The sequence below is a fragment of the Streptomyces barringtoniae genome (assembly GCF_020819595.1).
Classification (GTDB): Bacteria; Actinomycetota; Actinomycetes; order Streptomycetales; family Streptomycetaceae; genus Streptomyces; species Streptomyces barringtoniae.
This window is the reverse complement of sequence record NZ_JAJHNP010000001.1, coordinates 1-115,343: the sequence shown is the minus strand read 5'-3', so window position 1 is coordinate 115,343 and position 115,343 is coordinate 1. Positions and strand designations below refer to the sequence as shown.

The window sequence follows — 115,343 nt, the reverse complement described above, 5'->3', positions numbered from 1 at the left end:
CTCGCCGACCAGCGTGGCGACCGTGGCCAGGCTCAGTCCGGTGGCGGCGGCCAGCTCCTGCCGGGAGGTGGGAGACTCGGCGATGATCTGGCGCAGCACCTCGTAGCGGTTCGCGGTGCGGATGTCACGTGATGTGCGCTTCAACGCGGCTGCCCCTCCCATCCCGTCCGGCCAGTTCGGGCCGGGCGAGATCGGCACCGGCGCGGGCGCCAGGCTATGGGCTGGGAGGGAGTTTCGACAAGGGGTTAGGAAAGGGGCTGGAGGAAGTGGGGGAGCCCCTCACCGCCGACACCGCACAGCGGCGGATGCAGCCGTCAGTCGGCCAGGAGATCCGCCACGAGGGTGTTGGTGAACTTGCCGGCCGGATCCAGGGAGCGGGCCAGGTCGCGGAAGTCGTGGAGGCGTGTGTACCGTCGCCGGACCACCGGCGGCCGGATCGCGTACACCTTCCCCCAGTGCGGACGCGGATCGTAGCGGACCAGCGCCTCCTCCAGCCGGCGTACCACCGGCAGTACGGCCGCCTCGTCCCGCACCCAGGTGAAGTGCAGTGCCACCGAGTTACGCGCGTGAGCGGGGCTGAGCCACTGCGTGTCGGCGGCGACCGTCCGTACCTCGCAGGTCTGCAGGACACCGGCGACCGCAGACCGGATGGCGTCGATCCGCTCCAGCGCCTCCACCGCGGCCGGCCGCGGCAGCAGGTACTCCGACTGGATCTCCTCCCCGCTGCTCGGCGTGAACTCCGCCCGGAAGTGCGGCAGCCGCTCGTGCCACGGACCCGGCACGCCCAGCTGTGCGGTGCAGTTGCCCGCGGGCATGCCCGGCACCGGGTGCAGCGGCACCTTCGCGGGTGCGGCCCACGGGAAGTCCACCGCCGGCTGGTCGGTACGCCGCTTGACCCACACCTGCCGGAACCCCGGCTCCCGCCAGTCGGTGAACAGGCTCACGCTGTATCCGGCGGCCGCCACGGCGGCGAAGTCCAGCCCCTCCAGCGGGAGTTCCGTGAACACGTGCTGCTCGACCTCGTACGCCGGCTCCAGGTCGAGGGTGAGCGCGGTGACGACGCCGAGCGCGCCGAGTGAGGTCACTGCGCCGTCGAACCGCGGGTCGCTCCGGTCGATCGTCACCGTCGAGCCGTCCGCGACGACCAGCTCCACCTCCCGTACGGCAGAGGCGAGCGGCCCGTTGCCGACGCCCGACCCATGGGTGCCGGTCGCCACCGAACCGGCCACCGAGATGTGCGGCAGGGACGCCATGTTGGCCAGGGCGAGGCCGTGCGCGTGGACGGCCCGGGCCAGTTCGGCGTAACGGACCCCGCCCGCGACCCGGACCGTGCGCGCGGCCGTGTCGACCTCGATCACCGGCGGCAGACCGGCCGTGGACAGCAGGACACCGTCCGGCCCCGGGTCGGCGATCCGGTTGAAGGAGTGCCCGCTGCCCAGCACCCGCACCCGGGCACTGCGCGCCACCAGCGCCGTCAGCGCGTCGAGCGTGCGCGGACGGTGGAACTCCCGCGCGGTGTAGGTGATGGTGCGCGACCAGTTGGTGACCGCCCCGGCGGTCTCGGCCGTCCCTGTCACAGTTGCGTCCCTCCCGGAGAGTGCGTCTGCGCCGACCCTCTCATCCACTGCGGGCCAGAGAAGAGCTCTTCTGCGGATTTCGTTGTCGTAACCGTATCCATCGACGTATTCGAAATTTCACTGGCTTGCTGTATGCGATATCGGTACCTTTCGATCCATGACCCAGGAGCCGCTTCCCGCCCGCCTGCCCGTGACCGACCGCACCCGCCACCGGCGGCTGCGCGAGCAGGGCAGTCTGGAGCGGGCGGAGCTGGCGGCGATCCTCGACGCCGCGTTCGTCTGTCACCTCGGGGTGCTGGTGGAGGGACGGCCGGTCGTCGTGCCCACCGTGTACGGGCGGGGCGAGCGGTGGCTGTATCTGCACGGGTCCGTGGCCAGCCGCAGCCTCGCCGGCGACACGCCGGTGTGCGTGACCGTCACCCACGTGGACGGGCTCGTGCTCGCCCGGTCCGTCTTCGAGCACGGCGTCAACTACCGCAGCGCCATGATCCACGGCACGGCGCGCAAGGTCACCGACCCCGAGGAGAAGCTGGAGGGGCTGCGCCGGCTCACCGAGCACTCCGCACCCGGCCAGTGGTCGTACGCCCGCCGCCCCAGCCGGAAGGAACTGGCGGCCACCACCCTCCTCGCCCTGTCCCTGGAGGAGGCCTCCGTCAAGATCCGCACCGGCGCCCCGGACGACGGGGACAGCCCCGACGCGGCCCTCGGCCTGTGGGCCGGGGTGCTGCCGCTGAGCACGGTCTGGGGCACCCCGGAGCCCGACCCGGCGCTGCCGGCCGGAACCGCCGTACCGGACCACGTCGCGCGCCGTGCGGGGACCCGGCACGGCTGAGCCGCAGGCGGGGGCATACGGTGTGAGACGTACGCCTGAACCGGGAGGAGACAGACGGATGGGCAGTCGTACCGCGCTGGTCGAGGATCTGATGGAGCGGTTCCCGCACGTGCCACGGGAAGCCGTCTTCAAGGAGGACCTGCTCCGCGGCGGCGTCGCCTTCGACCCCTCCGCCCTCAGCGACAACGAGAGCGGCGAGGTCAAGCCGAAGTCGTACTTCATCTTCTCCTTCGACCACGGCACCCTGCCCGAGCTCGGCGAGGCGGCGCTGCGGCGCCCGCCGGAGGAGATCATCCTCACCGGCGGCCCGTACGACCTGCGGCGCACGGTCGTCTCCGTACGGGTGAACCCGGCCTCGCCGTACCGGGTGGCAGCCGACGACGAGGGGCTGCTCGGGCTCTACCTCGACGGGAAGCGGATCGCCGACGTCGGCGTGCCGCCGATGCCGGAGTACTACCGGCACACCCTCTCCAACGGGAAGTCCGTGATGGAGGTGGCCCCGACCATTCAGTGGGGTTACCTGATCTATCTCACCGTTTTCCGCGTCTGCCAGTACTTCGGCGCCAAGGAGGAGTGCCAGTACTGCGACATCAACCACAACTGGCGCCAGCACAAGGCGGCCGGGCGGCCGTACACCGGTGTGAAGGACGTCGAGGAGGTGCTGGAGGCCCTCGAGATCATCGACCGGTACGACACCCAGAAGTCCTCCACCGCCTACACCCTGACCGGCGGCGCCATTACGAAAACGGTTGCCGGGCGGGACGAGGCCGACTTCTACGGCCACTACGCCAAGGCCATCGAGGAGCGCTTCCCGGGCCGCTGGATCGGCAAGGTCGTCGCCCAGGCGCTGCCCAAGGCGGACGTGCAGCGGTTCAAGGACTACGGCGTGCAGATCTACCACCCCAACTTCGAGGTGTGGGACCGCCGGCTGTTCGAGCTGTACTGCCCCGGCAAGGAGCGTTACGTCGGCCGCGACGAGTGGCACAAGCGGATTCTCGACTCCGCGGACGTCTTCGGTGCGCGCAACGTGATCCCGAACTTCGTGGCGGGCGTGGAGATGGCCGAGCCGTTCGGTTTCACGACGGTGGACGAGGCGATCGCGTCGACCACCGAGGGGCTGCGCTTCTTCATGTCGCACGGCATCACGCCGCGCTTCACCACCTGGTGCCCGGAGCCCACCACCCCGCTCGGCAAGGCCAACCCTCAGGGCGCGCCGCTGGAGTACCACATCCGCCTCCTCCAGGCCTACCGTCAGACGATGGAGGACTTCGGGCTGTCCTCCCCGCCCGGATACGGTCCGCCCGGACCCGGCCGCGCCGTCTTCTCCGTCAGCTCCTTCATGGACAGCCTGCCGGCGGACGACCGGGCGGCGGACGCCACGGAGGCGCCGGCCGAGGTGTGATGGCGCGCACCGGACCGGCGGGAGGCGGTGAGCGGAACGGCGGGACGGCGGGACGGCGGAACGATGAGCGGAAGGGTGGAACGGGTGAGCGGAACGGCGCCCGCATCCGTACTTCTGGCCGGAGTTGCGGGCTCGTAGCGTCGCGCATCCGCCCCGCCACCATCGGTAACCGGATGTGAACAGGCCGCTTGTCAGTTGTGTCGAGGACGTGAAAGGCTCTGTGCCCTGCCGCGAGGTTCCCTACAACTTCCTTCGCCCTATGGTGAGTTGACCTCGCTCGTGGATGCAGGAGTCCCATGCCCGACCTGCCGACCCCCCAGGACGCCACCGAGGCCGCGCTGTTCTCGGAGGGCTGGGACGCGGTGCTCAGTTACGCGGACCTGTGCACCTCCGGATCCATGACCGCCCACCAACTGGCGACCGAGGCCTTCACGCTCGGCATGCGCGAGGTCCGCGCGGCGGCGAGCACCCATGTGCGCGGCGCGGGCCGCCGTACCGCCCGGCTGCCCACCATCCCGGCGCTGCTCACCGCCGTACGCGACACTGCCGCCGCCTGGGAGGCAGAGGGCCAGGGCCACAAGCTCGACCCCGACCTGCGGCTGTGGCTCAACTCCGCCAAGGCCGCCCGCTACACGGGCCCGCCGCTCCAGCGCCCGGTCGCGCTGCGCGGCCTGAGGGACATGCAGGAGGCCGACGCCTCGCTGCTGTGGCTGGCCGAGGTGGAGGCGCTGCCCCTGCCCACCGTCGCCCGCCGGCTCGGCCTGGACCCGGCCACCGTCGCCGACGAACTCGACCAGGTCCGCACCCTCTTCAGGGACCGCTGCCACCGCGCCCACCTGGACACCCCGATGGACGCGCAGTGCCGCTCCTACGCCCGTCTGCTGGACGCGGTCACCCGCTCACCGGCCGCCGACACCCCCGACGACCTCTCCCGGCACCTCGCGACCTGCGTGCGCTGTGCCGAGGCCGCCGCGTGCCTGCGCCTGCACGGCGGCGCGCTGCCCGCCGCGCTCGCCGGCGGGGTCATCGGCTGGGGCGGCCTCGCCTACCTGGAACGCCGCCGCCGCGCCGCCGAGGTCCGCCTCGGCGCCGGCCGCCCCGCCGGCGCCGACCCCGCGTCCGGCGATCCGGCGGAGGGCACCGGCCGCACCCGCGCCCTGCGTGGCACCCTGCTTGCCGCCGCCGTGCTGCTGTCGGCACTGGCACTCGGTGTGTCGATGATGCCGTACGGCGGCTCCGGCGACGACAGCGCCGCCGCCCGGGACGACCGGCAGCCGGTCGCCGCCGACCCCAGCTTCTCCCGGACCGACACCCCGCCCGGCTCCCCGACGGCACCGGCGGCCACGCTCTCCGCGACGCCCACACGGACACCGACACCCACGCCGGCCGGCTCCGGTCGTGAGCAGCCCGACCCCGAACCCCAGGGCAGCACCTCCTCGACCGCGCACCCTTCCGGCCCCGGCGGCTCCAGCGGCCCCGCGGCCGACTGCCGGGTCGCCTACGACCTCGTCAACGAATGGCCCGACGGCTTCCAGGCCACCGTCACCGTCACCACCGACCGGCCCCTGGACGGCTGGAACGTGTCCTGGGCCTTCCGCGACGGCCAGCAGGTCGGCCAGATGTGGGACGCCACCGCCCACCAGAGCGGCTCCCGGGTCACCGCCACCGCAGCCGACTACAACAAGGCCGTCGCCGCGCACGGCACGCTGTCCTTCGGGTTCATCGGCACCTGGCACGACCGGAACCGGGCGCCGTACGGTTTCACGCTCAACGGGGCGTCCTGCACGGCCGGCTGAGCACGCCGTACGGAAAACGCATCGACGAGGAGGTGTCGACCGATGGCTGTCATTGCGCTGGGTGCTGCCCGCATCCAGGGATCCATCAAGTCCACCTCCGTGGCCACCGGCTGAACCCACCGCGCGCCGAACGCGCCTGCCCGGGGCCACCCTTGGCAAGGGTCTCCCTTGACTTCCACCTCTGCTGGTCCGCCGCCCTGGCTCCCTATGGCTGGGACGAGTCGCTTGGTCCGGCTGCTCGTTCCGCCCGCTGCCGCGGTGAACGCCGGCGGCCCGAAATCCGTAGGCCACTGTGGCGGTACGGGTGCGCAATCCGATCGCCAGTTCCTCGAACGCTGCACAACAAAGGGGTCCCATGAAACACCGTCGACCGCGCCACCGTCGCAGAGTGATCGCCAGAGCGGTCGGTACGGCCGGTACGCTGGCCATCGCCCTGGGTGCGGGGATGACGCCGGCGATGGCCGCAGGGAAGACGGCCGGCAAGCCCACCGCCACCGGGTTCTCGCCCGACCGGCCCGACCAGGACGACGCGCCCTGGGCGCCCCAGCACGACGAGGTGCCGAAGCAGCACAAGGCCGTCCGTCCGGAGGCCGTCACGCCCCGCGCGGGCACGTCCGCCCTGCAGCTCGGTCTGCCCGCGCCGACCGGGCGCCACGGCGTGGGCACGATCAGCCTGCACCTCGTCGACAAGTCCCGCACGGACCCGTACGTGCCCGGCAGCAAGCCGCGCGAGTTGATGGTGTCGTTCTGGTACCCGGCCGCCTCCACCCGCGGTCACTACGCGGCACCGTGGATGCCGTCAGCCTCCGGCGCCCACTTCCTCGCCTCCCAGGGCCTGACGCCACAACAGGTGACGTTGCCGAAGACCGCGGGCCATGTCCTCGCCCCGGTCGACACCAAGCTCGGCAAGCTGCCCGTCCTGCTGTACTCCAGCGGGCTGCACTCGGACCGCGCGAGGGGCACCGTGCTCGCCGAGGACCTCGCCAGCCGCGGCTACCTCGTCGTCACCGTCGACCACACCCACGACGCCAACGAGGTGCAGTTCCCCGACGGACGGGTCGAGGTCAACACCATGCCGGCCGGCGCGCACTCCTCCGACACGCTCAACGTGCGCGCTGCCGACATCCACTTCGTCATCAACCAGCTCGCCACGATCGCCAAGGGCGGCAACCCGGACGTCGACCACGCCAGGCTCCCCACCGGGCTGACGAAGTCCGTGGACATGTCCCGCATCGGGATGTTCGGCGCTTCGCTGGGCGGCGCGGCGGTCGACACCGCCATGCAGCTCGACCACCGCATCGCCGCAGGCGCCAATCTGGACGGTCAGTTCTTCGGCTCGGCGCCGAGCAAGGACCTGGACCGGCCCTTCATGCTCTTCAGCTCCGGCACCCACAACCGCAACAACGACGGTTCGTGGCGCACGCTGTGGTCGCATCTGAAGGGATACCGGGTCGACATCCAGCTCCACGGCGCGGCGCACGTGTCGTTCGTCGACGACGAGGCGATGGCGCCACAGGAGGCGAGCCTGCTCGGACTCACGCCGGCCCAGCTCCAGCAGGTGTACGGCACCATCGACCCCAACCGCGCGATCGAGATCCAGCGCGTCTACCTCGCCGCCTTCTTCGACAAGGAACTGCGCCACCAGCACAGCACCCTGCTCGACGGCCCCGACAAGAAGTACCCGGAGATCTCCTTCGTCCGCTGAACGGGGCATCCGGAGGGCCGGCCCTGCATGCGGGCCGCCCTTCGGATGTGCTGAACAGCGACCGCTTCCTCCAACCCCTGTCCACCCAGTGCTGTTGAGCATGCGCGACTGCCCTCGACGCCTGGGCACCGAGGACGCGTTCACCGTGTACCTCGCCGCTCTGCGTGCCAGGCAGAAGCGCAAGCGGAACCTGATGCGGCTCCTCGACCAGCGCGGTCCGTGACCCCGCCGGAAAATCGGTGGCGCCGGAACGCGGCCGCCTCTACGGTGAGATCCGCTTCACGCAGTGGCTGTCCGCCGCTGCTGTCGGCTTGGTGAGAAACGGGAGGTGTGACCGATGGCTGTCTCTGTGATGGGCGCTGCCCGCAACCAGAAGTTCGTCCACTCCACCTCCGTGGTCTCCGGCTGACCTCACTCTTCTCCCGCGCCCGTGAGCGCGGCGCCGAGGCCACCCTTGTGAAGGGTCCTCCCTTGTCTTTCTCTTCTCTCGCGGGTTCGTCCTCACCTTCCTCGCACCCCCTCGCCCCGTACGGCTGGGACGAGGGCTGGGAAGCCGAGTTCGCTCCCTACGCCGAGCAGGGTCTCCTGCCCGGCCGTGTCGTACGGGTCGACCGGGGCCAGTGCGACGTCGTCACCGCCGACGGAACCGTCCGGGCCGACACCGAGTTCGTCGTTCCCCGTGACCCGATGAAGGTCGTGTGCACGGGGGACTGGGTCGCGCTCGACCCCGGCGGTGATCCGCGGTACGTCCGCGCGTATCTGCCACGCCGCACCGCCTTCGTGCGCTCCACCTCCTCCAAGCGGTCCGACGGGCAGATCCTCGCCGCCAACGTCGACCACGCCGTCGTCGCCGTGTCGCTCGCCGTCGACCTCGACCTCGGCCGCATCGAACGCTTCCTCGCCCTGGCCTGGGAGTCCGGCGCACAGCCCGTCGTCGTCCTCACCAAGGCCGACCTGGTGCCGGACCCGGTCACCCGCGCCCACCTCGTGCAGGACGTGGAGACGAGCGCGCCCGGTGTGCCGGTGCTCACTGTCAGCGCCCTGCACGGCGACGGGCTCGACGTCCTCGTCGCGCTCGTCGGCTCCGGTACGTCCGTGCTGCTCGGCCAGTCCGGCGCGGGCAAGTCCACGCTGGCCAACGCGCTCGTCGGCGCGGACGTCATGGACGTACGGGCCGCCCGGGACGTCGACGGCAAGGGGCGGCACACCACGACCACCCGCAACCTGCTCACCCTGCCCTCGGGCGGGGTCCTCATCGACACACCCGGGCTGCGGGGCGTCGGCCTGTACGACGCCGAGAGCGGGGTCGGCCAGGTGTTCGCCGAGATCGAGGAACTGGCCGAGCGGTGCCGCTTCCACGACTGCGCCCACCAGACCGAACCGGACTGCGCGGTGCGCTCCGCCGTGGAGAACGGGGAGCTCCCCCAGCGCAGGCTGGAGAGCTACCGCAAGCTGGTGCGGGAGAACCAGTGGATCGTGGCCAAGACCGATGCGCGGGTGCGTGCGGAGCTTCGGCGGGACTGGAGGAGGAAGGGCGCCGAGGGGAGGGCGGCGATGGAGATCAAGCGGGGGCACTGGAAGTAGTCCCCCCAGTTCAGCGCCATGTCCGATTTCCGCTAGCCCCGGCCTCCTCCGCCGCCGCACACTGGAACACGTGATGGACGAGGACACCAGGTACGAAGCCGTACGCAGCCGGGACGGCAGGTTCGACGGAGTCTTCTTCTTCGCCGTCGAGACCACCGGGATCTACTGCCGGCCCAGCTGTCCGGCGGTGACGCCGAAGCGGCACAACGTGCGGTTCTTCGCGACGGCCGCCGCCGCGCAGGGCTCCGGGTTCCGGGCCTGCCGGCGGTGCCGGCCGGACGCCGTGCCGGGGTCGGCGGAGTGGAACGTGCGGGCGGACGTCGTCGGGCGGGCCATGCGGCTGATCGCGGACGGTGTCGTGGACCGCGAGGGCGTCGCCGGGCTCGCCGCGCGGCTCGGCTACAGCGCGCGGCAGGTCCAGCGGCAGCTCACCGCGGAACTCGGCGCCGGGCCCGTGGCGCTCGCCCGGGCCCAGCGGGCGCACACCGCGCGGGTGCTGCTGCAGACCACCGAACTCCCGGTCACCGAGATCGCGTTCGCGTCCGGCTTCGCCAGCGTGCGGCAGTTCAACGACACCGTCCGGGAGGTGTACGCCTCGACGCCCACCGAGCTGCGGGCCGCCCCCCGGGGCCGGAGTGCCTCCCGGGGCCGCGGCGTCCGCCGGGCCGCCCCCGGCGCCGGGATCCCGCTGCGGCTCGCCTACCGCGGGCCCTACCAGGCCGCCGCCGTCCTCGACCAGCTCGCGACGGAGGCGGTAACCGGTGTCGAGGAGGTTTCCGGTGCGCCGGGCGGCCGTACCTACCGGCGTACGCTGCGGCTGCCGTACGGGACCGGAATCGTCGCCGTCGAGGAGCGCACCCGGGAGCCGAGGACCGGCACCGGCACCCGTCCGGGCGGCTGGCTCGACGCGCGGCTGCACCTCACCGACCCACGGGACCTGACCACCGCGGTGCAGCGGCTACGGCGCCTGTTCGACCTCGACGCCGACCCGTACGCCGTCGACGAGCGGCTCGGCACCGACCCGCGGCTCGGCCCGCTGGTCGCCGCCCGGCCCGGGCTGCGCTCGCCCGGCGCCGTCGACCCCCCGGAGGCCGCCGTCCGCGCCCTGGTCGGGAAGGACGGCGCGCAGGAGCTGGTGCGGCGCTACGGCAAGGTGCTCGACGCGCCCTGCGGCAGCCTCACCCATCTCTTCCCCGAGCCGGCCGTCCTCGCCGAGGCCGAGCCGGACGGGCCGCTGGGGGCGCTGGCCGCCGCCCTCGCCGACGGCACCGTACGGCTGGACCCTGGCGCCGACCGGGACGACGCGCGGGACGCCCTGCTCGCCCTGCCGGGGATGGATCCGGCCACCGTCGCCGCCGTACGCGTGCGGGCCCTCGGCGATCCCGACGTCGCCCCGCCCGGCGCGGAGGTGCCCGACGACTGGCGGCCCTGGCGCTCGTACGCCGTCCAGCATCTGCGGGTTGCAGGGGAGTGGAACGACCGATGACAACCGTTTACTGGACGCGACTCGACGCTCCCGTGGGCCGGTTGCTGCTCACCGCCGACGCCGACGGGGCGCTCACCTCGCTGTCCGTGCCGGGGCAGAAGGGCGGGCGGAGCGTGCAGGACGGCTGGCGGCGAGACGACGGCCCGTTCCGGGCCGTCGCCGACCAGCTCGCCGCCTACTTTGCCGGTGAACTCAACGAATTCCGGCTGCCGTTGAGCCCGCACGGCACCGAGTTCCGGCAGCGGGTGTGGGCCGCGCTGGACGAGGTGCCGTACGGCGCCACCGTCACCTACGGGGAGATCGCCGCGCGGATCGGGGCCTCCCGCGCGGCGGTTCGCGCCGTCGGCGGGGCGATCGGCGCCAACCCCCTGCTGATCGTGTGCCCGTGCCACCGGGTCATCGGCGCGGACGGATCGATGACCGGGTACGCGGGCGGAGTCGAACGGAAGGTGTGGCTGCTCACCCTGGAGGGCGCGCTCACCGCTTAGGCCCGGCCCGGCGGACGCCAACTCCTCCTCGGCGTCCGGAATCTGCTTGCCAACTCCTCTTGCTACTCCTCCTCCTGCTCCTCCCCCAGACCCCAGCTGTGCACCCGGCGGGGATGGATGCGGATCACCTCCTCGCTCAAGTGCGGGCCCAAGTCGTGTGGCCCGACGAGGAGTTCGGCCTCGCCGCGGATGTCCACACCGCGCACCCGCCAGGGCCGCAGGCTCGCGATGTCGTCCACGACCAGGGCGACCTTCGGGTTCTGCCGGAGATTGCGCCACTTCTTCGTCGTCCCCATCGCGTAGCCGCCGATCAGGATCGTGCCGTCGTCCTGGACGACGAAGCCCACCGGGTTCGCCTGCGGCTGGCCGTGCGGGTCGACCGTGGCCATCCGGCCCAGCCGCTGCGACGCCAGATACGCGCGCTCCGCCTCGCTGAATTCGGTCATGACGGCAGCCAAGCACGCCGGCCCGCTCCGCACATCGGCTCCAGGCCCTAGGGCCGCCGCCCTACGCCCGGTTGCGCCGAGTGGGTGGACCGCCGTCGAGGGTGCGGTGGCCGGGTCCGGCCGTGTGGCACGGTCTGCTCCGACGGGCAACGGGGAAGGGCGGGTGCGGAGATGGCCGGTGCCGGAAAGATCCTTACGGTGCTGCTGCTGGCGATGCTGCCGGGCACGAGGGCACCGGCCGTGGCGGAGCCGGCGCCACCGCCCTGGACGGGCAGCTGGGAGACCGCGCCGTCGGGAACCGCTTCCGCACTGCCCGGCGCCGCGATCCGCAATGTCGTCCACCTCAGCGTCGGCGGTACGGCCGTGCGCATCCGGCTCGGAAACCGTTTCGGCACCGCGCCGTTGCGGCTCGGCGCGGTCACCGTGGCGCTGCGCCGGGGGACCGGCCCCGGCGCGGTGCCCGGCACCCTGCACACCGCCACCTTCCACGGCGCCCCGACGGCAACCGTCCCGCCCGGCCAGGACACGGTCACCGACCCGGTGCCGCTGCCCGTCCCGGCCGCCGCCGACCTCCTCGTCACCGTGTACACCCCCGGGGACGACGGACCCGCCACCTACCACCAGACCGCCCTGCAGACCAGCTACGTCGCCCCGGACGGCGCGGGGCGGGCCGCCGACGAGGGCGGCGCCGCCTACACCACCACCGTCAGCCGCTGGTACTACGTCACCGGCGTCGACGTCCTCGGCACCACCTCGGGCAGCATCGTCGCGTTCGGCGACTCCCTCACCGACGGAAACGGTTCCACCCCCGACACCAACCACCGCTGGCCCGACCGGCTCGCCGAACGGGTGCGTGCGGACCGGCTCGGAGTCCTCAACGCCGGAATCTCCGGAAACCGTTTGCTACGCGACGGCACCGGACCGAGCGCCCTCACCCGCCTGGACGCCGACGCCCTCGACCGGGCCGGGGTACGGATCCTGGTCGTCCTGGAGGGCATCAACGACATCAAGGGCACACCGAAGGCCGACGACGTCACCGCCTACGCCGACGCCTACCGCACCCTCGTCGCCCGCGCCCACGCCCGGGGCATCCGCGTCGTCGGCGTCACCCTCACCCCGTACCGGGGCTTTTCCGCCTACTCGGACGCCCGCGAGGCGGTACGGCAGCAGGTGAACGCGTTCATCCGCACCGGCGGCATCTTCGACGCGGTCGCCGACGCCGACGCCGCGCTCCGCGACCCCACCGACCCGACTCGCCTCCTGCCCGCCTACGACCCCGGCGACCACCTGCACTTCAACGACACCGGGATGGCAGTGGTGGCCGAGACGGTGCGCGGAGCCATGGGCGCGGTGCGGTGACGGGGCCGGCCGGGCCGGCGGGGTGCCGCGGCGCCCAGCCGTGCCTCCTGGGGGTCCTCCCAGGCCCTTAAGGCACGGGGGGAGGCCCGACTTGCCCGCAGCTACGACGTGCCGGTGTGGTCGGTGGTCGGTGGCCGATGACGGGCAGATGGCCCGGCGATCGCTCAGCCCCACAGCACCGCCCCCAGCCACGCCCCCGCGATCAGCAGGCAGGCGAACAGTTCCGCCAGGACGCTGGAGCCGCCCGAGCGCATCGTCGTGCGGAGGGCGACCATCGCCTCGCCGTGCCGGCCCAGGCGCAGCCGCTCGTACAGATAGATGCCGGCCACGAAGCCCGGCACAGCGCCCAGCACCGGCAGCAACACGAAGCCGAGGAACGCCCCGGCGCCCGCGTACACGGCCATCCGCGGTGTGGCGCCGCTCTGGCGGAGCCGGCGCGGGGGCAACGCCGTGCGGACCGCCAGCGACAGCAGCAGCACCGCGCCGGCCCCCATCAGGACGGCCCAGCTCAGGGGCCGCGGGTCGGTGAGCGCCCACCACAGCACCGCGGCCCACACCAGCCACGACCCCGGCACCCCGGGCACCAGCACTCCGCACAGGCCGAGCGCGACGACCACACCGACCAGCAGGAGTTCCCACACTCCCATCTGCCCAGAGTGCCGGAGAAGGCGGACGGGGGCAGGTGAGGGGGGCCGAGGGCGGACGAACGGCGGGAGAGGGCGGACGACGGCGGTGACGGCGGACAAGGGCGGGTGACGGCAGGCGACGGCGGGTGGCGGCGGACGACGGCGGGTGACGGCGGACGATGGCGCGTGGCGGCTGGTGGCGGCTGATGGCGGCAGGTGACGGCGGGTGGCGGCGGACGGCGGCGCGTGGCGGCAGGTGATGGTGGTGGCGGCTGGTGGTGAGGGGCCGGACGGAGCCTAGGAGCGCGTGACCCAGCCCCGCTCGTACGCGTGCCAGCCCAGCTGCAGCCGGGTCGTCACCCCGGCCAGCTCCATCAGCCGCCGCACCCGGCGCTGCACGGTCCTCAGGCCCAGGTCGAGCTGCTTGGCCACGCTCGCGTCGGTCAGCCCGGCCAGCAGCAGCGACAGCACCTCCAGATCGGTGGCGTCGGGGCCGTCCGGCAACTCCTCGACCATCCCCGAGGCGCCCAGGCTCAGCGGCAGCGCCTCCCGCCACACCGACTCGAACAGCCCGGCCAGCAGCTCCAGCAGCCCGCTGGCGTGCACCACCAGCGCGGCCGGCTCCGCCGTACGCGAGGTCAGCGGCACCATCGCGAGCGAACGGTCCGCGATCACCAGCTTCGTCGGCACCCGGTCCACCGCCCGCACCCGCTCGTCCCGGCCCAGCGCCGCCGTCAGCTCGGTCAGCCCGTGCGGCAGCTCCAGCACCGCGCGCTCCACCACCACCCGGTAGCGCACCCCGCGTCCGGCCGCCTGCGCCTCCGCCTCGTTCTCCAGTCCGGACACGACCACCGGATTGCCGGTCACCAGCGCGCACACCTCCTCGGCCGCCCCGAGCTGCAGTTGCAGGAAGCGCTGGGCGACCGCCGAGGCACCGGTCACCACCTCCACCAGGTCGTGCACCGCCGGTTCGGCCGCCGCCGCCCGGTACTCCTCGGCGAGCAGCGCCGCCGCGAGCTCCGCCTTCTCCAGTTCGTGCCGCTGCTGGGTGAGCAGCGCCCCCAGCGCCACCCCGGGCGGGGCCGCCACCCAGCGGCCCGGCCGGGCCGGGGACTGCGCGGCGAGCCCCTGCCGCTCCAGACGGCGCAGTGCCCGCTCGGCGTCCGGCTCGGACAGCGTCAGGCGCCGCGCCAGATCGGTCACGTCGGCCGCGCCCACGGACACCAGCGCCCGGTACGCCGCCTCGTGCGTGTCGTCCAGCCCAATCGCCGCCAGCATCCACCCACGCCCCTCCTCTGGAACAGGCCTGGAATCCAGGCCCGGGAACCCGCCACCACCAAGCCGTCACGAGGGGCGGGCCCGGCCTGGCGGAAACCGGCCACGGCGCAAACCCGCCGCGGAACATCATCGCCGTACCGGAGGCGGGTCTGCCAAGGTGGCAGCACCGTGGGGCGCGGGCCGTGCGCTCGATTCACAGCCGCGTCCCAGGAAACCAAGCCACAATCCGGTCATCCGCCCGGTGCCCTGTCGCGGCCCGGTCGCCCCGACCGTGGCCCGGGCCCGGACGTGTGCGAGCCACGCGAAGGGGATCCGGGGCCGGGCCACTTGGGACGTCGCCGGGCGGTCCTCCCGTGGGGGGTGGGGCCGCCCGGCGGCCATCTTCCGCCTCTCGTACGGCTGTTCACTCCCTCACCCGACACGCCGTTCGACGGGGCCGCGTCCGCCGGAATTTCCCGATGCTCCGTTTTCATACGGCCCGTGCGGTGGACAATCAGGGGCATGAGCCAGCAGGGGGGAAGGCCCGCCCGTTCCGAGGACGACTGGTGGGGACAGCTGTACGACGACTCCGCCGAGGACACGGGCCCTGCGCCCGCGCCCGATTCCCTGGACGACCGCTTCGCCTCCGCGAAGTACACGGTGACCGACCTGCCGATCAGGGCACCGGGCCGGGGGAAAGCCGACGGCGAGGCGCGCGGAGACGACACCGGCGGGGTACGAGGTGCCGGGGCCGCAGGCACAACGGAGCCCCGGGACCCCGCGGTACCGCCGCAACGCGCGGCCCAGGACCCCGGGGCACCGTCGCTGCCGACGCAACGCGCGGCCCAGGACTCCGCGGCCCCGCCGCCCGTCACCCCGGCGGCCCCTCGCTCCCCCTGGGAGCCTCCCCCGGCCGCACCCCCGACCCCGTCGACGTCGCCCCCGTCCGCCGGCCTCGCCCAACCGACCCCGACACCGTCGGCACCGACCGACCCACAACTACCCCCCGACCCCTCCGTGTCGACGGCACCGCCACCCCTCCACCCGGACCAGTCCCCACCGCGCGCCACCTCGCCTTCCGCGCCGCTCGAAGATCGCTCGGCGCAGGACCCAGGGTCACCGCTCGCGCCCGCCGATCCGCAGCTCCCGCCGCCCTCTGTATCGCCCTCTGATCCGCAGCCCCGGCCGGTGCCCGGCGCGGCCGCTGATCCGCTGGCCCCGTCAGCACCCACCTCGCCTTCCGCGCCGCTCGAAGATCGCTCGGCGCAGGACCCATGGTCACCCGTGGCGCCCACAGACCCGCAGGTCCCCTCGCCCCCCGCGCCGCTCCCCGATCCGCAGCTGCCACCGGCACCCCCCGCCCCGCAGTTCCCGGAGGGGCATGCCGCCACGTCGGTCACGGCGGTCACCGGCGGGCGGTCCGGCGAGGCTGCCGCCGTCTCACCTGTGCCCGCATCCCCCTCCGCCGTCGACTACGTCGGCTCCGGTCCGCCCACCTACGACCCCGAGCCCACCGCGCTGCCGGCCGCCGATCCGGACGGGCTCGGGGAGTTGGTCGCGGACACGGTGCTGGACGGTGCCCGGTACGGGGCGTGCACGCTGCGGGCGGTGTCGATGCGCGGGGACTCGGCGCGGTACCGGGGTGAGCCGCGCCGGGACTCGCTGCTCACCGCCCGGTTCGGGACGGGGGAGCAGGCGCTGGTGCTCGTCGCGATGGCGACCGGAGTGCGGGGCACACCGGGCGCGCACCTGGCGGCGGCCGAGGCGTGCCGGTGGATCGGGCGGGCCGTGGGCCGCAGTCGTCACCGGCTGGTGGAGGACATCCGGGCGGCCCGGCGCGGCGACCTGAAGTCGGGGCTGCACCGGCTGACCGACCGCAGCCTCGGCATGCTCCGCGCGAGCGCCGCCGAACGGGGCGTCGACCCGGAGGAGTACGCGGCGAGCCTGCGCTGTCTGCTGGTGCCCGCCGATCCCGACTGCCGTACGCGCGTGTTCTTCGGCGTCGGTGACGGTGGCCTGTTCCGGTTGCGGGACGGCGCGTGGCAGGACATCGAGCCGCAGGTGTCGCCCGCCGACACCGCGGACCGCTCGGCCGGCGGTTTCGGCTCCCCGGCGAAAACGTTTGCCGAGACCCCCGAGGGCGACCGGCTCACCATGGACTTCGGCATCCCGACCCCGCCGAGTCCGTACGAACCGGCGCCCGAGCCGCCCCGCGAGCCGTTCCGGTTCCGTGCCTCGGTCGCCCGCCCGGGTGATGCCCTGGTGATGTGCACCGCGGGCCTGGCCGATCCGCTGCGCGGCGAGGCCGCGCTCTGCGCCTACCTGGCCCGCCGCTGGTCCGGCCGCACCCCGCCCGGGCTCGCCGCGTTCCTCGCCGACGCCCAGGTGCGGGTGAAGGGTTACGCCGACGACCGTACGGCGGCGGCCGTGTGGGAGGCGTAGCCGTTTCCCCTCTGCATCCATGGGTGCATGGCGAAACAGAACCTGGTCGGCGCCGTCCGCCGCAACGCCGCCATCGACTGGATCCACGTACGCCACGAGGCGACCGCCGCCTTCGCGGCCGGCGCGGAGGCGCAGATCACCGGGAAGCCGGCGGCCTGCGCCGGCTCCTGCGGCCCGGGCAACCTGCACCTGGTCAACGGACTGTACGACGCGCACCGCTCCATGGCCCCGGTGCTCGCGCTCGCCTCCCACATCCCGTCGAGCGCGATCGGCCTCGGCTGCTTCCGAGCCGGAGATGCCGGTCTCCGGGCTGCCCTCCTACGGCACCACCAACACCAACCCCGACTTCGCCGCCGTCGCCCGCGCCTGCGGTGCCTACGGGATGCGGGTGGAGAAGCCCGAGCAGCTCGCCGGCGCACTCAAGGACGCCTTCCGGCACAAGGTCCGGCCCTGGTGGACCTCGTCACCGACCCCAACGCAGGAGCGTGCTGGACGGCGGCGTGGGGCGCATGCTCCAGATGGCCCGCTCGAACCGCGCAACGTGCCGTGCCCCCAGGGGGACAGCAGGGAATGGATTTCGGCCACTTTCACGGCGTGTGACGGCGTGCCGACGGCCGGTGCCGGGCGCATCTGCCTTGCCGTCCCGGGGCGTCCGTGGCGCCCAGGGCCCTGCGGGGAGCCGGTCACCGGGGTGCGGCGCGGCCCGGCGGCCGGCGCGGGCGTCGTGCGGGCGTGGCCGAACCGCCGGTCATCGGGCATGCGTGATGACTGCCTGTGTGCGTGCTGGGCAAGCATCCCCCGTGAACGTGTTCGACCAGGAGGGGCAGGGTCCAGCGGCGTGCGGGCGGGGGTCATGAAGAGTCAGGCACGAGGGGGCGGTCCCGCGGTCGTCGGGGACTCCTCGGCGGCGACGGGGGAAGAGGCCGACACCATCACAGGACGTGTGCACCGGCTCCGGCGCAGGCTGGGGCGGGCGGATCTCAAGGCGGTGCCCGAGGCCCGCCGGGAGTTGCGCGAACTGCTGCGGCACTGGGGGAAACCGGGCCGTTCGGAGATCGCCGAACTGCTCACCAGCGAACTGGTCACCAACGCGCTCGTCCACACCGACGACGACGCGGTCCTCACGGCGGTCGTGGAGCCGGGCGGGCTGCGCGTGGAGGTACGGGACTTCGTGGGCCGCAGACCGGAGCCGAGAGGCCCGGACTCGGAGGACGACACCCATGGGCGGGGGCTGATGCTGGTGCAGTCCCTCGCGGACGCCTGGGGTGTGCGCCCGCACGGGGTGGGCAAGTCGGTGTGGTTCGAACTGGGCGCCGAGGCCGCGTGACGCTTCGCGGCGAGGCGGGCTCACAGGGCGGGTGCGGGTTAGCTGCCGGCCCGGGACGGGGCGCGGCACCGGCGGGGGGCACAGGGTGGGAAACGGAAGGTGGAAACGGACGGGCGGGACACGGGCCGGGGGCGTGACCCGTGCGGTCACGCCCCCGGCCCGGGATGAGCGGCGGTCCTAGCCGAACTGCTGCTCCAGGTCCTTCAGCTTGCGCTCCAGGGAGTCGAGCCGCGGCAGGGCCATGGTGTCGTCCTCGGCGGTGAGGTCGACGGTCACCTGCTCAGCGGACCCGCTGCGGACCGGCTGCAGGGAGGGACGGGCGCGTACGGGCAGCTGTTCCGCGGTCGATATGGCAGGCTCCGCGGTCGCCTGGGCGGGGCCGCGCTCCACGGCCTGCACCTCCACCTCGACCTGCCGACCGCCCCGGCTGACGAAGCCGCGGTGGCCCCGGCTGATGGCCTTCAGCTGGGCGCGCTCCATCCGCTGCTGCTCGCGCCGGCGCTGCCGCGTCTCCTCCTTCTGGCGCCTGTCGTCGCGGACCTCCTCGACCGCCTCGTCCAGGCTGCGCACGCCCTCCAGGAGCATCAGCGACCAGGCCCTGTAGGTCTCGCGGGGGGCGCGCAGCCAGCGCACGATGCGGATCTGCGGCAGCGGACGCGGCACCAGGCCCTGCTCGCGCAGCGCGGCCCGGCGGGTCTGCTTCAGCGCTCGGTCGAACAGGACGGCCGCCGACAGCGACATACCGGAGAAGAACTGCGGCGCGCCCGCGTGGCCGGCGCCCCGGGGCGCGTGCACCCAGTTGAACCAGGCCGCCGCCGCGGCGAACATCCACACCAGGATCCGGGAGCCGAGGGCCGCGTCACCGTGGCTGGCCTCGCGCACCGCGAGGACGGAGCAGAACATCGCGGCGCCGTCCAGGCCGAACGGCACCAGGTACTGCCAGCCGTCGGTCAGCCCCAGGTTCTGCTCGCCGAAGCCGACGAGGCCGTGGAAGGACAGGGCGGCCGCGACCGCCGCACAGCAGAACAGGAGCACGTAGGAGGCCGTGCCGTAGATGGCCTCCTTGCGTCTGCGGCGCTCCTCGCTGCGCTCCCAGGAGTCGTCCGCGCTCGCGTTCTCCCCGGAGGAGCGCTTGCCGCGCGCGAGCACCGCCACCGCCGCCAGCATTCCCAGGAGCAGTACGGCGCCCGGAAGGAGCCAGTTCAGCGATATGTCGGTCAGTCTCATCAGGGGTCCCTTGCATTGGGATAGGGCGTAACGCCCGCCATAGTGGCCCACTCCCGAGGGCCCTCAGGGGGTTTCGGGGCAAGAGGCCGCCAAGGAAGTGCAAGGGGATGCCCAGGACGGCGTTCTGCTCGAACTGCCGCTTGAGGGGCGGGAGCTGAGTTCGAATAAGACTACCCGCACGGGCGGTTCCCGGGGAACTTCCCGTGGCGCGTGGGGGAGTTGTGAACCATCTGTCCGATGATCCCAGCGGGCCCGGGCCGGTGTCCCTCCGTCGACGATCGCCGACCCGGCCGACTCGGATAGGTAAGGCTAACCTTATCAATTCTGTGCGAATTTGAACTGGCGCCTCGGGCGCCTATGGTGCTTGACGGACAAGCGACAACCTGCCGTTAATGACCCAAGTGCCGACAAGCCGCCAGGAGGGCCCCGTGAAGCAGACCGCGCAGGCCTCCGCCGGGGCGGGGACACCGGAGCGCGGGACGCCGCCCGGAGGCCCCCGGGTGCCCCCGCAGCCGCGCGGGGCGGATGCCCCCGACGGCTTCCGTGAGCGGGACACCGCCGTGCCCGCCGCGCGGGGGGAGCACACGCACAGTGAGCGGCCGATTCCGCAGCCGCGCCCGGCGGTGCAGCGTTCCTCGGTGCGCGGGCAGATCCTGGACGCGCTGCGCACGGCGCTGGTGACCGGGGAGCTGAAGCCGGGCGAGGTCTACTCGGCGCCGGTGCTCGGCGAGCGGTTCGGCGTCTCGGCCACGCCCGTGCGGGAGGCCATGCAGCAGCTCGCCCTGGAGGGCGCGGTCGAGGTCGTGCCCAACCGGGGGTTCCGGGTGGTCGAGCGGGGGGCGCGGGAACTGGCCGAGCTGGCGGAGGTGCGGGCGCTCATCGAGGTGCCGGTGCTGCTGCGGCTGGCCCGGACCGTGCCGCGCGAGCGGTGGGCCGAGCTGCGTCCGCTCGCGGAGGAGACGGTGCGCGCGGCGGCCTCCGGCTGCCCGGCGACGTACGGTGAGTCCGACCGTGCCTTCCACCGCGCCCTGCTCGCCCTGGCGGGCAACGAGCAACTGGTCGGCATCGCGTCCGATCTGCACCGGCGCTCGCAGTGGCCACCGGTCCGGCGCGGCCGGGCCTGTCTGGTGGCGGACGCGGCCGAGCATATGGCCCTGCTGGACGCGCTGATCGCCGGGGACGTGGATGTGGTGCGGGGGTTGGTGACCGCTCACTTCGCCGGTGCGGTGGGCTGAGCAGTACCCTGCGCCGTAGCCGGCCGGGGTGGGGTCGCGAGCCCGCGCCGACGGGGTGCCGCTGCGCCCGCCCGTGCCGCCCGGGGGTCCCCCAGGCCCTCAAGGCGCTGAGGGAGGCGCGACTGCCCGCAGCTACGGCGGCACCCCGCTCACCCCCTGCCGGGGACGCCCGCCCCTATGCCGTAGCCACCCCCGGCGCCGGCGGGGACAACTGCCGTGCCAGCCACGTCGGTACGCCCCCGAGCAGCCGGAACAATCGCCGCGCCTCCTCGCGCAACCGCGAGGCCTCCGGCTCGGACTCGGCGTCGGCGAGGGAGGCCAGTGCGGGGGCCGTACCCACGAGATAGCCCAACTCCTCGCGGATCCGCAGCGATTCGGCGAAGCCATGTCGCGCCTCGGTCAACTCCCCGTCGCGCAGGGCGAGTCCGGCCAGATGCCGCCAGGTGAAGGACAGCAGCAGCGGGTCCGCGTCCGCGGTGGCGCCCGCGTGCGCCCGGCGGTACGCGGCGCGCGCCGCCTGCGGGGAGCGGGTCAGGTTCTCCGCGATCAGGCCCCGGCGGAAGTCGAGCAGGGCCCGTCCCGGCGCCCCCGGAGGGATCAGCGCCGCCGCGCGCCCCAGCGCGGCCCGCGCCTCGTCCGCGCGGTCCCGGACGCCGTGCAGCGTTGCCGTGTAGGCGAGTTGCCCGCGCTCGCAGGCGGCGGCCCCCCGCTCGTCGTCGGTGTGCGCGAGCGCCTCCGCCGTCCGCAGGGCGTCCTCCGCGTCCTCCCAGCCCCGTTCGGTGTACAGGCACCGTTCGACCAGCAGCGTGGCCCGCTGCAGGGCCGCGGCGGCGGTGTCCCGCGGCAGCAGGGCCGCCGCGTCCGCCCAGCAGGCCCGCGAGCGCAGCCGCCATACCGCGGTCTGGAGCGGATCGTCACCGGCGGTCGTTCCGTTACCAGACATGGCGGTATGCGCCACGTTGCCCTCCCCGAGCACGCCATCGAGCTGTTGAGTGGTGGCGGCATTCCAGCACCAATCGCAGGGCCGGGCCAAGAGGGTGGGTGAAAGATTTCACAAAGTCGTGGTGCGCGGGCGTGACCGGGTTTGGCCCCCGCGCGCCCCCGCCGACCTCAGCTCATGCGCAGAGCGAGGAAGAAGTCGAGCTTGTCCTCCAGACGCGAGAGGTCCCGTCCCGTCAACTGCTCGATCCGGCCGACCCGGTAGCGCAGCGTGTTGACGTGCAGGTGGAGCCGGGTGGCGCAGCGGGTCCAGGAGCCGTCGCAGTCCAGGAACGCCTCCAGAGTCGGGATCAGCTCGGCCCGGTGGCGGCGGTCGTAGTCCGTCAGGGGGTCCAGCAGGCGGGCGGTGAAGGCGCGCCGGACGTCGTCGGGCACGAAGGGGAGCAGCAGGACGTGCGACGCCAGCTCCTGGTGCCCCGCCGCGCAGACCCGGCCCGGGCGGGCGGCCGCCACCCGGCGGGCGTGCCGGGCCTCCTCCAGGGCGCCGCGCAGGCCCTCCGCGGAGTGCACGGCCGCGCTGACGCCGAGGGTGAGCCGCCCGTCGTCGTTCAGGCCCGCCGAGAGCGTCTCCCGCACCGACTGCAGCAGGGAGTCGGCCAGCAGCCCGGTCTCCGAGCCGTCGTGCTCGGCGGAGACCGCCGGGAGCGGCACCAGGGCGATCGCCTCGTCGCCGGTGTGCGCGACGGCGATCCGGTCGGACGGCTCGGGACCGGTCGACTGCGGGTCGACCAGCACTTCCTCCAGGAGCGACTGGGCGACCGGACCACCCTCGACCGAGCCGCCCTCCCACTCCACGCGGGCCACCACGACCTGCCAGTGCGGGGCCGTGCCGAGCCCGGGCAGCAGCACCGGGGCGGCCACCCTCAGGCGGGCCGCGATCTCGGCCGGTGCGGCACCCGTCTGGACGAGCTCCAGCACCTCCTGGGCTAGCCGGCGCCGCACCGTGCGCGCCGCGTCCCGACGGTCCCGCTCGACCGAGATCAGCTGGGTGACGCCCTGCAGCAGGTCCAGCCGCTCCTCGGGCCAGTCGCCGGCGTCCGCCTCGACGGCCAGCAGCCAGTCCGACAGCACCGTCTCGCGGACGTCGCGGGCGGCCTGCGGGGAGCGGCCGGAGGAGCGGATCGGGAAGAGGGAGTAGGTGGCTCCGCCGAGCAGGACACGGTGCGGGCCGCGGCGGCCGGTGCGGGTGGCGGCCAGGTGCTCGGCGGCGAGCCTGGCGCAGGTCTCGGCGGGCAGCGCCGGGCCCCCGACCTTGGAGCCGGCGATCAGCCGGCCGGTCGGGGCGAGCACCCAGGCGCGCAGGTCCAGGTCGGTGCCGAGCAGGTCCAGGACCACGTCCGGCCCGCCGCCCGCCGGGCCCGAGGTCATCATCCTGCGGTGCCGGTCCACCACGGCCGCCAGATCCCCGGCGCGCTCACTGGAGACCTGCCGTACGACGTGCTCGGTGATCGTGGCGAACGCCACCGACTCGTGCACCGCGAACAGCGGCAGGCGGTGTCTGACGCAGGCGAGCACCAGGTCGTCCGGGATGTCGCCCAGCTCCGCCTCACCGGCGGCGAGCGCCGCAACCCCGGCCTGCACCAGGATCCGTACGAACGGCTCGGAGTCGGCGGCGTCCTTGCGCCAGGCGAGGCCGGTCAGCACCAGCTCGCCCCCGGAGAGGTAGCGGCTCGGGTCGCGCAGGTCCGTGGTCATGACCCCGCGCACCGACCGGTCCAGCTCCTCCTCGCCGCCGAGCAGCCGCAGGCCCAGCGCATCAGTGTCCAAAAGTGCGCGCAGCCGCATCTCGTCGCCGCCGTTCTGTGTCTCGAAACCTACGATGGATCTTGGAGGGTGACGGGGGGGTCACCCGGAACCCGACGCCCGGGGACGCATTCGGCGGTCCTCCTGCTGTTTCCTGCGTTTCTCCAGGAAAACCGAGAGGTTGCCGATGTCCTCCGTTCATACGAATCTACAAGATGCTCACCGTGGCCAGCGAACTCCTTCATGGTTTCGGTGACTGACCCCGCCGGAGCGAGGGGCGGTGTACTGAGTCCACTCCGCGTTAACAGCACATGAACGAGCCGCGCCCGCCGCACACGGATTGGCTCAATCTGAACGAACCATTGAGACGAAGAAGAGAGCCGGTCATGGACTTCCTTCGCCCTGCCAGCTGGGAGGAGGCGCTCGCCGCGAAGGCCGAGCACCCCACCGCTGTGCCGATTGCGGGTGGCACCGATGTGATGGTCGAGATCAACTTCGACCACCGCCGGCCCGAGTATCTGCTCGACCTGAACCGCATCGGTGACCTCTACGAGTGGGAGGTCGGCGAAGAGAGCGTACGGCTGGGTGCATCCGTGCCGTACACCAAGATCATGGAGAGCCTCCGTGCCGAGCTGCCGGGCCTCGCGCTCGCCTCGCACACGGTCGCCTCCCCGCAGATCCGCAACCGCGGCGGCGTCGGCGGCAACCTCGGCACCGCCTCGCCCGCCGGTGACGCCCACCCCGCTCTGCTCGCGGCCGGCGCCGAGGTCGAGGTGGAGTCGGCGGCCCGCGGAACCCGGCTGATCCCGATCGACGAGTTCTACACCGGCGTCAAGCGCAACGCGCTCCGGCCCGACGAGCTGATCCGCGCCGTCCACGTCAAGAAGGCCGACGGACCGCAGCAGTACTCGAAGGTCGGTACCCGCAACGCCATGGTCATCGCCGTGTGCGCCTTCGGCCTCGCCCTGCACCCCGAGACCCGTACGGTCCGGACCGGCATCGGCTCGGCCGCGCCCACCCCCGTGCGGGCCAAGGCCGCGGAGGAGTTCCTGAACGCGGCGCTCGAAGAGGGCGGCTTCTGGGACAACGGAAAGATCATCACCCCGTCGGTCGCCAAGCAGTTCGCCGGCCTGTGCTCGGCCGCCTGCAACCCGATCGACGACGTCCGGGGCACCGCGAGCTACCGCCGCCACGCGGTCGGCGTGATGGCCCGCCGGACGCTCACCTGGACCTGGGAGTCGTACCGCGGCAACCACCGCACCACCGAGGGAGCTGCGTAATGCGCGTCAACTTCACCGTCAACGGACGTCCGCAGGAGGCCGACGACGTCTGGGAGGGCGAGTCCCTGCTGTACGTCCTGCGCGAGCGCCTCGGCCTGCCGGGTTCGAAGAACGCCTGTGAGCAGGGCGAGTGCGGATCGTGCACCGTGCGCCTGGACGGCGTGCCGGTCTGCTCCTGCCTGGTCGCGGCCGGTCAGGTCGAGGGCCGCGACGTGGTGACCGTCGAGGGCCTGGCGGAGTACGCCAAGCAGCGCGCCGAGGGCGGCTGCGCGTCCGGCGCCTGCGGTACGACGCTCCAGGACGCCCAGCTGGGGGTCCCCCCGGGCGAAGCCTGGGGGAGGCAGGCCAAGGGCACCGACTCCCAGACCGGCGAGGGTGGCGAACTCTCCACGGTCCAGCAGGCGTTCATCGACGCCGGTGCCGTCCAGTGCGGCTTCTGCACCCCGGGTCTGCTCGTCGCTTCCGACGAACTCCTGGAGCGCAACCCGAACCCGTCCGACGCCGACATCCGCGAGGCGCTGTCGGGCAACCTGTGCCGCTGCACGGGCTACGAGAAGATCATGGACGCGGTCCGCCTGGCGGCCGCCCGCCAGTCCGAGGAGGTCTGACATGCCGGCCAACGGCGCCCCTACGAAGATCACGCAGGGCTCCCAGACCAAGGGCGGCATCGGCGAGTCCACCCTCCGCCCGGACGGCACCCTCAAGGTCACCGGCGAGTTCGCGTACTCGTCCGACATGTGGCACGAGGACATGCTGTGGGGCCAGATCCTGCGCTCCACCGTCGCACACGCCGAGATCGTCTCGATCGACACCTCCGAGGCCCTGGCCACGGCGGGTGTGTACGCGGTCCTGACGTACGACGACCTGCCCACCGAGGTGAAGAACTACGGCCTGGAGATCCAGGACACCCCGGTCCTCGCGCACGGCAAGGTGCGCCACCACGGCGAGCCGGTCGCGCTCGTCGCCGCCGACCACCCGGAGACGGCCCGCCGCGCCGCCGCCAAGATCAAGGTCGAGTACCGCGAACTCCCGGTCGTCACCGACGAGAAGTCGGCCCTGGCCCCGGACGCGGTCCTCGTCCACGAGAACCGCGACGACCACCACTGCGGCCACGTCCCGCACCCGAACATCGTGCACCGCCAGCCGATCATCCGCGGCGATGTGGAAGAAGCGCGCAGGCGGGCCGACGTGATCGTCGAGGGCGAGTACACCTTCGGCATGCAGGACCAGGCCTTCCTCGGCCCCGAGTCCGGCCTCGCCGTGCCCGAGGAGGACGGCGGCGTCCACCTCTACGTCGCCACCCAGTGGCTCCACTCCGACCTGCGCCAGATCGCGCCCGTCCTCGGCCTGCCCGAGGAGAAGGTGCGCATGACGCTGGCCGGCGTCGGCGGCGCGTTCGGCGGCCGCGAGGACCTGTCGATGCAGATCCACGCCTGCCTGCTGGCGCTGCGCACCGGCAAGCCGGTGAAGATCGTCTACAACCGCTTCGAGTCCTTCTTCGGGCACGTCCACCGCCACCCGGCGAAGCTCTACTACGAGCACGGCGCCACCAAGGACGGCAAGCTCACGCACCTGAAGTGCCGGATCGTCCTGGACGGCGGCGCCTACGCCTCCGCCTCCCCGGCGGTCGTCGGCAACGCCTCCTCCTTGTCGGTCGGCCCGTACATGGTGGACGACGTCGACATCGAGGCCATCGCGCTCTACACCAACAACCCGCCCTGCGGCGCCATGCGCGGCTTCGGTGCGGTCCAGGCGTGCTTCGCCTACGAGGCGCAGATGGACAAGCTGGCGAAGAAGCTGGGCATGGACCCGGTGGAGTTCCGGCAGCTGAACGCCATGGAGCAGGGGACCGTCATGCCGACCGGGCAGCCGGTCGACTCCCCGGCGCCGGTCGCCGAACTCCTGCGCCGCGTCAAGGCGATGCCGCTGCCGCCGGAGCGCCAGTGGGAGTCCAGCGAGGGGGCGGACGTACGGCAGCTGCCCGGCGGCCTGTCCAACACCACACACGGCGAAGGCGTCGTACGGGGTGTCGGCTACGCGGTCGGCATCAAGAACGTCGGCTTCTCCGAGGGCTTCGACGACTACTCCACCGCCAAGGTGCGCATGGAGGTCGTAGGCGGCGAGCCGGTCGCGACCGTGCACACCGCGATGGCGGAGGTCGGCCAGGGCGGTGTCACCGTCCACGCGCAGATCGCCCGCACCGAACTCGGCGTCACCCAGGTGACCATCCACCCCGCCGACACCCAGGTCGGCTCCGCGGGCTCGACCTCGGCCTCCCGGCAGACGTACGTCACCGGCGGCGCCGTGAAGAACGCCTGCGAGCTGGTCCGCGAGAAGGTCCTGGAGATCGGCCGGCGCAAGTTCGGCACCTACCACCCGGCCTGGGCGACCGCCGAACTCCTGCTGGAGGGCGGCAAGGTCGTCACCGACGCCGGCGAGGTCCTCGGCGACCTGGTCGACGTGCTGGAGGACGAGGTCGTGGAGGTCGAGGAGGAGTGGCGGCACCGGCCGACCGAGGCCTTCGACCTGCGCACCGGCCAGGGCAACGGACACGTCCAGTACTCCTTCGCGACGCACCGCGCGGTCGTCGAGGTCGACACCGAGCTCGGCCTGGTCAAGGTCATCGAGCTGGCCTGCGCCCAGGACGTCGGCAAGGCGCTCAATCCGCTCTCCGTCATCGGCCAGATCCAGGGCGGTACGACCCAGGGCCTCGGCGTCGCGGTGATGGAGGAGATCATCGTCGACCCGAAGACCGCGAAGGTCAGGAACCCCTCCTTCACGGACTACCTGATCCCCACGATCCTCGACACGCCGACCATCCCGGTCGACGTGCTCGAACTCGCCGACGAGCACGCCCCGTACGGGCTGCGCGGCATCGGCGAGGCCCCGACCCTGTCGTCCACGCCGGCCGTCCTCGCGGCGATCCGGAACGCGACCGGGCTGGAGCTCAACCGCACGCCGGTGCGGCCCGAGCACCTCACGGGAACCGCGTAACAATCCCACAGCTCTCCGGGCGGCGCAGGGAACGTCACACACTCCGCCGCGCCGCCCGGAGGAACCCCCTTTGAGTTCCGCACCGCTCGCGGTCCTTGAAGTACCAGGAAATTCGTTCGTCTCGGGCCGTCCCCCGGGTCGTCCATTCCCAAATCCCGTGACCGCGAGGGCGGTTGCACGGGTGCCCCTGTGAACCTTGGGAGATGGCACCATGACCCAGCAGTCAGTGGAGCCCACGAACACCGCCGAAGACGCGGGCGCGGGTTCGCGTCCGCCGGCCGGTAGGTCGTGGCTCGACCGGTACTTCCACATATCCGAAAGAGGATCAAGCATCGCGACCGAGGTCCGCGGTGGCGTCACCACCTTCATGGCGATGGCGTACATCCTTCTGCTCAACCCGGTGATCCTCAGTGGCGCGGACAAGTCCGGCGACTCTCTGGGGCAGAAGGCCCTCATCACGGCCACCGCGCTCGGCGCGGCGGCCACCACCCTCCTCATGGGCTGGATCGGCAAGGCGCCGCTCGCCATGGCCGCCGGACTCTCCGTCTCCGGCGTGCTGGCCGGTCTGGTCATGGGAACCAAGACCCTGACCTGGGCCCAGGGCCTGGGCATGTGCATCGCCTACGGCGCCGTGATCATGTTGCTGGTGGTCACCGGTCTCCGCGAGATGATCATGAACGCGATCCCGCTGCCGCTCAAGCACGGCATCACGATGGGCATCGGTCTGTTCATCGCGTTCATCGGTCTGGTCAAGGCCGGATTCGTGCACGCCGGTACGGCCACCCCGGTCACGCTGGGTGTGGGCGGCGAGCTCGTCGGCTGGCCCGTCCTGCTCTTCGCCGTCACCCTGCTGCTCATCTTCGCCCTGCAGACCCGGAAGGTTCCGGGTGCCATCCTCATCGGCATCGTCACCGGCACCGTTCTCGCGGTGATCGTCAACGCGGCCGGCCTGGTCGACGACAAGGGCTGGGCCAACGGCGACGGCCCCGCGCTGCACGGCAGCGCCCTGTCGATGCCGGACTTCTCGCTCATCGGCAAGGTGTCCTTCAACGGCCTGGGCGACGTCGGCTACATGACGGTCACCTTCATCGTCTTCACGCTGGTCCTCGCAGGCTTCTTCGACGCGATGGCCACCATCATCGGCATCGGTACCGAGGCCAACCTCGCCGACGCCCGGGGACGTATGCCGGGCCTGTCCAAGGCGCTGTTCATCGACGGTGCCGGCGGTGTCGTCGGCGGTGTCGTGGGCGGCTCCGGCCAGACCGTGTTCGTCGAGTCCGCGACCGGCGTCGGCGAGGGCGCCCGTACCGGACTGTCCTCCGTGGTCACCGGTGGCTTCTTCGCCCTGTGCCTCTTCTTCACGCCGATCACGGCGATCGTGCCGCGCGAGGTGGCCTCGGCCGCCCTGGTCACCATCGGCGCGATGATGATGATGAACGCCCGTCATGTGGACTGGGGCGACCGCTCCGTCGCGATCCCGGTCTTCCTGACGGTCGTGATCATGCCGTTCACGTACTCGATCACTCCCGGTGTCGCCGCCGGTGTGATCTCCTACGTGGTCATCAAGCTGGCCCAGGGCAAGTGGCGGGAGATCGGCGGCTTCATGTGGGGTCTGACGGTGCTCTTCCTCGTCTACTTCTCACTGCACCCCGTCCGAGCGCTGCTGGGCGTGCACTAGCCGGCTGGACGCCCCTTCCCCGCAATCCCGTTAGGAGACCGACAGATGCTGGACATCGCCGAAGAGCTGAACCGGTGGGTCGAGCAGGGCCGTGACTTCGCCGTCGCCACCGTGGTGGCCGTCGGCGGCAGCGCTCCGCGCCAGCCCGGCGCCGCCCTCGCGGTGGACGCCGAGGGCTCGGCCATCGGGTCGGTCTCCGGCGGGTGCGTGGAGGGCGCCGTGTACGAGCTGTGCCGACAGGCGCTCGAGGACGGGGAAACCGTGCTCGAACGCTTCGGCTACAGCGACGAGGATGCCTTCGCCGTCGGCCTGACCTGTGGCGGCGTCATCGACATCCTCGTCACTCCGGTCCGGGCGGACGGTCCCGCCCGGCCGGTGGTCGGCGCCGCGCTGGCCGCCGCCGCCCATGGGGAGGCGGCGGCGGTCGCGCGGATCGTGGAGGGACCGGCACGGCTGCGGGGCCGGGCCCTCCTCGTCCGCCCCGACGGCTCCTGCGAGGGCGGCTTCGGCGGCCACCCCGAGCTGGACCGCACGGTCGCCGCCGAGGCCGGCGCCTTCCTGGACGCCGGCCGCACCGGCACCCTGGAGATCGGCGAACAGGGCTCGCGCTGCGGCGCCCCGCTCACCGTCCTGGTCGAGTCCTCCGTCCCCGCACCCCGGATGATCGTCTTCGGCGCGATCGACTTCGCCTCCGCGCTGGTCCGCGTCGGCAAGTTCCTCGGCTACCACGTCACGGTGTGCGACGCCCGCCCGGTGTTCGCCACCAGGACCCGCTTCCCCGAGGCCGACGAGATCGTCGTCGAGTGGCCGCACACCTACCTGGAGCGCACCGAGACCGACGGCCGCACCGTCCTGTGCGTCCTCACCCACGACGCCAAGTTCGACGTACCGCTGCTGAAGCTGGCCCTGCGGCTGCCCGTCGCCTACGTCGGCGCGATGGGCTCCCGCCGCACCCACCTCGAACGCAACGAGCGCCTGCGCGAGGTCGGCGTCACCGAGCTGGAACTCGCCCGCCTGCGCTCGCCGATCGGCCTCGACCTCGGCGCCCGTACGCCGGAGGAGACGGCCCTGTCCATCGGCGCGGAGATCGTCGCGAACCGGCGCGGCGGCAGCGGCATCTCGCTCACCGGCGCACACACTCCCATCCACCGCGACCCGGCCTCGTGCCCGGCCGCGTCGATCGGCTCGGTGGCCTGAGGCCGGCCCCGGCTCACGCCCGTCTGAGCAGCCGGTTCACCGCTCGCCCGAACATCCCGCGCGCCGTGCTCTCCAGTACGCCGTCGAAGGCACGCGGCAGGAACCGCACCCGCAGTTCCTCCTGCCACACCACCCGGCTGCGGCCCCCGGGCCCCGGCAGGACCTCGATCTCCGCCCAGCCCAGCACCGCCCGGCCGCGCTTCTCCAGGCGGCACAGCCCGCCCTCGCCGTCGGCGGGCGGGCGCCAGACCGTGACCTCCATGACGTCGTCGAAGGCCAGTGGGCCGATGCCGGAACGGGCCACGAACCGCGTGCCCACGTCCGTGGGACCGTCGGTGAGCACCCTGATCCGGGTCAGCGGGACGGCGTCGGCGTGGCGGGGCCACTCGGTGAGCCGGCGCCACGCCTCGTCGAGGGGAAGCGGGGCCGTACGGGCGAAGGAGAAGATCGGCACGCCACGATCGTAGGCAATGGGCGCCGGTCGCCGGGCGTTCGGCCCCGGCTCCGTCGCACGGGGGACCAGCCCGGTGCGGGATTCAGGGCCGGTACACCTTCCCCGGTTCGGCCTTGCCCGGCGCCAGTAGCTGAGGAACGGTCACGAAAACGTATCCGCGCGCTTTCAGGGCGTCGATGATGCCCGGTACGGCGGGCACGGTGCCCGGGTAGATGTCGTGCAGCAGGATGATCCCGTCCCGGGACGCCTGGTCGAGGACCCGCTTGGTGATGAGCTTCGAGTCGTTGGTCGTGTAGTCCTTGGCGGTCACGCTCCACAGCACCTCCGCCAGCCCCATCTCCTTGGCGATCTTGTGCACGTCGCTGTCCGTACGGCCCTGAGGCGGGCGCATCAGCGTGGGCCTGCGTCCGGTGAGCCGCTCGATCGCGTCGTCCGGCCGCTTCAGCTCCTCGCGTATCCGGGCGTCCGATATCCGCGTGAGGATCTTGTGGTCCCAGGTGTGGCTCGCGACCTCGTGCCCCTCGGCCGCCATCCGCTTGACCAGCTGCGGGTACTTCTCGATGTGGTTCTTGCCGAGCAGGAAGAAGGTGGCCGGGACCTTCTTCTGCTCGAGGATGTCGAGCAGCCGCGCCGAGTTCTCGCTGGGCCCCGCGTCGAAGGTGAGCGCGATGCACTTGGCCTGGCGGCAGTCGACGGTCCCGAACGCCGCAGGCGCCCCGTGCGCCGCCGCGGCCCGCACGGTGCTCGGGGCGGTCGTGTCGACCTGGGCGCAGCCGGACAGTGCGAGCGCCAGGCCGAGTGCGGCCGAGGCGAGCGCCGCCGGACGCAACCTCCGGGCCGCTTCGCGTGTCTTCCTGGACGCGTGCTTCGGTGTCGGGATCTTGTCGGTCGAAAGAGGCATGCGGTGACTATACACTCGGTGTATAGATCGGGTGTTCGAATGACGCGAGAAGGTCCGACCGGGAGCACCATGGAAGGAGAGGCACCGCGGAGGAGGACGGCCATGCGCTTCCGGGACCGCGCCGAAGCCGGACGGGAACTCGCCGGACTGCTGAGCGACCTGCGGGCACAGGGCGCCCTCGTCGATCCGCTCGTCCTCGCCCTGCCCCGCGGCGGCATCGCCGTCGCCGAGCCCGTCGCCCGCGCCCTCGACGCCCAGCTCGACGTGCTCATCGTCCGCAAGATCGGCGCCCCGCACCACCAGGAGTTCGCCGTCGGCGCGCTGGTCGGCGACGACCCGCCGCTCTTCAACACCGGATCCCTGGACCGGCTCGGCCTGACCGAGGAGTCCATGGCCCCGGCGGTGGAACGCGAACGGCGGGAACTGCGCCGCCGGGAGGAGCGCTATCGCGGCGACCGTCCGGCACCGGACCCCGCGGGCCGTACGGTGATCGTCGTCGACGACGGGCTGGCCACGGGCGCCACCGCCCGGGCGGCCCTGCGCCATGTACGGCGGCGCGGGCCCGCGCACCTGGTGCTGGCCGTGCCCGTCGGCGCCCCGGACTCCGTGGACCGCCTCGCCGCCGAGGCCGACACGATCGTGTGCCCGCACCGGCCCGCCGGGTTCACGGCGGTGGGGCAGTGGTACGAGGACTTCGAGCAGTTGTCGGATGCGGAGGTGCTGGCCGCGCTGGGGCGGTGACCGGGTGGCGCCGTCGGGGGTCCCGTCGTTGCCGGGTGCGGCGCCGCCGTGGTTGCTCGCGTCCACGCGGCGGAGCCGCAAATCGATACAACCCCGCGCCCCTCCGGTGCGCTCGTTGCCCGTCCCTCCGTAACACTCCCGTGCACACCAGTAGTACCGGGCCGGTACTCGGAGTAACCTCGGGGCCATGACGCGCACGGGGGAGCGAGCCGTCAAGTCGTGGTTACGGACACCGTCCTGGATCGCGCGCATCGAGGCGCCGGACGGGCAGGTCGTCGGTGCCGGGGTGCTGCTCGCCCCCGACCGGGTGCTCACCGCCGGGCATGTCGCCGGGCCCGGCCGGCGCTACACCGTCCGCCTGGTCGGCGTACCCGGCCTGGACGCCGTACCCGCCACGGTCCGCGAGGACGAGCACGTGCCGCAGCGCGCGGACGCCTTCGGCGACCGCAGCGGCGACCTCGCCCTGCTGCGGCTGGCCGCACCCCTGCCGGCCGCGCACACCACGCGGCTCTACCGGCTCGCCGCACCGCACGGACCGGTGAGCATGTACGGCTTCCCGGCCGGCGACGACGGCGGCCGCTGGCACGGCGCCACCCTGGTCGCCGCCCGCGGCCGGGACAGCCAGGTGCAGCTGCGCCCGCTGACGCCGGGCGAGCTGGCCGCACCCGGCTTCAGCGGCGGGGGAGTGGTCGACCACGCCACCGACCAGGTCATCGGCATCGTCCTCAGCGTGGACGAGGGGCCGGGGTCGGCCTTCAGCTACATGAGCCCCACCGAGACCATCCTCCGGCATCTGCCGCAGGTCGCCGCCTGGACCGACGGCGCCGAGGCGGTCGACCCCCGGCTGCGCAGCGGAGCGTCGGCGGCGGCCGGCGCGCTGGACGTGCCGTTCGCCACCGAGCTGGCCTCCTGGTTCCGCGGCGAGGGCTGGCCGGTCCTCGTCACCGTCGCCCCCGCGCGCAGCGACCGCGCCTGGACCCTGAACCGCGCCGTCACCCTCGCCGACCGGGAACTGCGCACCGACCGGAACACCAGCGGCTTCAGCCACGACCCGCCCGAGACCGTGCCCCCGGCCGGCGCGCACGACCTCGCCCTGGACGTCAAGGGGCTGACGACCGGTCAGGTCATGGACCGCATCGCCGCGCGGCTGGGCATCCGCGACGACATCCGGCCCGAACGGCTCGGTGCCCTGCGCGTCCCGCTCGCCGCCGTCCTGGTCGGCGTCGACCAGGCCGCCGAACCCGACGCCCTGCTCGGCCTGCTGGACCGGCTCGCCCGGCAGGGGGCCCGGCTGCTGCTGGTCTTCCGCCGCCGGGGCGAGCGCGCGGACCAGGCCGCCGAGTCCCTCGTACACCACCCGCTGCACGACCGCTGGAGCCGGCTGCACGCAGAACTCGACCGGATCGTCGACGAGTTGGGGCCCGGCCTCGACCGGCTCCGGGACCGGGTGCTGCCCGGCCCCGGCACCCGGCAGCTGGTGGAGCAGGCCGAAGCGGGCGTACGGCGCACGCGGATGCTGCGCGCCTGGGTCGCCCACACCCCCGAGCGGGAGCGCGAACCCGGCCGCGCCGACCTGCTGTTCACCTTCGAGGACGCCGCCGACCGGCGCAGACAGCGCCTGGAACAGGCGATCGGCGTCCTCGACGCCCGGCTGCGCCGCCGGGAGGAACTTCTCGGCCGGGTCAGCGCCGAGTGGCCGCTGTGCCGCAGGCGGGCCGCCGGGCACGGCGACCAGGTGATGGAGGCCTACCGGCTCTACGAGCACGCCCTGTCCCTGCTGCGGCACACCCCCTGCGACATCGAGCCGGCCGAGGCCGCCGTCGAGCGCTTCATCGGCTTCTGCTCGGCCTCGGCGCCCTCCACCTCGCCCTCGGCGCCGTCCGCCCCGCCCGCGCCGACGCAGCCCACCGCGCCCGGCGCACCCCGGAAGGAGAGCGCACCATGACCTCGTGCCTCCGGCCCGGCTGCGCGGGCCACATCATGGGCACCGGCTACTGCGACACCTGCGGCCGCCGCCACGCCGAACCGCGCACCGCGTCGCCCGTGCGGCGACCGGCACCGGCCGCACCGCGCACCGAGCCGCGGACCCCGCCCCCGGGCGCCCCGGCCCAGGAAAGCCCCGGGCCGCCGGCCGTGCACGCCGTCGCCGGGGTCGGGGACCTCGACCAGCACGGACTGGTCGTCCTGCCCGAGGTACCCGTCCCCGACGACGTGCTCGTGGCCGACCCCCGCCCGCCCACCGGCGGCCGCCGCTGCGGTGCGAACGGCTGCACCATGACCATCGGCGTCGGCTACGGAGGCCGGCCCGCCCCCGCCACCGGCCACTGCCCCCGCTGCGGCACGCCCTACTCCCTGCTGCCCCAGCTGACCACGGGCGACGTGGTCGCCGGCCACTACCGCGTCCTCGGCTGTCTCGGCGGGGGCGGGCTCGGCTGGATCCATCTCGCCGAGGACACCCGTGCCGACGGCCACCGGGTCGTCCTCAAGGGCCAGATCGACGCCCACGACGCGCTCGCCCGCCGCAACGCCGTGGAGGAGCGCCGCTCGCTGACCGACCTGCACCACCCCGACATCGTCCGGCTCATCACCTACGCCGACCACCAGCTCCCGGGCCGTCCGCCCGCCGGATACCTGGTCATGGACTACATCGGCGGCCGTTCCCTGCAGCAGCTCTTCGACGCCGACGACGTCGAACGGATCTTCCACGGCCGCCCCCGCCTGGACCACGTCCTCACCTACGGCTGCAAGATCCTCGGTGCCCTGCAGTACATGCACGAACGCGGCCTGCTCCACTGCGACATGAAGCCCGCCAACGTCATTCACTTCGGCCGGGCGATCAAGGTCATCGACCTCGGCGCGGTCCGCGCGATCGGCGACCTCACCTCCGCCTACGTCTACACGGCCCCGTTCGCCCCGCCCCAGGAGGAGATCGGACGGCGCGGCTGGCACGTCGACAGCGACCTCTACACCGTGGGCATGACCCTCCAGGCACTCTTCCACGGCACGGAACCGGCCCGCGGCCTCACTCCGGACTCCTTCCGCCGCCTGATCGACCGAGCCACTCATCCCGAACCCCGCGCCCGGTTCCGGTCCGCCGCCGAGATGTCCCGCCAACTATGGGAAGTACTACGGGAGTTCCGCTCGCTGCAGTTCGGTGAGCAGCTGCCCGAGAGCTCCACCCGGTTCCGCGCCACCGGCGCCAGCCTCGACGCGGGGCTCGGCGCGATCCCGGCCCTGGACCACTGGACCGCCCGCCCCGGCGGGCAGCCGCCCGGCCTCGGCGTCTGCCCGCCCTCCGCCGCCGAGGTCGCCGGCGCCCTCCCGGAACCGGTCCCCGACCCCGACGACGGCGCCGCCCTGCTGCTGGACACCTTCCCGCCCGACGCCCCCGACCGGGTCGCCCGGCAGTGGCCGCGCGAATCCCGCCTCGGCACCCCCGAGACCGCGTTGTGGCTGTGCCGCGCCTACCTCAGACGAGGCGAGCGGGACCAGGCCGAGAGCTGGCTCGCCGAGGCCGAGACCCAGCTCGGCGAACGCGCCGCCGCGCACGACTGGCGCATCGCCTGGCACCGCGGCGTCCTCCACCTCAGCGGAGGGGAGGTACGCCGGGCAGGCACCCGCTTCGACGCCGTCTACCGGGCCCTGCCCGGCGAGTACGTGCCCAAGCTCGCCCTCGCCTACTGCGCGGAACACGAGTCTCGGGCGGCCGGGCCGCAGCGCGTCCAGCGGGCCATGCGCTTCTACGAGGCCGTCTGGAAACGGGACTTCGCGCACACCGCCGCCGCCTTCGGGCTGGCCCGCGGCCATCTGGCCGGCGGTGACCGGGACGCCGCCGTCCGCGTCCTCGACGACGTGCCCGCCACCTCCCGGCACCACGACGCCGCCCGGATCGCGGCCGTCCGTGTCCGCGCCGGCATCCTGCGCGACGGCCCGCCGACACCGGCCGACCTGCGCGACGCCGCCCGGCGGCTGCCCGAGCTGCGCCTGGACGGCGGCGCCGCCGACGGCGAGTCCCGGGCCCGGCTCGTCGCCGAGGTCCGGGAGAACGTCCTGTGCTGCCGGCCGGAACAGGGCTGGGGGCCGGAGTTCCCCGCCGGCGACCTCCTCGGCCCCGGCGACGAGGACGGCCTGCGCCGGCTGCTGGAGCACTCCTTCCGCCTGCTGGCCGCGCAGGCCCGCACCGCCGGCGAGCACGGCAGGCTGCTCGACCTGGCCCACATGGTCCGGCCGCTCACCACCTTCTGACGCCCGAGCACGCCCAAGTACGCCCGAGTACGCCCGTGACCACCTGGGGGACACACGATGACCGTGGCCGAGGAGATCGAGGTGACCCTCGCGGTCGGCCAGCAGAAGGAACTGCCCGCCGTGCCCGCGCCCGGGCAGCCCGCCGACCGGGAGATGCACGCCATCCTGGAGATCGGCGTCCGCGGCCACGGCGGCCCCGGCTCCGGCCCCGCACCCGCCCAGGGGGCGGGCCCCGCACTCGCCGAGGTGCTGATCGTCGACACCTCCCGCTCCATGCTCCACCCCGCCGCCAAGCTGCACGCGGCGAAGGACGCCACCGCCGCGGCGGTCCGGCTGCTGCCCGACGGCACCGCGTTCGCCGTGCTCTCCGGGCGGTTCGACGCCACCGTGGTCCATCCCGGCCCCGGCCGCGCCCCGATGGCCGTCGCCGACCCCGCCGAGCGGAAGGCCGCCGAGCGGTCCGTACGAATCCTGGACGCGGACGGCGGCACCGCCCTCGGCACCTGGCTCGACCTCGCCCGGCGGCTGCTGAAGGAGCAGCCCGCCCCCGTCAAGCACGTCCTCCTCCTCACCGACGGGCGCAACGAGCACGACCACCGGGCCGCCATGTCGCTGGACAACGCGCTGGACGCCTGCGAGGGCCGGTTCGTCTGCGACGCCTGGGGCATCGGCGACGACTGGGACGCCGAGCAGCTGCTGCGCATCACCCGGCGGCTGCACGGCCGCGCCGGAGCGGTCCGTGAGGAGGCCGAACTGGCCGCCGCCTACGAGGAGTTGGTGACCGGTCTGCTCGGCACCGCGATCCCCGAGCTGCGGATCAGGATCACCCCCACCCCCGGCACGGTGATCCGCCGGGTCAAGCAGGTCGTCCCGGGCGAGCAGGAACTGTCCGCCGTGCCGGCCGGCTCCGGCGGACGTGGCACCGAGTACGTCACCCGCGCCTGGGGCGACGAGATACGGCACTACCAGGTCGTCCTCACCGCCGACCCGGCCGGCCACGAGACCGGCGAGGACCTCCAGCTCGCCGCCGTGGAGGTCGCCGTACCCGACTTCGGACGCCCGGTACGGCTGCCCGTGCCCCAGCCCGTCCTGGTCCGCTGGACCGACAACCCGCTCGACGCCTCCCGGCAGCATCCCGGGGTCCGCCGGTACGAGCTGTACCAGCAGGTGAGCGCCGCCGTCGCGGGCGCCTACCAGGCCTGGCTGCGCGGCACCGGCGGCCGGGCCGCCGCCGACCGCCACCTGGCGCGCGCCCTGGCCCTCGCCGCCGAGCTGGGCGACGCCCAGCTCGGCGGCGCGCTGCGGCGGATCGAGGAACCGGGCACCGGCCGGGTCCGCGCCGGCCTGAAGGACGTCGACTGGCAGCACCTGATCCTGTCCAGCGCCATGACGACCCCGCCGCAGCCGCCCGCCCCCGGACCACCGTCCGCGCCCCCGCCCGGCACCGCCACGCCCCCCGACGCCCTGATCGAGTGCCCGCACTGCAAGTGGCTCGGCCCGGCCGACTCCGTCTACTGCGGTGGCGACTGCGGACGCCGGCTGAGGGAGCCGGCCTCATGACCCCCGGCACGCGCGCGACGCCTCCCGGCGGCGACCCGGGCCAGGAGGCTCGTGCGGGCGGCCGGGGCGGCGACCTGCGTCAGTCTTCCGACGCGTTCCGTGGCCGGGCCGGCGGAAACCGGCCCGGCGTACCCTCCCGCGGTACGTCCCCCGACGCCCCCGCCGGCCCCGCTGCCCCCGGCGGCCGACCCGCTCCCGCCGGCCGCCGCACCCCCGCCGGAAGACCGGCCCACCTCCTGCACCGGCTGCTGCCTCCCGACCGGCGCGCACCGGACGGCGGCAGTACCACCGCCCACGACCTCGCCGTGCGCCACCGCCTCCTGCTGGCCCTGTCCGCGCTGCTGACGCTGTCGCTGTTCCTGTCCTACGAGGGCGTGCACGGTGACGCGAACCCGTTGCGCACCTCCAGCGCTCCGGCCGTGCTGTCGCTGGACACCGCGCTGTACGCCCTCGGCCAGGCCCAGCGGGACGCCGGCGCGACGGCACCGACCAGCGACTTCCAGAAGCAGATCTCGGTCGCCGCGCAGAGCCTCGCGGCCGCCGCCGGGGACGACGTCGGCGGGCCGGCGGGCCGGCAGGCCCTGCAGACGGTCGCCGGACTGATCACCGTGTACGCCGTCAAGGTCCAGCAGGCCCAACTCCAGCCCGCCGACAGCGTGTTGCGCGAGGCATACCTCAGCTACGCCACCAGCGTCCTGACCGACGAAGGCTCCGGGATCCAGGCCCGGCTGAAGGCACTGCAGGGGCAGCAGCGCGCCGCGGTGCACCGGCAGACCTCGTTCGGCCCGCTGCTGTGGCTCGGCTGGACCACGACCCTGCTGCTGGCCCTCGCCCTCGGCGCCGCCCTGCTGGAGACCCAGTTGTTCCTGCGCCGGCGTTTCCGTCGCCGGTACAACCGCGGCCTCCTCGCGGCGGGCGCCCTGCTGGCGGCCGGGCTCGCCGCCACGCTGCTGTTCACGGTGTGGACGCACCAGGGGATGGCGGACACCCGCGCGTTGCTCGACCGCCCGCTGACCGGGCGGCTCATCACCGACGCCGGACAGCACACCGCGTCGTACCTGGCGCACACCGGTTTCCGCGCTTCGGCCGCGGTGTGGATCCTGATAGGAGGCATCCTGCTCATGGCCCTCGCCGAGACGGGACTGCGGCAGCACATCGACGACTACCGGTTCAGGACCCGGTGAGCGCCCCGCAGGGCGGCCCCGCGACGCCGGCCGCCGCCCCTCGTGCCCGCCGCGTCCGCACCCTGACCGTGGTGGCGAGCTGCCTGGTCCTGCTGGCTGCGGCCGTGGTGTTCGCCGTACGCGCCCTCGGCCAGGAGCCGACCGTCACGCTGCTCGCCAACTGGACCGGCACCGACGAGCGGAACTTCCGGGAGTCGGTCATCGAGCCCTTCGAGCGGAAGTACCACATCCACGTCGACTACCAGGGCAGCTCCGCCGAGAGCCAGGTGCTCGGCGCCGACGTGGAGGCCGGGACGCCCCCGGACGTGGTGGTGCTGACCGGTCCCGGCGAGCTGGCGGACTACGCCCGGCAGGGACAGCTGAAACCGCTGGACGACCTTGTGCCCCGGGCCGGTTTCGGCGCGTCCTGGACCACGCCGCTGGACGGGCACGTGTACTGGTTCCCGCTCAAGGCCGACCTGAAGTCCATCGTCTGGTACCCGGCCGGCACGAGCGAGCGGCAGCGCGCCGAGGCGGCGGGCAGGCCCGGCCGGTGGTGCGTCGGCATGGGCTCCGGCGCGACCAGCGGCTGGCCCGGCACGGACTGGATCGAGGACATCCTGCTCCAGCAGTACGGCCCCGGCACCTATCAGCGCTGGGCGCGCGGCGAACTGCCCTGGACGTCCAAGGAGGTCCGGTCGGCCTGGACCACCTGGGGACGGCTGGTGGGGGCCGGCGGGGACCGCGAGCTGGTCCGGCGCGCGCTGAAGACGCCGTACCAGGACGCGTCGAAACCGGTTACCGGCAACCCGCGCGGCTGCACCCTGGAGCACCAGGCGTCCTTCATCCGCAACCAGGAGTCGTGGAAACGCGCGGACGGCCGTTACGAGCCCTCGGCCCGGCGGATCCCCGGGGCCAGGGCGAGCGACGCCTGGGAGGTCTCCGGTGACCTGGTCGCCCTGCTGCACGACACCCCGGAGGCAAGGACGCTGATCCGGCACCTCGCCTCGGCGGGCGCCCAACGCGCCTGGAACGCCGAGGAATCCGGTTTCTCGGTCAGTCCCGGGGCGCAGCCGGCGCCCTCCGACGCCGGCGCGGCCTGGCACCGGTCTCTCGCCGCGACCCTCCTCGACGACCGGGCGGTGCACTGCTTCGACGCCTCCGACGCCATGCCGCCCTCGGTGCGCGACGCGTTCGCCGAGGCGGCGATCGAGTTCCTCGCCCACCCCGACCATCTGAACGCCCTGCTGACCTCGCTGGACACCCTCAGCCGCACCCAGGGCCTGACCTGGGTCCCCTCGGTGTGCGACCGCGCCCCATGAGCGACGCGCGGACGCCGCCGGACACCGTTGCGGGGCTTACAGCCAGTCCCGCTTCTTGAAGACCACGTACAGCGTCAGACACACCACGCCCATCAGCCCGATCGCGAACGGGTAGCCGAACAGCCAGTGCAGCTCCGGCATGTGGTCGAAGTTCATGCCGTAGATCGTGCCGACGAGGGTGGGGGCGAAGAGGATGGCCGCCCACGACGAGATCTTCTTCACCTCCTCGTTCTGCTCGAACCCCGCCTCCGCCAGTGCCCGCATCTCCGCGTTCTGCTGCTGGGTGACCAGGGTGGCGTTGACCGTGAGGATCTCCGAGAGGGCCTGGCGGAAGCCGTCGACGCGTTCGCTGATGTGGGTGACGTGGTCGGCGACGTCGCGCAGGTAGCGCTGGAGTTCCTCGTCGGTCTCGTACTTGGCGAAACCGGCCATCAGCCCGTGCAGCATGCCGACCAGAGGGCGGGTGGCCCGCTGGAACTCCACCATTTCCCGGGAGAGTTCGTAGATGCGGCGGGAGACCTCGGGATCGCCGCGGAACACCTCGGTCTCGATCTCGTCGATGTCGTTCTGGACGCCTGAGACCACCGGCGCGTAGCCGTCGACGACGGCGTCGAGGATCGCGTACAGGACGGCTTCCGGTCCGAGTTTCAGCAGGTCCGGACTGTCTTCCATACGGCGGCGGACGGCCGACAGGTCCGGGGCCGCGCCGTGCCGGAGCGTGATGACGAAGTCCGGGCCGACGAACACGTGCAGCTCGCCGAAGTCGACCTCCTCCGGCGCGTCCAGATAGCGGGCGGCGCGCAGCACGACGAACAGCGTCTGGCCGTACCGCTCCAGCTTGGGCCGCTGGTGCGCCTCCATCGCGTCCTCGACCGCGAGCGGGTGCAGGCCGAACTCGGCGGCCAGCGAGTGCAGATCGGCCCCGGTGGGCCTGGCCAGCCCGATCCAGGCCATCCCCGAGGACTGCTCGCGCAGCTCGCGGAAGGTCTCGGCGAGGGTGGCGGGGGAGGAGACGCGGACGCCGTCGCGGTACAGCGCCGCCTGGACGATGCTCGCCGGCTCGGCGCCGTCCGCCGGAGCGGGGGCGGCCGGGGACGCCTCGGCGACGGGGGACTGGGGCTGGGTGAGGGCGCGGCGAAAGACGGACCTGCGCCCGCCGTTCCCGCCGTTCCTGCCGTTCTCTCGCTCGGACATCGGCCGCCTCGTGGGAACCCGGGGGACAGGAGGAGAAGGATATCGGCGGGGTGCCGCGGGCGGCGCGCGCGGCGGTGAAGGGTCGGGTGAGAGTCGCGGACAGCAGGTGTCCGCGATGCCGGTTAGCGTGCCGCCATGACGAAGAGCAGTAGGACGAAGGCCCCCCTCCTGGATGTCCGCGGCCTCAACCGGGCCACGCTGGAACGCCAGCTGCTGCTGCGCCGCTCGGCGCTGTCCCCGGCTGCCGCCGTGGGGCATCTGCTCGGTCTCCAGGCGCAGAACGTCAAACCGCCGTACTACGCCCTCGCCGCCCGCCTCGACGGCTTCGCACCGCAGGAGCTGTCCGCGCTCATGGCCGGCCGCCAGGTCGCCCGGATCGTCACCCTGCGCTCCACCCTGCACACCCACACCGCCGGGGACTGCCTCACCCTGCGGCCCCTCGTCCAGCCGGCCCGGGACCGCGAGCTGGGCCAGTTCCGCACCGGCCTGGCCGGTGTCGACCTGGACGTCCTGGCCGGCCTCGCCCGCGAGCTGGTCGAGGCCGAGCCGCGGACCATGGCCCAGCTGCGGCAGGCGCTGAGCGCCCGGTGGCCGGACGCCGACCCGCAGGCCCTCGCCGTCGCCGCCCGCTGCACCCTGCCCCTGGTCCAGGTCACCCCGCGCGGGCTGTGGGGCCGCAGCGGCCAGGTCGCCCTCACCACCGTCGAACACTGGCTCGGCCGCCCGGCCGGTCCGGCCCCCGAGCCGGAGGCCGTTGTCCTGCGCTATCTCGCCGCCTTCGGCCCGGCGTCCGTCAAGGACATGCAGACCTGGGCCGGGCTCACCCGGCTCAGGAGCGCCTTCGAACGGCTCCGCCCCCGACTGCTCACCTTCCGGGACCCGCACGGAGTCGAGCTCTTCGACCTCCCCGACGCCCCGCGCCCCGACCCGGACACCCCGGCCCCGCCCCGCTTCCTGCCCGAGTTCGACAACCTCCTGCTCTCCCACGCCGACCGCGGCCGCGTCGTACCCGCCGAGCACCGGGGCCGCCACTGGCAGGGGAACCAGGCCTACCGCACCCTGCTGGTGGACGGCTTCCTGGCCGGCCTGTGGAAGCTCGACCCCGAGGCCCTGGTCATCGAGCCCTTCGCCGGGCTGACCCGGGCCCAGCGGGACGAGGTCACCGCGGAGGGGGAGCGGATGCTCCGCGTCCTGCACCCGGAGGCGTCGTACGACATCCGCTTCGGGACGGTCGTACGGCCCTGAGGCCCAGCCTCTACAGTCGGCCCATGGAACTCCGCCAGCTCAGCTATTTCGTCGCCGTCGCCGAGGAGTTGCACTTCGGGCGGGCGGCCGAGCGGTTGCACATCGTGCAGTCGGCGGTCAGCCAGCAGATACAGCGGCTGGAGCGGGAGCTGGGGGCCGAGCTGTTCGACCGGTCGCCGCGCCGGGTGCGGCTGACCGGCGCGGGGGAGCGGCTGCTGCCCGAGGCACGCGCGGTGCTCGCGGCCGCGGAGAAGGCCCGGGCCTCGGTGGCCGCGCCCGCCGGGCTGCGCCTCGGCACCAGCACCGGGCTCGGCGCCCATCTGGACCGGGTGCTGGCCGCGTTCGCCGAGCGGGCGCCCGAGGTGCCGGTGGAACTGGTCTCCCTGCCGGCCGGGGAGCGGCTCGCCAGGGTCGCGGCGGGCCGGCTGGACGCCGCGTTCGTGCGCTCGGCGCAGCCCCCGGCCGGCGTCCGCGTGGTGCCCCTGTGGCCGGATCCGCTGGTCGCCGCCGTGCCGGCCACGCACCCCCTCGCGCGGCAGGCCGAGATCGGCCTGGCCGACCTCGCCGGGCTGCCCCTCGCCCTCGCCCCGCGCAGCGCCAACCCCGCCCTGGTGGATCTGGTCCTCGGCGCCTGCCACGCGGCCGGGTTCGAGCCGGTGCCCGGAAGGGCCGGCGGCACCCTGCAGGACACCCTCGCCACCATCGGGTCCCGCCCCCTGTGGACGGTCGTCTTCGCCTCCCACGCGCGCGTGCTGGCCACGCCCCGGGTGGCGTACGTCCCCTTCCGATCACCCGGACTGGCTCTGGAAACCGGTCTCGCCGTGCCCTCCGACGCCCCCTCCCCGCACCTGGCGGAACTGCTCCTGGCCTGCGCCGATCACGAAAGCTGATCGCTGCGGTCGCGGACTGCTTCTTGGTCGGGGACGCGCGCCGCGATGGACTGGACCCACCGGACAGGCACACCGATCGAGGGAGTTCAGCCATGCCGATCGTCACCATCCAGCAGGGCCCGCGCGATGTCGAGCTCAAGCGGGAGCTGGTCAAGCGGGTCACCGACGCGTTCGTCGACGCGTACCGGATCCCGGCGGAGACCGTGCAGGTGTGGATCCACGAGGTCCCGGCGGACAGCTGGGGCGCGGCCGGGAAGCTCACGGCCGACAAGTAGCCCCCCGCGTTCCACGGGGGTGAACGTGGAGAGGGGGGCGCTGCGGGCCGCTCGTGGTGGCTCGCAACGCCCCCCTGGCATCTACCTGAGGGGTGCTCAGGTGTCCCTCTTCCGGGTTACGAGCGGACCTGCGCGGTCATGAACCGACCTGCGCGGTCACGAGGTCCGAGAAGGTGGTCAGCCGGGTGTACACACCCGGGTAACCGGCCTCCGCGCACCCCTCGCCCCAGGAAGTGATCCCTGCCAGGACGCCCCCGATGAGCAGGGGACCGCCGCTGTCGCCCTGGCAGGTGTCTACGCCGCCGGAGGAGTGTCCGGCGCACACCATGTCGGACTGGACGAAGTCCGAACCGTAGGAGCTCTTGCAGCTGGAGTCGGACACGATCGGGACGGTCGCGGTCCGCAGCTGGTTGGAGGAGCTGCCGTTCTCCGAGGTGGTCCCCCAGCCGAGGATCCGGGCCGTGGCGCCGGCCGCGTACACGCCCGTCTGGGAGGAGGAGACGTACGACACCGGCTTGTACGGCATCGACGTCTCCAGGGTCAGCACCGCCACGTCGTCGCCGTTGGTGGCGTCCGTGTAGCCCGGGTTGACCCAGATCTTGCCGACCTTGCTGACCATGCCGTCGGTGCCGTTGAGATTGGTCCGGCCGCCGACCACACGGACGTTGCCGGCGGACTCGCCCGCCATGCAGTGCGCCGCCGTCACGACCTTGGTGGCGGCCACCAGCGTGCCGCCGCAGAACTGGTTGCCGGACGCGTCGGTGATCTGCATGACGAACGGGTACGCCGCCGTCGTGGTGGTCGTGCCGCCGACGATGGGCTGAGGGGCGGCGCTCGCCGTGGGGGAGGCGAGCAGCACGGTCGCCGCGGCGGCGGCACCCGCCACCAGGGTCGCGGCGGGCTGTCTTGCACGTCTGGGCCCGAACATGAGTCTCCTCAGTGGGTTGCACCGGTGGGGGATCGCACGGGTGTGGGGGGTTGCACGGGGGTCTCGGGACCGACCCCCGTATGCCCGGGCGAGCGGCACGCCCTTTACGCTAGGACCCGGAACCCTCGGGTCCCAATGAGGGAACCCCCTAGCGGGTTGGGTGAGGGAAAACCCTCGGTCCGGTTCAGTTAACCGGCCGCGTTCTCACTTCGCGCGGCGAGCCGCCGCCAATCGGACGATGTCGACCCGCGAGCGGATCCCCAGCTTGCGGTAGACCCGGGTCAGGGTCGCCTCCACCGTCTTGACGCTGATGAACAGCCGGGCGGCGATCTCCCGGTTGGTGGCGCCCTCCATGACCAGTGCGGCGACCTGACGCTCCATCGCGGCCAGCACGTCCAGCGCGTTCAGGGCGTCCGGCACGGCGAGCTCCGGTTCCGGCTCGGGGACGGTGAGGGATTCGTCCACCTGGCGCAGCCAGGGCAGCGCCCGGCAGCGGCGGAACATCCGGGTGGCCTGGTCGTACGCCGAGGAGGCCGTGCCTGTTCGGGCCTGCGGGGCGCCAAGGCCCGTGGCCGGGCGCGTGCCGAGCAACCGGGCCAGCGCGAAGGCGGCCCGCGCCTCCTCCAGCCCGTAGCCCAGTTTGCCGAGCCGGTCCTGAGCGGACGTCAGCTGGGCGACCGCGGCCTCCAGGTCCCCCTGGGCGGCCCGCACCAGTGCCTCGGAGCGGTCCAGGACGGCGAGGACGCTCTCCCGGCCGAGGCGCAGGGCGTGCTCGCGGCTCGCGTCGATGACGTCCTGCGCCTCGGCCGGTTCACCGATCCGGACCAGCGCCTCGGCGAGATCGCCCTGCCAGCGCCCGCGCGCGGGGTCGGTGATCCCGAGTCCCAGCTCCAGCGTCCGCACCCGGCGCAGGGAGCGCACCGTGCCCGCCGGGTCCCCGGCCACCAGCTGGGCGTATCCGAGCGCGCCCAGGGCCCGGGAGAGGTACATCTGGTCGCCGTCCTCCTCGGCGTGCTCGACCGCCTCCCGGGCGAGCGCGAGGGCCCGGTCCACGTCCCCGCCGGAGGCCTCGGCGAGCGAGGTGAGCATCGCCGAGGCGGTCTCGCCGATCCCGGAGTCCCGGGCGAGGCGCAGACTCTCGCGGGCCAGCTCCAGGGCGCGCCCGCAGTGCCCGACGCGCAGCTCGGTCTCGGCGAGGCCGCGCAGGAAGTGCACCTCGCTCTCCACCGAGCCGCGCCGGCGCACCTCGCGCAGCAGCGCGGTGACCGTCGCCCGGGCCTCGGTCAGCTGGTCGCTCATGACCAGCCAGCGGAACCGGGCGCTGCCCGCCCCGTTGTGGTGGCAGGCCACCCTGGGGTCCTGAGGCTCCTTCAGGGCGCGTTGGATGGTCCGGGGCGCCTCCGGGTGGCCCATCAGGGTCTCGGTCTGGGCCTGGAAGGCGAGGGAGAGCAGTTCGGTGCGCCGGTCCTTGCCGCGCGCGGCCAGTTCGGCGGCGTGCGCGGCGGCCTCGCGGGCCTCGGTGAAGTCGCCCTCGACGATCAGCGCCCGCCAGGCCAGCTGGTAGTGCACCAGCGCCAGCAGCCGGGGGTCGTCGCCGGCGTCGGCGAGGGCCTGCGGGAAGACGGCGTCGACCTCGGCCATGGTGTGGCCGGCGGTGTCGATGACGATGATCCAGGCCCGCACCCGGTCGGCGGGCACGGTGGCCTTGGACAGCACCTCGCGGGCGATGTCCCGGGCCAGGTCGATCTCCCCCGCGGTGATCGCGTCCTCGGCGGCCTGCAGCCGGCGCTCCTCCTGGCTCGGCACACCGTCGGCGGGGGTGTGCCGGGCGGCGAGCAGACCCAGGTGGGCGGCGACCGAGGGGGCGCCGCGGTCCCGGGCGAGGGCGGCGGCCTCGGCGAGCCGGGCGGCGACGTCCGGATCGGTGCCGGTGGTGGCGAGGGCCAGGTGCCGGGCCCGTTCGATCGGATCGGAGGCGGCCGTGGACAGGGCCGCGTGCGCGGCGCGCCGCTCGTGTGCGGGCGCCTCCGCGTACAGCGCGGCCGATATCAGCGGGTGCGCGAACCGTACGGCGGGGGCGTCGGGCTCGGTGGCCAGCAGCCCGAGTTCGGCGGCCTGGGCGCACTCGGCCTCGGCGTTGGTCCGGCCGGCCGCGTGCAGCAACGCCGGGGTGGGGCGGGCGCCGGCGCTGGCCACCAGCAGGGTGCGGCGGGCCTCGACGGACAGCATGTCCAGGCGGCTGAGCACCAGGGCGCGCAGGCTGGTCGGCACCGGCAGCGGCTCGCCCGGCCGGGGCGGGGTGGGACTGTCGGCGAGCGCGCGGCCGAGTTCCAGGGCGAACAGCGGATTGCCGCCGCTGGTGCGGTGGATCTCGCGGAGGGTGGAGCGGGGCAGGTTGCCGTGGCCGCGGTGGTCGAGCAACTGGGCGACCCGGGCGCGGGAGAGCGGGCCCAGCCGGACGGCGAGGGTGCCCGGCGGGCAGGCGCGCAGATGCCGGTCGTACTCCTGGCTCTCCTGGCCCTCGGTGCGTACCGCGCACAGCAGTTGCACCGGGGTGCCCTCCAGGCGGCGGGCGGCGAAGCCGAGCAGTTCGGCGCTGGCCGGGTCCAGCCACTGCAGGTCGTCGGCGACGACGAGGACACCGCCGTGCGCGGCGAGGGCGCGCAGCGCGGAGAGCACCGCGAGGCGCAGGGCCAGTCCGTCGCGCTGGAGGCTGGACTCGCCGCGGCCGGTGAGCGCCGACTCCAGGGCCGTGCGCTGGGCGACGGGCAGCCGGGGGGAGACGTCGTCGAGGACCAGGCCGAAGAGGTCGGCGAGGGCCAGGAAGGGGAGGTGGGATTCGGACTCGGTGGCCGAGCAGCGCAGGACGGTGCGGGCAGTGGTGCCGTATTCCTCGGCCAATGCCCGCAGGACGGTGGATTTCCCTATTCCGGCGGGACCGTGGAGCAGCACACTGCCGCCCGAGGCGAGTTGGTCACGGGCGCCGGCGAACAACTCCTCGCGGCCGATGACCAGGTCGGGGCGGCACCTGGCAGGCTCCTGGAAGTCCCGTCGCACGGTCACCGCTCCCCTCGTGTGTCGTGTTCGGGCCAAATTCTAGGCAACGATCCATGAAATTCGGACGGAAGCCGTGGTGAGGGAAATAACAAACGGTCAAGCATAAGGAAATTCAAGGCGTCTACGCTTGAATGGAAAGGTTTCCCTGTGGCCCGTCGTCACGGCAGCAGTCCCGCCCTGCGGGCCGCGGTCACCGCCTCCCCTCGGGTGTGCGCGCCCAGCTTCCGCATCGCCGAGCGCAGATAGCCCTTCACCGTCTCCGCACGCAGTCCCAGCCGCTCGGCCACGGCCGCGTTGGTCGCCCCCGCCGCCACCCAGGACAGCACGTCGAGCTCGCGCGGCGCCAGGGTCACGCCGACCTTGCGCGACGGCGCGGTCAACAGCCCGCAGGCCGCGAGCAGTTCGGCCCGCAGGTCCGGATCGGTGATCCGGGGGGCCAGGGCCCTCAGCGCCGCATGTGCCTCGCGCACCTGCTCCCAGGCGGCACACTGGTCGCCGCCGACGGGCTCCGGCCGGGCCGCCGCCAGCAGCCCCCGCGCCTCGTCCCGCACCACCAGCGCCTGCTCCACGTCCCGGGCGACGGCCATGGCCGCGCCCAGCGTGCGGTCGCCGAGCGGCTGGGCCGAGCGCAGCGCGCCGTAGAGCACGCCGCGCACCCGGCGCCGTACCACCACGGGCACCGCGACGACCGAGCGAATGCCCTCCGCGGCCACCGGGACGTCGTACTCGTGGCTGATCTGCCGTGAACTCGAGTAGTCCGTCACCGCGCACGGCCGGGCCAGGGCCACCGCCTTGCCGCCGAGTCCGTTGCCGGAGGTCACCGCGAGGGAGCGCAGGGCGGTCGTGGTCGTGCCGCTCAGCTGGCTGATCCGGATCTGCGGCCGGCCGGACTCGACCAGGCCGCCGAAGGCGACCGGCAGCCCCGTGGCGTGCCGCAGCCGGGCGAGCGCACCGCCGATCTCCACCGTCCCCGCCGCGTCTGCCGTCACGTCTTCGCCCCTTCTGCCGCCCCCACCCCCGTTCGGGGGTGGTGAGACCTGCATCACGGATTAGACGATGCCAGAGAGCCGCCCGGCAATGGTCCGGAACAGCGGGAGCGAGCCGCAGGCCCAGGGCGCGCCGGTGACGCGAGGAGTGTGTGATGACGACGGTGACCGAGTCGTTCCGGGAGGCCCGGGACTTTCTGCTGGCGCACCGGGAGGACTACGCCGCCGCCTGTGAGGGCTTCTCCTGGCCGCGGCCCGCGCACTTCAACTGGGCGCTGGACTGGTTCGACGTGATCGCCGCCGGCAACGACCGGACCGCGCTGCACATCGTCGAGGAGGACGGCGGCGAGACGCGGCTGTCCTTCGCCGAGATGTCCGAGCGGTCGAACCGGGTCGCTAACCATCTGCGTGCGCGGGGTGTCGCCGCCGAGGACCGGATCCTGGTCATGCTCGGCAACCAGGCCGAACTGTGGGAGACCGCGCTGGCCGCGATGAAGCTGCGCGCGGTCGTCATCCCCGCCACCCCGCTGCTCGGTCCGGCCGACCTGCGCGACCGGGTGGACCGGGGCCGGGTGAAGCACGTGGTCGTACGGGCGGAGGACGCCGCGAAGTTCGCCGAGGTGCCCGGTGGGTACACCCGGATCTCGGTCGGCGGCCCGCCGCAGGAGGGCTGGGAGCCGTACGAGGACGCGTACACCGCCCCCGCCGAGTTCGTCCCCGACGGGCCCACCCTGGCCGACGACCCGCTGATGCTCTACTTCACCTCCGGTACGACCGCCCGCCCCAAGCTCGTCGAGCACACCCACACCTCGTACCCGATCGGGCATCTGGCCACCATGTACTGGATCGGCCTGAAACCCGGTGACGTGCACCTGAACATCTCCTCGCCGGGCTGGGCCAAGCACGCCTGGTCCAATCTGTTCGCGCCGTGGAACGCCGAGGCGACCGTCTTCCTCTTCAACTACACACGGTTCGACGCGGCCCGGCTGATGGCCGAGATGGACCGGTCGGGAGTGACCACCTTCTGCGCCCCGCCGACCGTGTGGCGCATGCTCATCCAGGCCGACCTGAGCCTCCTCGCCACCCCGCCCCGCGAGGTGGTGGCCGCCGGCGAGCCGCTCAACCCCGAGGTCATCGAACAGGTCCGGCGGGCCTGGGGCGTGACCATCCGGGACGGCTTCGGGCAGACCGAGACCGCCGTGCAGGTGTCCAACAGCCCCGGCCAGGTGCTGAAGACCGGCTCGATGGGCCGCCCGAGCCCCGGCTACCGCGTCGAGCTCCTCGACCCCGTCTCCGGTGCGCCCGGCGCCACCGAGGGCGAGATCGCCCTCGACCTGTCCGAGCGTCCGGTCGGCCTGATGACCGGCTACCACGGCGACCCGGACCGCACGGCCGAGGCCATGGCGGGCGGCTACTACCGCACCGGGGACATCGCCGCCCGCGACGAGGACGGCTATCTGACCTACGTCGGCCGCGCGGACGACGTCTTCAAGGCCTCCGACTACAAGATCAGCCCGTTCGAGCTGGAGAGCGCCCTGCTGGAGCACGAGGCGGTGGCCGAGGCCGCCGTGGTGCCCGCGCCGGACGAGCTGCGGCTCGCCGTGCCGAAGGCGTACGTCGTGCTCGCCGAGGGCTTCGAGCCCGGACCGGACACGGCCAAGGTCATCTTCGAGCACTCCCGCCAGGTGCTCGCCCCCTACAAGCGGATCCGCCGGCTGGAGTTCGGCGCGCTGCCCAAGACCGTCTCCGGCAAGATCCGCCGGATCGAACTGCGCGAGGCGACGGCCCAGGGCTCGGAGCACGAGTACCGCGAGGAGGACTTCCGGTGACCGCATCGCCGTCGTACCCGCACGGAACACCGCTGTCGTACACGCACGGAACCGGTTCCACCGCCCTGCTCGGCGACACCATCGGCGCCAACCTGGACCGGGCCGTGGCCGCCTGGCCCGACCGCGAGGCCCTGGTCGACGTGCCGTCGGGGCGGCGCTGGACGTACGCCGAATTCGGCGCGGCCGTCGAGGAGCTGGCGCAGGCGCTGGTCGCGAGCGGAGTCGTCAAGGGCGACCGGGTGGGCATCTGGGCGGTCAACTGCCCGGAGTGGGTCCTGGTCCAGTACGCCACCGCCCGCATCGGCGCGATCATGGTGAACATCAACCCCGCCTACCGCACCCACGAGGTCGAGTACGTCCTCAACCAGGCCGGGATCTCCCTGCTGTTCGCCTCCCTGAGCCACAGGACCAGCGACTACCGCGCGATGGTGGAGGAGGTGCGCGGCAGGTGCCCGGCACTGCGGGAGGTCGCGTACATCGGCGACCCGAGCTGGGAGGCACTGCTCGGCCGGGGCACCGGTGATGCCCCGTACGCGGAACTGTCCTGCGACGACCCGATCAACATCCAGTACACCTCGGGGACCACCGGCTTCCCGAAGGGCGCCACCCTGTCCCACCACAACATCCTCAACAACGGTTACTTCGTGGGCGAGTTGATCGCCTACGGCGAGCAGGACCGCATCTGCATCCCGGTGCCCTTCTACCACTGCTTCGGCATGGTGATGGGCAACCTGGCGGCCACCTCGCACGGCGCCTGCATGGTCATCCCGGCCCCGTCCTTCGACCCGAAGGCCACCCTGGAGGCGGTGCAGCAGGAGCGCTGTACGTCCTTGTACGGCGTGCCGACCATGTTCATCGCCGAACTGAACCTCCCCGACTTCGCCACGTACGACCTCTCGACCCTGCGCACCGGCATCATGGCGGGCTCGCCGTGCCCGGCGGAGGTGATGAAGCGGGTCGTCGCCGAGATGCACATGGCGGAGGTCTCCATCTGCTACGGCATGACCGAGACCTCCCCGGTGTCGCTGCAGACCCGCCGGGACGACGACCTGGAGCACCGCACGGGCACCGTCGGCCGGGTCCTGCCGCACCTGGAGGTCAAGGTCGTCGACCCGGCCACCGGCGTCACCCAACCGCGCGGCACGGCGGGGGAGTTGTGCACCCGCGGCTACAGCGTGATGCTCGGCTACTGGAACGAGCCCGAGAAGACCGCCGAGGCCGTCGACGCGGGCCGCTGGATGCACACCGGGGACCTGGCGGTGATGCGCGAGGACGGGTACGTCGAGATCGTCGGCCGGATCAAGGACATGATCATCCGCGGCGGCGAGAACATCTACCCGCGCGAGATCGAGGAGTTCCTCTACGCCCACCCGAAGATCAGGGACGTCCAGGTCGTCGGGGTGCCGCACGAGAAGTACGGCGAGGAGGTCCTGGCCTGTGTGATCCCGTACGACGCGGCCGACCCGCTCACCCTGGAGGAGTTGCACGCCTTCTGCCGGGGCCGGCTCGCGCACTACAAGATCCCCAGTCGGCTGCAGATCCTCGACTCCTTCCCGATGACCGTGTCCGGGAAGGTGCGCAAGGTCGAACTGCGGGCGGTGTACGGGGCGTGAGACGGCCGGAACGGGGCATGCGGTACCTGCTCGAGGACGGGCCCCGGAGGAGCGCGCCGTCGGCGGTGCACTCGACCGGGACCCGTCGGGGGGCCCTGTCCCGCTGCACGGCCGTGGCTCAGCGGGCCCCGGCGAGCATGCGCAGGGTGGTCGGGTAGGCGACCGCCGTGTCCACCGTGGCGGGGCTGTTGAGCCGGGAGCCGTGGCCGTCACCGTCCCGGCGCAGGAGCCTGCCGGCCGGTCCGCGCAGCCGCCGGTGGTGTTCCGGAACTCCGGTGGAGACAAGCGTCCGGCGGCGGTGGCAGGGCGGTCCCGGGGAGGGTCAGCTCCGTCGGTCCCGCGACCGGGGTCCCGGTTCCGGCGCTCCCTCGGCGTCCAGTGCGTCGGCGTGGTCGTTCACCGCCTGCGGGACGCCCGCGAGGTCCAGGACGAAGAGCGGGATGCCCAGGGCGTCCGCGCGGACCCGGGCCTCGTCCGTGTAGCCCGCGAGGGAGAAGTACACGCAGTCCGCGGACTCCGTCATCGCCGTCAGCCACAGGCACTCCACGTCCCGCGGCGCCGCCGGGCGCACGGTCGGGTCCACCTGGGCGAGGAGCCCGTGCGCGGCGAGCCCGATGCCGTTCGGCGGCCGCTGGTCGGCGCGGCGGAGGTCCCGGTACCCGAGCCAGCGCAGATAGAGCGCGGCGACGGTGACGGCGTCGCGGGCGGTACGGATGGCGCGCGGCGGGAAGGCGGGACGGTGGGCGGGGGACCCCGGCCCGGCCGCAGCGGACGGGATGCCGGGGTACGACGGGGGCATCCCGGTCTGTGCCGGTGGCATACCGGCCTGCGCCGGCGGCCTCCCGGTCTGTGACAGCGGTGTCCCGGCTGCGGTCGGCGGCGTCTCGGAAACGGCTGGCGGCGTGCGGGGGTCGGCCTGGGGTGTGCGCGGGTCTTCCGGGGATGTGCGGGTGTCTGTCGGGGGTGTGCGCGGGGCAGTGGGGGGTGTCCGGGGGTCGGCCTGGGGTGTCCGTGGGGCGGTTGGGTGTGTCCGGGCGTCTGACGCGGGTGTGCGGCGGCCTTCCGGGGATGTGCGGGGATCTGCCGCGGGTGCGCGCGAGCCGGTCAGGGGCCTGCGTGGGTCTGGCAGGGGTGCGCGCGGGGTTGTCGGAGGCGTCGTCGCCACCGGGATGTGCAGGATCGTGCCGCAGGGGCAGCCCAGCTCCGGGTGGGGCCACTGGCTCAGGCGGCCGCAGGCGGTGCACGGCACGCAGATCCACTCGTCGTCCCAGGCCCGGTGGGCCGCCACGGCAGGCTCGGCGGCCGGATCCAGCCGCGGGGCGATCGGCGCGCCGCACGCGCACGGATACGACGGCGCGGTGTAGACGTGCTCGCGCCGACAGGCCGGGCAGCGCACCGGCACGCTCTCGGGCATGGCCCACCCCCAGGCGTCACGTCGGAACAGTCGCGTCGGGACAGCGGCCCCATCGTCCTCCTTCCCACGCCGCTTGTCCGGCGCTTGCCCTGTCTCCACCTCTCTTGACGACAGTTGGTGCGCGCTTCTACATTGATTCCAGATAGTAGAAGTTAGATTCCGCAATGCGGAAGTTTGACACATCTGGAGACTGTGCTCACCGCGGGGCGCGACGGGAGTACGCATCCGAGAAGCCGAAGCAGGAGTACTCGATGGCTCGTATGACCGCTGCCCGCGCGGCAGTTGAGATCCTCAAGCGCGAGGGCGTCACCGACGCCTTCGGTGTGCCGGGAGCGGCGATCAACCCCTTCTACAAGGCGCTCAAGGAGGGTGGCGGCATCAACCACACCCTCGCCCGCCACGTCGAGGGCGCCTCGCACATGGCCGAGGGGTACACCCGCACCAGGCCGGGCAACATCGGCGTCTGCATCGGCACCTCCGGCCCGGCCGGCACCGACATGATCACCGGCCTGTACTCGGCCATCGGCGACTCCGTCCCGATCCTGTGCATCACGGGCCAGGCGCCCACTCACGTGATCCACAAGGAGGACTTCCAGGCCGTCGACATCGCCTCGATCGCCAAGCCGGTCACCAAAATGGCGGTCACCGTCCTGGAGGCCGCGCAGGTCCCGGGCGTCTTCCAGCAGGCCTTCCACCTGATGCGCTCCGGCCGTCCCGGCCCGGTCCTGATCGACCTGCCGATCGACGTCCAGCTGACCGAGATCGAGTTCGACCCGGACACGTACGAGCCGCTGCCCGTCTACAAGCCGGCCGCGACCCGCGCCCAGATCGAGAAGGCGATCTCCTTCCTGCTGGCCGCCGAGCGCCCGGTCATCGTCGCCGGCGGCGGCATCATCGGCGCCGACGCCGCCGACCTGCTGGTGGAGTTCGCCGAGTTGACCCAGACCCCGGTCATCCCCACGCTGATGGGCTGGGGCGCGCTGTCCGACGACCACGAGCTGAACGCCGGCATGGTCGGCGTCCAGACCTCGCACCGGTACGGCAACGCCAACTTCCTGGAGTCGGACTTCGTCCTCGGCATCGGCAACCGCTGGGCCAACCGCCACACCGGCTACAAGCTCGACGTCTACCGCGGCGACCGCAAGTTCGTCCACGTCGACATCGAGCCCACCCAGATCGGCAAGATCTTCCCGCCGGACTACGGCGTGGTCTCCGACGCCAAGGCCGCGCTGGAGCTCTTCATCGAGGTCGCCAAGGAGCTGAAGGCCGCCGGCAAGCTGCCCGACCGCGCCGACTGGGTGGCCTCCACCCAGGAGCGCAAGGCCACCCTCCTGCGCCGTACCCACTTCGACGACGTGCCCATGAAGCCGCAGCGCGTGTACGAGGAGATGAACAAGGCCTTCGGCCCGGACACCCGGTACGTCACCACCATCGGCCTGTCCCAGATCGCCGGCGCGCAGATGCTGCACGTCTACAAGCCGCGGCACTGGATCAACTGCGGCCAGGCCGGCCCGCTCGGCTGGACCATCCCGGCCGCGATCGGCGTCGCCAAGGCCGACCCGGACAGCCCGGTGGTCGCCCTGTCCGGGGACTACGACTTCCAGTTCCTGATCGAGGAGCTGGCGGTCGCTGCCCAGCACAGGATCCCGTACGTCCACGTCCTGGTGAACAACGCCTACCTCGGCCTGATCCGTCAGGCGCAGATCGGCCTGGACATCAACTTCCAGGTCAACCTGGAGTTCGAGAACATCAACACGCCGGAGATCGGCGTCTACGGCGTCGACCACGTGAAGGTCGCCGAGGGTCTGGGCTGCAAGGCGATCCGGGTGACCGAGCCGGATCAGCTGGGCGCGGCCTTCGAGCAGGCGAAGAAGCTGGCCGCGGAGTACCGGGTGCCGGTCGTCGTCGAGGCGATCCTGGAGCGGATCACCAACATCTCGATGAGCCGCACCATGGACATCAGCGACATCTCCGAGTTCGAGGACCTGGCCACCGAGCCGGGTCACGCGCCGACGTCGATCAAGCCGCTGAAGGTCTGATCCCGCCCCGCACACCAAGGGCGGCCCGTCCATAGGACGGGCCGCCCTTTCGCGTCCCCCGTGGCGTCCCCCGTGTGATCCTCTGTTGCGTCCCCCGTCGTGCTCCCCCGTGGTCGGGGCCCGCCGCCCCCGTGCCGGCGGGCCCCCTGTGCCCCTAATCTGCCCCATGGCAGGGGCGGTTGAAGCCTGAGCCGCGGGGTTCAGAGGTTGATTTGAGGGTGGCGTAGCCCGCCTACGACCGCTGTCGTACACCAGCCGCTACAGCTCGTGCTCCGACAGCCCCGGCCAGTCGTCTGGCCCGCCGCCCTGCCACTCGATGAGATCGCTCTCCTCCACCTCGATCCGGTCCAGGTCGGCCAGCCGGAGAATCTCCACGACGTCGTCCAGATGCGAGGCGAGGCCCAGGGTCACGTCCCCCTCGGTCACCCGCCGGGACCCGTCCAGGGCCGGGGAGTGGACCACGATGTGCGGATACTGCGTCGGATTGCCCATGCCCTCAGCGTCCTGCGGATGCGGCGGCCCCGCACGCCGGGCCCGGGCCGCGCCCGGACAGCACGAAGCGCTCCCCCGGACGGGGGAGCGCTTCGTGTGCGTATGGTGACCGTCCGACGGCGCGAGGCTGGGCGCGACAGGTCGTTCGCGCCGCCGGACGGAGCGGGTGGCCCCCGGAAGGGGGCTGGGTGGGACCGTGGCGGCGTGCGACGGAGCCGGGGTCCCTTCCCTCTGGTCGAGAAGGGGACCCGGTCCTTCACCACCGCACTGGCTCGCACGCCGCCACGGTCCTCGCCCTGCCCGCGCCCACCGCCGTACGGCCACCCCTCATCCGGGCCGTCCGGCGTGCCGCGCGGGCCGCGTGCGAGATCCTGACCTCACGTCAGATCTCGTACGCCGCTTGCGGGTTGCTGGCCTCAGTCCTCGCGCAGGGCGCGGACCGCCTCCTCCACGCGCTTGCCGTACTCGGGGTCGGCGGCGTGGAAGTGGGCCAGGTTCTTCTCGATCACGTCGTCGCGGGACACCTGCGAGAGGCCGCCGGCGATGTTCGCGATCAGGCGGGACTTCTCCTCCGCGGACATCAGGCGGTACAGCTCGCCCGCCTGGTAGAAGTCGTCGTCCTTGGTGTGGAGCGGCGCGGTGTGGTTGCCCGTGTGGCCCGACACCGCCAGGGGCGCCGACAGCGGGCGGCCGGTCTCCACCGGGCCGTCGTAGGAGTTCGGCTCGTAGTTCTTGGCGCCGCGGCCCTGGCCGTTGACCGCCATGAAGCCGTCGCGGCCGTAGTTCCGGGCGCCGCCCGGAACCGCCTTGGGGGCGTTCACGGCGAGCAGGGTGTGGTTGACGCCGAGACGGTAGCGATGCGCGTCCGCGTAGGCGAACAGGCGCCCCTGGAGCATCTTGTCGGGGGAGGGGCCGATGCCCGGAACGAAGTTGTTCGGGGAGAACGCGGCCTGCTCGACCTCGGCGAAGACGTTGTCCGGGTTGCGGTCCAGCACCAGGCGGCCCACGCGCTGCAGCGGGTAGTCCTTGTGCGGCCACACCTTGGTCAGGTCGAACGGGTTGAAGCGGTAGTCCGCCGCCTCGGCCGCCGGCATGAGCTGGACGTACAGGGTCCAGGACGGGTGCACCCCGCGCTCGATGGCCTGCAGCAGGTCCGTCTGGTGGGAGTTGGGGTCCTTGCCCGCGAGCTCCGCGGCCTGCTCGCCGCTCAGGGAGCGGATGCCCTGGTTGGTCTTGAAGTGGTACTTGACGAAGAAGGCCTCGCCCTCGGCGTTCGTCCACTGGTAGGTGTGCGAGCCGTAGCCGTTCATGTGCCGGTACGACGCCGGGATGCCGCGGTCGCCCATGAGCCAGGTCACCTGGTGCGTGGCCTCGGGGGCGTGTGCCCAGAAGTCCCAGACGTTGTCCGGCTCCTGGCGGCCCGTGAAGGGGTCGCGCTTCTGCGAGTGGATGAAGTCGGGGAACTTGATCGGGTCCTTGATGAAGAACACCGGGGTGTTGTTGCCGACGAGGTCGTAGTTGCCCTCTTCGGTGTAGAACTTCACCGCGAAGCCGCGCGGGTCACGGACGGCGTCGGCGCCGCCGAGGGAGTCGGCGACCGTCGAGAAGCGCACGAACACCTCGGTGCGCTTGCCGATCGTGCTCAGGAAGTCGGCGTGGGTGAATCCGGTGACGTCGTCCGTCACCTCGAAGTGGCCGTAAGCGCCGGAGCCACGGGCGTGCACCACGCGCTCCGGGATGCGCTCGCGGTTGAAGCGCGCGAGCTTCTCCAGGAGCTGCTGGTCCTGGATCAGGAGCGGGCCGCCTACGCCGGCCGAGGCGGAGTTCTGGTTGTCTGCGACCGGGGCGCCGGACTCCGTAGTGAGTGTTCTCGCCGTGAGCACGCGCTTCGACATCGTGGACCTTCCGTGCGGGTGTCAGCGGAAACCTGTTTCCGCTTTGTGGAGCCTAAAAGTGGGTGGCCGGGGCGTCAACAGTTTGTTGAAGGCGATCTGAGGGTGATTCCGGGCGGCGCCGGCGCCTGGGCGCGACAGGACAGGTGTCAGCGACGGCGCCGCCCGGAAGTCTGTGGGGCTCGGCTCAGACCTGGGCGCCGGAGAGGCGCTCCACCGCCCGCAGCAGGGCCGAGTGGTCCAGGCCGCCGTCGCCCTGGGCGCGCAGCGAGGCGACCAGCTGGGCGACCACGGTGCCGACCGGCAGGGCGGCGCCGACGTTGCGGGCGGCGTCGGTGACGATGCCCATGTCCTTGTGGTGCAGGTCGATCCGGAAGCCCGGCTTGAAGTCACGGTTCAGGAAGTTGTCCTTCTTCCGCGTCAGCACGGTGGAGCCGGCGAGGCCTCCGTTGAGGACGTCCAGCGCGGCCGCGAGGTCCACGCCCGACTTCTCCAGGAAGACCACGGCCTCGGCGCACGCCTGGATGTTCACGGCGACGATCAGCTGGTTGGCCGCCTTCACGGTCTGGCCGGAGCCGTGCGGGCCGCACAGCACGATGGTCCTGCCGAGCGCCTCGAAGATCGGCTCGGCCTGGTCGAAGTCGGCCTTCTCGCCGCCGACCATGATCGACAGCACGGCCTCGATGGCGCCGGCCTCGCCGCCGGACACCGGGGCGTCCAGCACCCGGATGCCCTTGTCCTTGGCGGCGGCGGCCAGGTCGACCGAGGTCTGCGGGGTGATCGAGGACATGTCGATCAGCAGTGCGCCCTGCCGGGCGTTCTCCAGGATGCCGTCGGGGCCGTAGGCGATCGCCTCGACCTGCGGGGACGCGGGCACCATCGTGATGACCACGTCGGCGCCGCGCACGGCCTCGGCGATCGAGGAGGCGGCGGTGCCGCCGGCGGCGGCCAGGCGGTCCAGCTTGTCCTGCTCGAGTGTGAAGCCCGTGACGTCGTAACCCGCCTTGATCAGGTTCTCGGACATGGGGGAGCCCATGATGCCGAGGCCGATCCAGGCGATCTTGGGAAGGTTGCTGCTCATGATGGGGGTGCCTCTCTCAACTACCTTGCAAAGTCGGGGGGTTCAGCGCGCGGCGCGCGCTTCGCGCGGGAGCCAGTCGAAGGCCTCGGCGCTCGGGCGGTCGCCGGCCTTGTACTCCAGGCCGACCCAGCCGTCGTAACCGGCCTTCTTCAGCTGGTCGAGCAGCTCCTCCAGCGGGAGGGAACCCGTCCCGGGGGCGCCGCGGCCGGGGTTGTCCGCGATCTGCACATGGCCGGTCTTCGCCGCGTACTGCTCGATGACCGAGGGCAGGTCCTCGCCGTTCATGGACAGGTGGTACAGGTCCATCAGGAACTTCGCGTTCCCGAGCCCCGTCGCCTCGTTGACCTTGTCCACGATCTCGATCGCCTTGGGTGCGCTCACGATCGGGCACTTCGGCGACTCGGGCTGGTTGAGGGCCTCGATCAGGACGGTCCCGCCGACCCGGCCGACGGCCCGGGCCGCGAGGACCAGGTTCTCCAGGGCGAGCGCGTCCTGCTCGGCCGGGTCCACGCCGTCGACGCGGTTGCCGTACAGGGCGTTGAACGTCGTGCAGCCCAGGGACTGGGCGAAGACGATGGCCACGTCGATGTTGGCGCGGAACCTCTCCGACTCCTCGCCCGGGATCGACAGGGCACCGCGGTCCGGGCCCGGCAGCTGCCCGGCGTAGAAGTTCAGGCCCGTGAGCTGGACGCCCGCGTCCTCGATCGCCTTCTTCAGGGCGTCGAGCTCGGACTGCTCGGGGGTGGGGGAGTCGACCCAGGGCCACCACAGCTCGACCGCAGTGAAGCCCGCCGCGGCTGCGGCCGCGGGACGCTCCAGGAGCGGGAGTTCCGTGAAGAGGATCGACAGGTTGACGTTGAAGCGCTGGTCTGCGAATCCCACGGGGACGGCGCTCCCTTCCCTGTAATTCCGTATAGCGGAAGTTCGTTTCTGCTGTATGGAAAGATTGCCTGTGGGGGTGGAGGACTGTCAAGAGAGCCCACGAAAAAGTGCCCCCGCGCGATCGCGCGGGGGCACCTGTGAAGGCCTGGTCAGAGGGCGTCGACGCCGCTCACCTTCCAGCCGTCGGAGGTGCGGGTGAGCGTCATCCGCACCCGGTTCAGATCCAGCCGGGGCTCGGGGACCTGGGTGCTCTCGGTCACCTGGTTGACGAAGAGCAGCACGACGGCCCTGTCCGGTGCCGCCGACACGACGGAGACCGCGGGGGCGCCTCCGTCGGAGGGCGTGGCCACGCTCGCCTTCACCACCCCGTGGTACTTCGTCGCGGTCGGCGCGACCACCGTCTTCGTGGTCCTGCCGTACTCGTCGCGGAAGTGCCCGGTCAGCAGGGCACGGGCCCGGGCGAAGTCGCGGTCCAGGTGCCGGTAGTCGTACGACAGTACGACCGGCGCCGCCTTCCGTGCCGCCGCGAGGGCCTCCCCGCGGGCCTGCTCCGCCTGCCGCCCCTGCTGGTACCGCCAGCCGAGGAAGGCGGTCGCGACCAGAGCGGCCACGAGGACGGCACCCAGCACCGCGACGAGCACGCGCCGCCCGGTCCTGCGCGGGGGCGCGCTCTCGTCCGGTCCGCTCTCGTCCGGTCCGCTCTCCTCCGGTCCGCTCTCCTCCGGCTCGTTCTCGGACGGGCCGGACTGCTCGGACGACTCGAACGCCTCGGGCTCCGGCGGGTCCTCCCAGCCGTTCGCCGGGGGCTCGACGAGCAGTGTGCGCCCGGGGGAAGCCTCCTCCTGGCGGGCAGCCCGCTCCGGGCGCTCCGGGCGCTCCGGCCGCTCGGCGCGCTTGGCCGCCGCGCGGGCGGCCGCGGTCAGGGTCCGGCGGGCCGGGGAGCCGCTGCCGCGGGTTCGGGAGGTCGGGTTCGCCATGGTGTCTCTCCTCACTGATGGCCTCACCGGCGGGTCAGCCCACGAACGTGACGTCGGAGGTCAGCCACCGGCCGCCGACCCGCGCGAGGTCGAGCTGGAGCCGGTAGGTGCGCGCCTGGCCCCCGGGCGCGGCGGTGTTGGTCACCTTGCTGTCGGCCACGACCAGCACCCGGGCCGAGCGCTCGTCGGAGCGCACGATGCCCGCTTCCAGGACCTGCCCTTCGGACACCGACCTGTTCTGCGCGACGAGCTTCGTCAACTGGGCGGTCTGCGCGGCGAACTGCTTCTTGAAGTCGCCGGTGGCGCCCTTCAGCACGTCGCGGCTGTCCCGGTCGTAGTGCCGGTAGTCGAGCGACGTGAAGTTCAGCGCCGACTGGCGGGCCGCCGCCAGGACGTCCTGACGGCGCTGTTCCGCCCCGCGCTGGTCGGCCAGCTTCAGGCCCAGCCAGACGGACAGCACCGTCGTCAGCACGGTCGCCGCGACGAGGCCCGCCGACAGCAGCCTCAAGCGTCCCCCTGTCATGCCATCGGTCCCACGAGCAGCCATTGCCACGACTCCTTTCCGAAGACGGTCTGTTCGCCACCCGTCGAGCCCATCTCGACGGGCGTTCCGTCCGGGCCGGTCAGGTCGCCGGTCTCCGGGTCGTACGGGGCCACGAACGCGGCCTGGTTCGTGCTGTCCGCACCGGTCCTCGCGCCGGGGGCGTTCTGCGCGCCGCGCACCGAGGTCGCGCTCCCGCGCGGCGCGGTGCAGCGGGCGCCGGTGTTCGCCGGGCGCGGACTCGTGTCGGCGGGCTCGCGCCGCTGGGTGCCGTAGCCCTTGGTGCATGCGGGCGGGTCGTCGGCGTTCACGGTCAGCCCGAAGTGGGTGGTGCCGTCGCCGGGGATGACCGTGTAGCTGCCCGCCACGGTGAGCGGGAGCGTGACCAGGGCCTGCTCCACGCCGGGCAGCCGGGCCACGGTGATCTGGCCGCCGCTGATGAGGTTGGCCAACAGGACCGGCACCTGCGGCCGGGTGGACTTCAGCAGGGAGTCGAGCTCCTGCGTGGCGGGCACCGTATTGCCGATCAGCCGGCGCAGATCACCGTCGCTCGACTTCAACTGCTCGGTGAGCGTGGCCAGATCGCGCGAGAACGACTTGATGGCCGAGCCCTGGTCGGCCTGGGTCTTCAGCACCTTCCGAGAGTCCTCGATCAGCGAGACCGTCTGCGGGAGCGATGCGGACGCCGACTCCACCAGGGAGTTGCCGGAGTCGACCAGCCGGCTCAGGTTCGGCCCGGTACCGGCGAACGCCTTGCCCAGCTCGTCGACGGTGACCCGCAGATCGTCCTTGCCGACCGAGTTGACCAGCCGGTCGAGGCTCAGGACCAGGTCGGTGACCGGCAGCGGGGTCCGGGTACGGCTGCGCGGGATCGGGCTGCCGTCCATGAGGTACGGCCCGCCCGACCCGCGCGGCTGGAGGTCGACGTACTGCTCGCCCACCGCCGAACGGTCGCCGATCACCGCGAGCGTGTCGGCCGGGATCCTCGGGGCACCGTCCTCGATCTTCAAGGCCACCGACACCCCCGACCCGGTCAGCCGCAGGTCGCCCACGCGGCCCACCGGCACCCCGCGGTAGGTGACCTCCGCGCCGGGGAACACGCCCCCGGACTCGGCGAAGTCGGCCCGCACGGTGTAGCCGCGGTGCAGCACGTCGTCCACCAGCCCCGTGTACCGGGCGCCGACGTACGACACTCCGAGGGCGGTGACGGTCGCGAAGGCGAGCAGCTGGGCCCTGACCGTACGTGTGATCACGGCAGTATCCCCTTCAGCATCAGCTCGGCCAGGCCGAGGTCCACCCCGGGAGGCAGGCGGCGCGAGCCGTCCCCGGTGTCGTAGGCCGCGGTGCACACCGGCGGACACAGCACGGTGCTGTCGTCGGAGGGCTTCGAGGGCACGGCGGGCACGGAGGGCACGGACGGGGTGGGCGGGAGGGACGGAGTGGCCGGCAGGGACGGCAGGGGGGCCGGCGTGGGGACACCCGGAAGACGCGGGGTCCCGGGCGCTGGGGTGCTCCTGCCCTTGCCGGGCTTGCCGTCGAGGTTGCCGTAGATGCCCGCCAGGTCGAGGTCGGCGGTGATCTTCAGGTTGACGTAGTCGCCCCGGATCGCGTCCGTGGCGTTGCGCGGGAACGGATACGTGGTCAGCAGTTCGAGCGAGTCGGGCAGGTCGTCGCCCGCCTTGTTCAGCTCCTGCAGGATGGGCCGCAGACTTCTCAGGTTGGCGACGGTGTCGTCGTGGGAGGCGTTCACCACCTTGGTGCCGGTCGTGCCGAGCTTGGACAGCGCGGTGAGCATCTTCGTCAGGTCGCGGCGCTGGTCGGCGAGGGCCTTCAGGGCCGGCGGCATGGTGTCGACGGCGAGGGCGATCGTCTTCTTCTCCTTCTTCAGCCGCTTGGCGAGCCGGTCGACGCCCTTGAGGGCGCGCACGATCTCGTCCCGCTGGTCGTCGAGGCCGCCGAGGAACGTGTCGAGCTGCTTCAGCAGCGACCTGACCCGGTCCTCACGGCCGTTCAAGGCCTTGTTCAGCTCTACGGTGATCGTCTTCAGCTGGGCCACCCCGCCGCCGTTGAGCAGCGCGGACAGGGCCGACAGCACCTCCTCGACCTCCGCGTTGCGGCCGCTGCGGGAGAGCGGGATGCGGTCGCCGTCGCGGAGCCGTCCGACGGGCGGCGTGCCGGCCGGCGCGGACAGGGCCACGTACTTCTCGCCGAGCATGCTGGTCTGTCTCAGGTCGGCGACCGCATTGCCGGGCAGCTTCACCGAGTCGGCGACCCTGAGCCGCACGCGCGCGTGCCAGCCGTCCAGCTCCACCTTCTCGACCGTGCCCACGGTGACGTCGTTCACCTTCACCGCCGACTGCGGCACCAGGTCCAGTACGTCGCGGAACTCGACGGTGACGTGGTAGGCGTGGCCGTCCGAGGCGGCGCCGCCGGGGAGGGGGACGTCGTACCAGCCGTTGAACTCGCAGCCGGTCAGCAGCAGCGAGCCGACCGCCGTCCAGGCGGCAACCCGCCCCGAGCGCAGCACACTCATGCCCGGGCCCCCAGGATTCCGCCGAGGGTCTTGTCGGCCGTGCCCGTCACCGCAGGGGCCGACGGCACCTCGGGCAGCGAGCCGAAGAGCTTCTTCAGGTCCGCGCAGTCGGGGTTCTTGCCGCCCGCGTCCCCGGTCGTCCTCAGGATCGAGCAGAGCAGGGAGGCCGGGTCCTGGGAGGTCTGTGCGTTGTTGCGGGTGTCGAGGGTGCCGGCCGCGGGGTTGTAGGCGTCCTGCAGGTTCGACAGGCCGGTGGGCGCGACGGTCAACAGCTCCTCCAGTGCGGCCCGTTGGCTGACGAGCACCTTGGTGACCTTGGCCAGGCCCCGTACGTCCGAGGTCAGCGCCTTCTTGTTGCCCTTGACGAAGCCGGACACGTCACCGAGGGCGGCGGCCAGGTACTTCAGCGCGGCCGCGAGGTCCTTGCGCTCCCCGGCCAGCTGCCCGGCCACGTCGGCGAGGTCGGTGTCGAAGGACCGCACGCCGGTGTCGTCCGCCGCCAGTGCGGCCGTGAACACCTGCAGGTTCCGCACGGTCCCGAACAGGTCGCCGCGCCCGTCGGACAGCGTGGTGACGGCCTGGGAGAGGTCCCCGACCGTCCGGTTGAGGTTCTCGCCCTGCCCCCGGAGGTTGTCGGCGCTCACCCCGAGCAGCCGGGACAGCGAACCCTTCTTGTTGGCGCCGTCCGGGCCGAGCGCCTCCGCGGTGGTGTGCAGGCTGTCGAAGATCCGGTCCAGCTCGACGGGGACGGCCGTACGGGACTCGGGGATGACGTCGCCGTCCCGCAGCTCGGGTCCCTTCCGGTACACGGGCAGCAGCTGCACATAACGGTCGCTGACCACCGAGGAGTTGATGATCGCGGCCTGCGCGTTCGCGGGCACCCTGCGGCCCCGGTCGTACTCCAGCTCCACCCGCACCCGGCCGCCCTCCGGCGTGATCTTCCTGACCTCGCCGATGCGGACACCGAGGACGCGGACGTCCGAGCCGGGGTAGATGCCGACGGTGCGCGGGAAGTACGCCGTGACCCGGACGGGGTCGGGGCCGGGCCACAGGGCGACGGCCAGGCCCGCGACGACCGCGAGCACGGTGAACAGGGCGAGGAGTCTGCGGGTCATCGGGTGCCTCCCGTCCGTGGCGTGACCGGGGCGGCGACCAGGTTCTGGACGTAGGAGTCGAACCAGCGGCCGTTGCCGAGGGTGTTGGTGAAGAGCCGCACGTACGGCGCGAGGAGCTTGACGCTGCGGTCGAGGCTCGCCTGGTTGCGGTCGAGCATGGTCACGAAGGTGTCGAGGTTCTTCAGGGCCGGTCCGATCTGCTTGCCGTTGTCGTCGACCAGACCGGAGAGCTGGATGCCCAGCAGCGCGGAACTCTTGAGCAGCCGGTGAATGGCCGCGCGCCGCCTGCCGATCTCCTTGAACAGCGCGTCGCCGTCCTTCACCAGCGCGGAGAAGTCCTTGGTGTGGCCGGCCAGCACCTTGGTGACCCCGTTCGCGTGGTCGAGGAGCCCGCGCAGCGCCTTGTCACGGGAGGCGACGGTCCGGGAGATCCGCGACAGTCCCTTGATCGACGCCCGCACCTCCGCGGGAGAGTCCTGGAACGTGACGGAGATCGTGTCCAGCGCCTTCGCGAGCCGGTCCGTGTCGACCTCCTCGGTGGTGGTCGTGAGGTCGCTGAAGGCCTGGACGACGTCGTACGCCGACACCGTCCGCCCGATCGGGATCTCGCTGCCCGGCGTCAACTGCCCGGGCCCCTTGGGGGAGAGGGCCAGGTACTTCGCGCCGAGGATCGTCCTGACCCGGATCGCCGCGCCCGTGTCGGTGCCGAACGCCGGGTGTCCCTTCACCTTGAAGGTGACCTTGACGTGGTCGCCGTCCAGGCCGACGTCCTCGACCTTGCCGACCTTGACCCCGGCGATCCGCACCTCGTCGCCCGGCTTGAGCCCGCCCGCCTCCGAGAAGGCCGCGCTGTACGTGTCGCCGCCGCCGATCAGCGGCAGGCTGTCGGCGTTGAAGGCGGCGACGGTGAGCAGCGCGAGGACGGTGAGGCCGACGGCGCCCACCACGACGGGGTTCCGCTCGCGGAAGGGCTTCAGCCGAGGGCGCCTCAGCCGGATCCTGGGCAGCTTCGGCGGCAGGACGCGCACCTTCACCAGGGGCTGGGGCTGGGGCTGGGGCTTGCGCTGGGGCAGTCGGGGGAGGAGCCTCGGCAGCTTCGGCGGCAGGACCCGTACCTTCACCAGGGGCTGGGGGCGGGGCTTGCGCTGGGGCAGCCGGGGGAGGAGCCTCGGCAGCTTCGGCGGCAGGACCCGTACCTTCACCAGGGGCTCCGGGCGAGGCCGCCGCGGGACGCGCATGCTCATCCGCCGCACCTCGCCTGTGCCACGTGCAGCTCCGGGCTGATCACCTGCTTCGTCTTCGGCAGCACGATCCGGCCGTCGAAGTCGCAGAGGTAGAAGTTGAACCACGAGCCGTAGGACGCCGTCCCGGTCAGCTTGTTGAGCTTGTTCGGCAGCCGTTTCAGGACGCCCTCCACGGTGGTCTGGTTGTCGTTCAGCGTTCCGGTGAGATCGCCGAGGCCGGCGATGTCGTCCTTCAGCGGCGGACGCGCGTCCTTCAGCAGCCCCGCCGTGACGTCCGTGAGACCGCCGATGCTCACCAGGGACTCCCCGATGGGCTTGCGGTCGGCGGACAGCCCCGAGACCACCCGGCGCAGCTGCGTGAGCAGCCCCGAGAAGCGCGAGCCGCGCTTGTCGAGCGTCCCCAGGACGGTGTTGAGGTTGTCGATCACCGAGCCGATCAGCCGGTCGCGGTCGGCGAGGGTCGTGGTGAGCGAGGCCGTGTGCGCGAGCAGGCTGTTCACCGTGCCGCCCTCGCCCTGGAGGGTCCGGACGATCTCGGTGGCGAGCTGGTTGACGTCGTTCGGGCTGAGCGCCGCGAACAGCGGCTTGAAGCCGTTCAGCAGGGCGTTGAGGTCCAGCGCCGGCTGGGTCCGGGACAGCGGGATGGTGCCGCCGGGCCGCAGCCGGCTGCTGACGTCGCCGGTGCCCTCGGTCAGTGCGATGTACCGCTGCCCGACGAGGTTGCGGTAGCGGACCACCGCGTGGGTGCCGGCGAGCAACGGCCGGTCGGCGGTGACGGTGAACGTGACCTCGGCCAGGGTCCGGTCCTTGATCCGGATGCCTTCGACCTCCCCGACCCGCACTCCGGCCACCCGGATGTCGTCGCCGTTCTCCAGCCCGGTGACGTCGGAGAACACCGCGTGGTAGGTGTCCTTCGGGGTGAAGGAGATGTTGACGATGGTGGCGGCGAGCAACGCCGTCGCCGCGCTGGTGACCAGCGCGAACAGGCTGAACTTGATCAGTGGGCCGGCGGTCTGCCGGGCTCCTGCCCTGCTCATGCGACGCTCACCGCCGTTCCGCGCGCGAGCGGCCCGAACAGCAGGGTCGCGACGGGCGGCACCTGGTCCGCGGGGACGCCCATGACGGGGGCCACGAGCGAGCCGACGGCCCGCTGCTCGGCCGCGGTGGCGGACACGTCGACACCTCCGGGGAGTGGGCCGCCCGAACTCCGGGCGGACGTACCGTCGTCGAGATGGGGCTTCGGCCCGGGCACCTGCGGGTGCGGCAGGCCACGGCAGTCCGGGCCGGAGTGCTCGCCGTACACCGGCTCCTCACCGGGCCGGTACGCCCCCTGTGGCCGTACGACCTCGAGGGTGATCCGCATCTCCCCGCCCCGGAACGCGTCCTCCGACGCCTTCTCCTGCCGGACCAGACCCTGGAACAGGCACGGGTACTCGGGGGAGTAGCGGGCGAAGAGTTCCAGCGTGGGGCGGGAGACCCGGCCCAGGGTGATCAGCCGGTCGCCGTTCTCGGTAAGGAAGCCGTCCGCCGTGCCCGCCACGGCGGCGGTCGAGCGGAGCCCTGCTGCCAGCTGGTCCTGCTTCGCCACGATCGTCCGGCTGGTGGTGACCGTGTTGCGCAGGATCCGCATCAGGTCGGGTGCGGCGTCGCCGTACACCTCGGCGACGTCCGCGAACCGCGAGATGTCCTCCTTGAGGGAGGGCAGGTGCGGGTTGAGGCGGCGCAGATAGCCGTCGACCCGGGTGAGGTTGTCACCGATCCGGTCGCCGCGGCCCTCCAGCGCCGTGGCGAACGCGCTGAGGGTGGCGTTGAGTTCACCCGGCCGGACGGTCCGCAGCAGCGGCAGCAGGTCGTTCATCAGTTGCTGCACCTCGATGCCCACCCTCGTACGGTCCTGGGTGATGACGTCCCCGGCGCGGATGGGCCGAGCCGAGGAGCGAGGGGGAGCCACGAGGTCGACGTACTTCTCGCCGAACAGCGTCTTGGGCAGCAGCCGCGCGTGCACGTCGACGGGGATGTACGTGGCGTACTGCGGCTTGAGCGCGATGTCCAGCGTCGCCTTCGTGCCGTCGGCGTGCACCTCGCGCACCTCGCCGACCAGCACCCCGCGCAGTTTGACGTCGGCGCGCGGATCGAGCTGGTTGCCGAGGCTGTCGGCGTCCAGGGTGATCGGTACGACGGACGTGAACGCCTGCTGGTAGACGGCCACGGCGAGCGACAGCAGCAACGCGAGTACGGCGATGAACGCGATGCCGTACAGCCTGAGTCTCAGCGTTCTCACCGGCCTCACCCCGAGATCCGTACGGTCGTGTTGGCGCCCCAGATCGCGAGGCTCAGGAAGAAGTCCAGGACGTTGATGGCGACGATGGACGTCCGCACCGCCCGGCCCACCGCGACGCCGACGCCCGCCGGGCCGCCGCTCGCGTGGTAGCCGTAGTAGCAGTGCACGAGGATGATCAGCACCGCGAAGACGATCACCTTGCCGAAGGACCACAGGACGTCCACCGGCGGCAGGTACTGCTGGAAGTAGTGGTCGTAGGTGCCGGTCGACTGCCCGTAGTAGCCGGTGGTGATGGTGCGGGCGGCGAGGTACGAGGACAGCAGCCCGATCACGTACAGCGGGATCACCGCGACGAAGCCGGCGATCATGCGGGTCGTCACCAGGAACGGCAGCGACGGGACGCCCATCACCTCCAGCGCGTCGGTCTCCTCGCTGATCCGCATCGCACCGAGCTGCGCGGTGAACCCGGCGCCGACCGTCGCGGACAGGGCGAGTCCGGCCACCAGCGGGGCGATCTCCCGGGTGTTGAAGTACGCCGACAGGAACGCCACGAAGTTGGAGGTGCCGAGCTGGTTCAGGGCCGCGTAGCCCTGGAGGCCGACCTCGGTACCGGTGAAGAAGGACAGGAAGGCGATCACGCCGACCGTGCCGCCGACGACGGCGAGCGCACCGCGCCCGAAGCTGACCTCGGCGAGCAGCCGCAGGATCTCCTTCTTGTAGCGGCGCAGGGTACGGCCGGTCCACGCGAGCGAGCGGCCGTAGAAGGACAGCTGGGTGCCCAGCTCTTCGAGGGAGCGCAAGGGGCGCTCGAGGACTTTTAGAGGTCTCATCGGCTAACCCCTCTGCGGGACGACCTGGAAGTACACGGCGGTCATCACGAAGTTGGTCACGAACAGCAACATGAAGGTGATCACCACGGACTGGTTGACGGCATCGCCGACGCCCTTCGGCCCGCCCTTCGCCGTCAGTCCCTTGTACGAGGCGACGATCGCCGCGATGGCCCCGAACACCAGCGCCTTGATCTCGGCCGCCCACAGGTCGGACAGCTGGGCGAGGGTCGTGAAGGACGCCAGGTAGGCGCCGGGGGTGCCGTGCTGGAGGATGACGTTGAAGAAATAGCCGCCCGCGACGCCGACGACCGAGACGAGGCCGTTGAGGAGCACGGCCACGACCATCGACGCGAGCACACGCGGCACGACGAGCCGGTGGATCGGGTCGATGCCGAGCACCTGCATCGCGTCGATCTCGTCCCGGATCTTGCGCGCCCCCAGGTCCGCGCAGATCGCCGTACCGCCCGCACCCGCGATCAGCAGTGCGGTGACGATCGGCGAGGCCTCGCGCAGCACAGCGAGCACGGACGCGGCACCGGAGAACGACTGCGCGCCCAGCTGCCTGGTCAGGCTGCCGATCTGCAGCGCGATGACCGCTCCGAAGGGGATCGAGACCAGAGCCGTCGGCAGGATCGTCACGCTCGCCACGAACCACGCCTGCTGGATGAACTCCCTTGCCTGAAAGGGCCTTCGGGGCAGGGTACGGACGACGTCCAGCGCCATCGCGAACAGGTTGCCGGAGTGCCTGAGCGCACCGGTCGGGGACAGGCTCATCCGCCCGTCACCCCCGTCCCGTGCAGCTCGGCCTCCCGTCTCGCGATCGCCTCCCAGCGGGGCGGGCGGGTGATGCCCGGGCTCGGCAGCAGGCGGGGAGTCAGGCTCTCGGCCGTACCGCCCTCGTCGATCTGGGCCAGCTCCTGCTCGACCAGGGCCGCGTCCTTCTCCTCCGCCATGCCGATCGGCCCCTGCATCCGGCCGTTCAGGAACTGCCGTACGACGGGCTCGTCGCTGGCCAGCAGCCGCTCGCGGGGTCCGAACATCACCAGCTCGCGCCGGAACAGCAGCCCGATGTTGTCGGGCACCTGCCGGGCGGAGGCGATGTCGTGGGTGACGATCAGGAAGGTCGCGTCGATCTGTGCGTTGAGGTCGACGATGAGCTGGTTGAGATACGCCACGCGCACCGGGTCCAGGCCCGAGTCCGGCTCGTCGAACAGGATGATCTCCGGGTCGAGGACCAGGGCGCGGGCGAGCCCGGCCCGCTTGCGCATACCGCCGGAGATCTCGCCGGGCAGCTTCCCCTCGGCGCCGAGCAGCCCGACCATCTCCATCTTCTCGAGGACGATGCGCTTGATCTCGCTCTCGGACTTGCGGGTGTGCTCGCGCAGCGGGAAGGCGATGTTGTCGTAGAGGTCCATCGAGCCGAACAGCGCGCCGTCCTGGAACAGCACACCGAACAGCTTCCGCACCTCGTACAGGTCGCGTTCGCGCAGGCGGGTGACGTCCCGGCCCGCGACCTTCACCGAGCCCCGCTCCGGCTTCAGCAGCCCGACGAGCGTCTTGAGGAACACCGACTTGCCCGTCCCGGACGGCCCGAGCAGCACCGAGACCTCCCCGGCCGGGAGCGTCAGCGAGACGTCCTCCCAGATGACCTGGTGACCGAAGGACTTGGTCAGCCCTTCCACACAGATCTCGACACCCATCCGGTTCCACCCTTCGCCCGCGGAGCAGCTGCGACATCTGCTCTACGGGGCGGGGCGGGGTGTCCGTCGCGGCGACCGGGAAGTTTTTTTCGCACGCGTTTACGGCGTGCTACGGCAGCTTGACCTGCTGCGGCGGCGTGGCGCGCGCCGGCAGCTTCACGGAAGGCACGCTCGGCGTGGGAACGGGGAGGGAAACGGAGGGGAGGGACGGCGCCGTGGGGAGCGGCGGCACCGAGGGCACCGCGGACTTTGTCGGGAGCTCCGGAAGCGATGGTGAGGAGACCTCCGGCAGGGGCGGCACGGCGAGCGGTGCGACGGGTCCGCCGGAGGGCGGTCGAGTCGTTGCCCGGGTCGGGGCCGCGGACGGCCTGTGCGTCCTGGGAGCGCGCGCCTGCCCGGTGCTGCTGGTGCTGCCGGTGCTCTCGCTGCTGTCGGCCACCCGCGCCCCGCTGGAGACGGCCGGCCGCGGCACGGGACCGTTCCCGTCTCCGCCGGCGTGGAGCGCGTACGGCAGCACGAATCCCGCGACCGCCAGGGTCGCCGCCGTCGAGGTGACCGCGACCGCCTGGGCCTTGCCGCCCCCGCGCAGCCGCCCGCGCCCGACCAGGAACAGGGCGAGCCCGAGCGTCCCGGCCAGCGAGGCGCGCAGCGTCCGCCGGGCCCGGGCGAGCAGCGACTCGACGGTCCGGTAGCTGAGGCCCATCCGCACCGCGACCTGGCTCACGTCCAGGTCCTCGGACTTCAGTCGCAGCGCCTCCGCCTGCCGGGCGGGCAGCTCGCCGCTGCGCACGGCGAGCCACTTCGCCTCGGCCCGGTCGCACACCACCTCCTCGACCGGCACCGGACCCGGCGCGACGAGCGTGGGGCGGCTGCCCACCTCGGCCTCGCGGTTGACCTGCCGGTACCGGTCGACGCACAACCGCATGGTCACCGTCGTCAGCCAGGCGCCGAGCCGCTCGTCGTCGAGGTCCGGGCGCTCCGCGGCGCGCAGCATCGCCTCGTGCACGGCGTCCTCGGCGTCCTCAAGGCTCATCGAGCGCCGCCGGGCCACCTTGAGCAACTGCTCACGATGGCTCCACATGCGCTTCCAGCGCTCGTCGGCGGCCGCTGTGTCCGCAGGCATGTCCGTCGCCATGAGGGCCCCTTCGCGCTCACCCGCCGGTCCGGTGCTCCCGGCGGATGGCGACATTACCGCCGGGTATCCGCGGTTGTGGAGGGGTCGACGCCCATCGTGTTCCAGCTGTTGCCGGAGGTCAGCGGCCCGGCATCGGGCAGCACGCCGCCGGGCAGGGTGAGGCTCGGCTCGGGGACGGGAGCCTGCGGGGTCCCGGGCCCCTCGGGGGCGGCGGTGGTGGGAGACGGGGCGGGGGAGGGCGAAGCGGGTGGTGCCGACGGCGTGCGCGAAGGGCCCGGGCGGCCCGGCCTCCGGTCGTCCGACGGCTTCGGCGAGGGTTTCGGGGCCTTCCGGCGGGACGGCTCCGGCCGGTCCCCGGACCCGGCGGGCGCGTCCGGCACGACCCGGTGTCCCGTCAGGTAGTACGCGTACCAGGCCCTGACCGTGCGCAGATACGCGTCCGAGTGGTTGTAGCCGAGGATCGCCCGGTCCAGGTCGGCGGGGTTCGACAGGTCCCGGCCGCCCGCGCACAGGTAGCGGCCGGCGGCGAGAGCGGCGTCGTAGACGTTGTCCGGGTCCGCGCGCCCGTCGCCGTTGCCGTCCGCGCCCCAGCGGGCCCAGGTCGACGGGATGAACTGCATCGGGCCGACCGCGCGGTCGTACACCGCGTCCCCGTCGTACGCGCCGCCGTCGGTGTCCGCCACGACGGCGAAGGCGCCGCCGGTCAGCCGGGGACCGAGGATGGGCGTCACGGTCGTACCGTCCGGGGTCACCCGGCCGCCCCGTGCCTGTCCGGACTCCACCTGGCCGATCGCGGCCAGCAGCTGCCAGCGCAGCCGGCAGCCGGGCGCGGTGCGTGCCAGCTCCTCCTCGGCACGCCGGTACGCGGCGAACACGGTCGCGGGCAGGGCGCCGCCCGTCACGGCCTGGGCCGAGGCCCGCCCAGGGGTGCGCAGCGGGGGCAGACCGGTGCGGTAGGGCGCGTCACCGGACACGCTCGGTCCCTGCTCCGCGGCGGGTGCCGTCTGCCGCGCGGGCTCCGTGGCCTGCGCCGGGACCGCCCCCGGCGCCTGCGACGCGGTCAGCGCGGCCATCGCCGCCGCCGCGATCGCCGAACCCCTGGCACCCCGCAACGCTCCTTTGAGCTCACGCGCTGTCATTGTTCCGTCCCCTCCCTGCATGGACCCGTCGTCCGCTCTACGCGGCCGGACGGCCGGTCCGTCGCACGGAGTGGGAGGAGCGGGGGGAGGGAGTGGGAGCCGGGGCAACCGGAGGACTCGGAGGGACTGCCGGAGAAACGATGCCGCGCGCTAGGTTGAGCTCGTGCGATTGAGAGTGGAGTTCACGACCGAGCCCTTCGACCTGGACGAGGCGCCCGCGCACGCGCTGGCGGCCCGCGAGGTGATCGAGGCCGCGGAGCTGGACGCGGTGGACGTCGGTCCGTTCGGGAACACGGCGGAGGGCGGCGCCGGCGCGGTGCTGGCCGCCGTGGACGCGCTGCTGCGCAAGTCCCTGGAAGCCGGTGCCACCCGGATCTCGCTGCAGGTCAACGTGATCGGAGCGGGGGAATGACCGGCACCGGCGACGAGCCCTTCATCACGGCTGTGAAACCGCTGGTCGACGCCATGGGCGGGGAGATGATCCCGCCCGACGAGGCCGGCCCCGAGGACGTCGTCCTCGCCTGGGAGGGCGTCGACGTCGTCGCCGTACGCCTGCCCCAGCTCGCGGACTCCCTCGACCACATCCTGGCGGCCATGGAGCGCAGGGAGGGCCGCCCGCTGGCCGACCTGGACCGCAAGGCGAAACAGGAGGTCGTCCGGATACTGGAGGCACGCGGCGCCTTCGCCGTGCGGCACGGCGTGGAAACCGTGGCGGGCGCGCTCGGGGTGAGCCGCTTCACCGTCTACAACTACCTCAACCGGGAGAAGGGTGCCTGAGCCGACGCCACGGGATCCGTAGCGCTGCGGCCGAATTTTCAACAAAGTGTTGACGTTGTGTTTCGGAGGGCGTTAGCTGTTCGCAGCCCGTTCAGCACGAAGGCCGAATCCGGCCACGGAGGCTCCCGTGACTTCGACTTCCACGCCCCCGGGCCTGGCCCGGTTCAACGATCTGGAGGAGCGCGAGGCCCTCGCCGCCCTCCACGAGGCGTGCGCCTCCACCGAGTGGGCCCGGCGACTGCTCGCCGCCCGCCCCTACGCCACCCCCGAGGCGCTCTACGCCGCCAGTGACGCCGCCATGGCCGAGCTCGGCACCACGGACCTGGCGGAGGCGATGGCCGGGCATCCGCCGATCGGGCGCCCCAGGGCCGGGGACCCGGCCTCCGCACGGGAACAGGCCGGCATGGCCGGCGCCGCCGAGGAACTCAAGGCCGAGATGCTCGAACTCAACCTGGCCTACCAGGAGAAGTTCGGCCATGTGTTCCTGATCTGCGCCACCGGCCGGACCGGCGAGCAGATGCGCGACGCGGTCAAGGAGCGGATCGGGAACTCGCCGGAGCAGGAGAGGGAGATCGTCCGCACCGAGCTGGGCAAGATCAACCGCATCCGACTGGCCCGACTCGTCGAAGAGGACGCCTGACACCATGAGCACCAGCACCACCGCCTCCGTGTCCACCCACATCCTGGACACCTCGATCGGCCGCCCCGCCGAGGGCGTCGCCGTCCAGCTCGCCGCCCGTAGTGGCCGGGACGCGAACTGGCAGGCGCTCGGCGGCAGCGCGACCGACGCCGACGGCCGGTGCAAGGACCTGCCGGCACTGCCGGAGGGCACCACCCACGTACGGCTCGACTTCGCCGTCGAACCGTATTTCGAGAAAAAGCAAGCCGATGCGCAGCAGGACGCCCCCGCGAATCGGGACAGCGGTGCCGTGTTCTTCCCCGAGGTGGCGATCACCTTCGCCGTGAAGCCCGGGGAGCACTACCACGTACCGCTGCTGCTCAACCCGTTCGGCTACTCCGTTTACCGAGGGAGCTAGCAGAAATGCCCACGATCCTGGGACAGAACCAGTACGGCAAGGCCGAGAACCGAGTCGTAAAGATCACGCGGGACGGCGCCACCCACCACATCAAGGACCTCAACGTCTCCGTCGCGCTGAGCGGCGACATGGACGAGGTCCACTACTCCGGCTCCAACGCCAACGTCCTGCCGACCGACACCACCAAGAACACGGTGTACGCGAAGGCCAAGGAACACGGCATCGAGTCCGCCGAGCAGTTCGGCATCCATCTCGCCCGCCACTTCGTCACCACGCAGGAACCGATCCACCGCGCCCGGATCCGGATCGAGGAGTACGCCTGGGAGCGGATCGAGACCTCCGACGCCAACTCCAAGTTCATCGGCGCGGACGAGGTCAAGCACTCCTTCGTCCGCAAGGGCCAGGAGATCCGCGTCACCCAGGTCACCTACGACGGCGAGAAGTGGGAGGTCGTCTCCGGCCTGAAGGACCTGGTCGTGATGAACTCGACGAACTCGGAGTTCTGGGGTTACGTCAAGGACAAGTACACCACCCTGCAGGAGGCGTACGACCGCATCCTGGCGACCCAGGTCTCCGGCCGCTGGCGGTTCAACTGGACCGACGACGAGCAGAAGATGCCCAACTGGGAGAAGTCCTACGAGCAGGTCAGGAAGCACATGCTCCAGGCCTTCGCCGAGACCTACTCCCTCTCCCTGCAGCAGACGCTGTACCAGATGGGTGCGCGCATCATCAACAACCGCAGCGAGATCGACGAGGTCCGCTTCTCGCTCCCGAACAAGCACCACTTCCTGGTCGACCTGGAGCCCTTCGGGCTCAAGAACGACAACGAGGTCTACTTCGCCGCCGACCGGCCCTACGGCCTGATCGAGGCGACGATCCTCCGGGACGGCTGTGAGCCGCAGATCCCGGTGGACCTCACCAACCTCTGACGCGGGACGCGTGGCCCCGGACCCGCCCACCGGGCCGGGGGCACGCCACACCGGAGGGAACGCCATGGCACAGCCTGCGAAGGGGTCGGCCCACACCCCTTGTTCCACCCCGCCGACCGCACCGACCCTCCACACCGGCTTCCCGGCCCGGGCGCAGACCGTGCTCGGCTCCGGGATCAGCGCGGGCGCGCTCGCCGCGGTCCTGCCCAATTTGTTCTTCCACCACCTCGGCACCCGGAGCGGCGGCCCCGCTCCGGCACTCAAATCCTCCTAGGGTCCTGCCGTGCCCTCCCCGTGGACACTCCCCCTCCACGGACCGCCACCGAAAGACAAGGAAGCACGATGGCATCATCGGCAGCCCAGCGCATTGTCATCGAGAACTGCGCGATCGCGACCGTGGACGCGGGCGACACCGAGTACGCCTCCGGTCACCTCGTCCTCGCCGGCAACCGCATCGAGTCCGTCGGCGCGGGCCAGGCCCCCGAAGGCCTTGAGAACGTGGTGCGCCGGATCGACGCGAGCGGCCATCTGGCCACGCCCGGTCTGGTCAACACCCACCACCACTTCTACCAGTGGATCAGCCGGGGCCTGGCCACCGACCACAACCTGTTCAACTGGCTCGTCGCGCTCTACCCCACCTGGGCGCGCATCGACGAGCAGATGACGTACGCGGCCGCGCAGGGTTCCCTCGCCATGATGGCCCGCGGCGGTGTCACCACCGCCATGGACCACCACTACGTCTTCCCGCACGGCTCCGGCGACCTGTCCGGCTCGATCATCCGGGCCGCCGCCGAGATGGGCGTCCGCTTCACGCTGGCCCGCGGCTCGATGGACCGCAGCGAGAAGGACGGCGGCCTGCCGCCGGACTTCGCCGTGGAGACGCTGGAGGGCGCCCTCGCGGCGACCGAGGAGACGGTGAGGAAGCATCACGACGCCTCCTTCGACGCGATGACCCAGGTGGCCGTGGCCCCCTGCTCCCCGTTCTCGGTGTCGAGCGAACTCCTCAAGCAGGGCGCCGAGTTGGCGCGACGGCTGGGCGTACGGCTGCACACCCACGGCTCGGAGACCGTGGAGGAGGAGAAGTTCTGCCACGAGCTTTTCGGCATGGGCCCGACCGACTACTTCGAGTCCACGGGGTGGCTCGGCGAGGACGTGTGGATGGCGCACTGCGTCCACATGAACGACTCCGACATCGCCGCGTTCGCCCGGACGAAGACCGGTGTGGCCCACTGCCCGTCCTCCAACGCCCGCCTCGCGGCCGGCATCGCCCGCGTCCCCGACATGCTGAAGTCCGGCGTCCCGGTCGGCCTCGGCGTCGACGGCACCGCGTCCAACGAGTCCGGCGAACTCCACACCGAGCTGCGCAACGCCCTGCTGATCAACCGCCTCGGCGCCCACCGCGAGGCCGCGCTGAACGCCCGTCAGGCGCTGCGGCTCGGCACCTACGGCGGCGCGCAGGTCCTCGGCCGGGCCGACCAGATCGGCTCGCTGGAGCCGGGCAAGCTGGCCGACGTGGTGCTGTGGAGGATGGACACCCTCGCCCACGCCTCCATCGCCGACCCGGTGATCGCGCTGGTCTTCGGCGCGGCGGCCCCGGTCACCGCGTCCTTCGTCAACGGCGAGCAGATCGTGGAGAACGGCCGCCTGACCACCGTCGACGAGGACGCCATCGCCCGCACCACCCGTGAGGAGGCCCAGCGCCTCGCCCGGATCAGCGCCCAGGCCTGATCCCCACCCACACGCCGGTGGGCCGGCCCAGCCTACGCCCGGCCCACCGGACACTTCGGCGAAGCCACGGGGTACGCCGAAGCTCTGGCGACCGCAGCCGGCGGCCCGCCGGCACACCTGGTGGTCGCCCCGTACGGGCGGTTCGCCGAACACGTCGGCAACCGGCCCTGCGGCCGACTTGCCGGAAGCCTCGGCGCTCGCCCCGCAAGGGCCCGCCGCCGGAGCACCGGACGGGTCGCACCATGCGGCCGGTCTGTCGGAGGTCTTGGCGGCTGCCGCTCGTGGGTGGCGCGCCAGGGGGCTTGGCGGTTGCCTCTCGCGGGTGACTCGTCAGGAGGCTTGGCGGTCGTCCTGTGCGGGCGGCGCCGGAGGTTTTGGCAGGTCGGTTGATGTGGCTGGTCTGTCGGAGGTCTTGGCGGCTGCCGCTCGTGGTGGTGCGTCAGGGGGCTTGGCGGTCGTCCTGTGCGGGCGGCGCCGGAGGTTTTGGCGGGCAGGCTCATGTGGCCGGCTTGCCGGAGGATTTGGCGGTTGCCGCGTGTGGCGGTCGCCGGAGGTTTTGGCAGGTCGGTTGATGTGGCCGGTCTGTCGGAGGCCTTGGCGGCTGCCGCTCGTGGGTGGCGCGCCAGGGGGCTTGGCGGTTGCCTCTCGCGGGTGATTCGTCAGGAGACTCGGCAGGTCGCCCCGTACGGTCGGCGTGCCGGAAGACGCGGCGGGCGCTCTGTGCGGGCGTTCGCCGGAGGTCTCGGCAGGTCGCCCCGTACGGGCGGCGTGCCGGAACGCTCCGGTCGGGAGGGACGGCTCCCGGCCGGGGTCCGTGGACCCGAGCGGGGTCCACGGCAGCCGTCTCCGGGGCGCGTGTGCACGCACGCGCCCCGGAACGGTCACCGCTCGGCCCGCTCAGGCAGCACCCCCGTCCCGGTCCCGCACGACCACACGCACCACCTCCATGAAACCCACGTCGACCCACGTCGACGGCGACGTGTCACCCGACCGGAGGAGCCGCCGTGGCCGCCCACCCTGTTGACGAGAAACTCCCCGCCCTCAAAATGGCGACCAGCGGCCTGCAGCACGTGGCCGCCATGTACGCCGGAGTCGTCGCCCCACCCCTGATCGTCGGCGCGGCCGTAGGCCTGTCCGGCAAAGACCTCACCTTCCTCACCGGAGCCTGCCTGTTCACCGCCGGGCTCGCCACCTTCCTGCAGACCCTCGGCTTCTGGAAGATCGGCGCCCGCCTGCCCTTCGTCAACGGCGTGACCTTCGCCGGCGTCGCCCCCATGACGGCGATCGTGGCGTCCGCCAAGGACAAGTCCGACGCCCTGCCGATGATCTTCGGCGCGGTCATGGTCGCCGGCCTGCTCGGCTTCATAGCGGCCCCCTTCTTCAGCAGGGCAATCCGCTTCTTCCCGCCCGTCGTGACCGGCTCGGTCATCACCCTGATCGGCGTCTCCCTGCTCCCGGTCGCGTTCGGCTGGGCCCAGGGACCGAACCCCGCCGCGCACGACTACGGCTCGACCACCAACCTCACCCTGGCTGCCGTCACCCTCCTGATCGTCCTGCTGCTGCGCCGTTTCACCCGCGGTTTCGTCAAGCAGATCGCGGTCCTGCTCGGCCTGGTCATCGGCACGCTCATCGCGATCCCCTTCGGCGTCACCGACTTCAGCCCCGTCGCGCACTCCGCCGTCGTCGGTTTCCCGACCCCCTTCCACTTCGGCGCCCCCACCTTCCACCTCGCGGCGATCCTGTCGATGTGCGTGGTGATGGTCGTCTCCATGACGGAGTCCACCGCCGACATGCTGGCGCTCGGAGAGATCGTCGAACGCCCCGCGGACGAGAAGGTCATCGCGGCCGGCCTGCGCGCCGACACCCTGGGTTCCGCTCTCAGCCCGCTGTTCAACGGCTTCATGTGCAGCGCCTTCGCCCAGAACATCGGCCTCGTCGCCATGACGAGGATCCGCAGCCGCTTCGTCGTCGCCGTCGGCGGCGGCTTCCTCGTCCTGATGGGCCTGTGCCCGATGGCCGCCTCCCTCATCGCGGTCGTCCCCCGCCCGGTCCTCGGCGGCGCCGGCGTCGTCATGTTCGGGTCGGTCGCCGCGAGCGGCATCCAGACCCTGGTCCGGGCCGGCCTGGAGAAGGACAACAACGTCCTGATCGTCGCCGTTTCCCTCGCGGTCGGCATCATCCCGATCACCGTGCCGGACTTCTACCACGCCTTCCCCGACACCGCGAGGATCGTCCTGGACTCCGGCATCTCCACCGGCTGTGTCGCGGCCGTCGTCCTCAACCTCATCTTCAACCACATGGGCAAGGGCACGGAGGCCGAGGACGTCACGCACCCGATGGAGGCGGGGCAGGAACTCACGCCCGCCCACTGAACACCCCCTGAACCCTCGCGCGGGGCACGGCGATCGCCGTGCCCCGCACGGGCGCGTACGGCAGTCCTGGACGACCACGGGGGCCGGTGGCACGCGATCGGCGCGCAGTGGCCGTCGTACGCCGCCTATGTGGTCGGCTTCCTGGTCATCGGCATCATGTGGGTCAACCATCATCAGCTGTTCAGCTGTGTCGCCCGCGTCGACCGCCCGCTGATGTTCCTGAACCTGCTGGTGCTGATGGTCGTGGCCATCGTGCCCTGGCCGACCGCCATGCCCGCCGAGTACCTGCGCGCAGACGCCGCCGCGCACGCGGCGGGAGGTGGCCGGTGCGGGTGAGGTGCCACCACAGGACCCTGGCCGCGCACGGCCTGCTCGCCCTCTACTACGGCTTCAAGCAGGTAGCGGTGCCACTCCGCCGGGACCGGGCCACGCCATGAGGTTCGCCAGCAGCTCCGCCTGCTCGATCGCGTCGTCCAGGGCGTGGTGGGTGTGCCGGCGCCGGGAGAGGAGGTGCCGGGGCATCGTGCCCTTGGCCACCGCCCGCAGCGGCAGCCCGGCCTTGGTGGCGTAGAGCGTCTTCATGTCCAGGCAGCCGGAGTGCCCGAAGGGGCTCTCTCCGGTGAACCTGATCAGATACCAGTACAGGAACGTCCAGTCGTACGACGCCGGATAGCCGCACATCACCGGCTGCGCGCCCGCGCTCACCTCCCGCACCCAGGCGCTGAACTCGGCCAGCGCGACGGCAGGTTCGGCACCCTCTGCGGCCAGCCGGTCCCGGTCCAGGCCGCTGACCGCCAGCGCCTCGGGGACGAAGTCGTCGCAGATCGGCCGCAGTTCGCGGTAGAAGGTCTGCCGTTCCGGGTCCCCCGGGGTGAAGCCGTCGGCGTCCTGCGTGCCGGCCACGACCGCGCCGATGCTCAGCATGGAGTACGGCCCCGGGATCGGCCCGTCGGCCTCGATGTCGACGGAGATGCAGCGGCTGGGCTTGATGCGTCGTGCGGGCATGGGTCCGCAGCATGGCAGCGACGCGCGGTGCCGCGCATCCGAATTCGGTTCAGGCGCGCGGGGCCACCTGGCACGGCGTGATCGCGGGCGGCCGGCCGGTGACGTACGACCTGGACGACCGTACGGACGATCCAGCCGGCGCAACTCGCGCGCGAGCCGGCGCGCCGCCCCGCCCGGCAGCTCGTCCTGATGGACACCCAGCAGCGGTTGACCGACTGGGCCGGGCGGAACCGGACGTACACCGCCGAGGTGCGGGCGGCCTACGACGCCGGGCACCGGCCCGGAGCTGCTCGGTGCGTAGGCCCGCAGGGGGCGCTAGAGGCCGAACAGGGTGAGGTCCGTCGTCAGTTCCTTGAACACCTCCCGCGGGTCGGCGACCAGCTTGCGCTCCTTCAGGTCCAGCAGGCCGCCCACCCCGCTGACCTCGGCCGCCAGGGTGCCGTCGGTCTTGCGTATCTCCTGCACGATCCGGAAGGTCCTGCCGCCGCCCCACTCGAACTCACAGGTCACATCGACCTCGTCGCCGGCGAGCAGCTCGCGCAGGAAGCGGATCGTCGTCTCCAGCGCCACCGGGCCCACACCTTGGCCCACCAGCCGGGCCTGGCTGATGCCGGCCGCCTGGAGCAGCGACCAGCGGGCGTGCTCCGCGTAGTTGAGGTACACGGACTGGTTCAGGTGTCCCTGGGTGTCGGTCTCGTAGCCGCGGACGGTCACACGGACGGAAAACGGTTCGGCCACTGCTTGCCCTTCTCGCATTCGAATATCCGGTCGATCGATCTTGGCACGCCGCTCACACCCGGCGCGGCGAGGCCAGCAGATAGCGCACCCTCGTGCGCGGCTCGGTGTACTCGCCGGCCTGCCAGCCCGCGCCCTCCAGCGTGGCCGCACAGGCCGCCAGGCTGTCCGCGTCCGCCGCGTACACGGCGACCGCCTCCGGCTGCGGGGTCGCCCGCACCCGGTAGCCGTCCGCGCCCCCGCTCGCCGGATGGTGCCCGGCCGCCTCCAGGGCCAGCGCCGCCGCCCGCACCAGATGCGCGCGCTCCCAGCCGCACGGCCGGTCCACCGCGCCGTCGGTGTTGGTCATCCGGCGCAGCTCCAGCAGCCCCTGCCAGGCGCCGTGCACCTCACGCAGCCGCGCCGGACCGTCCGCGGGCGGCTCCTCCTCGCCGCCGACCCGCGCCGCGAACACCCCCGCGTCCGGGGCGGGTTTCTCCGACTCCTCCGCCGCCTCGGGCACCGCCTCGCGTATACGATGTCCCGCCGGGGTGAGGAAGTGCTCGTGCGGCGGCCGCGGATGCCGGAAGGCCAGCCCCCGTTTCACCAGCGCCGCCAGCTGCGTCTCCGTACCGCGAAGCCGCCCGGTCACCGGGTCGGCGGCCTCGATCACCCGCCGCTGCGCGGCGGTCGGCGGTCGGCTCACAGCGCACTCCTTCCGCTCCCGTCCCCTGCCCGGGGCCGCCCGTCACACGGCCCGCTTCGCAGAGTACGACCCGGGACCGACAACGCGGCCGCCACCCGCAGCGGGCCCCGTGCCGGGGGCCTGTCGGGGCCTACTCCCGTGGCCGGATGTTCCACCCCGCCACCACCGGCCGGCCGTGCTCCGTGCCCAGCCGGCACAGGGTTCCCGTGGCCAGCTGGAACAGCGCGCCGTGCTGGGGCGGGAGGCCGAGGCGGCGGGCGGTGAGGACGCGCAGGAAGTGGCCGTGGGCGATCAGGACGACGACGCCCTCGGTGTCGGCCAGGGCGGCGTCGACCTTGCCCAGCATCCGGTCGGCGCGCTCGCCGACCTGCTCCGGGGTCTCGCCCGGATGCTCCGGCGGCCCCGGCGCGACCCCGTCCGTGAACAGGAACCAGCCCGGGCGGCTGCGCTGGATCTCCACGGTGGTCACGCCCTCGTACCCGCCGTAGTCCCATTCGCGCAGGTCGGCGTCGACCCGGGCGTCCGGGATGCCGATCAGCTCGGCGGTCTCCCGGGCCCGCTGCAGGGGGCTGACGAACGCGGCCCCGATCCGGTGCGAGCGGATCAGCGGCAGCAGCCGGCGTGCCTCCTCCCGCCCGTGCCCGGTGAGGGGTAGGTCGGTCCAGCCGGTGTGCCGTCCGGACCGCGACCACTCGGTCTCGCCGTGCCGGACGAGAAAGAGGTCACCCACGTCAGCGCCCTTCCCGCTCGTCTGTCAGCACGGTGTCACAGGGAGGCTGCCCCCGCAGGACGGACTCGGCCAGACGGCCGTTCTCCAGGGACGCGCCCGCCTCGTCGATGGTGGTCGGGTGTGCCGCAGGCCGACGGTGACTGCGGCGAGGGCGGTGGCGTGCCGGTCGTCGCGCGCACCGTTCCCGCTGAGGTGTCGTGGCGTCGGTCAGGTGCCCGGCAGGACCAGTGTGTTCTCGGCGCCGAGGGCCTTGGGGCCGGTTTCGGCGTACAGCGAGGTCTCGCCGTCGGACCAGCGCACGACCAGGTCGTTGCCGGTGTGGTCGGAGGTGAGGTCACCGGTGGTCATGACCTGGGCGTGCTGCCACGTGCCGTTCGGGCCGACCAGCCGGGACCGGGTGCCGAGCCCGGCGGCCGAGACGCCGGTGCAGCTGTCGAGCGAGCCGTCGGACCAGCGCACGAGCAGATCCGCGCCGGCCGTGCCCTTGAGGGCGCCGCCGGTCAGCAGCGCGGCCTTGCTCCAGGTGCCGTTCGCCCCGAGGAGCCGCTTGGGGGTGCCGAAGGAGCCGGAGCTGATGCCCGTGTACAGCAGCAGGCTGCCGTCGGACCGGCGCGCCAGCAGATCGGTCGCGCCCTTCGCCCCGTGGAACTGCCCGGCGGTGAGCTGTACGACGTTCTTCCAGTCGGAGTTGGGCTTCGCCATCTGGACCTCACGGCCCACTCCCGAGGTGCCGAGCGCCGGGTACAGGGTGACCTCACCGTCGGACCAGCGCACCAGCAGGCCCGGCCGGGTGCCGCCGAACGTCCCGCCGGTGATGCTGCGGGCGTGCGTCCACGTGGAGTTGGCCTTCAGCAGCCGCTCCTCGGCCCCGAACGCGCCCTGGCCGTCCCCGGGGTACAGGGTGACCCCGCCGTCGGACCAGACGACGAGCAGATCGCCGAGGTGGTCGCCGGTGTAGTCGGCGGATGCCATCAGCGTGGCCTTCTGCCAGCGGGCCGCGCCGCCGGGCAACTGCAGGCCCTGGTAGGGCGGCAGACCGGAGGGCGGGTCCTGGCCGGCCACCGCGTCCGCGAGGAGGTTCGCGGCGTCGGCGCCGAACGCCGGGGCGTAGCTGACGTAGTCGACGTTCGCGTCGTTGCCACCGCCGTTGTAGCCGCCGAGGTTGCCGATGACGTGTCCGGTGCGGGCACCGTCCTGGTAGTCGGTGATCCACGGGCTGCCGGACGTGCCGCCGTAGTAGCCGCCGCACGTCATGGCCATCTGCCGGTAGCCGGGGAGCTGTGTCGTCGGCACGGTGCACTTGACGGCCTGCCCCGTGCTGTTGTGCTGGTACGAGGGGTAGCCGACAACGGTCACGTTGTTGTGCGTGTAGCCGCCGGCCCGGGTGAAGGTCAGTCCGCCGCCCACCGCGTCCTCGAGGCTCTGGCCCTTCTGGTTGGCGGAGACCCGCGCGAACGCGGTGTCCAGGTCGGACGAGGCGCCCTTGGTGGTCGACGAGCCCTTGTCCGGCGCGTACCGGGGGTCGATGTAGACGTGCTGGATGTGGAAGATGCCGTACGGCTGCTGGTCGGGGCCGGCGCCCTGGGCGAACTGCGGGACGAAGATGTAGTCGCCCTTCATGTTCAGCGCGCAGTGGGCCGCGGTCAGGACGACGTTCCGGACGGAGGTGTCGATGACACTGCCGGTGCAGTGCCAGGTGGTGCCGCCCGGCCCGTCGGACCCGAAGAACGTCCCCACCAGCGGCGTCCCCTTGAACACGGTGCCCTGCGGCCGTCCCGCCGCCGCGACCCCCGGCCCGGTCCCGCCCGGCGCCGTCCGGCCCCCGTCCAGCGGCCTGGCGTCCGCCATCCGCTGCGCGGTCCAGAACCGCGCGGCCTGCCGGGCCTCCTGCCCGCCGGTGGGCGCCGGCGATCCGGCCGTCCCGGCCTGCGCGGCCGGAACCCCACCGCCGAGGGCGGCGCCGCACACCACGGCGACGGTCACCCGGCGTATGCGTGACGAGGACGGTCTTCTGTACGAGAACAACGGTGCTCCCCCTGGTCTGCTGGAACCGGATCAGGGGAGCGGCGGTGCGCAGGTCGAGCGCACCGGGAGAAACCACGCGGTGAGGGCTCCCCTGGCCGGCCACGCCGTCGGAGACGGCGGGCCACGTGATCCTCGCACATCTTCGCGAAACCCGGACAGGCGGACCCCGCCGTCGACTTGCCCCGGACACGCCGACAGCCCTGCAGGGTACGGCGCGGCTACTGCCGGTACCCGCCGAGGAACCGGCCGATGCGGCCGATCGCCGCCTCCAGGTCCTCCGTGTGCGGCAGGGTGAGGATGCGGAAGTGGTCGGGGGAGGGCCAGTTGAAGCCGGTGCCCTGGACGACCTGGATCTTCTCGCGGAGGAGGAGGTCCAGCACGAACCTCTCGTCGTCGTGGATCTTGTGCACCTCGGGATCGATGCGCGGGAACGCGTACAGCGCGCCCTTGGGTTTCACACAGGACACGCCGGGGATCTCGTTCAGCCTCTCCCAGGCCACGTTGCGCTGCTCGTACAACCGGCCGCCGGGCAGGGTCAGTTCGCGGATGGACTGGCGGCCGCCGAGCGCGGCCTGGATGGCGTACTGGGCGGGCGCGTTGGCGCACAGGCGCATGGAGGCCAGCATGGTCAGGCCCTCCAGATAGTCCTTCGCGTGCTGCTTGGGGCCCGTCACCACCAGCCAGCCGGAGCGGAAGCCCGCGACCCGGTACGTCTTCGACAGGCCGCAGAAGGTGAGCACGACCAGGTCGGGGGCGAGGGCGGCGGCCGAGTGGTGGACGGCGTCGTCGTACAGGATCTGGTCGTAGATCTCGTCGGCGAACACCATCAGGCCGTGCCGGCGGGCCAGGTCCAGGATGCCCTCGACGACCTCCTTCGGATACACCGCGCCGGTGGGGTTGTTGGGGTTGATGATGACCACGGCCTTCGTACGGTCCGTGATCTTCGACGCCATGTCGGCCAGGTCCGGGTTCCAGTCGGCCTGCTCGTCGCACAGGTAGTGGACCGCCTTGCCGCCGGCGAGGGTGGTCACGGCGGTCCAGAGCGGGAAGTCCGGCGCCGGGATGAGGATTTCGTCGCCGTCCTCGATCAGCGCCTGTACGGCCATGGAGACCAGCTCCGAGACGCCGTTGCCGAGGTAGACGTCGTCGACCCCGACCTCCAGCCCCAGGTTCTGGTAGCGCTGGGCGACCGCCCGGCGGGCGGAGAGGATGCCGCGGGAGTCGGTGTAGCCGTGCGCCTGCGGCAGCATCCGGATCATGTCCTGGAGGATCTCCTCCGGCGCCTCGAAGCCGAAGGCGGCGGGGTTGCCGGTGTTCAGGCGCAGCACGCTGTGCCCCGCCTCCTCCAGCGCGTTGGCGTGCTCGATCACCGGGCCGCGGATCTCGTAACAGACCTCGCTGAGCTTGTTCGACTGCCGGAACTCCATGCGCCCCTCCGGAAACTCGTGTTACTTGGTTTTACCAAGTGGACGCTTGGAAAGTCCAACATCTTGTCTAGACTGCGTCGTATGCCACCTCGCCGAAGCTACGACCAGTACTGTTCCGCAGCCCGCGCCCTCGACCTCGTCGGCGACCGCTGGACCCTGCTGATCGTCCGGGAGCTGCTGGCCGGCCCCCGCCGCTACACGGACCTGCACGCGGACCTGCCCGGCGTGAGCACGGACGTACTCGCCTCCCGGCTGAAGGACATGGAGCGCGACGGCCTCACGACCCGCCGGAAGCTGCCCCCGCCGGGCGCGGCCTACGTGTACGAACTCACCGGGCGAGGGCGCGAATTGCTGCCGGTGCTCCAGGCGCTCGGGCGGTGGGGCGAGGCCGAGCTGGGACAGCGGCGGCCGACCGACGCCGTCCGCGCCCACTGGTTCGCCCTGCCGCTGCTGCGGGGTCTGGAGGGGGAGGGCCTGGTCGAAGTCCGGCTGGAGGAGGGGGACTTCCATCTGCGGGTCGGCGCGGAAGAGGGCACGGTGTACGGCGACGGGCCGGCACCGGGCGAGCCCGACGCCCGTCTCACCATGGACGCGGCGGCCTGCGAGGCGGTCGCCCGGGGTGAGCTGAGCCTGACCGACGCGGTCCGGACGGGCCGGGTGACGGTGACGGGGGACGGCGCACTGGCCAAGGCACTGCGGGAGACGTAGGGACGGAAAATGAGGAAGGCCCGCCGGCAGGCGGGCCTTCGAGCACGTCGGGTCACACGTTCGGCGGCACCCGGGAGGGCCGGCCGGACCCCCGCGTCAGCGCATACCCCCCGACACCGGCGAGGGCCGCGAGCACACCCCCGATCGCGGTCCACACCCACCGGTCGGACCACCACCCGGAGGACCAGCCGTCGTCGGAGCCGAAGCTGGACAGCACCGCCGGCTTCGAACCGCCGCCGTCCTGCCCGGACTTGACGGCGATGCCGGGAACCAGCGGCTTGGCCAGCGAGCCGTCCACCGCCGCCGCGCCGCCGATGTCCTTGGAGTCGGCGCGGACCTCGACGCCGACCGGCTTGCCCAGGTCGGCGGAGCCGAGGTCCACGACCGTCAGCCGGACGTAGTACGTGCCCGGCAGCGGGTCGTTGCCCCAGGGCTCCGACCAGCCGCGCACGGTCCGCAGGACACAGGCCAGTTCGACGGAGGACGCCCCCTGCTCGGCCGTGCGGGTCGCCGCGCCGTACTGGCAGGCCTGGCGGCGCCGCAGCCCGTCGTACACGTCGATCTGCCAGCTCTGCGCCCCGTGCGCGGCGGGCAGCTTCACCGTCGCCTTGACGGTGGGCCGCTGCCCGGTGTCCGCGGGGAACGACCAGTACAGGTAGTCACCGGTGGAGCCGGACGCGGTGGCCTGCTGCCCCTGCCGGATCTCCGTCGCCGTACGGAAGGAGGTGCCCGCCCGCGTGGGCGCCGCGCCGTCGGCGGAGGCGCTCGGAGAGGGCGAGGAGTCGGCCGCGGCCGGACCGGCCGCGATCCCGAGCGCCAGCAGTGCGGCGCCCAGCACACGTGTGATCCGCATCAGTTCGTCCTCCAGACCGCGACCCGCCAGCGCGACAGCCAGCCCCACAGCAGACCCGCCAGGAAGCCGGTCAGCACCAGCGCGCCCAGCAGCCACCAGCCACGGCCGAGGCCGAAGGAGGCCACGTCGTGATGCCCGGACGGCCCGTCCACGACGTCCACGGTCAGCTCCAGCGGCAGACCCGGCGTGGTCTTGACGCCTGGCCCGGCCGAGAAGGAGTTGGTGACCTGCAGACACACCGTCTCCGCGGGCGCGTTGTCGTCGTCGCTCTCCGGCTTCGGGTAGCGAAGGCCCGTCGAGATGACGTCCGTACGGCCCGTGCCCGCGGCCTCGCCGCGCACGATCTCCCGTCCGTGCAGGGTCACCGCCCGCAGCAGCACCCCGTAGTCCGGGTTCACGGCGCGGTCGTCGGCCACGCTCACCGAGGCGCGCAGTTCCTTGCCCGGGTCGACGTCGACCTTGTACCAGCGCTGCTGCCCGAACTGTTCACGGTCCGTGTACAGCCCGGACTTCAGGGTCGGCGCCGCCTCGCACCGCGCGGCGCCCTCGGTGGCCACCGGCGTCACCACCGGATCGGCCGCCCGGTCCACCAACTGCCCGACGCGGCTGGACAGTTCCTGCTTGTGCCGTACGTCGGTGTAGGTGCCGCCGGTCGCGTCCGCGATGCAGCTGAGCTGGTCGCGGGTCTTGGCGTCCGGCACCAGGCCGAGCGTGTCGATGGTCAGACCGATGCCCTTGGCCGCTATCTCGCGGGCCACCTCGCACGGGTCGAGCGGCTGGCAGGTGTCCTCGCCGTCGCTGATCAGGACGATACGGCGGGTGCCGGTACCGCCGTTCAGGTCGTCCGCCGCCTTCAGCAGCGCGGGCCCGATCGGCGTCCAGCCGGTGGGCTGCAGCGTGGCCACCGCCGTCTTCGCGTCGGTCCGGTTCAGGGGGCCGACGGGGTAGAGCTGCGCGGTGTCCTTGCAGCCCTCCTTGCGGTCGTTGCCGCGGTAGTTGGCGCCCAGCGTGCGGATGCCGAGCCGGACCTCCTGCGGAGTGGCGTCCAGCACCTCGTTGAACGCCTGCTTCGCCGCGGCCATCCGCGAACCGCCGTCGATGTCCCGCGCCCGCATCGAACCGCTGACGTCCAGCACGAGTTCGACCTTGGGAGCGGCCTGTTCCGTCTCGTCGGCGACGGCCCCGCCGGGGAACGCGATCCCGGCCGCCAGGGCGGCGAGCAGAGCACAGACGCCCGCCGCCAGCCGTTGTCTTGTGATCATCGCCGGATCTTATTGATCAGACCGGTCGTGCTCCAAAACGAGCGGGTTCGGCAGGGAGGTCCACTGGTCGCCCGGGGTCTGCGGGGACAGCCGCATCAGGGTCAACGCCTTGGCCGGCAGGGGGCCTTCGCGCAGGCCGCGCAGGTCGGGGGTGTCCGGCAGGCCGGGGACGGCGGCCGACAGGGCCGCGCCCAGCGCCGGGCCCGAACCCGCCGTACCGGCCAGGGCGCCCGCCACCAGGGAGCCGAACAGCTTGCGGCGCAGGGCCGTTTCGTCGTCGGTGACCAGCCGGCCGGACAGCGGCGGCGGGGTGATGCCGTGCCGGGTCAGGCGGGCCGGGCTGATCCGGATGTCGGCCAGGTCGCGGTAGACCAGCCGCAGCGGGGTGCCGTCGGCCGACACGATCACCAGCAGGTTCTGGCCGTGCGCCTCCAGGGCCACGCCGAGCTCGAGGAGGCGCAGCCCCACGGTCAGCGCAAGCCGGGTGAACGCCGCCAGCCAGGCGGGGGAGCCGGGCAGGCCGGTCGTGGCGAGCGCGGCCACGGGGACGACCCGCTCGCCAGGACCGGCGTACACCTCGGGCGACTCCCGCAGCAGCGCGGCCAGGTCGGGGGAGTGGGCCGAGACCGCGCCCAGCGTGCGGGTGACGTGCAGCAGGCCCTCGGTGTGCGCCGCCAGCTCCTCGCCGAGGGCGGACAGGGGCGCGGCCGCCCGGACCGAGTACGGCGAGATGTCCCGCACCGACGATGTCAGCCGGGCGCTCAGCGCGGTCTTCACATGCGGTCCCTCCGGCAGCGCGAGGGTGCGCAGGGAGAGCAGCGGGCGGGCCGGGCGCCAGGGCGTGTACGGCCCCTTCAGGACGTGCTCCGCCTGCCACGGGTGCACCGGCAGCAGCAGCCGTTCGCCGTCCCGCAGCTCCTGTGGCCACTCGCCCGTCACCAGGCACCCGTCCGCCGGCACCGGTACCGTCCCCAGCTCCACCACCGGCCGGTGCTCCGGGCCGTACGCCAGCTGCTCCGCCACCGAGAAACCGGGCCGGGAACGGCAGCCCGGGTGGTACGGATGCCCGTCCGTCACCCGCTGCTCCCACTCCCAGTCCCGGTCCGGCCACTCCTTCGGGTGATCCGCGTCGGCCCGCGACAGCGCCAACGAGGCGACGCTGTGGGCCAGTTCGGCCGCGAACGCGGCGCCGTGGGGCACCCCGAGGGCGGTCATCAGCGCGGCCGGATCCACATGCCGCTCCCGGTCCAGGCGGACGCCGGTGACGTAGGCGCTCGTGGCGTACGGGTCCGCGTGCGGCCCGTACAGGGTGCGGCCGTCGGCGAGCCGCAGCGCCAGGCTGTGCGCGCCGCGCACCCGGCCGGCGACCCACGGCAGCGGCTCATGGGCCAGCGCCCGCCACAGCCGGGTCAGCACCGCGGCGCGGGCACCCGGCAGCTCCGCCGAGTACCGGGGCAGCAGCCCGGGCCGGACGGCGGCCAGCTCCTCGGCGACCTGGGCCTCGGCGACGGAAGGACGGTGCACGGTCGGCTCCTCGGGTACACGGTGCACGGAGGACGATTGTCGGCGACGACAGACATACTGATCGCGACCACCCCGGACGAAACGAATGGATCGCGTGGACTCCTCACCCTCCTCCGGAGCACCCTCCACCGGAGCCGTCGGCGGCCGCGCCGACGACTACGCGGCCGCGCCCCTGCTGAACTGCCTGCTGCGCGAGGTGGCCGAGCCGCTGGCGAGTCCCGGTGACCTGCGGGTCCACCGGCTGCCGAGCGGGCGGCTGCTGCGCGTGCGGGCCGGCCGGCGCCCCGCCGGTCCCGAGGTCTGCGCGGCCGGGACCTGGCGCCGTGTCGGCCACTCCGAGCTGGTCAAACTGGTCGCCGAGGAGCTGCGCCGGCACACCGGGCTGCCCGGCGGCGACCTGCCCGCCGAGATGATCGACAGCAGGGACGCGGTCGCGGCCCTGCTCACCGCCCGCGCCGGGGCGACGGCGCCCGCCGACCCGTATCTGCGGTCCGAGCAGTCCCTGATCGGCGGCCACCCGTACCACCCGGCGCCCAAGGCGCGCGGCGGCGGCCCGGTCGCCTCCTGGCTGCCGTACGCCCCCGAGGCGCACGCCCGCTTCCCGCTGGTGCTGCTCGGCGTCCGCGAGGACCAGGTGGCCGAGGAGGGCGACACCCGCGCCCTGGACGCGCTCGGCTCGGCGCCGCCCGGCTACCGGCTGCTGCCGGCCCACCCCTGGCAGCTGGACCTGGTGGGCCGCGAGCTGGCGGAGGCCTTCGCCGACGGCCGCCTGCTGCGCCTCGGCACGACCGCCTTCGACACCTGGCCGACGGCGGCGATCCGCACGGTGTACGAGCCCCGGCGCGACCTGTTCCTGAAGTTCAGCCTGGACGTCCGCATCACGAACGACATCCGCCGCCTGTGGCGACACGACCTGCACAGACTGCGCCGTACCGACACGGCCGCCCGGCACGCCCTCGCGGCGATGGGGCCGACCGCGGCCTGGCTGAGCGACCGCGGCTACCGCACGGCCGCCTTCGCCTTCGAGGAGCTCGCCGTCCTCGTCCGCGACGGACTGCGCGGCCACCTGCTGCCGGGCGCCACCCCGTTGCTCGCCGCCGGCCTCGCCGAGGGCTTCGACGGCAGCCCGCTGGCCTCTGCACCAGAACCGGCGGCCTGGTGGGAGGCCTATCTGCGGCAGGTCGTGCCGCCCGTCCTCACGGCGTTCGACGACCACGGGGTCGTCCTGGAGGCCCACCTGCAGAACACCCTCGTCGCCGTGGACGCGGCCGGCACGCCGGTCCAGGTGCTGTACCGGGACGCCGAGGGCGCCAAGCTGCTGCCGGAGGTGACCCGGGCGGCGGGCTGGGAGCGGCTGGTGTACTGCCTGGTCGTCAACCACCTCAGCGAGATCGCCGCCGCCCTCGCCGAACACCATCCCGGACTCGACCCCTGGCCCGCCGCCCGCCGCGAACTCGCCCGGCACGACCTGCCGGAGGTCCCCGCCCTGCTCACCTCGCCCACGCTGCCCGGCAAGACCAACCTGTTGCTGCGCTGGACCGGCGCGGACGGCGCGGACGCCCGCTACCTGCCCCTGCCGAACCCCCTGGCGGGCGGCTGACCCGCGCTCAACGGGCGGCGCCGAAGTCCTGGGTCCAGTAGCTGCCCGGCTGGGCGAGACCGACGCCGATCTCCTTGAACGAGCAGTCGAGGATGTTGGCCCGGTGTCCGGGGCTGTTCATCCAGCCCGTCATGACCTGGTCCGGGGTGGCGTACCCGTAGGCGACGTTCTCGCCGTAGGAGCTCCAGCTGTAGCCGGCCCGCGTGATGCGGTCACCGGGCGACGACCCGTCGGACCCGGTGTGCGACATGTTCTGGTGGGCCGCCATGTCCGCGCTGTGGGCCTGCGCCGCCTTCGCCAGCTTCGCGTTCACGGTCAGGGGACGGCAACCCACCTTGGCGCGCTCGGCGTTCACGAGCTGTACGACGCGCGCCGTGACGCTCGACGCGGTGGCCGTGGGCGCCGGCTTGCTGGTGCTGGGAGCGGCGGTCGTCCGGGGCGTGGGGGCCGTGGTCTTCGTGCTGGTGCTCGGGTGCGCGGTGGGCCGGTGCCTGGGCGACGCGGTGGCCTGCGGCGTGCCGGCGTGGTGGTGGTCGTTGCGGTGGTGATGGTGATGGTGCCGGTGACCGTGGTGCTGCGGCTGCCCGGGCGTGCTCGTCGCGGCGACGTCCGCCCGGTCCTTGCCGCCGTACGGCCAGTCGGAACAGGCCAGCGCGACGGACGGCACGCCCACGGTTCCGATGGCGACGGCGGCGACGACTATGCGCCGGTACTGCTGCGACTTGCGGTGCTTGGCCATTCGTCAACCTCGTTCGGTGATCGCCGGGCGCTCATTTTCGGGAGGGCTTCACAAGGAGCGCAAAGGGCGGCTTCCACTACCGCGCCTAGTAGACCCGGAGGGCTCTTGTCAGCCGAGCGAAGAGATGTCGGGTTCGCTTCCGCGACGTTTGCTGATGTCTGGCGTCCCGTCAGAAAAGAGGCATGTCCGGCGGATAGGGGAAGGCGCCGAGCGGGCGTCGCGTCGTGGCTCGGTGAACCGTTCGCGCCGGTGGCAAGCCGGACAAATCCCCTATGTCATCGGAGCCGCGTCTACTATGCGGGACGCCTAGATGCCGAGTCCGCTGTGATGGATATCACTTTGCCCGCCTGCTCCGGCGGGCACTGGTGGCCCGCCGGAGGCACCGTGGTCAGCAGTCCGGTATGACGGTGCCGTTGTCGTCCCTGGCCTCGTCGTTTCCCCAGCGGGAGAGGTAGTAGGCGGAGACGTACTGGCCCGCCGGTCCGGTGTCGGGGTCGGTCTTCAGCCACCAGTGGTTGTAGCTCGTGGCGTCACCGATCTGACGGCCCCATGCCTTGCAGTAGACGTAGTTGGTGCCCGCGTTCAGGGTGCCGGTCTGGGTAGTGCTGGTCGGCGAGGCGTACACCGGCGCGGTGGGAGAGGTGTCGGCGTAGTACTTGACGGGCGCCCCCGATGCGCCTCCGCTGTAGTACGCCTCCAGTTCGCCGATGGACGTGAAGGTCTTCGTGCCGCCGGGCACGCCGGTGATCCGCACACCATCGCCGGAGGTCGGCGTGAAGTCGAACTGGTAGGTGTGGTTCGGCCCCGCGGAGGAGTCGTACGGGTAGGCCGGCGACGTGCGGAGCCCGGCCACGTCCGTCCAGGTGCCGTTGGTGCGGACCTGCACCCGGAGGTTCTGCGCGAACCAGCCGCCGTCGGAGAACATGTCGCCGGTGGTGTAGACGACCCGGTCCAGCGTGTAGCTGCGCGGCCAGGTGTAGCCCCACCAGCTCGCCGTCTTGTTCTCGTCGTTCCAGTCGTCGTCGGACTGGTTCCGGTTGCCGTCGTTGTAGAACTGGACGTTGCCGTAGTGCGTGGCGCGCTCGATGCCCACCGCGCCGGGCTCACGGGCGAGGTTGCGGGCCGGGTCCGCGGCGTTGGACGGGGCGGACGGCACCCGCGGTTCGAGATGCATCCGGCGCAGCGAGAAGGTGTAGGCCCAGTTGTCGTTCGCCGGGTAGCCGCCGCCGCAGGGGCAGACGTTGGACTGCAGCCACACCGACTTGCCGTCGGCGCTGATGTACTTCGAGGGGATGGTGGTGGCATAGCCGCCGTGCTTGGTTTGGGTCCAGGGGTAGCCGCCGAAGTCCTTGGTCTCGAAGTGCCTCCACGGGCCCCACGGGGTGGGTGACTCGTAGAACTCGAAGGTGTACTCGGTCCACGAGGTGTAGAGGTAGCGGTTCAACGGCTTGTCGTAGACGATGCCGCCCTGGCTGATGGTGGTCAGGTTGTGCGCCCGGCCGGCGGTGTAGACGTTCTGGTAGACGTGGCGGTCGTCGTGCAGGACCGCGCTGCGCTGGTTGATGTCGGAGGACCAGGTCGGGTTGCCGGCGGAGTCGAAGCCGTTGACGAACTGCCAGGCGGAGCGGTCCAGTACGGACGCCCGGGGCACCCGGGCGAGGTAGACGTCCTCCGGGTCGGGCACCCGGTCGTTGAACGAGTCCCGCCAGTTGTGGTCCAGGCCGTAGGCGTAGACATAGCCGTCTGGCGCGTTGGCGTAGGCCTTGCCGTAGTCGAGGAACATGACCGTGGTGAAGACGCCGCCCGGGAACATCGGAGCCGTCCGGTCCCAGGTCCAGGTGCGGCCGTGGTCGGTCGACCTGGCGATGGTGGCGGCGGGGGCGTCGTTGAAGTCGGTGGCCAGGTCCTGCACGGCGAGGTAGAGGTTGCCGTCCACACAGGCCATTCCGGTGGGCTTGCGGGTGTGGTCGGCCGTCCACACCTGGCCGACGGCGTCGCCCTGGGCCAGGCTGGTGCCCTGGAGGTTTCCGGGGGTGCCGGAGATGCGGGCGACCCCGATGTCGCTGAAGGGGGCGTTGAAGCCGACGCCGTCACCGTAGGCGCCGTAGACGTTGTCGTCGTCCGACCAGCAGTTGGGCCACAGGTCGCCGTGGTTGGCGTTGTCCCCGACGGCCGGTGCGCCGACGGTGGCTCCCGAGTCGATCTGCACGGTGGAGAAGAAGTCGCTCTCCGGGGCCGAGGGGAGAGCGGTGGCGGCGGGCGCCGCGCTCGCCGTTCCCGGGGCGAGGATCAGCAGCAGGGCGGTGGCTATGCCGGCGGCAGTGCGCCAGGGTCTGGCGGCTGTGCGCATGGGGCGGCTCCAGAGGAGAGTGAGTGGTGAAATCGATTTCCAAAAGGGTCGGAAGCGTGCCTGCGGCGGGGGTGGCCCGCCGGAGGCACCGTGGTCAGCAGTCCGGTATGACGGTGCCGTTGTCGTCCCTGGCCTCGTCGTTTCCCCAGCGGGAGAGGTAGTAGGCGGAGACGTACTGGCCCGCCGGTCCGGTGTCGGGGTCGGTCTTGAGCCACCAGTGGTTGTAGGTCGTGGCGTCACCGACCTGACGGCCCCATGCCTTGCAGTAGACGTAGTTGGTGCCCGCGTTCAGGGTGCCGGTCCGGGCGGGGCTGGTCGGCGAGGCGTACACCGGCGCGGTGGCGAAGGTGTCCACCCAGTACTTGGCCGACGGCGGGGGAACGCTGCCGCCGCCGTCGACGTCGAGGTAGTCGCCGTCGATGTTGACGGTGACGCCGCCCCAGGTCTCGTCGGTCCCACCGAAGTGCTGGTGGATGCGCTGGTGGTCGGCCCAGTCGGCGGCGGGCACGTAGGTGCCGGCGTCGGTGTCGGCGACGCCGTTCCACCAGGCGAACCAGATGTGGTCCGGCAGGGTGTAGGCGCCGGTGGTGTACTGGGCGGCCAGGTCGCGCATGCCGGAGCCGGCGCTGGAGTAGACACCGGAGCGGTAGCCGCGCGCGTGCAGTTCGGCGGTCCAGGCGGAGAGGTAGTTCAGGACGCCGGTGCTGCAGGAGGAGTTGGTGTTGTCGTAGCCCTCCATGTCGTTGTAGAGGACGCTGTCGGCCGGGATCCCGAGCGCCTGCGCCTGGGCGACGGCGTCGTCGGCCTCCGCGGTGCCCTGGCTGCGGGCGGTGGCCGGATCGGTGGAGACCGTGTGGCCGAAGGAGGAGCAGGGCGCCTGCGAGCCGACGTACGTCGGGATCAGGTGCCAGCCGTTGCCGGTCACGGTGCTCACCCAGGACGAGGTGAGAGCGGGCTGGGCACAGGCGCGGCTGTTGCCGCCGATGTACACGCTCACGGCCCGGTAGGGGGAGGCTCCCCAGGCGTTCATCGTGGAGGTGCTCGGGGCGGCGCATGTGTCGAAGCCCTTGCCGGTGTAGGTGCCGGGCTGTGCGGTGATGGCCAGGGCGGCGGCGGAGGCGGTCGCTTTCGGGGTACGGCCGGCGCCGGGCCGCGTGCCGCTCGCGCCTGGCCGGGCCCGGCCGTCGAGCCGGCCGGTGCGCAGGATCCGCTCGGCCGACGCCTTGCCGGTGCCGTACGTGGCGGTGGCGATGACCCCGGCGGAGGGCACGGCCAGCCGGATCTCGCCGGGCTCGGCCGCGGTGGTGCGCCCGGGGGCGTAGGTCGCGGTTCCCTTCGGCGCGACGAGCGTGTCGCGGTCGACGGCCGCGGTGCCGGTGCCGTCCAGGGGCTCGATGAGCAGGGCCTCGGTGCGTCCCACGAGGTGGGTGGGGCAGTGCTCCTGGCCCGCGGGGTGGCCGAGGTAGACGGCGTGTACGTCGAAGCGCACACAGGTGTCCGGCGCGGTGGCCAGATCGATGACCGGCCAGTCGGCCGGGACGCGGAGGTGGTAGCCGCGGTAGGCGACCTCCTGGGTGGCAGCGGTCGCGGCCTGCGCGCCCTGCGCGGTCAGCGCCGCGGATGCCGCGGTGAGCAGCAGGGCCAGGGCGGTCCGGACCGCGCGTCCGGCGCGGGCGGGTCTGGTCATGTGCAGGGCCTCTCTTGCTTACATGATCATGACAAGGGCGGGGAGGTCGGTGAGGGGCTGTGTCTGTGTCAGATACCTGGCCCAGAGCCCGTGTTCGCGGTATCGGCCCACACCCTAGCGTCTGTGATATCGATTTCAAGGACCTGGGCCGGGAACACGCGAGATTCGGCAAGGGCCGGGCGGGGGCGTGCTCAGAACGTACGGGTCGCTGACGTGCTGTCGGACGGGGTTGGTGAAGGTCGCGGCGCCGACCGCCGCCGTGCGCGTCGTCTCCCGGTCGGCTCGGGCGGCGCTCGGCAGGAGTGCGAGGACGAGGGTGACCAGTGCCGCGAGCGCATGAGCGGTCTCCGTCGCTGTCCGAGCAGGTCCACCATGGTGGGCTGCGTATGGGGGAAATGAAGCCGCCCATCGGCAGCCATGAAATCGATTTCCGCGTGCAGGAACGGAGTGTAGGAACGGGGTGAGTGGCCGTCAATGGGCTGCAGCCGCCCCGGGCAGGGACCTGCAGGAGCACTCCTCCCCGGCCGTGGGCATCGGACCTGCGACCCCGTCACACAGGGCCGCGTGCAGGCTGCGTCCGGGTGCGAGGCGCCTCCCCAGGGGATCGCAGGGGTGTCGGGTGCGGGAAACGGCGGGCGCTAGGGGCTGTCGTGGGTGCGGTGATGGCCTAGACGTGGATGCATGGAGAACACCCCGCGTCTGCCGTGGGCGGGCGGGGCGCCTTCGCCGTGCGCATCCGGCGCCGCCGAATGGGGGAGAAGTGATTGAGTTGGCATCTTTCGTGAGGAAAGTGGCCCCGCTGGAATGGGCCTTTCTCGGCATCGAGCCCGAGCTGAGGGTGATGCATCACCTCGTCGAGGGCGACGGGACGATCTCGCCGAGCCGGCTGACGGCGGCGGTCGCCGCAGCGGCCCGCGTGCATCGCGGGGTCCGGCTGGTGCGGCACGAAGATCGCTGGGTGGACAGCGGTGTGGCCCCCGCCGTACGCGTGCTGGAGGCCGGCTCCCTCGGCCCGGCGCGGCTCGACGCTCCGGCGCTGAGAGAGCCCTTCGACGAGCTGACGGCGACCGGCGAGGTGCTGTTGGTGCCCGGCAGCCCGGCCACCGTGGTGTTCCGTGCCGACCACGCCGTGATGGACGGCCGCGGCCTGCTGATGTGGGCGCGCGACGTCTTCCGTGCGCTGCGCGGCGAGGACCCGATGGGCGCGGCCGACGACGGCATCGAGGAGTTGCTGCGGCGGTTGCACCCGGACGGCGAACCGCCCCGCGCCACCGACCGCGCACTGTCGTTCCGCTCGCCGCTCGGTCCCCGACCACGGGAACACGGGGGTCTGTTGTGGCGCCGCCGCACCGTTGACGGCACCCATCTCGCGGCCACTTCCAAGGTGGCGGCGGCCGTGGCGGCCGCCCATGGCCCGGGCCGGTTCCACATCCCGGTGGATCTGCGCCGTCACCTGCCGGAGCTGCGGTCCACCGCCGCCCTCTCCCACGCCGTCGACCTGGAGGTGGGTGCGGGTGACGGCTGGGAGCAGGTGCAGAGCCGGCTGCTGGCCGCCCTGGCGGACAACCTCGACCTGGCGGGCGGAACCGATCCGGCGATCATGGAACTGCCGCTGCCGATGCTGCGCGAGGGCATCGCTCACCTCGACCGCGCCGCCGCCGACGCGGACCGGTACAGCGGACGGGCCTGCGTCTCGCACCTGGGCGCCGTCGACCCCGACGACTTCAGCGCCGACGGATTCCGGGCCACCGCGGTCTACGCGCTGGGCGGCATGACTCCCGGCGGCCCGCCCGAGATCGGCCTGGTGGAACTTCCCGGACGCACGGAGATCACCGTGAGCTGGTACGACGGCCCGGACGTCGCGGCCCGGGCCGACGCGCTGCTGGACACCGTCGAGGAGGCGCTCTCGCCCCGGGCGAACCGCCGTTGGGCCGGCAACCGCCCCCAACAGCCGCTGCCCGGCGAGGAGTCGGTGGTACGGCTCTTCCGCGAGCAGGTCGAGCGCACGCCGTACCGCACCGCACTGAGCGGCCCGGAGGGCGAGGTGAGTTACCTGGAACTCAGCCGTCGCGCCGACGCGGTCGCGGCCGAGCTGCGCCGCCTGGGCGCGGGGCCCGGCACCGTGGTCGGACTGCTCGCCGGCCGCACGGTGGCGTCGATCGCGGGCCTGTGGGGCGTCCTGAGGGCGGGCGCCTGCTATCTCCCGCTGGACGTACGTCACCCGGACAGGCGCCTGTCCGAGCTGCTGACGGACTCGGGCAGCACCCTGTGCCTGGTCGAGGCCCCGTATCAGGAGCGCAACTGCTTCCCGGTCGGCTGCCGCACGTTGCCGCTGGACGCCCTCGCCGCAGGCGGTACCCCGGCGGACGACCCGCGGCCGGATGACGCGGAGACCCACCCCAACGACCTTGCCTACGTCATCTACACCTCCGGGTCGACCGGCCGACCCAAGGGGGTGCAGATCGAGCACCGCAATCTGCTCAACTACGTGCACTGGGCCACCCGCGAGTTCGGCGTCGACGCCGACACCTGCCTGCCGCTGCTCACCTCCCCCTCCTTCGACGTCTCCGGCACCTCCGTCTTCCTGCCGCTGCTGACGGGCGGCGAGGTGGTGCTGATGCGAGACGACCCCCATCACCTGTCGCTGCGCCGCCTGTTGACCGGGACGCGGGCCAACATGCTGAACCTGACCCCCTCCCACCTCGACCTGATCGGCGGGCTGGACATCGCGCCGGACGGTTACCGCAGCGTGGTCGTGGTGGGTGAGCAACTGCGCGTGGAGGTCGCCGCCCGGGCCCAGGAGATGTTCGGGCCGAAGTGCCGGATCATCAACCTGTACGGGCCGACCGAGGCCACCATCGGCTGCACCGCGCACACCTACGACGAGGAGACCGACCTCGAGGGGACGGTCGTACCCATCGGCCTGCCCGCGGACAACACCACGGTGTTCCTGCTCGACGCCGAGCGGCGGTTCGTCGCCCCCGGCGAGGTGGGCGAGATGTATCTCGGCGGTGCCCAGCTGGCCCGCGGCTACCTCGGCCGGCCCGACCTCGACCGGGAACGCTTCCCCAGCCTCGCCGACGGCACCCGCGTCTACCGCACCGGCGACCTGGCCCGCGTCCTGCCGTCCGGAGAGCTGCAGTTCGTCGGGCGCATCGACGACCAGGTCAAGATACGTGGTCATCGGGTGGAGCCGGCCGAGGTGGCGCGGGCGCTGGAGGAGCACCCGGCGGTGGACCGGGCCGTGGTGGTTGCGCGGGCGACGGCGGGCCACACGGGCAAGGCACTGTACGGCTACCTGCTGGCGAACAAAGCGGTCGGTACGGGGGAGCTGAGGGGATTCCTGGCCGAGCGGCTGCCGGCCCACATGATTCCCGCCGCCCTGGTCGTGGTGCCCGAACTGCCGTACACGGTCAGCGGCAAGGTGGACGTACGGGCCCTGCCGGACCCGCTCGGGGGCGAGCCCGACGGCGGCGTGCACGGCGCCCCGCGCGCGGCCTTCCTCGCCGACCCGGTCGCGGAGGCGGTGGCCGGGACATGGGCGCGCACGCTCGGGGTCGAACGGTCCCGGCTGGACGGGCAGTCCGACTTCCACCGACTGGGCGGTGACTCGTTGTCGCTCCTGGCGATGCTCGCCGGCGTGGGCCGCGCACTGCTCGGCACCGCCGCCGAGGAGGCCTTCATGGCCCGGCTGCCCGAAATTCTCCGGGAACCGACGCTGGAACGCATCACCGCCCTCGTCCGTCAGGCGTGCTTCGAGCCGACAGGGGTGTGAGTAACGCTACATCGAACACGGGTCGGTAAATGGAACCACCAGTAGCCCCAGTGCCCCGTTCGGTTCCCGCGGAGCGCGGCCCCAAACCTAGGGGTACCCCCTAGATCAAGCCCTCTGCTAGACATGGATTGGTCGAGGCGACGGCAGGAAGTGCCGGAAAGGATTCGGCAGCGATGACCGTGTTCGAGACCGGCACAGGAGGGTCGTCCTTGTCGCTGACAGACAATCTCAGGAAAGAGTTTTGGTGCAGTGGGTGAATTCCAGGACCCCAGCCGTTGGATACGTCGTTTCCACCCCGCTGCGGAGAGCGGAGTGCGTCTCGTATGCCTCCCGCACGCCGGCGGGTCGGCACCCTTCTACTTCCCGATGTCACGCGCGCTGTCTCCCGAGGTGGATGTCGTCTCGGTGCAGTACCCGGGACGACAGGATCGCCGCATGGATCCGGCCGTCGAGGACATCGGTGAATACGCGGACGCGATCGCGGCCGAGCTCGAGCCGTGGCTGGACCGCCCGGTGGCGCTGTTCGGGCACAGCATGGGAGCAGTGCTTGCTTTCGAGGTGACCAGGCGTCTGGAACGCGACCTCGGCCTCGTGCCTCTCGCCGTGTTCGCCTCGGGCCGCCGGGCCCCGTCGCGGTACCGTGACGAAAACGTCCACCGGCGCGACGACGACGGAATCGTCGAGGAGATGCGGCTGCTGAGCGGAACGGACGCCCAGATCCTCGGCGACGAGGAGATCCTGCGGATGGTGCTGCCCGCGATCCGCAGCGACTACACCGCGATCGAGAACTACCGTGCCGCCCCCGGGCTCACGGTGAGCGCCCCGATCACCGTGCTGACCGGCGACAACGACCCCAGGACCAGCCTGGAGGAAGCCGAGGCGTGGCGCGGTCACACCACCGGGGCGTTCGACCTGCGTGTGTTCTCGGGCGGTCATTTCTTCCTGGCGAACCACCAGGAAGAGATCCTGAAGATCGTCTCGGAGACGCTCAGCACCTCCCTCCCCAGTGGGAGCGCTTCCCTTACCTGACCCCCCGGGGGGACCGTGCTGACCAGCGGTCCCCCGGCTGCGATCAGGCCCGCGATGCCCGATTCGAATGCATTCCGCCGCCCCAGAAGTCACCGCTCTTCAGCACACCACCGCCGCGTCCTGCCCCACTCAGTGATTCGGGCGGACAGCGGTTTTCGGGGGATAAAAATGACCTTGTCATCGAAGTTGGTCGAACGAGAGAGCCACCTGAGCGCACTGAACGAGCAGTTGCTCAGCGCCGGCACCGGACGGGGCCGCGTCGCCCTGCTCAGCGGCCCGGTCGCCAGTGGCAAGACCGAACTACTGCAAGCCTTTACCGAGCAGGCGATCGACGAGGGCGCGATACTGCTCGACGCGACTGCTTCCCGCGCAGAAAGCGCTTTGCCCTTCGGTATCCTGAGAAAGATTTTTGACCACGCCTCAATGGCCCCCGAAGTCCGCGCCGAGGCGCTGCGACTGATGGACGAGGCAGCGCACGAAACGAGCCAGCGCGACCGAATGCGGCCCATGCCCTATGCCGCCTGGGCCCTTCTGCAACTCGCCCATGAACATCCGATCGTCATCGCGATCGACGATGTCCACTGCGCCGACGAAGAATCTTTGCAATTTCTCCTCTACCTGGCCCGGCGAATACGGCAGGCACACATCCTGATCGTGCTCACCGAGGCCACCCGGCTGCGCCAGGAACAGCTCGTGTTCCACGCCGAACTACTGCGCCAGCCCCACTGCAGCCGCATCCACGTCGGCATGCTGTCCCCGCAGGGCACCGCAGGCGTCATCGCCGGCCACTTCGTTCCCGCGCTGGTCGCCCGGCTGGCCCCGGAGTTCCACGCCATGACCGGCGGCAACCCGCTGCTGCTGCGTGCGCTGCTCGAGGACTGCCTGGGCGCCGCCGATCGCAACGAACCCTTCCAGCGCGTCGTACCGGCCGACAAGTACGCCCAGGCCGTGCGGGACTGTCTGCACCGCGGCGAGCCGGACATGCTGACCGTCGCCCGGGGCGTCGCCGTGCTCGGCGACGCCGGCTCGCCCACCCTGCTCGGCCAGGTGCTCGGCATCCAGGCCCAGCAGGCGGAACAGGGTGTGCAGGACCTCGTCCGGTGCGCGGTGCTCCACGGCGGAGCCTTCCGCGATCCGTCGGCCCGCGCCGCCGTTCTGGAGGTCACGCCGCCCCAGACCCTCGCGTCGCTGCACCAGCGGGCCGCGGCCCTCCTGCACCGCGACGGCGCCTCGGCCCTGGAGGTGGCCCAGCACCTGCTGTGCGGTCGGCAGGACGTCGACCCCGGCATGATCCCCGTCCTGCAGGAGGCGGCCGAGTACGCGCTGATCGACGACGACATCGAGGTGGCGCTGCGCTGTCTGGAACTGGCCCACCAGGCCTGCCGGGACCGCGTGACGCGGACGGCGATCAAGTCCCGGCTCGTCAGCCTGGTGTGGCGGCTCAACCCCGCAGCCGCCGAGGCCCATCTGCCGCAGCTGACGGCCGAACTCGACCCGGAGCGGCTGCCCGGCGGCGACCTCGCCACGTCGGTGTCCTACCTCGGATGGTCCGGACGGCTCGGCCAGGCCAGTGACGTGGTGCACGCCCTGTCCCAGGGCCCGGAGCGGCCGCCCGCGCACCAGGCGGCCGCCCTGGAGTCCGCGCGCCGCTGGCTGACGATGATCAGCCCCTCGCTGGAACCGGTTCTCCCGGAAGCCGAACCGCGCCGGGACCCGGCCCCCGGCGGCCGCGGCACCGTCGATGACGCACACGCTCTGGCCGCCTCGGCCATCTCCGCCGCACTGACCGGCACCCTCGGCGACAACGCTGTCGCCGAGGCCCAGCGCCTGCTGCAGCGGCACCGCATCAGCGACAACTCCCTGCAGCCGCTGGTCTTCTCGCTCCTGGCGCTCATCTACGCCGACCGGGCCGACCTGGCGCTGGCCTGGTGCGAGCGGCTGCTCGGCGAGTGCTCCACGCGGCGCGCGCCCGGCTGGCAGGCGCTGCTGTCCGCGGTACGGGGCGACATCGCGCTGCGCCAGGGCGACCTCCCCGGCGCCGCGCACCACGCCCGCGCCGCCCTGTCGCTGATCTCGCTGCAGAGTTGGGGCATCGGCATCGCGCTCCCGCTCAGCACGCTGATCCAGGCGGAAGTCGGCATGGGCCGGCACGACGAGGCCGTGGTCCTGCTGGAGCAGCCCGTCCCCGAAGCGCTGTTCGACACCCTGCTGGGCCTGCAGTACATCCGCGCCAGGGGCCGCTGCCATCTGGCCACCGGCCGCTACCACGCCGCCGTGGAGAACTTCCTGACCTGCGGCAGGCTGATGGAGAAGTGGGGACTCGACGCCCCGGAACTCGTGCCCTGGCGCGTCGACGCCGCCGAGGCGTGGCTGGCCCTCGGCGAGCCGGAGCGAGCCCGAGCCCTGGCCGAGCGGCAGCCGCGCCGCGGCGGGGCGGCCCCCAGCCGTACCCGTGGCGCCCAGCTCCTCGTCCTGGCCCGCACCGTGGAGGTCAAGCGCCGGCTGCAGCTGCTCAACGAGTCCGTGGAGATCCTGGAGAACAGCGACGACCGGCTGCACCTGGCCGCAGCCCTGGGTGAACTGGGCAACAGTTACCGGTCGCTCGGCGACTTCAACCGGGCCCGGCTGCTGGTCCGCAAGGCGTGGCACGTGGCCAAGGCCTGCGGCGCGGAACCGCTGTGCCAGGAGCTGATGCCGGGCGACGCCGACGCCGATCCGGCCGGCGGCCGCGACGGTGACGTCTCCCGCGAGGCCGAGGCCCTCACCGAGGCCGAGTCGCGCGTCGCCGTCCTCGCCGCACACGGGCACACCAACCGGGAGATCGCCACCAAGCTCTACGTCACGGTGAGCACCGTGGAGCAGCATCTGACCCGCATCTACCGGAAGTTGAACGTAAAACGGCGCCGTGACCTGCCGTCCAAGCTCTCCGACAGCAGTCTCGCCGGTATCGCCTGACCCCCGCCCGGGCCACGCGGCCCACCGCCGGGGCGGGCCGTTCCAGGACCTCGCCGCCGTCACAACAGCCCGCGCTCGAACGCGGTGACGGCGGCGGCGGTCCGGTCGGTCACGTCCAGCTTCCGGTACGCCCGCAGCAGGTGGGTCTTCACGGTCGCCTCGCCGATGAACAGCTTCCGCCCGATCTCCGCGTTCGTCAGCCCCTGGCTGACCAGGCGCAGCACCTCGCACTCGCGCTCCGACAGCTGCGGGACGTCCACCGTCCGAGCCCGGACCAGCTTGCCCGCCAGCGACGGCGTCAGCACGGTCTCACCCCGGGCTGCGGCCAGCACCGCGTGGATCAGCTCCGCCCGGCTGCTGCCCTTGAGCAGATACCCGGCGGCACCCGCCTCCACCGCGCGCAGGATGTCCGCGTCACTCTCGTACGTGGTGACGATGACGACCTTGGTGCGCGGGCATTGGCGCAGGATGTGCCCGGTGGCGGCCACCCCGTCCATGCCGCCCATCCGCAGGTCCAGCAGCACGATGTCGGGTTGGAGCCGGGCCGTGAGCGCAACCGCCTCCTCCCCGGAGCCGGCCTGACCGACGACGCTGATGCCGTCCGCGGACTCCAGGATGGCGCACAGCCCCTCCCGTACCACCGGATGATCGTCGGCGAGCAGGACCCGCAGGCCGTCCCCGGCCGCCGGCTCGGTGTGCTTCGTCATCTTCTTGCCGTCCGCCTTCTCATCGCTCATCGGCGAGCTCCCCGGCAGCCGCCAACGGGACCGTCACCTCGATGGCCGTGCCCCGGCCGGGCCGGCTCGTGACGGTGGCCTCCCCGTTGATCTCCTGCACCCGTGCCCGCATGCCGCTCAGCCCGAAACCCTTGTCGTCCAGGCGTACTTCGAAACCCTCACCGTCGTCACGGACCAGCAGCCCCACCCTGTCCGGCGCATAGCTCAGCACCACGTCCACGCACCGGGCCCGCGAGGCGTGCTTGCGCACATTCGCGAAGGCCTCCTGCACCGTGCGCAGCAGGACCACGCCGACCGCCATCGGCAACGGCACCTCCGGACCCTCCACACGGCACCGCACCGTCAGCCCGGTCTGCGCCACCAGGTTGTCCGCCTGCCGCTGGACCGCCTGCGCCAGCGAACTCTCGCGCAGCGAGGGAGGCGTCAGCGCCGCGACGAACTCCCTCGCCTCCACCAGACTGTCCTTCGCCACCCGCCCGGCCAGCTCCAGATGCCTGCAGGCCAGCTCGGGCAACTCGGCCACCTCCGACTCCGCGGCCTGCACCAGACTGATGATGCTGGTCAGCCCCTGAGCCAGCGTGTCGTGGATCTCCCGGGCCAGCCGCTCGCGCTCCGCGGCGATCCCCGCCTCGCGGGACAGCTGAGCCAACTGCTCACGGCTTTGCCGCAACTCCTCGATCAGCTCGGCGCGTTCCCTGCTCTGCCGCACCACCCGGGTGATCCACAGCCCCTGCAACACCGACAGCGCGATGCCCAGCAGCGAGATGGGCAGCACCGCGCCGATCTGCCCGCCGGTCAGCCACACCACCGTCACCGGCACCAGGTTGGCCAGCAGCACCACCGCGATCGCCGGGGTGGTGGACAGCGCCATCATCAGCATGGGCACCACGGCGAACAACGCGAACGACGCGGCGATGTCGCACGCGGTGGCGACCGTGAACAGCAGGAACAGACCGACCCCGAAGACCAGGTTGCGCGGGCCGAAGCTCCGGTGGCCCGTGTTGTGCACCATCAGGCCACGGCCGAGCGCCGCGTACCACGGCACGCCCAGCGTCAGGGCGCCGATCGCCATGGCCCGGTAGGCCTGGTCACCGCTGGTGGTGAACAGCAGCACGGTGGTCACGGCGTAGCTGATGGCGAAGTAGCCGTCCCACAGGGCGAACCACCGGTTGCCCGCCTCGGGCGGCCGGCCGCCGCGTCGCTCCGCCACGTTCACCTGGGTGTGAGTGCGCACAGCACAAGTCGTACCACCTGCGGCCCCCCGCCGTGTCCACCGGTCGGTGGACAGCCGGTTCAACCGGTCGGTCGTCCCGGCGACGCACCACCCCGGCCTACGTTGGATGCAACGGCGCAGGCAGATGAGCGCCACCACGAAAGGCCACACCTCACATGAGCCCGTTCCTCACTGCGCTCATCGCCAGCGCGACGATCCTCACCATCATTCTCGCCACCGACCTGGGGCGCAGAAAAGTCACCAACATGCGCATGCTGCGCTCGCTCCTCGCGGTCGCCATCGTCATCGCGCTGTTCGTGCACTCGCTGCCGACAGCCGGGAACGACGTGTCGCTGCAGCTCGCCGGTATCGGAGTCGGCGCCATCTGCGGCCTGATCGCCGGAGCACTCCTCCCCGCCCACCGTGAGGCCTCGGGCGAGATCTACACCCGCGGAGGCATCGGATACGCTGTGCTCTGGATCGTCTTGTCCAGCAGCCGGGTGCTGTTCGCCTACGGCACGGAACACTGGTTCCCCCAGGGCATCATCAAGTTCAGCATCGACTACAAGCTCAGCGGGCAGGACGTCTACGCCAACGCCTTCGTGTTCATGTCGCTCGCCATGGTGCTGGCCCGCACCGGAGTCCTGCTGGCCCGTCGCCGCCGGCTGAACGCAGAGGGCGCCGAAACCACCGTCCCCAGCCGGCCCGAACAGCACGCCGACACCGCCACGCGGTGACCGCCGCGTAACGGCCGGCCGCCCCCCCCGGACTGGAAGCAGAAAGACATGGATGACGTGAGGCTCCGGCCGCCGCGCAATCGCGTCGAGCGCCGGGCCATCGCCTGGTGGACCACGCAGTCGTCGATCTTCGCACTGCCCCTGCCGATCGTGTTCGCGGTGCTCTACCTCTTCATCCCGCCGGCCCGCACCTGGTTCGGCTGGTGCCTGGCGGCGACGCTGGTCCCCGGCCTGGCCTACATGGCGATCATGCCGGCCTGGCGCTACCGGGTGCACCGCTGGGAGACCACCGACGAAGCCGTCTACGCCGCCTCGGGCTGGCTGTGGCAGCGCTGGCGCGTGGTCCCGCTCGCCCGGGTCCAGACCGTCGACATCCTGCGCGGACCGATCCAGCAGATGTTCGGACTGTCCGGCGTGACGGTGACCACCGCCTCCAGCGCCGGAGCGGTGAAGATCAAGGGGCTCGACCAGCGGGTCGCCACCGACGTCGTCGAGCACCTCACCAAGTACGCACAGGCCGCGCCCGGAGACGCCACATGACCCAGCAGACCGCGGTGGACCGCACGGTGGCCACGGAGCCGGCCGACTCCTGGCAGCGGCTCAACGCCCGCCTGATCCTGGTCCACCTGAGCGTCCTGGCCGCGCCGGTCGCGTCCTGCGCCGGCACCCTGCTGGTCTCCGGCGGGACCTTGAACCTGCAGGCACTGATCACTCTCGGCTCCCTGGCGATCACCGCCCTGGTGATCACCGGCATCGGTCTGATGCGGTTCCTGACGACCCGTTACCGCATCACCGGCGAGAAGATCGAACTGCGCTCGGGACTGCTTTTCCGCAGCCACCGCTCCGTCCGGCTCGACCGGATCCGCGGCGTCGACCTGACCGCCAACCCGGTCCACCGCCTGTTCGGACTCACCTCGGTCCGTATCGGCACCGGCGACCAGACCTCCGCCTCCAGCCGGCGGCTCTCCCTCGACGGCGTCAGCCGGGCACAGGGCACCGAACTGAGGCAACGGCTGCTCAGTCGCCGTGACACGGTGCGCGGACACGTCGCCGACGAACACGACGCGACCATCGCCGACCTGGACTGGTCCTGGATCCGCTACGCGCCCCTGACCATCTGGGGCGTCGGCGGTGTCCTGCTCGGCGTCGGCACCGTCTACCGCACGCTGCACGAGATGCGCATCGACCCGCTCGAACTCGGCTTCGTCAAGGACATCGAGCACCGCTACGGGTCCGTCCCGCTGTGGTTCGGAATCCTGGTCACCGTGCTGATCCTCGTCGCCCTCGGCATGATCGGCTCCACCGCCACCTTCACCGAGGGCTGGTACGGATACCGCCTCGAGCGCGAGGACCCCGGCACCCTCCGAGTGCGGCGCGGACTGCTCGTCACCCGGTCCGTCACCATCGAGGAACGCCGGCTGCGCGGAGTGGAGCTCAGCGAGACCATGCTGCTGCGATGGGCGGGCGGCGCCCGGCTCAACGCCGTCGCCAGCGGCCTGGGCGACCGGGACGAGAACCGCAAACGGCGGATGCTCACACCCCCCGTACCGCGCGCCGAGGCACTCCGGGTCGCCGCCGACGTACTCGGCGAGACCGAGTCGCCCACCACCGTCACCCGGCTCCGGCCGCATCCGCGCGTCGCCCTGCGCCGCCGCGTCAATCGCGGGCTGACCGTCACGGCGCTGATCACCGCCGTACCCGCCGTGCTCGGCGCGCTGCTGTGGACACCACTGCTCTACGTGGCCGCCGCCTGCGCGGTGCTGCTCCTCCCAGTCACCGCAACGCTCGCCCGCGACGCCTACCGCACCCTCGGCCACGCCCTGCACGGCCGCTACCTGGTGACCCGTTACGGCACCTTCTCGCACCGCACGGTCGCTCTGCAGCGCGAGGCGATCATCGGCTGGAGCGTCTCGCGGTCCTTCTTCCAGCGGCGCGCCGGCCTGCTCACCCTGGGAGCCGCCACGGCGGCAGGCGACCACTGCTACAAGGTCCGCGACGTGGCCGTGCCCGACGGGCTCACCCTGGCCGAAGAGGCCGTACCCGGACTGCTCGCGCCCTTCCTGGAGCGACAGCCCGCCCCCCGGCGCGGCCACCGGCGCCGCTGACCCCACAGACCATCTGTCCCTCCCCCGGGAACCGGAGGGGCGACTCCCCCGTCGCCCCTCCGCTTCCGGTGTCCGCAGGACTCAGCCGGCGGCCAGTTCCTCCAGCCGCGGCACCACGAGCGCGGGAGTGGGCATGCCCTCGATCTCCTCCCGCACCTCCGCCGCGACCGCACGCATCTTGTCGTCCGCCACCAGCTGCCGCAGCAACTGCGCGTCGATGTCCTCGGCCCGGGCACTGATGCCCGCGCCGCGGTCGTGCACCGCGGCCGCGTTGACGAAACGGTCCGCGCCGTCCGGCAGGACGATCTGCGGCACACCGGCGTTCAGCGCCGCAAGTGTGGTCCCCGAACCGCCGTGGTGCACCGCGCCGACACAGGTGCGCAGCAGCATCGTCAGCGGCACCCAGCCCACCACCCGCACGTTCGCGGGCAGTTCACCGAGCGTGGTGGTGTCGACGTCACCGAGGGCCAGCACGAACTCCGCGTCCACCGACTCGGCCGCGGCCAGCAGCCGCTGGACCGGACCCAGCCCCGTGACATGGACCGACGCCGTGCCGAGAGTGACACCGATGCGCGGCCGCTCCGGCCGCCGCAGCACCCAGTCCGGCAGCACCGCACCGCTGTTGTACGGCACCGGCCGCATCGACCAGCCGTCCGGCTCGGGTTCCACCATGCTCGGCGGCGCGATGTCGAGGGTCGTGACCCGCTCGGGCACCCCCTCCACACCGTGCCGGCGCATGGTCTCGCCGAGCTGGGCGACGGTCATCGCACGGATGTCCGCCCCGCGCGCGAAACCGAAGTTGTGCTGCACGGCGGGCACGCCCAGCTTGCGAGCGGCGATCAGCGCCGAGACGAAGATCTGCTCGTAGACCACCAGATCGGGGCGGAACGCCTCCGCGGTGCGTACGATCGCGTCGGTCAGATGGTCGTTGAGGTGGGCGAACAGCTGGATGCCGGCGATCGGATCCGGACCCTCCGGGTTCCGCACCCGCGTCAGCAGGTCCGGAACGGTTTCCTGGAAGAAGCTCTCCATGTCCAGGCCCGGGGCGACATCCGCCACGTGCAGACCGGCGTTGGCCGCTTCCAGACCGGTGCACCCGGTCGCGACCAGCACCTCGTGACCGGCCGCACGCAGGGCCCAGGCAAGCGGAACCGTCGGGAAGACATGGCCGATGGCCGGATAGGCGACGAACAGGACGCGCATGAGCACGCGCTCCCTTCTGACTGGTGAATTGCAGTCGTATTCTTGACTTTTCGTCCTTGTCGAGCGCATTCTCGACGGGGTGCCGGGAAGCCGTCAAGGCAACGGAAATACCTCCGGAACACCCCCCTCGGCGATCATCGCGAAACGCAGGGAACTCCCGTTGCGCACCGACGCAGAACCCTTGTCCGGCACCCGAAGATAGGGGTTCATAGGGGGTTTGGAGGGGTTTCTCGCGCACCCCACCCATGGCAGGCTGTGAAATGGTCGTTGGATTCTGTCTGTCAGGGTAATGGAGCGCGTTGATGAGTGGATCCGAGGATTTCACGCCCGAGCACAGCGACGTGAAGGACCTGGGTCCGAACGACGCGCCGGACCGGACGACCGAGAACCGGCCGTCCTGGCGGGAGCGGCTCAGCGGCCTGTCCGAGGCCGAGCAGGAACAGCAGCTGACCGACTGGGTCGTCACCCTGGTGCGGGCCGCCCTGCGGGACAACGCCCCGCAGGCCCTCGACCCCCACCGCCCCTTCCTCGACCTCGGCTTCGACTCGCTCGCCGCCGTCGACCTGCACAGCAGGCTCACCGCGGCCACCGGCCTGAAGCTGCCGGTCACCCTCGCGTTCGACCACCCCACACCGGCCGCCCTGGCCCGCCTGCTGCGCACCGAGATCCTCGGCCTGACCCCGCAGCCCGCCGGCGCCGGCATCCACGCCGCCGGCGCCGCGGACGACGAGCCCGTCGCCATCGTGGGAATCGGCTGCCGCTACCCCGGAAACGTGCACTCGCCCGAGGACCTGTGGCGGCTGGCACTCTCCGGCACCGACGCGATTTCCGAATTCCCCGCCGGACGCGGCTGGGATATTTCCGGCCTGTACGACCCCGACCCCGACAACCCCGGCACCAGCTATGCCCGCGAAGGCGGATTCCTGCACGACGCCGACCGGTTCGACCCCGCATTCTTCGGGATCTCCCCGCGCGAGGCACTCGCAATGGATCCCCAGCAGCGACTGCTACTGGAAACCTCCTGGGAGGCGTTCGAACGCGCCGGAATCGACCCCGGTGAATTCCGCGGCCATCAGGCAGGCGTCTTCGTCGGCGCCGAGAACCAGGATTACGGCCCCCGCCTCCACGAGGCCGAAGAAGGCATCGAAGGCTACCTGGTCACCGGCAACGCGGCGAGCGTCGCCTCCGGCCGCATCGCCTACACCTTCGGTTTCGAGGGTCCCACCGTCACGGTCGACACCGCCTGCTCCTCCTCCCTGGCCGCCCTGCACCTCGCCGTCCAGGCGCTGCGCAGCGGCGAATGCTCCATCGCCCTCGCCGGCGGTGTGGCCGTCATGGCCAACCCCGGCTCCTTCATCGCCTTCAGCCGACAGCGCGGCCTCGCCCCCGACGGCCGCTGCAAGCCCTTCGCCGCGGCCGCCGACGGCACCGCCTGGGGCGAAGGCGTCGGCATGCTCCTGGTCGAGCGGCTCTCCGATGCCCGCCGCAACGGCCACCCCGTGCTGGCGGTCGTCCGCGGATCGGCCATCAACCAGGACGGCGCCAGCAACGGCCTGACCGCCCCCAACGGCCCCTCCCAGCAGCGCGTCATTCGCCAGGCCCTGGCCAACGCAAGGCTCTCCGCGGCGGACGTCGACGTGGTCGAGGCCCACGGAACGGGCACCAGGCTCGGCGACCCGATCGAGGCACAGGCGCTGCTGGCCACCTACGGCCAGGAGCGCCCCGAGGACCGGCCGCTGCTGCTGGGCTCGATCAAGTCGAACATCGGTCACACGCAGGCGGCCGCCGGTGTGGCCGGCGTGATCAAGATGGTGATGGCGATGCGGCACGGCGTACTGCCGGGCACGCTGCACGTCGACGAGCCGACGCCGCATGTGGACTGGTCGGCGGGCGCGGTCGAGCTGCTGACCGAGGCCCAGGACTGGCCGGAGTCCGGCCGCCCGCGCCGGGCGGGCGTGTCCTCCTTCGGAATGAGCGGCACCAACGCCCACACCATCATCGAAGAGCCGCCGGCGATCGCCGAGGCGGAGCGGGGTGAGACCCCGTCGGTCCGTGTCCCCTCGGTCGTGCCGTGGGCGCTGTCCGCCAAGGACGCGGACGCACTGCGGGACCAGGCTGCCCGTCTGCGCGCGCAGCTGCTGGCCGACGAGGACGTGGACCTGGTAGACGTGGGTTACTCCCTCGCCACCGGTCGTGCCGCCTTCGACGAGCGGGCGGTGCTGGTCGCCGGTGACCGAGACGAGTTCCTGCGGCAGCTGGGCGCCCTGGCGGGTGCCGACGCGTCCGCCGGCACCATCAGGGGATCACGCGCCGGCGGCAAGCTGGCGTTCCTCTTCACCGGCCAGGGCAGCCAGCGGCTGGGGATGGGCCGGGAGCTGTACGAGGAGTACCCGGTCTTCGCCGACGCGCTGGACGACGCGCTGTGGTACCTGGACGAACAGCTCGAACGCCCCCTGGGCGACGTACTGTTCGCCGAACCGGGCTCGTCCGACGCCGGGCTGATCGACGACACCGCGTATACGCAGCCCGCGTTGTTCGCGGTGGAGGTGGCGCTGTTCCGGCTGCTGGAGTCGTGGGGTGTGCGCCCGGACTTCCTCTCCGGTCATTCGATCGGTGAGATCGCGGCGGCGCACTGTGCGGGTGTGCTGTCGCTGGAGGACGCGTGCACGCTGGTCGCGGCGCGTGGCCGGCTGATGCAGGAGCTGCCGTCCGGTGGTGCGATGGTGGCATTGCAGGCTGCCGAGGACGAGGTCGCGCCGTACCTGACCGACCGGGTGAGCATCGCCGCGGTCAACGGTCCGACCTCCGTGGTGGTCGCCGGTGACGAGGACGCCGTACTGGAGATCGCCGCCTCCTTCGAGGCGCAGGGTCGGAAGATCAAGCGCCTGACGGTCAGTCACGCCTTCCACTCGCCGCACATGGACGACATGCTCGCGGAGTTCCGGCGCATCGCGCAGGTGCTTGAGTTCCAGGCTCCCCGCATTCCGCTCGTCTCGAACCTCACTGGTTCTGTGGTGGGCGCCGAGGAGATCCGTTCA

The 115,343-nt window shown here is 72.3% G+C and carries 93 protein-coding genes and 4 pseudogenes (1 of these 97 running past the window's edge); 50 read left to right on the top strand and 47 right to left on the bottom strand.

The window, feature by feature from the left end; genetic code table 11:
- Both LMU33_RS00475 and LMU33_RS00470 read right to left on the bottom strand, forming a co-directional pair.
- On the bottom strand, positions 1–144 hold the 5' portion of the coding sequence (locus tag LMU33_RS00475) for an ROK family transcriptional regulator (protein ID WP_228616202.1). Its footprint begins 1,107 nt before the window's first position; only the first 144 of its 1,251 coding nucleotides appear in the window; its start codon is at positions 142–144; its stop codon lies beyond the left edge, outside the window.
- 170 nt (positions 145–314) lie between these two features.
- Complete coding sequence (locus LMU33_RS00470; RefSeq protein WP_228616200.1) at positions 315–1,577, bottom strand: FAD-binding protein; 1,263 nt, start codon at positions 1,575–1,577, stop codon at positions 315–317.
- Between the two features lie 157 nt (positions 1,578–1,734).
- Here LMU33_RS00470 and LMU33_RS00465 point away from each other — a divergent pair, with 157 nt between their 5' ends.
- From LMU33_RS00465 to LMU33_RS00435, 8 genes are all read left to right on the top strand, one after another.
- Entirely contained in the window at positions 1,735–2,409 is a 675-nt protein-coding gene (locus LMU33_RS00465; RefSeq protein ID WP_228616198.1) for a pyridoxamine 5'-phosphate oxidase family protein, read from the top strand.
- A gap of 58 nt (positions 2,410–2,467) precedes the next feature.
- Positions 2,468–3,811, top strand: coding sequence for a radical SAM protein (locus LMU33_RS00460; protein WP_228616196.1), 1,344 nt, complete (start codon positions 2,468–2,470; stop codon positions 3,809–3,811).
- Between the two features lie 296 nt (positions 3,812–4,107).
- Positions 4,108–5,607 (top strand): cellulose-binding domain-containing protein, encoded by a 1,500-nt coding sequence (locus tag LMU33_RS00455; protein WP_228616195.1) that lies wholly within the window; start codon positions 4,108–4,110, stop codon positions 5,605–5,607.
- 388 nt (positions 5,608–5,995) lie between these two features.
- Positions 5,996–7,312: an alpha/beta hydrolase family protein gene (locus LMU33_RS00450; protein WP_228616193.1), complete on the top strand. Its 1,317-nt coding sequence runs from the start codon at positions 5,996–5,998 to the stop codon at positions 7,310–7,312.
- A gap of 94 nt (positions 7,313–7,406) precedes the next feature.
- Entirely contained in the window at positions 7,407–7,535 is a 129-nt protein-coding gene (locus tag LMU33_RS41305; RefSeq protein ID WP_283844070.1) for a hypothetical protein, read from the top strand.
- Between the two features lie 248 nt (positions 7,536–7,783).
- Positions 7,784–8,896, top strand: a complete 1,113-nt coding sequence (gene rsgA / locus LMU33_RS00445) for a ribosome small subunit-dependent GTPase A (protein ID WP_228616191.1) — start codon at positions 7,784–7,786, stop codon at positions 8,894–8,896.
- A gap of 73 nt (positions 8,897–8,969) precedes the next feature.
- Complete coding sequence (locus LMU33_RS00440; protein WP_228616844.1) at positions 8,970–10,382, top strand: DNA-3-methyladenine glycosylase 2 family protein; 1,413 nt, start codon at positions 8,970–8,972, stop codon at positions 10,380–10,382.
- Positions 10,379–10,870 carry a methylated-DNA--[protein]-cysteine S-methyltransferase gene (locus tag LMU33_RS00435; protein ID WP_228616189.1) on the top strand — a complete coding sequence of 164 codons (492 nt, stop codon included), beginning with the start codon at positions 10,379–10,381 and terminating at the stop codon, positions 10,868–10,870. The genes LMU33_RS00440 and LMU33_RS00435 overlap by 4 nt, the downstream gene beginning before the upstream one ends.
- Before the next feature lie 62 nt (positions 10,871–10,932).
- On the opposite strand, the gene LMU33_RS00430 is transcribed toward LMU33_RS00435, so the two are convergent.
- Complete coding sequence (locus LMU33_RS00430) at positions 10,933–11,316, bottom strand: PPOX class F420-dependent oxidoreductase (protein WP_228616187.1); 384 nt, start codon at positions 11,314–11,316, stop codon at positions 10,933–10,935.
- A gap of 171 nt (positions 11,317–11,487) precedes the next feature.
- On the opposite strand from LMU33_RS00430, the gene LMU33_RS00425 reads away from it, so the two are divergent.
- Complete coding sequence (locus tag LMU33_RS00425; protein WP_228616185.1) at positions 11,488–12,675, top strand: SGNH/GDSL hydrolase family protein; 1,188 nt, start codon at positions 11,488–11,490, stop codon at positions 12,673–12,675.
- A gap of 164 nt (positions 12,676–12,839) precedes the next feature.
- Here LMU33_RS00425 and LMU33_RS00420 read toward each other — a convergent pair whose 3' ends face one another.
- Both LMU33_RS00420 and LMU33_RS00415 read right to left on the bottom strand, forming a co-directional pair.
- Positions 12,840–13,322 carry a DUF456 domain-containing protein gene (locus LMU33_RS00420; RefSeq protein WP_228616183.1) on the bottom strand — a complete coding sequence of 161 codons (483 nt, stop codon included), beginning with the start codon at positions 13,320–13,322 and terminating at the stop codon, positions 12,840–12,842.
- 276 nt (positions 13,323–13,598) lie between these two features.
- On the bottom strand, positions 13,599–14,579 hold the full coding sequence (locus tag LMU33_RS00415) for a helix-turn-helix transcriptional regulator (protein ID WP_228616181.1): 981 nt from the start codon (positions 14,577–14,579) through the stop codon (positions 13,599–13,601).
- Positions 14,580–15,842: 1,263 nt separating this feature from the next.
- Here LMU33_RS00415 and LMU33_RS41570 point away from each other — a divergent pair.
- The 4 genes and pseudogenes from LMU33_RS41570 (at position 15,843) to LMU33_RS00400 (ending at position 18,327) form a co-directional block, all read left to right on the top strand.
- Positions 15,843–17,000 (top strand): protein phosphatase 2C domain-containing protein, encoded by a 1,158-nt coding sequence (locus tag LMU33_RS41570; protein ID WP_308280738.1) that lies wholly within the window; start codon positions 15,843–15,845, stop codon positions 16,998–17,000.
- Between the two features lie 42 nt (positions 17,001–17,042).
- Positions 17,043–17,292: pseudogene (locus LMU33_RS41855) on the top strand (thiamine pyrophosphate-binding protein); the annotation flags it as partial.
- 3 nt (positions 17,293–17,295) lie between these two features.
- A pseudogene (locus LMU33_RS41850) lies at positions 17,296–17,385 on the top strand (hypothetical protein); the annotation flags it as partial.
- A 468-nt stretch (positions 17,386–17,853) separates the two neighbouring features.
- Positions 17,854–18,327, top strand: coding sequence for an ATP-binding protein (locus LMU33_RS00400; protein ID WP_228616842.1), 474 nt, complete (start codon positions 17,854–17,856; stop codon positions 18,325–18,327).
- A 177-nt stretch (positions 18,328–18,504) separates the two neighbouring features.
- On the opposite strand, the gene LMU33_RS00395 is transcribed toward LMU33_RS00400, so the two are convergent.
- The gene (locus tag LMU33_RS00395) at positions 18,505–19,554 is read right to left on the bottom strand and encodes a DUF2637 domain-containing protein (RefSeq protein WP_228616177.1); all 1,050 of its coding nucleotides are present in this window, start codon (positions 19,552–19,554) and stop codon (positions 18,505–18,507) included.
- Between the two features lie 428 nt (positions 19,555–19,982).
- On the opposite strand from LMU33_RS00395, the gene LMU33_RS00390 reads away from it, so the two are divergent.
- A complete protein-coding gene (locus tag LMU33_RS00390) occupies positions 19,983–20,789 on the top strand; it encodes a GntR family transcriptional regulator (protein ID WP_228616174.1) in 807 nt (268 codons plus the stop codon).
- 175 nt (positions 20,790–20,964) lie between these two features.
- On the opposite strand, the gene LMU33_RS00385 is transcribed toward LMU33_RS00390, so the two are convergent.
- Positions 20,965–21,732, bottom strand: a complete 768-nt coding sequence (locus LMU33_RS00385; protein ID WP_228616173.1) for a hypothetical protein — start codon at positions 21,730–21,732, stop codon at positions 20,965–20,967.
- 167 nt (positions 21,733–21,899) lie between these two features.
- Positions 21,900–23,573 carry a PucR family transcriptional regulator gene (locus LMU33_RS00380; protein WP_228616172.1) on the bottom strand — a complete coding sequence of 558 codons (1,674 nt, stop codon included), beginning with the start codon at positions 23,571–23,573 and terminating at the stop codon, positions 21,900–21,902.
- Between the two features lie 344 nt (positions 23,574–23,917).
- On the opposite strand from LMU33_RS00380, the gene LMU33_RS00375 reads away from it, so the two are divergent.
- From LMU33_RS00375 to LMU33_RS00355, 5 genes are all read left to right on the top strand, one after another.
- Complete coding sequence (locus tag LMU33_RS00375) at positions 23,918–24,811, top strand: FAD binding domain-containing protein (RefSeq protein ID WP_228616170.1); 894 nt, start codon at positions 23,918–23,920, stop codon at positions 24,809–24,811.
- The gene (locus tag LMU33_RS00370; RefSeq protein WP_228616168.1) at positions 24,811–25,419 is read left to right on the top strand and encodes a (2Fe-2S)-binding protein; all 609 of its coding nucleotides are present in this window, start codon (positions 24,811–24,813) and stop codon (positions 25,417–25,419) included. Before LMU33_RS00375 ends, LMU33_RS00370 begins: the two co-directional genes overlap by 1 nt.
- 1 nt (position 25,420) lies before the next feature.
- Positions 25,421–27,805: a xanthine dehydrogenase family protein molybdopterin-binding subunit gene (locus tag LMU33_RS00365; protein ID WP_228616166.1), complete on the top strand. Its 2,385-nt coding sequence runs from the start codon at positions 25,421–25,423 to the stop codon at positions 27,803–27,805.
- Positions 27,806–28,016: 211 nt separating this feature from the next.
- On the top strand, positions 28,017–29,483 hold the full coding sequence (locus LMU33_RS00360; protein ID WP_228616163.1) for an NCS2 family permease: 1,467 nt from the start codon (positions 28,017–28,019) through the stop codon (positions 29,481–29,483).
- Between the two features lie 45 nt (positions 29,484–29,528).
- A complete protein-coding gene (locus LMU33_RS00355; protein WP_228616161.1) occupies positions 29,529–30,680 on the top strand; it encodes an XdhC family protein in 1,152 nt (383 codons plus the stop codon).
- Positions 30,681–30,693: 13 nt separating this feature from the next.
- Here the strand turns inward: LMU33_RS00355 and LMU33_RS00350 are convergent, their stop codons facing one another.
- Complete coding sequence (locus LMU33_RS00350) at positions 30,694–31,134, bottom strand: SRPBCC family protein (protein WP_228616159.1); 441 nt, start codon at positions 31,132–31,134, stop codon at positions 30,694–30,696.
- Between the two features lie 82 nt (positions 31,135–31,216).
- Positions 31,217–32,035, bottom strand: coding sequence for a polysaccharide deacetylase family protein (locus tag LMU33_RS00345; protein WP_228616157.1), 819 nt, complete (start codon positions 32,033–32,035; stop codon positions 31,217–31,219).
- Positions 32,036–32,137: 102 nt separating this feature from the next.
- Between LMU33_RS00345 and LMU33_RS00340 the strand changes: the two genes are divergently transcribed.
- From LMU33_RS00340 to LMU33_RS00315, 6 genes are all read left to right on the top strand, one after another.
- Positions 32,138–32,776 (top strand): phosphoribosyltransferase, encoded by a 639-nt coding sequence (locus tag LMU33_RS00340; protein ID WP_228616155.1) that lies wholly within the window; start codon positions 32,138–32,140, stop codon positions 32,774–32,776.
- Positions 32,777–32,963: 187 nt separating this feature from the next.
- The gene (locus LMU33_RS00335) at positions 32,964–34,721 is read left to right on the top strand and encodes a trypsin-like peptidase domain-containing protein (protein WP_228616154.1); all 1,758 of its coding nucleotides are present in this window, start codon (positions 32,964–32,966) and stop codon (positions 34,719–34,721) included.
- Positions 34,718–37,021: a tetratricopeptide repeat protein gene (locus LMU33_RS00330; protein ID WP_228616152.1), complete on the top strand. Its 2,304-nt coding sequence runs from the start codon at positions 34,718–34,720 to the stop codon at positions 37,019–37,021. Before LMU33_RS00335 ends, LMU33_RS00330 begins: the two co-directional genes overlap by 4 nt.
- Positions 37,022–37,078: 57 nt before the next feature.
- Positions 37,079–38,581, top strand: a complete 1,503-nt coding sequence (locus LMU33_RS00325) for a vWA domain-containing protein (RefSeq protein ID WP_228616150.1) — start codon at positions 37,079–37,081, stop codon at positions 38,579–38,581.
- Complete coding sequence (locus tag LMU33_RS00320) at positions 38,578–39,765, top strand: GlnX family signal transduction membrane protein (RefSeq protein WP_228616148.1); 1,188 nt, start codon at positions 38,578–38,580, stop codon at positions 39,763–39,765. The genes LMU33_RS00325 and LMU33_RS00320 overlap by 4 nt, the downstream gene beginning before the upstream one ends.
- Entirely contained in the window at positions 39,762–41,066 is a 1,305-nt protein-coding gene (locus tag LMU33_RS00315) for an ABC transporter substrate-binding protein (RefSeq protein WP_228616146.1), read from the top strand. Before LMU33_RS00320 ends, LMU33_RS00315 begins: the two co-directional genes overlap by 4 nt.
- Positions 41,067–41,102: 36 nt before the next feature.
- Here LMU33_RS00315 and LMU33_RS00310 read toward each other — a convergent pair whose 3' ends face one another.
- Positions 41,103–42,260, bottom strand: a complete 1,158-nt coding sequence (locus LMU33_RS00310) for a magnesium and cobalt transport protein CorA (RefSeq protein WP_228616144.1) — start codon at positions 42,258–42,260, stop codon at positions 41,103–41,105.
- Between the two features lie 135 nt (positions 42,261–42,395).
- Here LMU33_RS00310 and LMU33_RS00305 point away from each other — a divergent pair, with 135 nt between their 5' ends.
- The 3 genes from LMU33_RS00305 to dmpI all read left to right on the top strand — a co-directional run bounded on the left by LMU33_RS00305 (position 42,396) and on the right by dmpI (position 44,670).
- Entirely contained in the window at positions 42,396–43,505 is a 1,110-nt protein-coding gene (locus LMU33_RS00305) for a winged helix DNA-binding domain-containing protein (protein WP_228616142.1), read from the top strand.
- A gap of 23 nt (positions 43,506–43,528) precedes the next feature.
- Positions 43,529–44,395 carry a LysR family transcriptional regulator gene (locus LMU33_RS00300; RefSeq protein WP_228616140.1) on the top strand — a complete coding sequence of 289 codons (867 nt, stop codon included), beginning with the start codon at positions 43,529–43,531 and terminating at the stop codon, positions 44,393–44,395.
- Positions 44,396–44,487: 92 nt separating this feature from the next.
- The gene (gene dmpI / locus LMU33_RS00295) at positions 44,488–44,670 is read left to right on the top strand and encodes a 4-oxalocrotonate tautomerase DmpI (RefSeq protein ID WP_076090755.1); all 183 of its coding nucleotides are present in this window, start codon (positions 44,488–44,490) and stop codon (positions 44,668–44,670) included.
- 136 nt (positions 44,671–44,806) lie between these two features.
- Here the strand turns inward: dmpI and LMU33_RS00290 are convergent, their stop codons facing one another.
- The 3 genes from LMU33_RS00290 to LMU33_RS00280 all read right to left on the bottom strand — a co-directional run bounded on the left by LMU33_RS00290 (position 44,807) and on the right by LMU33_RS00280 (position 49,644).
- Positions 44,807–45,598 (bottom strand): S1 family peptidase, encoded by a 792-nt coding sequence (locus tag LMU33_RS00290; protein ID WP_228616138.1) that lies wholly within the window; start codon positions 45,596–45,598, stop codon positions 44,807–44,809.
- Positions 45,599–45,802: 204 nt separating this feature from the next.
- Positions 45,803–48,661: an ATP-binding protein gene (locus LMU33_RS00285; protein ID WP_228616137.1), complete on the bottom strand. Its 2,859-nt coding sequence runs from the start codon at positions 48,659–48,661 to the stop codon at positions 45,803–45,805.
- A gap of 152 nt (positions 48,662–48,813) precedes the next feature.
- Entirely contained in the window at positions 48,814–49,644 is an 831-nt protein-coding gene (locus LMU33_RS00280) for a response regulator transcription factor (protein ID WP_228616135.1), read from the bottom strand.
- Between the two features lie 152 nt (positions 49,645–49,796).
- Between LMU33_RS00280 and LMU33_RS00275 the strand changes: the two genes are divergently transcribed.
- Positions 49,797–51,470, top strand: a complete 1,674-nt coding sequence (locus tag LMU33_RS00275) for an AMP-binding protein (protein WP_228616133.1) — start codon at positions 49,797–49,799, stop codon at positions 51,468–51,470.
- Positions 51,467–53,083, top strand: coding sequence for an AMP-binding protein (locus LMU33_RS00270; RefSeq protein WP_372477838.1), 1,617 nt, complete (start codon positions 51,467–51,469; stop codon positions 53,081–53,083). The genes LMU33_RS00275 and LMU33_RS00270 overlap by 4 nt, the downstream gene beginning before the upstream one ends.
- A gap of 322 nt (positions 53,084–53,405) precedes the next feature.
- On the opposite strand, the pseudogene LMU33_RS42195 reads toward LMU33_RS00270, so the two are convergent.
- A pseudogene (locus tag LMU33_RS42195) lies at positions 53,406–53,843 on the bottom strand (hypothetical protein); the annotation flags it as partial.
- A gap of 421 nt (positions 53,844–54,264) precedes the next feature.
- On the opposite strand from LMU33_RS42195, the gene LMU33_RS41840 reads away from it, so the two are divergent.
- Both LMU33_RS41840 and gcl read left to right on the top strand, forming a co-directional pair.
- Complete coding sequence (locus LMU33_RS41840; RefSeq protein ID WP_372477855.1) at positions 54,265–54,447, top strand: hypothetical protein; 183 nt, start codon at positions 54,265–54,267, stop codon at positions 54,445–54,447.
- Positions 54,448–54,748: 301 nt separating this feature from the next.
- The gene (gene gcl, locus LMU33_RS00255; protein ID WP_228616131.1) at positions 54,749–56,536 is read left to right on the top strand and encodes a glyoxylate carboligase; all 1,788 of its coding nucleotides are present in this window, start codon (positions 54,749–54,751) and stop codon (positions 56,534–56,536) included.
- Between the two features lie 258 nt (positions 56,537–56,794).
- Here gcl and LMU33_RS00250 read toward each other — a convergent pair whose 3' ends face one another.
- From LMU33_RS00250 to LMU33_RS00170, 17 genes are all read right to left on the bottom strand, one after another.
- On the bottom strand, positions 56,795–57,028 hold the full coding sequence (locus LMU33_RS00250; protein WP_228616129.1) for a hypothetical protein: 234 nt from the start codon (positions 57,026–57,028) through the stop codon (positions 56,795–56,797).
- 416 nt (positions 57,029–57,444) lie between these two features.
- The gene (locus LMU33_RS00245; RefSeq protein WP_228616127.1) at positions 57,445–58,923 is read right to left on the bottom strand and encodes a catalase; all 1,479 of its coding nucleotides are present in this window, start codon (positions 58,921–58,923) and stop codon (positions 57,445–57,447) included.
- 184 nt (positions 58,924–59,107) lie between these two features.
- Positions 59,108–60,001, bottom strand: a complete 894-nt coding sequence (locus LMU33_RS00240; RefSeq protein WP_228616125.1) for a 2-hydroxy-3-oxopropionate reductase — start codon at positions 59,999–60,001, stop codon at positions 59,108–59,110.
- Positions 60,002–60,043: 42 nt separating this feature from the next.
- Positions 60,044–60,883: a TIM barrel protein gene (locus tag LMU33_RS00235; RefSeq protein ID WP_228616123.1), complete on the bottom strand. Its 840-nt coding sequence runs from the start codon at positions 60,881–60,883 to the stop codon at positions 60,044–60,046.
- A gap of 149 nt (positions 60,884–61,032) precedes the next feature.
- On the bottom strand, positions 61,033–61,860 hold the full coding sequence (locus LMU33_RS00230; protein ID WP_228616121.1) for an Rv1363c family protein: 828 nt from the start codon (positions 61,858–61,860) through the stop codon (positions 61,033–61,035).
- Positions 61,861–61,894: 34 nt separating this feature from the next.
- Positions 61,895–62,383 (bottom strand): Rv1363c family protein, encoded by a 489-nt coding sequence (locus tag LMU33_RS00225; RefSeq protein WP_228616119.1) that lies wholly within the window; start codon positions 62,381–62,383, stop codon positions 61,895–61,897.
- Positions 62,380–63,654 (bottom strand): MCE family protein, encoded by a 1,275-nt coding sequence (locus LMU33_RS00220; protein WP_228616118.1) that lies wholly within the window; start codon positions 63,652–63,654, stop codon positions 62,380–62,382. The genes LMU33_RS00225 and LMU33_RS00220 overlap by 4 nt, the downstream gene beginning before the upstream one ends.
- Positions 63,651–64,934 carry an MCE family protein gene (locus LMU33_RS00215; RefSeq protein WP_228616116.1) on the bottom strand — a complete coding sequence of 428 codons (1,284 nt, stop codon included), beginning with the start codon at positions 64,932–64,934 and terminating at the stop codon, positions 63,651–63,653. Before LMU33_RS00215 ends, LMU33_RS00220 begins: the two co-directional genes overlap by 4 nt.
- On the bottom strand, positions 64,931–66,049 hold the full coding sequence (locus tag LMU33_RS00210) for an MCE family protein (protein WP_228616114.1): 1,119 nt from the start codon (positions 66,047–66,049) through the stop codon (positions 64,931–64,933). The genes LMU33_RS00215 and LMU33_RS00210 overlap by 4 nt, the downstream gene beginning before the upstream one ends.
- A complete protein-coding gene (locus LMU33_RS00205; protein WP_372477851.1) occupies positions 66,046–67,047 on the bottom strand; it encodes an MCE family protein in 1,002 nt (333 codons plus the stop codon). The genes LMU33_RS00210 and LMU33_RS00205 overlap by 4 nt, the downstream gene beginning before the upstream one ends.
- A gap of 242 nt (positions 67,048–67,289) precedes the next feature.
- On the bottom strand, positions 67,290–68,330 hold the full coding sequence (locus LMU33_RS00200) for an MCE family protein (protein WP_228616112.1): 1,041 nt from the start codon (positions 68,328–68,330) through the stop codon (positions 67,290–67,292).
- The gene (locus tag LMU33_RS00195) at positions 68,327–69,574 is read right to left on the bottom strand and encodes an MCE family protein (RefSeq protein ID WP_228616110.1); all 1,248 of its coding nucleotides are present in this window, start codon (positions 69,572–69,574) and stop codon (positions 68,327–68,329) included. Before LMU33_RS00195 ends, LMU33_RS00200 begins: the two co-directional genes overlap by 4 nt.
- 5 nt (positions 69,575–69,579) lie before the next feature.
- The gene (locus LMU33_RS00190) at positions 69,580–70,404 is read right to left on the bottom strand and encodes an MlaE family ABC transporter permease (protein WP_228616108.1); all 825 of its coding nucleotides are present in this window, start codon (positions 70,402–70,404) and stop codon (positions 69,580–69,582) included.
- A gap of 3 nt (positions 70,405–70,407) precedes the next feature.
- Positions 70,408–71,178, bottom strand: a complete 771-nt coding sequence (locus LMU33_RS00185) for an MlaE family ABC transporter permease (RefSeq protein ID WP_023545776.1) — start codon at positions 71,176–71,178, stop codon at positions 70,408–70,410.
- The gene (locus tag LMU33_RS00180; RefSeq protein WP_228616106.1) at positions 71,175–72,104 is read right to left on the bottom strand and encodes an ABC transporter ATP-binding protein; all 930 of its coding nucleotides are present in this window, start codon (positions 72,102–72,104) and stop codon (positions 71,175–71,177) included. The genes LMU33_RS00185 and LMU33_RS00180 overlap by 4 nt, the downstream gene beginning before the upstream one ends.
- 109 nt (positions 72,105–72,213) lie before the next feature.
- Positions 72,214–73,239 (bottom strand): RNA polymerase sigma factor, encoded by a 1,026-nt coding sequence (locus tag LMU33_RS00175; protein WP_228616105.1) that lies wholly within the window; start codon positions 73,237–73,239, stop codon positions 72,214–72,216.
- Positions 73,240–73,292: 53 nt separating this feature from the next.
- Positions 73,293–74,378 (bottom strand): lytic transglycosylase domain-containing protein, encoded by a 1,086-nt coding sequence (locus LMU33_RS00170; protein WP_228616103.1) that lies wholly within the window; start codon positions 74,376–74,378, stop codon positions 73,293–73,295.
- A 163-nt stretch (positions 74,379–74,541) separates the two neighbouring features.
- Between LMU33_RS00170 and LMU33_RS00165 the strand changes: the two genes are divergently transcribed.
- The 9 genes and pseudogenes from LMU33_RS00165 to LMU33_RS00125 all read left to right on the top strand — a co-directional run bounded on the left by LMU33_RS00165 (position 74,542) and on the right by LMU33_RS00125 (position 81,557).
- Positions 74,542–74,790 carry a hypothetical protein gene (locus LMU33_RS00165; protein WP_228616101.1) on the top strand — a complete coding sequence of 83 codons (249 nt, stop codon included), beginning with the start codon at positions 74,542–74,544 and terminating at the stop codon, positions 74,788–74,790.
- On the top strand, positions 74,787–75,155 hold the full coding sequence (locus LMU33_RS00160) for a helix-turn-helix domain-containing protein (protein WP_228616099.1): 369 nt from the start codon (positions 74,787–74,789) through the stop codon (positions 75,153–75,155). The genes LMU33_RS00165 and LMU33_RS00160 overlap by 4 nt, the downstream gene beginning before the upstream one ends.
- 127 nt (positions 75,156–75,282) lie before the next feature.
- The gene (gene uraD / locus LMU33_RS00155; RefSeq protein ID WP_228616097.1) at positions 75,283–75,795 is read left to right on the top strand and encodes a 2-oxo-4-hydroxy-4-carboxy-5-ureidoimidazoline decarboxylase; all 513 of its coding nucleotides are present in this window, start codon (positions 75,283–75,285) and stop codon (positions 75,793–75,795) included.
- 4 nt (positions 75,796–75,799) lie between these two features.
- Positions 75,800–76,192: a hydroxyisourate hydrolase gene (gene uraH, locus LMU33_RS00150; protein WP_228616095.1), complete on the top strand. Its 393-nt coding sequence runs from the start codon at positions 75,800–75,802 to the stop codon at positions 76,190–76,192.
- Between the two features lie 5 nt (positions 76,193–76,197).
- On the top strand, positions 76,198–77,121 hold the full coding sequence (gene pucL / locus LMU33_RS00145) for a factor-independent urate hydroxylase (RefSeq protein WP_228616093.1): 924 nt from the start codon (positions 76,198–76,200) through the stop codon (positions 77,119–77,121).
- Between the two features lie 109 nt (positions 77,122–77,230).
- A pseudogene (locus LMU33_RS00140) lies at positions 77,231–77,395 on the top strand (purine permease); the annotation flags it as partial.
- A gap of 68 nt (positions 77,396–77,463) precedes the next feature.
- Positions 77,464–78,849, top strand: a complete 1,386-nt coding sequence (locus tag LMU33_RS00135; protein ID WP_228616091.1) for an 8-oxoguanine deaminase — start codon at positions 77,464–77,466, stop codon at positions 78,847–78,849.
- A gap of 1,004 nt (positions 78,850–79,853) precedes the next feature.
- Positions 79,854–81,221 (top strand): nucleobase:cation symporter-2 family protein, encoded by a 1,368-nt coding sequence (locus LMU33_RS00130; RefSeq protein WP_228616089.1) that lies wholly within the window; start codon positions 79,854–79,856, stop codon positions 81,219–81,221.
- A 66-nt stretch (positions 81,222–81,287) separates the two neighbouring features.
- Positions 81,288–81,557: a TMEM175 family protein gene (locus tag LMU33_RS00125; RefSeq protein ID WP_228616836.1), complete on the top strand. Its 270-nt coding sequence runs from the start codon at positions 81,288–81,290 to the stop codon at positions 81,555–81,557.
- Positions 81,558–81,611: 54 nt separating this feature from the next.
- Here the strand turns inward: LMU33_RS00125 and LMU33_RS00120 are convergent, their stop codons facing one another.
- The 6 genes from LMU33_RS00120 to LMU33_RS00095 all read right to left on the bottom strand — a co-directional run bounded on the left by LMU33_RS00120 (position 81,612) and on the right by LMU33_RS00095 (position 87,828).
- Entirely contained in the window at positions 81,612–82,226 is a 615-nt protein-coding gene (locus tag LMU33_RS00120; protein ID WP_228616087.1) for a 3'-5' exonuclease, read from the bottom strand.
- A 315-nt stretch (positions 82,227–82,541) separates the two neighbouring features.
- The gene (locus LMU33_RS00115; RefSeq protein WP_228616085.1) at positions 82,542–82,964 is read right to left on the bottom strand and encodes an acyl-CoA thioesterase; all 423 of its coding nucleotides are present in this window, start codon (positions 82,962–82,964) and stop codon (positions 82,542–82,544) included.
- Positions 82,965–83,016: 52 nt separating this feature from the next.
- Positions 83,017–83,646 (bottom strand): hypothetical protein, encoded by a 630-nt coding sequence (locus LMU33_RS00110; RefSeq protein WP_228616084.1) that lies wholly within the window; start codon positions 83,644–83,646, stop codon positions 83,017–83,019.
- A 130-nt stretch (positions 83,647–83,776) separates the two neighbouring features.
- Positions 83,777–84,376: a histidine phosphatase family protein gene (locus LMU33_RS00105; RefSeq protein WP_228616082.1), complete on the bottom strand. Its 600-nt coding sequence runs from the start codon at positions 84,374–84,376 to the stop codon at positions 83,777–83,779.
- Between the two features lie 207 nt (positions 84,377–84,583).
- On the bottom strand, positions 84,584–86,359 hold the full coding sequence (locus tag LMU33_RS00100; protein WP_228616080.1) for a trypsin-like serine peptidase: 1,776 nt from the start codon (positions 86,357–86,359) through the stop codon (positions 84,584–84,586).
- 260 nt (positions 86,360–86,619) lie between these two features.
- On the bottom strand, positions 86,620–87,828 hold the full coding sequence (locus tag LMU33_RS00095) for a pyridoxal phosphate-dependent aminotransferase (protein ID WP_228616078.1): 1,209 nt from the start codon (positions 87,826–87,828) through the stop codon (positions 86,620–86,622).
- Between the two features lie 81 nt (positions 87,829–87,909).
- Here LMU33_RS00095 and LMU33_RS00090 point away from each other — a divergent pair, with 81 nt between their 5' ends.
- The gene (locus tag LMU33_RS00090) at positions 87,910–88,536 is read left to right on the top strand and encodes a winged helix-turn-helix transcriptional regulator (RefSeq protein WP_228616076.1); all 627 of its coding nucleotides are present in this window, start codon (positions 87,910–87,912) and stop codon (positions 88,534–88,536) included.
- Positions 88,537–88,588: 52 nt separating this feature from the next.
- Here LMU33_RS00090 and LMU33_RS00085 read toward each other — a convergent pair whose 3' ends face one another.
- From LMU33_RS00085 to LMU33_RS00075, 3 genes are read right to left on the bottom strand one after another with little or no spacing between them, the layout of a single operon-like run.
- Entirely contained in the window at positions 88,589–89,389 is an 801-nt protein-coding gene (locus LMU33_RS00085) for a hypothetical protein (protein ID WP_228616074.1), read from the bottom strand.
- A complete protein-coding gene (locus LMU33_RS00080; protein WP_228616072.1) occupies positions 89,389–90,651 on the bottom strand; it encodes a VWA domain-containing protein in 1,263 nt (420 codons plus the stop codon). The genes LMU33_RS00085 and LMU33_RS00080 overlap by 1 nt, the downstream gene beginning before the upstream one ends.
- Positions 90,652–90,660: 9 nt before the next feature.
- Positions 90,661–92,175: an IucA/IucC family protein gene (locus LMU33_RS00075; protein WP_228616070.1), complete on the bottom strand. Its 1,515-nt coding sequence runs from the start codon at positions 92,173–92,175 to the stop codon at positions 90,661–90,663.
- A gap of 85 nt (positions 92,176–92,260) precedes the next feature.
- Between LMU33_RS00075 and LMU33_RS00070 the strand changes: the two genes are divergently transcribed.
- Positions 92,261–93,775, top strand: coding sequence for an IucA/IucC family protein (locus LMU33_RS00070; RefSeq protein ID WP_228616068.1), 1,515 nt, complete (start codon positions 92,261–92,263; stop codon positions 93,773–93,775).
- A 7-nt stretch (positions 93,776–93,782) separates the two neighbouring features.
- On the opposite strand, the gene LMU33_RS00065 is transcribed toward LMU33_RS00070, so the two are convergent.
- The 3 genes from LMU33_RS00065 to LMU33_RS00055 form a co-directional block, all read right to left on the bottom strand.
- Positions 93,783–94,514 (bottom strand): CAP domain-containing protein, encoded by a 732-nt coding sequence (locus tag LMU33_RS00065; protein WP_228616066.1) that lies wholly within the window; start codon positions 94,512–94,514, stop codon positions 93,783–93,785.
- Between the two features lie 388 nt (positions 94,515–94,902).
- Positions 94,903–96,864, bottom strand: a complete 1,962-nt coding sequence (locus tag LMU33_RS41835) for a glycoside hydrolase family 183 protein (protein ID WP_372477836.1) — start codon at positions 96,862–96,864, stop codon at positions 94,903–94,905.
- A 94-nt stretch (positions 96,865–96,958) separates the two neighbouring features.
- Positions 96,959–98,551: a DUF1906 domain-containing protein gene (locus LMU33_RS00055; RefSeq protein ID WP_228616065.1), complete on the bottom strand. Its 1,593-nt coding sequence runs from the start codon at positions 98,549–98,551 to the stop codon at positions 96,959–96,961.
- A gap of 790 nt (positions 98,552–99,341) precedes the next feature.
- Here LMU33_RS00055 and LMU33_RS00050 point away from each other — a divergent pair.
- The 3 genes from LMU33_RS00050 (at position 99,342) to LMU33_RS00040 (ending at position 106,310) form a co-directional block, all read left to right on the top strand.
- Complete coding sequence (locus tag LMU33_RS00050; RefSeq protein ID WP_228616063.1) at positions 99,342–102,326, top strand: non-ribosomal peptide synthetase; 2,985 nt, start codon at positions 99,342–99,344, stop codon at positions 102,324–102,326.
- Between the two features lie 249 nt (positions 102,327–102,575).
- Positions 102,576–103,355 carry a thioesterase II family protein gene (locus LMU33_RS00045; protein ID WP_308280737.1) on the top strand — a complete coding sequence of 260 codons (780 nt, stop codon included), beginning with the start codon at positions 102,576–102,578 and terminating at the stop codon, positions 103,353–103,355.
- A gap of 168 nt (positions 103,356–103,523) precedes the next feature.
- Positions 103,524–106,310, top strand: a complete 2,787-nt coding sequence (locus tag LMU33_RS00040) for a helix-turn-helix transcriptional regulator (protein ID WP_228616061.1) — start codon at positions 103,524–103,526, stop codon at positions 106,308–106,310.
- Positions 106,311–106,369: 59 nt separating this feature from the next.
- Here the strand turns inward: LMU33_RS00040 and LMU33_RS00035 are convergent, their stop codons facing one another.
- Positions 106,370–107,017 (bottom strand): response regulator, encoded by a 648-nt coding sequence (locus tag LMU33_RS00035; RefSeq protein WP_228616832.1) that lies wholly within the window; start codon positions 107,015–107,017, stop codon positions 106,370–106,372.
- 19 nt (positions 107,018–107,036) lie between these two features.
- Complete coding sequence (locus LMU33_RS00030) at positions 107,037–108,281, bottom strand: sensor histidine kinase (protein ID WP_228616059.1); 1,245 nt, start codon at positions 108,279–108,281, stop codon at positions 107,037–107,039.
- A 155-nt stretch (positions 108,282–108,436) separates the two neighbouring features.
- On the opposite strand from LMU33_RS00030, the gene LMU33_RS00025 reads away from it, so the two are divergent.
- Genes LMU33_RS00025 through LMU33_RS00015 form a run of 3 tightly spaced genes read left to right on the top strand, consistent with a single transcriptional unit; the run spans position 108,437 to position 111,102 of the window.
- A complete protein-coding gene (locus LMU33_RS00025; RefSeq protein WP_228616057.1) occupies positions 108,437–108,997 on the top strand; it encodes a hypothetical protein in 561 nt (186 codons plus the stop codon).
- Positions 108,998–109,045: 48 nt separating this feature from the next.
- Positions 109,046–109,537, top strand: a complete 492-nt coding sequence (locus tag LMU33_RS00020) for a PH domain-containing protein (RefSeq protein WP_228616055.1) — start codon at positions 109,046–109,048, stop codon at positions 109,535–109,537.
- Positions 109,534–111,102 (top strand): PH domain-containing protein, encoded by a 1,569-nt coding sequence (locus LMU33_RS00015; protein WP_228616053.1) that lies wholly within the window; start codon positions 109,534–109,536, stop codon positions 111,100–111,102. Before LMU33_RS00020 ends, LMU33_RS00015 begins: the two co-directional genes overlap by 4 nt.
- An 81-nt stretch (positions 111,103–111,183) precedes the next feature.
- Here the strand turns inward: LMU33_RS00015 and LMU33_RS00010 are convergent, their stop codons facing one another.
- Positions 111,184–112,305 (bottom strand): nucleotide disphospho-sugar-binding domain-containing protein, encoded by a 1,122-nt coding sequence (locus LMU33_RS00010; RefSeq protein WP_228616051.1) that lies wholly within the window; start codon positions 112,303–112,305, stop codon positions 111,184–111,186.
- Positions 112,306–112,604: 299 nt separating this feature from the next.
- Between LMU33_RS00010 and LMU33_RS00005 the strand changes: the two genes are divergently transcribed.
- A partial coding sequence (locus LMU33_RS00005) for a type I polyketide synthase (protein ID WP_372477835.1) occupies positions 112,605–115,343 on the top strand: 2,739 nt, incomplete at its 3' end.

Coding starts and splice junctions, on each gene's coding strand:
- LMU33_RS00465 (WP_228616198.1), top strand. CDS start 1,735: ATGACCCAGGAGCCGCTTCCCGCCCGCCTGCCCGTGACCGACCGCACC.
- LMU33_RS00460 (WP_228616196.1), top strand. CDS start 2,468: ATGGGCAGTCGTACCGCGCTGGTCGAGGATCTGATGGAGCGGTTCCCG.
- LMU33_RS00455 (WP_228616195.1), top strand. CDS start 4,108: ATGCCCGACCTGCCGACCCCCCAGGACGCCACCGAGGCCGCGCTGTTC.
- LMU33_RS00440 (WP_228616844.1), top strand. CDS start 8,970: ATGGACGAGGACACCAGGTACGAAGCCGTACGCAGCCGGGACGGCAGG.
- LMU33_RS00435 (WP_228616189.1), top strand. CDS start 10,379: ATGACAACCGTTTACTGGACGCGACTCGACGCTCCCGTGGGCCGGTTG.
- LMU33_RS00430 (WP_228616187.1), bottom strand. CDS start 11,316: ATGACCGAATTCAGCGAGGCGGAGCGCGCGTATCTGGCGTCGCAGCGG.
- LMU33_RS00425 (WP_228616185.1), top strand. CDS start 11,488: ATGGCCGGTGCCGGAAAGATCCTTACGGTGCTGCTGCTGGCGATGCTG.
- LMU33_RS00420 (WP_228616183.1), bottom strand. CDS start 13,322: ATGGGAGTGTGGGAACTCCTGCTGGTCGGTGTGGTCGTCGCGCTCGGC.
- LMU33_RS00415 (WP_228616181.1), bottom strand. CDS start 14,579: ATGCTGGCGGCGATTGGGCTGGACGACACGCACGAGGCGGCGTACCGG.
- LMU33_RS00400 (WP_228616842.1), top strand. CDS start 17,854: ATGAAGAGTCAGGCACGAGGGGGCGGTCCCGCGGTCGTCGGGGACTCC.
- LMU33_RS00395 (WP_228616177.1), bottom strand. CDS start 19,554: ATGAGACTGACCGACATATCGCTGAACTGGCTCCTTCCGGGCGCCGTA.
- LMU33_RS00385 (WP_228616173.1), bottom strand. CDS start 21,732: ATGTCTGGTAACGGAACGACCGCCGGTGACGATCCGCTCCAGACCGCG.
- LMU33_RS00380 (WP_228616172.1), bottom strand. CDS start 23,573: ATGCGGCTGCGCGCACTTTTGGACACTGATGCGCTGGGCCTGCGGCTG.
- LMU33_RS00375 (WP_228616170.1), top strand. CDS start 23,918: ATGGACTTCCTTCGCCCTGCCAGCTGGGAGGAGGCGCTCGCCGCGAAG.
- LMU33_RS00370 (WP_228616168.1), top strand. CDS start 24,811: ATGCGCGTCAACTTCACCGTCAACGGACGTCCGCAGGAGGCCGACGAC.
- LMU33_RS00365 (WP_228616166.1), top strand. CDS start 25,421: ATGCCGGCCAACGGCGCCCCTACGAAGATCACGCAGGGCTCCCAGACC.
- LMU33_RS00360 (WP_228616163.1), top strand. CDS start 28,017: ATGACCCAGCAGTCAGTGGAGCCCACGAACACCGCCGAAGACGCGGGC.
- LMU33_RS00355 (WP_228616161.1), top strand. CDS start 29,529: ATGCTGGACATCGCCGAAGAGCTGAACCGGTGGGTCGAGCAGGGCCGT.
- LMU33_RS00345 (WP_228616157.1), bottom strand. CDS start 32,035: ATGCCTCTTTCGACCGACAAGATCCCGACACCGAAGCACGCGTCCAGG.
- LMU33_RS00340 (WP_228616155.1), top strand. CDS start 32,138: ATGCGCTTCCGGGACCGCGCCGAAGCCGGACGGGAACTCGCCGGACTG.
- LMU33_RS00335 (WP_228616154.1), top strand. CDS start 32,964: ATGACGCGCACGGGGGAGCGAGCCGTCAAGTCGTGGTTACGGACACCG.
- LMU33_RS00330 (WP_228616152.1), top strand. CDS start 34,718: ATGACCTCGTGCCTCCGGCCCGGCTGCGCGGGCCACATCATGGGCACC.
- LMU33_RS00325 (WP_228616150.1), top strand. CDS start 37,079: ATGACCGTGGCCGAGGAGATCGAGGTGACCCTCGCGGTCGGCCAGCAG.
- LMU33_RS00320 (WP_228616148.1), top strand. CDS start 38,578: ATGACCCCCGGCACGCGCGCGACGCCTCCCGGCGGCGACCCGGGCCAG.
- LMU33_RS00310 (WP_228616144.1), bottom strand. CDS start 42,260: ATGTCCGAGCGAGAGAACGGCAGGAACGGCGGGAACGGCGGGCGCAGG.
- LMU33_RS00305 (WP_228616142.1), top strand. CDS start 42,396: ATGACGAAGAGCAGTAGGACGAAGGCCCCCCTCCTGGATGTCCGCGGC.
- LMU33_RS00300 (WP_228616140.1), top strand. CDS start 43,529: ATGGAACTCCGCCAGCTCAGCTATTTCGTCGCCGTCGCCGAGGAGTTG.
- dmpI (WP_076090755.1), top strand. CDS start 44,488: ATGCCGATCGTCACCATCCAGCAGGGCCCGCGCGATGTCGAGCTCAAG.
- LMU33_RS00290 (WP_228616138.1), bottom strand. CDS start 45,598: ATGTTCGGGCCCAGACGTGCAAGACAGCCCGCCGCGACCCTGGTGGCG.
- LMU33_RS00275 (WP_228616133.1), top strand. CDS start 49,797: ATGACGACGGTGACCGAGTCGTTCCGGGAGGCCCGGGACTTTCTGCTG.
- gcl (WP_228616131.1), top strand. CDS start 54,749: ATGGCTCGTATGACCGCTGCCCGCGCGGCAGTTGAGATCCTCAAGCGC.
- LMU33_RS00250 (WP_228616129.1), bottom strand. CDS start 57,028: ATGGGCAATCCGACGCAGTATCCGCACATCGTGGTCCACTCCCCGGCC.
- LMU33_RS00245 (WP_228616127.1), bottom strand. CDS start 58,923: ATGTCGAAGCGCGTGCTCACGGCGAGAACACTCACTACGGAGTCCGGC.
- LMU33_RS00240 (WP_228616125.1), bottom strand. CDS start 60,001: ATGAGCAGCAACCTTCCCAAGATCGCCTGGATCGGCCTCGGCATCATG.
- LMU33_RS00230 (WP_228616121.1), bottom strand. CDS start 61,860: ATGGCGAACCCGACCTCCCGAACCCGCGGCAGCGGCTCCCCGGCCCGC.
- LMU33_RS00225 (WP_228616119.1), bottom strand. CDS start 62,383: ATGACAGGGGGACGCTTGAGGCTGCTGTCGGCGGGCCTCGTCGCGGCG.
- LMU33_RS00215 (WP_228616116.1), bottom strand. CDS start 64,934: ATGAGTGTGCTGCGCTCGGGGCGGGTTGCCGCCTGGACGGCGGTCGGC.
- LMU33_RS00210 (WP_228616114.1), bottom strand. CDS start 66,049: ATGACCCGCAGACTCCTCGCCCTGTTCACCGTGCTCGCGGTCGTCGCG.
- LMU33_RS00200 (WP_228616112.1), bottom strand. CDS start 68,330: ATGAGCAGGGCAGGAGCCCGGCAGACCGCCGGCCCACTGATCAAGTTC.
- LMU33_RS00190 (WP_228616108.1), bottom strand. CDS start 70,404: ATGAGACCTCTAAAAGTCCTCGAGCGCCCCTTGCGCTCCCTCGAAGAG.
- LMU33_RS00185 (WP_023545776.1), bottom strand. CDS start 71,178: ATGAGCCTGTCCCCGACCGGTGCGCTCAGGCACTCCGGCAACCTGTTC.
- LMU33_RS00180 (WP_228616106.1), bottom strand. CDS start 72,104: ATGGGTGTCGAGATCTGTGTGGAAGGGCTGACCAAGTCCTTCGGTCAC.
- LMU33_RS00175 (WP_228616105.1), bottom strand. CDS start 73,239: ATGGCGACGGACATGCCTGCGGACACAGCGGCCGCCGACGAGCGCTGG.
- LMU33_RS00170 (WP_228616103.1), bottom strand. CDS start 74,378: ATGACAGCGCGTGAGCTCAAAGGAGCGTTGCGGGGTGCCAGGGGTTCG.
- LMU33_RS00160 (WP_228616099.1), top strand. CDS start 74,787: ATGACCGGCACCGGCGACGAGCCCTTCATCACGGCTGTGAAACCGCTG.
- uraH (WP_228616095.1), top strand. CDS start 75,800: ATGAGCACCAGCACCACCGCCTCCGTGTCCACCCACATCCTGGACACC.
- pucL (WP_228616093.1), top strand. CDS start 76,198: ATGCCCACGATCCTGGGACAGAACCAGTACGGCAAGGCCGAGAACCGA.
- LMU33_RS00135 (WP_228616091.1), top strand. CDS start 77,464: ATGGCATCATCGGCAGCCCAGCGCATTGTCATCGAGAACTGCGCGATC.
- LMU33_RS00120 (WP_228616087.1), bottom strand. CDS start 82,226: ATGCCCGCACGACGCATCAAGCCCAGCCGCTGCATCTCCGTCGACATC.
- LMU33_RS00095 (WP_228616078.1), bottom strand. CDS start 87,828: ATGGAGTTCCGGCAGTCGAACAAGCTCAGCGAGGTCTGTTACGAGATC.
- LMU33_RS00090 (WP_228616076.1), top strand. CDS start 87,910: ATGCCACCTCGCCGAAGCTACGACCAGTACTGTTCCGCAGCCCGCGCC.
- LMU33_RS00085 (WP_228616074.1), bottom strand. CDS start 89,389: ATGCGGATCACACGTGTGCTGGGCGCCGCACTGCTGGCGCTCGGGATC.
- LMU33_RS00080 (WP_228616072.1), bottom strand. CDS start 90,651: ATGATCACAAGACAACGGCTGGCGGCGGGCGTCTGTGCTCTGCTCGCC.
- LMU33_RS00070 (WP_228616068.1), top strand. CDS start 92,261: ATGGATCGCGTGGACTCCTCACCCTCCTCCGGAGCACCCTCCACCGGA.
- LMU33_RS00065 (WP_228616066.1), bottom strand. CDS start 94,514: ATGGCCAAGCACCGCAAGTCGCAGCAGTACCGGCGCATAGTCGTCGCC.
- LMU33_RS41835 (WP_372477836.1), bottom strand. CDS start 96,864: ATGCGCACAGCCGCCAGACCCTGGCGCACTGCCGCCGGCATAGCCACC.
- LMU33_RS00055 (WP_228616065.1), bottom strand. CDS start 98,551: ATGACCAGACCCGCCCGCGCCGGACGCGCGGTCCGGACCGCCCTGGCC.
- LMU33_RS00040 (WP_228616061.1), top strand. CDS start 103,524: ATGACCTTGTCATCGAAGTTGGTCGAACGAGAGAGCCACCTGAGCGCA.
- LMU33_RS00035 (WP_228616832.1), bottom strand. CDS start 107,017: ATGACGAAGCACACCGAGCCGGCGGCCGGGGACGGCCTGCGGGTCCTG.
- LMU33_RS00025 (WP_228616057.1), top strand. CDS start 108,437: ATGAGCCCGTTCCTCACTGCGCTCATCGCCAGCGCGACGATCCTCACC.
- LMU33_RS00020 (WP_228616055.1), top strand. CDS start 109,046: ATGGATGACGTGAGGCTCCGGCCGCCGCGCAATCGCGTCGAGCGCCGG.
- LMU33_RS00015 (WP_228616053.1), top strand. CDS start 109,534: ATGACCCAGCAGACCGCGGTGGACCGCACGGTGGCCACGGAGCCGGCC.
- LMU33_RS00010 (WP_228616051.1), bottom strand. CDS start 112,305: ATGCGCGTCCTGTTCGTCGCCTATCCGGCCATCGGCCATGTCTTCCCG.